This is a genomic window from Thiohalocapsa marina (assembly GCF_008632335.1).
GTDB classification, from domain to species: domain Bacteria; phylum Pseudomonadota; class Gammaproteobacteria; order Chromatiales; family Chromatiaceae; genus Thiohalocapsa; species Thiohalocapsa marina.
This window is the reverse complement of record NZ_VWXX01000003.1, coordinates 115,344-230,686: the sequence shown is the minus strand read 5'-3', so window position 1 is coordinate 230,686 and position 115,343 is coordinate 115,344. Positions and strand designations below refer to the sequence as shown.

86 protein-coding genes, 1 tRNA gene and 1 riboswitch (2 of these 88 cut by a window edge) are annotated in these 115,343 nt (G+C 66.8%); of the genes, 33 read left to right on the top strand and 54 right to left on the bottom strand.

The annotated features are described in order from the left end of the window. From F2Q65_RS03855 to F2Q65_RS03845, 3 genes are all read left to right on the top strand, one after another. Nucleotides 1–1,355, top strand: the 3' end of a protein-coding gene (locus F2Q65_RS03855; protein ID WP_170265502.1) for a mechanosensitive ion channel domain-containing protein. It extends 2,092 nt beyond the left edge of the window; 1,355 of the gene's 3,447 nt are visible here — the last part of the coding sequence; its start codon lies off the left edge, out of view; it ends in the stop codon at nucleotides 1,353–1,355. A gap of 64 nt (nucleotides 1,356–1,419) precedes the next feature. Then, complete coding sequence (gene ppx / locus F2Q65_RS03850; protein ID WP_150090593.1) at nucleotides 1,420–2,979, top strand: exopolyphosphatase; 1,560 nt, start codon at nucleotides 1,420–1,422, stop codon at nucleotides 2,977–2,979. Nucleotides 2,980–3,287: 308 nt separating this feature from the next. Then, nucleotides 3,288–3,701, top strand: coding sequence for an SCP2 sterol-binding domain-containing protein (locus F2Q65_RS03845; RefSeq protein ID WP_150090591.1), 414 nt, complete (start codon nucleotides 3,288–3,290; stop codon nucleotides 3,699–3,701). Between the two features lie 149 nt (nucleotides 3,702–3,850). On the opposite strand, the gene ihfB is transcribed toward F2Q65_RS03845, so the two are convergent. The 4 genes from ihfB to aroA all read right to left on the bottom strand — a co-directional run bounded on the left by ihfB (nucleotide 3,851) and on the right by aroA (nucleotide 8,310). Further along, nucleotides 3,851–4,165, bottom strand: a complete 315-nt coding sequence (gene ihfB, locus F2Q65_RS03840; RefSeq protein WP_150090589.1) for an integration host factor subunit beta — start codon at nucleotides 4,163–4,165, stop codon at nucleotides 3,851–3,853. A 62-nt stretch (nucleotides 4,166–4,227) separates the two neighbouring features. After that, nucleotides 4,228–5,910, bottom strand: coding sequence for a 30S ribosomal protein S1 (gene rpsA / locus F2Q65_RS03835; protein ID WP_150090587.1), 1,683 nt, complete (start codon nucleotides 5,908–5,910; stop codon nucleotides 4,228–4,230). A 232-nt stretch (nucleotides 5,911–6,142) separates the two neighbouring features. After that, on the bottom strand, nucleotides 6,143–6,907 hold the full coding sequence (gene cmk / locus F2Q65_RS03830; RefSeq protein WP_150090585.1) for a (d)CMP kinase: 765 nt from the start codon (nucleotides 6,905–6,907) through the stop codon (nucleotides 6,143–6,145). Further along, the gene (gene aroA, locus F2Q65_RS03825; RefSeq protein WP_281290984.1) at nucleotides 6,904–8,310 is read right to left on the bottom strand and encodes a 3-phosphoshikimate 1-carboxyvinyltransferase; all 1,407 of its coding nucleotides are present in this window, start codon (nucleotides 8,308–8,310) and stop codon (nucleotides 6,904–6,906) included. The genes cmk and aroA overlap by 4 nt, the downstream gene beginning before the upstream one ends. 186 nt (nucleotides 8,311–8,496) lie before the next feature. Between aroA and F2Q65_RS03820 the strand changes: the two genes are divergently transcribed. Next, nucleotides 8,497–9,927, top strand: a complete 1,431-nt coding sequence (locus F2Q65_RS03820) for a dihydrolipoyl dehydrogenase (protein WP_150090583.1) — start codon at nucleotides 8,497–8,499, stop codon at nucleotides 9,925–9,927. Nucleotides 9,928–10,008: 81 nt separating this feature from the next. Here F2Q65_RS03820 and ribD read toward each other — a convergent pair whose 3' ends face one another. The 4 genes from ribD to F2Q65_RS03800 form a co-directional block, all read right to left on the bottom strand. Continuing rightward, a complete protein-coding gene (gene ribD, locus F2Q65_RS03815; RefSeq protein WP_342782213.1) occupies nucleotides 10,009–11,142 on the bottom strand; it encodes a bifunctional diaminohydroxyphosphoribosylaminopyrimidine deaminase/5-amino-6-(5-phosphoribosylamino)uracil reductase RibD in 1,134 nt (377 codons plus the stop codon). Continuing rightward, nucleotides 11,139–11,651 (bottom strand): transcriptional regulator NrdR, encoded by a 513-nt coding sequence (gene nrdR, locus F2Q65_RS03810; RefSeq protein WP_150090581.1) that lies wholly within the window; start codon nucleotides 11,649–11,651, stop codon nucleotides 11,139–11,141. Before nrdR ends, ribD begins: the two co-directional genes overlap by 4 nt. A gap of 45 nt (nucleotides 11,652–11,696) precedes the next feature. Beyond that, the gene (glyA, locus tag F2Q65_RS03805) at nucleotides 11,697–12,962 is read right to left on the bottom strand and encodes a serine hydroxymethyltransferase (RefSeq protein WP_150090579.1); all 1,266 of its coding nucleotides are present in this window, start codon (nucleotides 12,960–12,962) and stop codon (nucleotides 11,697–11,699) included. 270 nt (nucleotides 12,963–13,232) lie between these two features. Continuing rightward, a tRNA-Ser gene (locus tag F2Q65_RS03800) sits at nucleotides 13,233–13,322 on the bottom strand. Nucleotides 13,323–13,626: 304 nt separating this feature from the next. Here F2Q65_RS03800 and F2Q65_RS03795 point away from each other — a divergent pair. Together F2Q65_RS03795 and F2Q65_RS03790 are read left to right on the top strand one after the other, a co-directional pair. Further along, entirely contained in the window at nucleotides 13,627–14,292 is a 666-nt protein-coding gene (locus F2Q65_RS03795; protein WP_150090577.1) for a Bax inhibitor-1/YccA family protein, read from the top strand. Between the two features lie 229 nt (nucleotides 14,293–14,521). Next, nucleotides 14,522–14,707, top strand: a complete 186-nt coding sequence (locus F2Q65_RS03790) for a hypothetical protein (RefSeq protein ID WP_150090575.1) — start codon at nucleotides 14,522–14,524, stop codon at nucleotides 14,705–14,707. A 23-nt stretch (nucleotides 14,708–14,730) separates the two neighbouring features. Here F2Q65_RS03790 and F2Q65_RS03785 read toward each other — a convergent pair whose 3' ends face one another. Both F2Q65_RS03785 and F2Q65_RS03780 read right to left on the bottom strand, forming a co-directional pair. Further along, a complete protein-coding gene (locus F2Q65_RS03785; RefSeq protein WP_150090573.1) occupies nucleotides 14,731–15,714 on the bottom strand; it encodes a general secretion pathway protein GspB in 984 nt (327 codons plus the stop codon). Nucleotides 15,715–15,829: 115 nt separating this feature from the next. Beyond that, nucleotides 15,830–17,962 carry an AAA family ATPase gene (locus tag F2Q65_RS03780; protein WP_150090571.1) on the bottom strand — a complete coding sequence of 711 codons (2,133 nt, stop codon included), beginning with the start codon at nucleotides 17,960–17,962 and terminating at the stop codon, nucleotides 15,830–15,832. Between the two features lie 230 nt (nucleotides 17,963–18,192). On the opposite strand from F2Q65_RS03780, the gene mgtE reads away from it, so the two are divergent. Then, complete coding sequence (gene mgtE, locus F2Q65_RS03775; protein ID WP_150090568.1) at nucleotides 18,193–19,608, top strand: magnesium transporter; 1,416 nt, start codon at nucleotides 18,193–18,195, stop codon at nucleotides 19,606–19,608. Here mgtE and F2Q65_RS03770 read toward each other — a convergent pair. The 15 genes from F2Q65_RS03770 to leuC all read right to left on the bottom strand — a co-directional run bounded on the left by F2Q65_RS03770 (nucleotide 19,605) and on the right by leuC (nucleotide 36,880). After that, nucleotides 19,605–20,795, bottom strand: coding sequence for an O-succinylhomoserine sulfhydrylase (locus F2Q65_RS03770; protein WP_150090566.1), 1,191 nt, complete (start codon nucleotides 20,793–20,795; stop codon nucleotides 19,605–19,607). The genes mgtE and F2Q65_RS03770 overlap by 4 nt on opposite strands. A 28-nt stretch (nucleotides 20,796–20,823) precedes the next feature. Then, nucleotides 20,824–22,338 (bottom strand): amidophosphoribosyltransferase, encoded by a 1,515-nt coding sequence (purF, locus tag F2Q65_RS03765; RefSeq protein WP_150090564.1) that lies wholly within the window; start codon nucleotides 22,336–22,338, stop codon nucleotides 20,824–20,826. Nucleotides 22,339–22,404: 66 nt separating this feature from the next. Further along, nucleotides 22,405–22,896, bottom strand: a complete 492-nt coding sequence (locus tag F2Q65_RS03760; protein ID WP_150090562.1) for a CvpA family protein — start codon at nucleotides 22,894–22,896, stop codon at nucleotides 22,405–22,407. 74 nt (nucleotides 22,897–22,970) lie between these two features. Beyond that, complete coding sequence (locus F2Q65_RS03755; protein ID WP_150090559.1) at nucleotides 22,971–23,666, bottom strand: SPOR domain-containing protein; 696 nt, start codon at nucleotides 23,664–23,666, stop codon at nucleotides 22,971–22,973. 56 nt (nucleotides 23,667–23,722) lie between these two features. Further along, entirely contained in the window at nucleotides 23,723–25,012 is a 1,290-nt protein-coding gene (gene folC / locus F2Q65_RS03750) for a bifunctional tetrahydrofolate synthase/dihydrofolate synthase (protein ID WP_150090557.1), read from the bottom strand. A 78-nt stretch (nucleotides 25,013–25,090) separates the two neighbouring features. Next, complete coding sequence (gene accD / locus F2Q65_RS03745) at nucleotides 25,091–25,951, bottom strand: acetyl-CoA carboxylase, carboxyltransferase subunit beta (protein WP_150090555.1); 861 nt, start codon at nucleotides 25,949–25,951, stop codon at nucleotides 25,091–25,093. 43 nt (nucleotides 25,952–25,994) lie between these two features. Next, the gene (trpA, locus tag F2Q65_RS03740; RefSeq protein WP_150090553.1) at nucleotides 25,995–26,810 is read right to left on the bottom strand and encodes a tryptophan synthase subunit alpha; all 816 of its coding nucleotides are present in this window, start codon (nucleotides 26,808–26,810) and stop codon (nucleotides 25,995–25,997) included. After that, nucleotides 26,807–28,057 carry a tryptophan synthase subunit beta gene (trpB, locus tag F2Q65_RS03735; protein WP_150090551.1) on the bottom strand — a complete coding sequence of 417 codons (1,251 nt, stop codon included), beginning with the start codon at nucleotides 28,055–28,057 and terminating at the stop codon, nucleotides 26,807–26,809. The genes trpA and trpB overlap by 4 nt, the downstream gene beginning before the upstream one ends. Further along, nucleotides 28,029–28,673: a phosphoribosylanthranilate isomerase gene (locus F2Q65_RS03730; RefSeq protein WP_150090549.1), complete on the bottom strand. Its 645-nt coding sequence runs from the start codon at nucleotides 28,671–28,673 to the stop codon at nucleotides 28,029–28,031. The genes trpB and F2Q65_RS03730 overlap by 29 nt, the downstream gene beginning before the upstream one ends. Before the next feature lie 30 nt (nucleotides 28,674–28,703). Then, entirely contained in the window at nucleotides 28,704–29,522 is an 819-nt protein-coding gene (gene truA, locus F2Q65_RS03725; RefSeq protein WP_246155950.1) for a tRNA pseudouridine(38-40) synthase TruA, read from the bottom strand. Further along, nucleotides 29,519–32,524, bottom strand: coding sequence for a FimV/HubP family polar landmark protein (locus F2Q65_RS03720; RefSeq protein WP_150090547.1), 3,006 nt, complete (start codon nucleotides 32,522–32,524; stop codon nucleotides 29,519–29,521). Before F2Q65_RS03720 ends, truA begins: the two co-directional genes overlap by 4 nt. Before the next feature lie 2 nt (nucleotides 32,525–32,526). Then, a complete protein-coding gene (gene asd / locus F2Q65_RS03715) occupies nucleotides 32,527–33,663 on the bottom strand; it encodes an aspartate-semialdehyde dehydrogenase (RefSeq protein WP_150090545.1) in 1,137 nt (378 codons plus the stop codon). Nucleotides 33,664–33,689: 26 nt separating this feature from the next. Then, nucleotides 33,690–34,775: a 3-isopropylmalate dehydrogenase gene (leuB, locus tag F2Q65_RS03710; protein ID WP_150090543.1), complete on the bottom strand. Its 1,086-nt coding sequence runs from the start codon at nucleotides 34,773–34,775 to the stop codon at nucleotides 33,690–33,692. Nucleotides 34,776–34,821: 46 nt separating this feature from the next. Then, nucleotides 34,822–35,472, bottom strand: coding sequence for a 3-isopropylmalate dehydratase small subunit (gene leuD, locus F2Q65_RS03705; protein WP_150090541.1), 651 nt, complete (start codon nucleotides 35,470–35,472; stop codon nucleotides 34,822–34,824). 1 nt (nucleotide 35,473) lies between these two features. Next, nucleotides 35,474–36,880 (bottom strand): 3-isopropylmalate dehydratase large subunit, encoded by a 1,407-nt coding sequence (leuC, locus tag F2Q65_RS03700; RefSeq protein WP_150090539.1) that lies wholly within the window; start codon nucleotides 36,878–36,880, stop codon nucleotides 35,474–35,476. Nucleotides 36,881–37,251: 371 nt separating this feature from the next. On the opposite strand from leuC, the gene F2Q65_RS03695 reads away from it, so the two are divergent. The 8 genes from F2Q65_RS03695 to F2Q65_RS03655 all read left to right on the top strand — a co-directional run bounded on the left by F2Q65_RS03695 (nucleotide 37,252) and on the right by F2Q65_RS03655 (nucleotide 49,849). Beyond that, entirely contained in the window at nucleotides 37,252–40,125 is a 2,874-nt protein-coding gene (locus tag F2Q65_RS03695) for an SNF2-related protein (RefSeq protein ID WP_150090537.1), read from the top strand. A gap of 139 nt (nucleotides 40,126–40,264) precedes the next feature. Then, nucleotides 40,265–40,522 (top strand): type II toxin-antitoxin system prevent-host-death family antitoxin, encoded by a 258-nt coding sequence (locus F2Q65_RS03690; protein WP_150090534.1) that lies wholly within the window; start codon nucleotides 40,265–40,267, stop codon nucleotides 40,520–40,522. After that, entirely contained in the window at nucleotides 40,512–40,799 is a 288-nt protein-coding gene (locus tag F2Q65_RS03685; protein ID WP_150090532.1) for a type II toxin-antitoxin system RelE/ParE family toxin, read from the top strand. Before F2Q65_RS03690 ends, F2Q65_RS03685 begins: the two co-directional genes overlap by 11 nt. 12 nt (nucleotides 40,800–40,811) lie before the next feature. Further along, the gene (locus tag F2Q65_RS03680; RefSeq protein ID WP_150090530.1) at nucleotides 40,812–41,384 is read left to right on the top strand and encodes an ATPase; all 573 of its coding nucleotides are present in this window, start codon (nucleotides 40,812–40,814) and stop codon (nucleotides 41,382–41,384) included. Nucleotides 41,385–41,614: 230 nt separating this feature from the next. Then, nucleotides 41,615–44,818 (top strand): site-specific DNA-methyltransferase, encoded by a 3,204-nt coding sequence (locus F2Q65_RS03670; RefSeq protein ID WP_150090526.1) that lies wholly within the window; start codon nucleotides 41,615–41,617, stop codon nucleotides 44,816–44,818. 1 nt (nucleotide 44,819) lies between these two features. Then, on the top strand, nucleotides 44,820–45,917 hold the full coding sequence (locus tag F2Q65_RS03665) for an AAA family ATPase (RefSeq protein ID WP_150090524.1): 1,098 nt from the start codon (nucleotides 44,820–44,822) through the stop codon (nucleotides 45,915–45,917). Further along, complete coding sequence (locus tag F2Q65_RS03660) at nucleotides 45,910–46,602, top strand: DUF4276 family protein (protein WP_150090522.1); 693 nt, start codon at nucleotides 45,910–45,912, stop codon at nucleotides 46,600–46,602. Before F2Q65_RS03665 ends, F2Q65_RS03660 begins: the two co-directional genes overlap by 8 nt. Continuing rightward, nucleotides 46,589–49,849: a DEAD/DEAH box helicase gene (locus F2Q65_RS03655; protein WP_150090520.1), complete on the top strand. Its 3,261-nt coding sequence runs from the start codon at nucleotides 46,589–46,591 to the stop codon at nucleotides 49,847–49,849. Before F2Q65_RS03660 ends, F2Q65_RS03655 begins: the two co-directional genes overlap by 14 nt. Before the next feature lie 13 nt (nucleotides 49,850–49,862). On the opposite strand, the gene F2Q65_RS03650 is transcribed toward F2Q65_RS03655, so the two are convergent. From F2Q65_RS03650 to F2Q65_RS03605, 10 genes are all read right to left on the bottom strand, one after another. Continuing rightward, nucleotides 49,863–50,156, bottom strand: coding sequence for a phosphatidylserine decarboxylase (locus F2Q65_RS03650; RefSeq protein WP_246155949.1), 294 nt, complete (start codon nucleotides 50,154–50,156; stop codon nucleotides 49,863–49,865). Between the two features lie 99 nt (nucleotides 50,157–50,255). Next, nucleotides 50,256–50,897 carry a 7-carboxy-7-deazaguanine synthase gene (gene queE / locus F2Q65_RS03645; protein WP_150090516.1) on the bottom strand — a complete coding sequence of 214 codons (642 nt, stop codon included), beginning with the start codon at nucleotides 50,895–50,897 and terminating at the stop codon, nucleotides 50,256–50,258. A 192-nt stretch (nucleotides 50,898–51,089) separates the two neighbouring features. After that, nucleotides 51,090–52,190, bottom strand: coding sequence for a 6-carboxytetrahydropterin synthase (locus F2Q65_RS03640; RefSeq protein ID WP_150090514.1), 1,101 nt, complete (start codon nucleotides 52,188–52,190; stop codon nucleotides 51,090–51,092). 58 nt (nucleotides 52,191–52,248) lie between these two features. Then, nucleotides 52,249–52,800, bottom strand: coding sequence for a ribosome biogenesis factor YjgA (yjgA, locus tag F2Q65_RS03635; RefSeq protein ID WP_150090512.1), 552 nt, complete (start codon nucleotides 52,798–52,800; stop codon nucleotides 52,249–52,251). Continuing rightward, the gene (locus F2Q65_RS03630) at nucleotides 52,797–53,504 is read right to left on the bottom strand and encodes a PqiC family protein (protein WP_150090510.1); all 708 of its coding nucleotides are present in this window, start codon (nucleotides 53,502–53,504) and stop codon (nucleotides 52,797–52,799) included. Before F2Q65_RS03630 ends, yjgA begins: the two co-directional genes overlap by 4 nt. A gap of 8 nt (nucleotides 53,505–53,512) precedes the next feature. After that, complete coding sequence (locus F2Q65_RS03625; protein ID WP_150090508.1) at nucleotides 53,513–55,207, bottom strand: PqiB family protein; 1,695 nt, start codon at nucleotides 55,205–55,207, stop codon at nucleotides 53,513–53,515. Continuing rightward, nucleotides 55,170–56,525 (bottom strand): paraquat-inducible protein A, encoded by a 1,356-nt coding sequence (locus F2Q65_RS03620; protein ID WP_150090506.1) that lies wholly within the window; start codon nucleotides 56,523–56,525, stop codon nucleotides 55,170–55,172. Before F2Q65_RS03620 ends, F2Q65_RS03625 begins: the two co-directional genes overlap by 38 nt. Before the next feature lie 209 nt (nucleotides 56,526–56,734). Beyond that, nucleotides 56,735–57,751 (bottom strand): ketol-acid reductoisomerase, encoded by a 1,017-nt coding sequence (ilvC, locus tag F2Q65_RS03615; protein WP_211353943.1) that lies wholly within the window; start codon nucleotides 57,749–57,751, stop codon nucleotides 56,735–56,737. A gap of 58 nt (nucleotides 57,752–57,809) precedes the next feature. Then, nucleotides 57,810–58,301, bottom strand: coding sequence for an acetolactate synthase small subunit (gene ilvN, locus F2Q65_RS03610; protein ID WP_150090502.1), 492 nt, complete (start codon nucleotides 58,299–58,301; stop codon nucleotides 57,810–57,812). Between the two features lie 104 nt (nucleotides 58,302–58,405). Then, nucleotides 58,406–60,136 carry an acetolactate synthase 3 large subunit gene (locus F2Q65_RS03605; RefSeq protein WP_150090500.1) on the bottom strand — a complete coding sequence of 577 codons (1,731 nt, stop codon included), beginning with the start codon at nucleotides 60,134–60,136 and terminating at the stop codon, nucleotides 58,406–58,408. Nucleotides 60,137–60,398: 262 nt separating this feature from the next. On the opposite strand from F2Q65_RS03605, the gene F2Q65_RS03600 reads away from it, so the two are divergent. Next, on the top strand, nucleotides 60,399–60,743 hold the full coding sequence (locus tag F2Q65_RS03600; RefSeq protein ID WP_150090498.1) for a phenylpyruvate tautomerase MIF-related protein: 345 nt from the start codon (nucleotides 60,399–60,401) through the stop codon (nucleotides 60,741–60,743). 18 nt (nucleotides 60,744–60,761) lie between these two features. Beyond that, nucleotides 60,762–62,423: an MFS transporter gene (locus F2Q65_RS03595; protein ID WP_246155948.1), complete on the top strand. Its 1,662-nt coding sequence runs from the start codon at nucleotides 60,762–60,764 to the stop codon at nucleotides 62,421–62,423. A gap of 19 nt (nucleotides 62,424–62,442) precedes the next feature. Here the strand turns inward: F2Q65_RS03595 and F2Q65_RS19390 are convergent, their stop codons facing one another. Continuing rightward, complete coding sequence (locus F2Q65_RS19390; RefSeq protein ID WP_170265499.1) at nucleotides 62,443–62,913, bottom strand: aminoacyl-tRNA deacylase; 471 nt, start codon at nucleotides 62,911–62,913, stop codon at nucleotides 62,443–62,445. Between the two features lie 247 nt (nucleotides 62,914–63,160). On the opposite strand from F2Q65_RS19390, the gene F2Q65_RS03585 reads away from it, so the two are divergent. After that, entirely contained in the window at nucleotides 63,161–65,572 is a 2,412-nt protein-coding gene (locus tag F2Q65_RS03585) for a hypothetical protein (RefSeq protein WP_211353939.1), read from the top strand. 41 nt (nucleotides 65,573–65,613) lie between these two features. Here the strand turns inward: F2Q65_RS03585 and F2Q65_RS03580 are convergent, their stop codons facing one another. The 4 genes from F2Q65_RS03580 to F2Q65_RS03565 all read right to left on the bottom strand — a co-directional run bounded on the left by F2Q65_RS03580 (nucleotide 65,614) and on the right by F2Q65_RS03565 (nucleotide 71,252). Further along, nucleotides 65,614–65,967, bottom strand: a complete 354-nt coding sequence (locus tag F2Q65_RS03580; protein ID WP_150090493.1) for a hypothetical protein — start codon at nucleotides 65,965–65,967, stop codon at nucleotides 65,614–65,616. Between the two features lie 340 nt (nucleotides 65,968–66,307). Then, a complete protein-coding gene (locus F2Q65_RS03575; RefSeq protein WP_150090491.1) occupies nucleotides 66,308–67,801 on the bottom strand; it encodes a SpoVR family protein in 1,494 nt (497 codons plus the stop codon). 226 nt (nucleotides 67,802–68,027) lie between these two features. Next, nucleotides 68,028–69,302: a YeaH/YhbH family protein gene (locus F2Q65_RS03570; protein WP_150090489.1), complete on the bottom strand. Its 1,275-nt coding sequence runs from the start codon at nucleotides 69,300–69,302 to the stop codon at nucleotides 68,028–68,030. Between the two features lie 27 nt (nucleotides 69,303–69,329). Next, nucleotides 69,330–71,252 carry a PrkA family serine protein kinase gene (locus F2Q65_RS03565; RefSeq protein ID WP_150090487.1) on the bottom strand — a complete coding sequence of 641 codons (1,923 nt, stop codon included), beginning with the start codon at nucleotides 71,250–71,252 and terminating at the stop codon, nucleotides 69,330–69,332. 361 nt (nucleotides 71,253–71,613) lie between these two features. Between F2Q65_RS03565 and moaE the strand changes: the two genes are divergently transcribed. After that, nucleotides 71,614–72,096: a molybdopterin synthase catalytic subunit MoaE gene (gene moaE, locus F2Q65_RS03560; RefSeq protein ID WP_150090485.1), complete on the top strand. Its 483-nt coding sequence runs from the start codon at nucleotides 71,614–71,616 to the stop codon at nucleotides 72,094–72,096. Here the strand turns inward: moaE and birA are convergent. Together birA and F2Q65_RS03550 are read right to left on the bottom strand one after the other, a co-directional pair. Beyond that, nucleotides 72,082–73,068 carry a bifunctional biotin--[acetyl-CoA-carboxylase] ligase/biotin operon repressor BirA gene (gene birA, locus F2Q65_RS03555; RefSeq protein WP_150090483.1) on the bottom strand — a complete coding sequence of 329 codons (987 nt, stop codon included), beginning with the start codon at nucleotides 73,066–73,068 and terminating at the stop codon, nucleotides 72,082–72,084. The two genes, moaE and birA, sit on opposite strands and share 15 nt — an antisense overlap. A gap of 54 nt (nucleotides 73,069–73,122) precedes the next feature. Beyond that, nucleotides 73,123–75,039 carry a M61 family metallopeptidase gene (locus F2Q65_RS03550; protein WP_150090481.1) on the bottom strand — a complete coding sequence of 639 codons (1,917 nt, stop codon included), beginning with the start codon at nucleotides 75,037–75,039 and terminating at the stop codon, nucleotides 73,123–73,125. A gap of 104 nt (nucleotides 75,040–75,143) precedes the next feature. Between F2Q65_RS03550 and F2Q65_RS03545 the strand changes: the two genes are divergently transcribed. Then, nucleotides 75,144–75,977 carry a SanA/YdcF family protein gene (locus F2Q65_RS03545; RefSeq protein WP_150090479.1) on the top strand — a complete coding sequence of 278 codons (834 nt, stop codon included), beginning with the start codon at nucleotides 75,144–75,146 and terminating at the stop codon, nucleotides 75,975–75,977. Nucleotides 75,978–76,040: 63 nt separating this feature from the next. Here F2Q65_RS03545 and F2Q65_RS03540 read toward each other — a convergent pair whose 3' ends face one another. Then, nucleotides 76,041–78,692 carry a winged helix-turn-helix domain-containing protein gene (locus F2Q65_RS03540; protein WP_150090478.1) on the bottom strand — a complete coding sequence of 884 codons (2,652 nt, stop codon included), beginning with the start codon at nucleotides 78,690–78,692 and terminating at the stop codon, nucleotides 76,041–76,043. Between the two features lie 181 nt (nucleotides 78,693–78,873). Here F2Q65_RS03540 and F2Q65_RS03535 point away from each other — a divergent pair, with 181 nt between their 5' ends. Beyond that, complete coding sequence (locus tag F2Q65_RS03535) at nucleotides 78,874–81,246, top strand: glycosyl hydrolase family 18 protein (RefSeq protein WP_150090476.1); 2,373 nt, start codon at nucleotides 78,874–78,876, stop codon at nucleotides 81,244–81,246. 4 nt (nucleotides 81,247–81,250) lie between these two features. Here the strand turns inward: F2Q65_RS03535 and trhP are convergent, their stop codons facing one another. Together trhP and F2Q65_RS03525 are read right to left on the bottom strand one after the other, a co-directional pair. Continuing rightward, complete coding sequence (gene trhP, locus F2Q65_RS03530) at nucleotides 81,251–82,594, bottom strand: prephenate-dependent tRNA uridine(34) hydroxylase TrhP (protein WP_150090474.1); 1,344 nt, start codon at nucleotides 82,592–82,594, stop codon at nucleotides 81,251–81,253. Between the two features lie 34 nt (nucleotides 82,595–82,628). Then, on the bottom strand, nucleotides 82,629–83,816 hold the full coding sequence (locus F2Q65_RS03525) for a ChaN family lipoprotein (protein ID WP_246155947.1): 1,188 nt from the start codon (nucleotides 83,814–83,816) through the stop codon (nucleotides 82,629–82,631). Between the two features lie 298 nt (nucleotides 83,817–84,114). On the opposite strand from F2Q65_RS03525, the gene F2Q65_RS03520 reads away from it, so the two are divergent. Continuing rightward, nucleotides 84,115–86,310, top strand: a complete 2,196-nt coding sequence (locus tag F2Q65_RS03520) for a M1 family metallopeptidase (protein WP_150090472.1) — start codon at nucleotides 84,115–84,117, stop codon at nucleotides 86,308–86,310. Between the two features lie 29 nt (nucleotides 86,311–86,339). Here F2Q65_RS03520 and F2Q65_RS03515 read toward each other — a convergent pair whose 3' ends face one another. The 4 genes from F2Q65_RS03515 to F2Q65_RS03500 form a co-directional block, all read right to left on the bottom strand. Continuing rightward, nucleotides 86,340–86,978: a response regulator gene (locus F2Q65_RS03515; RefSeq protein WP_150090470.1), complete on the bottom strand. Its 639-nt coding sequence runs from the start codon at nucleotides 86,976–86,978 to the stop codon at nucleotides 86,340–86,342. A 116-nt stretch (nucleotides 86,979–87,094) separates the two neighbouring features. Further along, the gene (locus tag F2Q65_RS03510; RefSeq protein WP_150090467.1) at nucleotides 87,095–88,417 is read right to left on the bottom strand and encodes a ribonuclease H-like domain-containing protein; all 1,323 of its coding nucleotides are present in this window, start codon (nucleotides 88,415–88,417) and stop codon (nucleotides 87,095–87,097) included. Between the two features lie 2 nt (nucleotides 88,418–88,419). Then, nucleotides 88,420–90,981, bottom strand: coding sequence for a DEAD/DEAH box helicase (locus F2Q65_RS03505; protein ID WP_150090465.1), 2,562 nt, complete (start codon nucleotides 90,979–90,981; stop codon nucleotides 88,420–88,422). A gap of 86 nt (nucleotides 90,982–91,067) precedes the next feature. Then, nucleotides 91,068–93,746 carry a bifunctional acetate--CoA ligase family protein/GNAT family N-acetyltransferase gene (locus tag F2Q65_RS03500; RefSeq protein ID WP_150090463.1) on the bottom strand — a complete coding sequence of 893 codons (2,679 nt, stop codon included), beginning with the start codon at nucleotides 93,744–93,746 and terminating at the stop codon, nucleotides 91,068–91,070. Nucleotides 93,747–93,852: 106 nt separating this feature from the next. Between F2Q65_RS03500 and F2Q65_RS03495 the strand changes: the two genes are divergently transcribed. From F2Q65_RS03495 to F2Q65_RS03485, 3 genes are all read left to right on the top strand, one after another. Continuing rightward, nucleotides 93,853–94,785, top strand: coding sequence for a histone deacetylase family protein (locus tag F2Q65_RS03495; RefSeq protein WP_150090462.1), 933 nt, complete (start codon nucleotides 93,853–93,855; stop codon nucleotides 94,783–94,785). A 148-nt stretch (nucleotides 94,786–94,933) separates the two neighbouring features. Beyond that, entirely contained in the window at nucleotides 94,934–95,713 is a 780-nt protein-coding gene (locus F2Q65_RS03490) for a dienelactone hydrolase family protein (protein ID WP_150090460.1), read from the top strand. A gap of 36 nt (nucleotides 95,714–95,749) precedes the next feature. Next, nucleotides 95,750–97,213, top strand: coding sequence for a cryptochrome/photolyase family protein (locus F2Q65_RS03485; RefSeq protein ID WP_150090458.1), 1,464 nt, complete (start codon nucleotides 95,750–95,752; stop codon nucleotides 97,211–97,213). Between the two features lie 277 nt (nucleotides 97,214–97,490). On the opposite strand, the gene F2Q65_RS03480 is transcribed toward F2Q65_RS03485, so the two are convergent. Beyond that, nucleotides 97,491–99,674, bottom strand: coding sequence for a malate synthase G (locus tag F2Q65_RS03480; RefSeq protein WP_150090456.1), 2,184 nt, complete (start codon nucleotides 99,672–99,674; stop codon nucleotides 97,491–97,493). 361 nt (nucleotides 99,675–100,035) lie between these two features. Here F2Q65_RS03480 and F2Q65_RS03475 point away from each other — a divergent pair, with 361 nt between their 5' ends. From F2Q65_RS03475 to F2Q65_RS03460, 4 genes are all read left to right on the top strand, one after another. After that, complete coding sequence (locus tag F2Q65_RS03475) at nucleotides 100,036–100,467, top strand: CBS domain-containing protein (RefSeq protein WP_150090454.1); 432 nt, start codon at nucleotides 100,036–100,038, stop codon at nucleotides 100,465–100,467. 31 nt (nucleotides 100,468–100,498) lie between these two features. After that, nucleotides 100,499–100,593: riboswitch (TPP riboswitch) on the top strand. A gap of 138 nt (nucleotides 100,594–100,731) precedes the next feature. Beyond that, the gene (gene thiC, locus F2Q65_RS03470; RefSeq protein ID WP_150090452.1) at nucleotides 100,732–102,624 is read left to right on the top strand and encodes a phosphomethylpyrimidine synthase ThiC; all 1,893 of its coding nucleotides are present in this window, start codon (nucleotides 100,732–100,734) and stop codon (nucleotides 102,622–102,624) included. A 52-nt stretch (nucleotides 102,625–102,676) separates the two neighbouring features. Then, nucleotides 102,677–103,048 carry an Mth938-like domain-containing protein gene (locus F2Q65_RS03465; RefSeq protein WP_150090450.1) on the top strand — a complete coding sequence of 124 codons (372 nt, stop codon included), beginning with the start codon at nucleotides 102,677–102,679 and terminating at the stop codon, nucleotides 103,046–103,048. A gap of 34 nt (nucleotides 103,049–103,082) precedes the next feature. Further along, complete coding sequence (locus F2Q65_RS03460; RefSeq protein ID WP_150090448.1) at nucleotides 103,083–103,766, top strand: hypothetical protein; 684 nt, start codon at nucleotides 103,083–103,085, stop codon at nucleotides 103,764–103,766. A gap of 46 nt (nucleotides 103,767–103,812) precedes the next feature. Here F2Q65_RS03460 and F2Q65_RS03455 read toward each other — a convergent pair whose 3' ends face one another. Next, entirely contained in the window at nucleotides 103,813–105,648 is a 1,836-nt protein-coding gene (locus F2Q65_RS03455) for an RNB domain-containing ribonuclease (protein ID WP_246155946.1), read from the bottom strand. A gap of 164 nt (nucleotides 105,649–105,812) precedes the next feature. Here F2Q65_RS03455 and ygfZ point away from each other — a divergent pair, with 164 nt between their 5' ends. Next, the gene (ygfZ, locus tag F2Q65_RS03450; protein ID WP_150090445.1) at nucleotides 105,813–106,856 is read left to right on the top strand and encodes a CAF17-like 4Fe-4S cluster assembly/insertion protein YgfZ; all 1,044 of its coding nucleotides are present in this window, start codon (nucleotides 105,813–105,815) and stop codon (nucleotides 106,854–106,856) included. Here the strand turns inward: ygfZ and F2Q65_RS03445 are convergent. Both F2Q65_RS03445 and F2Q65_RS03440 read right to left on the bottom strand, forming a co-directional pair. Further along, nucleotides 106,835–111,199, bottom strand: coding sequence for a response regulator (locus F2Q65_RS03445; RefSeq protein WP_150090443.1), 4,365 nt, complete (start codon nucleotides 111,197–111,199; stop codon nucleotides 106,835–106,837). The two genes, ygfZ and F2Q65_RS03445, sit on opposite strands and share 22 nt — an antisense overlap. Beyond that, on the bottom strand, nucleotides 111,196–112,197 hold the full coding sequence (locus F2Q65_RS03440) for an ABC transporter substrate-binding protein (protein ID WP_150090441.1): 1,002 nt from the start codon (nucleotides 112,195–112,197) through the stop codon (nucleotides 111,196–111,198). The genes F2Q65_RS03445 and F2Q65_RS03440 overlap by 4 nt, the downstream gene beginning before the upstream one ends. A gap of 249 nt (nucleotides 112,198–112,446) precedes the next feature. Here F2Q65_RS03440 and murI point away from each other — a divergent pair, with 249 nt between their 5' ends. From murI to F2Q65_RS03425, 3 genes are all read left to right on the top strand, one after another. Then, nucleotides 112,447–113,343 carry a glutamate racemase gene (gene murI, locus F2Q65_RS03435; RefSeq protein WP_150090439.1) on the top strand — a complete coding sequence of 299 codons (897 nt, stop codon included), beginning with the start codon at nucleotides 112,447–112,449 and terminating at the stop codon, nucleotides 113,341–113,343. Further along, complete coding sequence (locus F2Q65_RS03430) at nucleotides 113,334–114,422, top strand: thioredoxin family protein (protein ID WP_150090437.1); 1,089 nt, start codon at nucleotides 113,334–113,336, stop codon at nucleotides 114,420–114,422. The genes murI and F2Q65_RS03430 overlap by 10 nt, the downstream gene beginning before the upstream one ends. Before the next feature lie 110 nt (nucleotides 114,423–114,532). Further along, nucleotides 114,533–115,138, top strand: a complete 606-nt coding sequence (locus F2Q65_RS03425; protein WP_150090435.1) for a Uma2 family endonuclease — start codon at nucleotides 114,533–114,535, stop codon at nucleotides 115,136–115,138. Between the two features lie 173 nt (nucleotides 115,139–115,311). On the opposite strand, the gene lysS is transcribed toward F2Q65_RS03425, so the two are convergent. Next, nucleotides 115,312–115,343: the 3' end of a lysine--tRNA ligase gene (gene lysS / locus F2Q65_RS03420; RefSeq protein ID WP_150090433.1), read on the bottom strand. 1,528 nt of this gene lie beyond the right edge of the window; 32 of the gene's 1,560 nt are visible here — the last part of the coding sequence; its start codon lies off the right edge, out of view; the stop codon is at nucleotides 115,312–115,314.

The following is a 115,343-nucleotide window of genomic DNA, read 5'->3' as shown; positions in this document are numbered from 1 at the left end:
CCGTGCTCGAGGCAGGCCCCAACGGCTGGCTCAACCGCCTGCGCCTGCTGTGGTACCCGCTGATGGTCGGCGTGCCCGCCGCGCTGAGCATCATGGCCCTGAGCGGCTACCTGTACACCTCGGGCACCCTGCTGGCGTTGTTCATCGGCGAGCTGTGGCTGGTGCTGGCGCTCATCGTGCTGCACCAGCTCATCGCCCGCTGGCTCATCGTCACCCGCCGCAGCCTGGCGCTGAAGGCGGCCCTGGAGCGCCGCGCCGCCCGCGAGGCAGAGCGTGAGGCGGCGGCGGACAAGCCGGCGGAAACCGCCCTCAGCGCCGAGGAAGAGGCGGTCGACCTGGCCACCCTCGATGCGCAGACGCGCAAGCTGTTGAACACGGTCATCGGTCTCGCGGCGGCGCTGGGCCTGTTTCTGATCTGGTCTGACGTGCTGCCCGCGTTGAGCCTGCTGGAGCGCGTCACCCTGTGGAGCTACAGCACCCGTGTCGACGGGGTGGAGCGCACGGTACCGGTGACCCTGGCCAGCATCGGCCTGGTGCTGGTGATCCTGCTGGTGGCCACCGTGGCTGCCCGCAACCTGCCCGCGCTGCTGGAGATCCTGCTGCTGAAGAACACCGCCGTCAGCGCCGGCAGCCGGTACGCCGCCACCACGCTGACCGGCTACGGCATCACTGCCATCGGCGCGCTGTTGGTGTTCAGCACCCTGGGCCTGTCCTGGGGGCAGGTGCAATGGCTGGTGGCGGCACTGGGCGTCGGCATCGGCTTCGGCCTGCAGGAGATCGTCGCCAACTTCATCAGCGGGCTGATCATCCTGTTCGAACGTCCGGTTCGAGTGGGCGACATCGTCACCATCGGCGACACCTCTGGCGTGGTGACCAAGATCGAGATCCGTGCCACCACCATCCGTAACTGGGACAAGCAGGAACTGCTGGTGCCGAACAAGGAGTTCATCACCGGCCGACTGCTCAACTGGACCCTCACCGACCAGACCAACCGGGTCACCATCACCGTCGGCGTCGAATACGGCAGCGACGTCGCCGCAGCGCTCGGGCTGCTGGCCGAGGCGGCCAGGGAGAACGCCCGCGTCATGACCGACCCCGCCCCCATGGTCACCATGGAAGGCTTCGGCGATAACGCGCTCACCCTGGTGCTGCGCTGCTACCTGGAGAACTTGGACTACCGCCTGACGGTGACCTCGGAGCTGCACCAGGCCATCGACAGCAAGTTCCGCGCCGCCGGCATCGGCATCGCCTATCCCCAGCGCGACATCCATTTGCGCTCGGCAGAACCGCTCGAGGTCCGTTTCAGCCGGGCGCCGGTCTCGGCGCGCAGCACCGCGGAACAGCCCCGCGCCTGAGTGCTGGCGACCCGAGGCCCTTTCCCGGATAATGCCCCCGGTTTTCGCATCGCCCGAGGTCGCCATGGCTGCCCAAGTTGGGGGGGGCTCCGCAACAGCCCCCAATTCCATTGCAGATGTTGGCGCCGGCACGGACACCAACGCCGACAGCCTCGCGGCGGTGGATCTCGGGTCGAACTCGTTTCACCTTCTGGTGGCCCGACTGGACGGCGGCACCCTGCAGGTGATCGACCGCTACAAGGAGATGGTCCGCCTCGGCGAGGGCCTGACCAGCGACAAGCACCTGCGCGAGGACGTTGCCGAGCGAGCCCTGGCTTGCCTGGAGCGCATGGCCCAGCGTCTGCGCGGCATGGACCCGGGCAATGTACGGGCCGTTGGCACCAACACCCTGCGTCAACTGCGGCCCGACACCGGTTTCCTGGAACGGGCGGAACAGGCCCTGGGCCACCCTATCGAGGTCATCGCCGGCCGCGAGGAGGCCCGCCTGATCTATCTTGGTGTGGCGCACGGCCTGGCCATCGGCGACGAAAAGCGGCTCGTGGTCGACATCGGCGGCGGCAGCACCGAGGTCATCGTCGGCCAGGGTTTCGCGCCAACCCTACGCGAGAGCCTGCACATGGGCTGCGTCAGCATGTCCCAGCGGTTCTTCAGCAGCGACCGGATCACCGCCAAGGCCATGGACAAGGCGGAGCTCTATGGCGCGCTGGAGATCCGCCCGGTACGCGAGCTGTTTCGCCAGTCCGGCTGGCAAGTGGCCACCGGGGCCTCCGGTACCATCAAGGCCATTGCCGCCGTGGTGCAGGCCCAGGGCTGGAGCGACGACGGCATCACCGCCGAATCCCTGCAGCGACTGCGCGAGGCCCTGGTGGCATTCGGCAAGGCCTCCGCGATCCAGCTCAAAGGGCTGAGCGAGCAGCGCCGCCCGGTGTTCGCCGGCGGCGTTGCAGTGCTCCGCGCCCTGTTCCAGACCCTCGCCATCGAGCGCATGCGGGTGTCCGATCAGGCGATCCGCGAAGGTCTGATCTACGAGACCGTCGGCCGCATCCACCACGAGGATGTGCGCCCACGCACGGTCGCGACCCTGTGCCGGCGTTTCGATGTGGATGTGGCGCATGCCGCCCGCGTGCGCGAGACGGCCCTGACGCTGCGCTCGCAGCTCGGTCCGGACTGGGGCCTGACAGACCCCGAGGCCGTGGATATGCTCGGCTGGGCCGCCGATCTGCACGAGATCGGGCTTGCGGTGTCGCACAGCCAGTACCAGAGACACGGCGCCTACCTGCTGCGCAACGCGGACCTGCCGGGATTCACGCGCCCTGAGCAGGATGTGCTCGCGGCGCTGGTGCAAGGGCATCGGCGCAAGTTTCCGGAGGACGCCTTCCTGGCGCTACCAGGCAGCGAGCGCGATACAACGCGCCGCCTCGCCGTGCTGCTGCGCCTGGCCGTGCTGATGCATCGCGGCCGTTCATCCGGCCTGAAGCCGCAGCCGAGCCTGTCGGCCCAGGGCAACGATCTGCGGCTGCGCTTCCCGACGCACTGGCTCGACACCCACCCGCTGACCCGCCTGGAACTGGACGAGGAGGCCCGCTGGCTGGCAGCAGCGGGCATCGGCCTGGATTTCGCCTAGAGAGAAGCTGATTTATTCAGCATTTCCCGTGCGGGGCAGGAGGCCCCGCCATTTTTAGCGGCGCAAGCCGCTGAAAATGAAGCGATTCGGAAACCGCGTTTTCGAATCGCGTGCTGATTTTTTGGCCAGGAGGCCAATAAATCAGCGTCTCCTTAAGGCCACACGACGCCATCGATCCACGGCACCGCTGGAGAGTTCTGCGTTAGCGCAGTTCCTGCTAGAATCAGCTGGATTTCGATGACACGATGCGCGCCGCCGGACTCCGGTCGCGCCGCCTGGGCTTCAACAAAGATGGAGGATACCGAGCGATGGCCAACCTGTTTTCCGCCGACTGGATGAACCAGCTCAAGGACGCCTGGAACAACGACCCCGAGGTCAGCGGCAAGCTGGCCGAGATCAACTTCAATTCCATCATCAGCTGCGGCTTCAAGAACGAGGACGACCCCCGCGGCGTCTTCGTGGTGGAGAACGGCATCTGCACCCGCGCCGGCGACTGGGCCGGGGAACAGCCCGACTGGGACATGCGTGCCGACATGAAGGACTGGCTGAAGTGGGTGGAGAAGGGTATCGGCATGATGGGCATGGGCACCGCCTACGCCACCGGCAAGCTCAAATTCAAGACCGGTGATTACGGCGCCATGATCAAGGATCCGCGGATGGCGGGTCCCTTCGTCAAGAGCTTCAACCTGATGAAGCAGATCGGCGCGGACGAACTGGCCTGATGCAAGGCTGAGGGTAGCGCGAAAAAAAAGCCCGCCAATGGCGGGCTTTTTCATGCGCATCCAGTCAGGATACACATCTATCGTTGCTTAAACAGGACACCGGTTTTTGCGGGCTGTAACCGCAAAACGATGGTCTTTGACTCTCAACGTCAGGCGGCCTCAGCCCGCTCCAGCGACGCAAGGTAGGCAGCGTTGACGCGGTCCCTGAGTTCCTTGCCGGGTTTGAAGTGCGGCACATGCTTGCCGTCCAGCGAAACGGCTTCGCCCGTCTTGGGATTGCGCCCCACCCGGGCCGGGCGGTAATGCAGGGAAAAACTGCCAAAGCCGCGGACCTCGATCCGCTCACCCTCGGCCAGCGCATCGCTCATCCGTTCCAGGATCAGCCGAACAGCGAGCTCGACGTCCTTGTCCGCCAGATGCGTCTGCTGTTCCGTCAGCGCTTCGATGAGCTCGGATTTCATCATGACCTTTAGCCTGCCTGCGATACCACTGGGCCTGGGTAATGGCCGGAGCCGAACGCCCCGACTCAATCTTCCCGCGCGGCCTCTTCCATCTGCTGCTTGAGGAGGTCGCCCAGCGTTGCGGTGCCGGCCTGGGCCTCGCGGGCATAGCCCTTGATGGCCGCCTGCTCGTCCGCCATGTCCTTGGCCTTGATGGACAGGGAGATGGTGCGGTTCTTGCGGTCGACGCCGATGAACTTGGCCTCGATCTGCTCGCCGGCGTTCAGCACCGAACGGGCATCCTCCACCCGGTCGCGGGAGATCTCGGAGGCGCGCAGATAGCCCTCGACACCCTCGCCCAGCTCGATGGTCGCGCCCTTGGCGTCCACCTCGATGATGGTGCCGACGACGATGCTGCCCTTCTCGTTCAGCGCGACGAAGCTGGAGAACGGATCCTTGTCCAGTTGCTTGATGCCCAGCGAGATGCGCTCGCGCTCCGGATCCACCGACAGCACAACGGTCTCGACCTCGTCGCCCTTCTTGAACTGGCGCAGGGCGTCCTCGCCGGACTCGTCCCAGGAGATGTCGGACAGGTGCACCAGGCCGTCGATGCCGCCGTCCAGGCCGATGAAGATGCCGAAGTCGGTGATCGACTTGATCTGGCCGGAGACGTGGTCGCCCTTCTTGTAGGTGGCGGAGAACTCGTCCCACGGATTGCTCTGGCACTGCTTGATGCCCAGGGAGATACGACGACGCTCCTCGTCGATGTCGAGCACCATGACCTCGACCTCATCGCCCAGCGCAACCACCTTGCTCGGATGGATGTTCTTGTTGGTCCAGTCCATCTCGGAGACGTGCACCAGACCCTCGACACCCTCTTCGATCTCGACGAAGCAGCCGTAGTCAGCGATGTTGGTGACCTTGCCGAAGACGCGGGTGCTCTCGGGATAGCGACGGGAGATGTTGACCCAGGGATCCTCGCCCATCTGCTTCAGGCCCAGAGACACGCGCTGGCGCTCGCGGTCGAACTTGAGCACCTTGACCATGACTTCCTGGCCGATCTCGACCACCTCGGACGGGTGCTTGACGCGACGCCAGGCCATGTCGGTGATGTGCAGCAGGCCGTCGATGCCGCCCAGATCCAGGAAGGCGCCGTAGTCGGTCAGGTTCTTGACCACGCCCTTGAGCTCCAGACCCTCTTCCAGCTTCTCCAGCAGGGCCTCGCGCTCGGCGCTGTACTCTTCCTCGACTACCGCACGCCGTGAGACGACGACGTTGTTGCGGCGACGGTCCAGCTTGATGACCTTGAACTCCAGCTCCTTGCCTTCCAGGTACGCGGTGTCGCGCACCGGACGCACGTCCACCAGGGAGCCGGGCAGGAAGGCGCGCACGCTGCCGAGCTCGACCGTGAAGCCGCCCTTGACCTTGCCGTTGATCATGCCCTTGACGGTCTCGCCGTCGTCGAAGGCCTTCTCCAGTGAATCCCAGGCCGCGAAGCGCTTTGCCTTTTCGCGCGACAGGCGGGTGGTGCCGAAACCGTCTTCCACCGCGTCGAGGGCGACCTCGATGTCGTCGCCGACGTTGACCTCGAGCTGGCCATCGGGCGTCAGGAACTGGTTGCGGGGGATGATGCCCTCGGTCTTGAGGCCGGCATTGACGATGACGGCGTCAGGCGTGATGTCGACCACCTGGCCCATCACGATGGTGCCCGGCTGGAGTTGGGTGGTGTTGAGGCTCTCTTCGAAGAGCTCGGCAAAGCTTTCGGTCATGGGATTGGAATTTCCTGGCTCGCGGCCTGGTCCTTGGTCCGAACGTCGCCTCCGGTCGAGGCCACTTCATTCGCAGCAAGGGGTTGAGTCAAACAAAAAGGCCGACGCCTCATGCCGCCGACCGGTTCAAGTAGGTCTGCCCGACGTGGCGGGGTCGACCCGTGCAATGCAGGACTGGAGAGCGGGAGCCGGCTGGTCACCGGCCGGGCACTGCCTGAGCATCGGTTCGGCTTTAGTGCAGCGCCGCAACAAGGCCCGTCTTAGGCGGGACGGCTGCCGCCAGGGCAGGCACTGATCGCGCCTCGGCCAGCACGGCAGCGACCACGTCGTCGATGGAAAGCGCCGTCGTGTCGATGACGACGGCGCCGTCGGCGATGGTGAGCGGACTCTGCTCCCGATTGCGGTCGAGGGCGTCGCGCTCGCGGAGCTCTCTGGTCAAGGCCGGCAGGTTAGCATCCATGCCTTTTTCCTTCAACTGTTTATATCGACGCCGCGCGCGCTCCTCCGGGCTGGCATCGAGATAGATCTTCAGTGTCGCATCCGGAAACACCGTCGAGCCCATGTCGCGCCCATCAGCAATCAGGCCCGGCCGGCGAGCCGCCGCCCGCTGCCAGGACAGTAGCGCGCCACGCACTGGCGCATGCACGGCCACGCGGGAGGCCCGCGGACCGGCCTCGGCGGTGCGGATCGCGTCTGAGACATCCTCGTCGTTCAGCAGCACACGGTCGCCGTCGAAACGGATGGCCAGTTCGGCTGCCAGCCGCCCCATGGCCGCGCCGTCATCCAGGTCCAGGGCGCGCCGGTGTGCCGCGAGCCCCAGACAACGATACAGCGCGCCACTGTCCAGCACGTGCCAGCCGAGGCGGCGGGCCAGGCATTCGGCGATGGTGCCCTTGCCGCTGCCGGATGGGCCGTCGATGGCGATGACCGGCGCACCAAGCGTCTGTCCGGCACCCTGCTTCCCGCGCTGATCTCCGCTCTGGCCAGGCACGCTCATGCCGCCTCCTCGACGATGCCGAGCCCGGCGCCAGCGGCCAGCGCAGCGAAACCGGGAAACGAGGTATCGACGTTGGCACAGTCTTCGATCTCCACCGGGCCCGACGCACGCAATGCCGCCATGGCGAAGGACATGGCGATGCGGTGATCGTCATGGCTGTGGACGCGGCCGCCGGTGAACACGTCCGGCCGCTGGCCCCGGCCGACGATGCGGATGCCGTCCGGCAGGACCTCGGCGCGGATTCCCAGCGCCGTCAGCCCCTCTGCCATCACCGCGATACGGTCGCTCTCCTTCACCCGCAGCTCCTCGGCGCCAGTCAGCAGGGTCTCGCCCTCGGCGCAAGCCGCGGCGATGAACAGGGCAGGAAACTCGTCGATGGCCAGCGGCACCTGATCGGCGGGGATCTCGATGCCCCTGAGCGGCGCCGGACGCACGCGCAGGTCGGCCACAGGTTCTGCACCCTCCTCGCGCAGCCCCTCCACACCGATGTCCGCGCCCATGGCGCGCAGGATATTGATGACGCCGATGCGCGTCGGGTTCAGGCCCACGCCCTGCAGCAGCAGTTCCGAGCCGGGGGCGATGCTCGCACCCACCAGAAAGAAGGCCGCGGATGAGATGTCCGCCGGCACGGCAATGGGGATCGCACGCAGGCGGCCGCCGCCGTGCAGGCAGACACGGCCGGGGGTGCGCTCCAGCGGGTAGCCGAAGGCGGTCAGCATGCGCTCGGTGTGGTCCCGTGTCGGCGCCGGCTCGGTGACACAGGTCTCTCCGGTGGCATACAGACCCGCCAGCAGCAGGCTGGACTTGACCTGGGCACTGGCCACCGGCATGCGGTAATGGATGCCGTGCAGGTTCGCCACCGGACGCACCACCAGCGGGGCCGTTCCGGCGGAGGTGGTCTCGATCTCCGCCCCCATGGCGCGCAGCGGCTCGGTGACGCGCCGCATGGGCCGGCGCGACAGCGAGGCGTCGCCGGTCAGCGTGGTGGCGAACCGCTGGCCGCTCAGCAGGCCGCTGAGCAACCGCATGGAGGTGCCTGAGTTGCCCATTGCCAGCGCCAGGCCCGGATCCCGCAGGCCCTCGAGCCCGGCGCCCATCACCCGCACCCGGCCACGGTCGGGGCCGTCGATGACGACCCCCATGGCGCGGAAGGCCGCCAGTGTGGCCAGGGCATCGGCCCCCTCGAGGAAGCCGCTGATCTCGGTGACACCGTCGGCAATGGCCCCCAGCATGATGGCGCGGTGGGAGATCGACTTGTCCCCCGGCACGCGCAGCTGCCCGCGCAGGGTACCGCCGGGGGCGACGACGAAGCGCGGCTGCCTGGAGGCTGGATTGGATGCCGGCGTCGAGACCGGCGCGGCGGGCTCGGTCGCCCGGGAAGAGGGGGTGATGGATGGGGACAAGCGGGCCTCGGATCAGGCAATGCCGGGTGCCGCCACGGGTTCGCGAATCGCGCGGTTGCGGGGCCAGACCGACGGTGGATGCGCCAGGGCGCGACAACAGTGCAAAATAGCCCAAGCACCCTGCCCTGTAAACCAAACAAGCGAGCCGCGGGCCGGCAGCGCGGCAACCGCGACCAGGAGTGACCCATGCAAGAGAGAACCGTCGACGTCGCCATCATCGGCTCCGGCTCCGCCGGACTGAACGCGCTGAGCCAGACCCGCAAGGCCGGCAAGTCGTTCGTGCTCATCAATGGCGGCGAGCCGGGCACCACTTGCGCCCGGGTCGGCTGCATGCCGTCCAAGGCCATGATCCAGATCGCGGAGGATTACCACCGCCGCACCCACCTGGGCAAATTCGGCGTCGACGGTCACCAGGCCATGACCCTGGACGTCGGCGAGGCCCTGGAGCATGTGCAGGACCTGCGCGACACCTTTGTGGACCGCGTGCTGAGCACCAGCACCGACGAGCTGCCCGAGGAGCAATTCATCCAGGACTTTGCGCGCCTTGTGGAGCCCACGCTGGTGGAGGCCGGCGGCCAGCGCATCCGTGCCGGGGCCGTGGTCATCGCCACCGGCTCCCGGCCCGTGGTGCCGAGCGCCTGGCGGCCGTTCGGCGAGCGCATCCTCACCACCGACGAGCTGTTCGAACTCGAGGACCTGCCGGCATCCATGGCAGTGATCGGCCTCGGTACCATCGGCCTGGAACTCGGCCAGAGCCTGTGCCGCCTGGGCGTGGACGTGACCGGCTTCGACCAGCAACGGCAGATCGCCGGTATCAGCGATCCGGAGGTCAATCAGGCGGCGATCGAACTCATCGGCAAGGAGATGCCGCTGCACCTGGGCGCCGCCGCGGAGATCCACGAGGACGGCGATCGGCTGCGGGTCAGCGCCGGGGGGCACAGCGTGCTGGTGGATCGGGTGCTCTGCAGCATCGGCCGCACGCCGAATATCGACGGACTGGGGCTCGAGGTGCTGAGCGACGCGCTGGGGGTGCCCCTGGACGCGCGCGGCCTGCCGCCGTTCGACCGCCACAGCATGCAGGTGGGGGATCTGCCGGTGTTCATCGCCGGGGACGTCAACGGCGAGCGCCAGATCCTGCACGAGGCCGGCGACGAGGGCAAGATCGCCGGCTGGAACGCCGCCCGCGGCGAACGGCGCCGGTTCCGGCGCAAGACGCCGCTGTTCATCAACTTCTGCGACCCGAACATCTGTGCCGTGGGTCAGCGCTTCGATGAGATCGACCCGCAGACTGCCGCGGTGGGACAGATCCGCTTCGCACCGGTGGGCCGGGCGCTGATCATGGGCAAGAACAGGGGGGTGTTGCGCGTCTACGCCGACAGGGCCAGCGGCCGGCTGCTGGGCGCGGAGATGATCGGCCCGAAGGGCGAGAACCTGGCGCACCTGCTGTGCTGGTGCATCGAACAGGGGCTGAGCGTCGGCGAACTACTGCGAATGCCGTTCTACCACCCGGTCATCGAAGAGGCCCTGCAGGCCGCGCTGTACGACCTCTACGGCAAGCTGGAGGCGAAAAACGCGGGCCTGACGGAGCTCTGGCCACTACAGGACACCGACGACTGACCCGCCCCAATTTTCTGGCAGGGTCTTCTGCCGGGGTCCTCTGCAAGCAGGGCGCCTTGCGGCGCCCGGGCTTGCCCGACATCAGTCGGGGTTGCGAGACGGGCGGGCGGTCACCCGCAGGTCGCATCCGACCCGACGGACATCGGTGATGTCCAGCGGCAGCCGCTGGGCCATGCCATCGACCCCCGGCAGATGGAACAGGCCGCGGGCATTGGCCCCCATCAGGTGCGGTGCCAGGTACAGCACAAGCTCGTCGACAATGCCCGCCTGCATTGCCGCGCCGGCCAGGGTCGGCCCGGACTCGATCAGCGCCTCGTTGATCTCGCGCTCGGCCAGGTAGCGCAGCAGCGACGGCAGGTCAACGCGCCCGGCGGCATCAGCGGGAAACACCTGCACCTCGGCGCCGGCGGCGTTGGCACGGGCGATGGCCGCGGGATCGTCGTTGCAGGTGGCCACCAGGGTCGCCCCCGGCAGGCGCAGCAGGCGCGCATCCGTCGGCAGCCGCAGCCCGCTGTCCACCACCACCCGCAACGGCTGGCGCGCGGGCTCGTCGGGCCCCAGGGCGGGGATCTGCGCCGCGCCCAGGCGCACGTTCAGGTGCGGGTCGTCCGCCAGCACGGTGCCGATGCCGGTGATGACCGCCGACGAGCGCGCCCGCAGACGCTGCACGTCGCGGCGGGCGTCATCGCTGGTGATCCAGCGGCTCTCGCCATCGGCCATGGCCGTGCGCCCGTCCAGACTGGCGGCCAGCTTGCAACGCACCAGCGGCAGAGCGCCGCGCATGCGCCGCTCGAAACCGGGATTGAGCGCGCGCACGGCCGTCTCGAGCACGCCGCTGCGCACCTGTACACCCGCCGCACGCAGGCGACGCACACCCCGGCCCCGCACCAGCGGATTTGGGTCTTCCATGCCGATGACCACGCGGCTCACCTCGGCGCGCAGCAGGGCATCGGTGCAGGGCGGAGTGCGCCCGTGATGGCAGCAGGGCTCAAGCGTGATGTAGGCGGTGGCACCCCGGGCGCGCGCGCCGGCGGCCTGGATGGCGTGGATCTCGGCGTGGGGTTCGCCCGCGCGCCGGTGGAAGCCCTCGCCCACCACCGCGCCGTCGCGGACCAGCACGCACCCCACGCGCGGATTGGGGTCGGTGGTGTAGAGGCCGCGCCAGGCCAGGCGAACGGCGCGGGCCATGAAGCGCAGGTCGTCGTCCGTGCTCACGGCTTCTTGTCCAGGTCCGCCAGCAGGTCGAGCTGGGCGCGCTGCTCCTCCGGCGAAATCTGCTGCTCCAGCCGCTCGATTTCCTCGCGGAAGGCGGCCACATCCTCGAACTTCCGGTACACCGAGGCGAACCGTACATAGGCCACCTGGTCGAGCTTGCGCAGCTCGTCCATCACCAATTCGCCGATCCGCCCGGCCGTGACCTCGCCCTCGCCGGTGGCCAGGAGCGCCCGATTGATGCGCGACACCGCGGCGTCGATCTGGTCGGTGCTGATGGGCCGCTTCTCCGCCGCCCGCATGATGCCGGAGCGTAGCTTGCGGCCGTCGAACGGCACCCGGCTGCCATCGCGCTTGACCACCCGCGGCAAGTTCAGCTCCGCAGATTCATAAGTGGTGAAGCGCTCGCCGCAGACGACGCAACGCCGACGCCGGCGCACCTGGTCGCCATCGCCGGACAGGCGCGAGTCGACGACCTTGGTGTCCTGGGCCCCGCAGAATGGACAGCGCATGGCCCAGCCCTCGTTAGCGCGCCCGGCGTCCCATCAGGCGCCCCATCAGGCGCCCAGGTGTCCGTACACCGGAAAACGCGCGCACAGGGCCAGCACCTTGGCCTTGACCGCCTCGATGACGGCACTGTCGCCGCGGGCATCGATCACATCGCACATCCAGCCAGCCAGGTCGCGCACCTCGTCCAGGCCGAAGCCGCGGGTGGTGATGGCCGGGGTGCCGATGCGGATGCCGCTGGTGACGAACGGCGACTGCGGATCATTGGGCACCGCGTTCTTGTTCACGGTGACATTGGCCGCGCCGAGCCAGGCATCCACGTCCTTGCCCGTGAGTCCCTGGTCGATGAAGCTCACCAGAAACAGGTGATCGTCGGTGCCGCCGGAAACCACGTTGTAGCCGCGGGCCATGAACACCTCCGCCATGGTCTGGGCGTTCTGCACCACCGCGCGCTGGTAGTCCTTGAACGCCGGCTCCAGGGCCTCCTTGAAGGCCACCGCCTTGGCCGCGATGACATGCATCAGCGGACCGCCCTGGGTGCCCGGAAAGACCAGCGAGTTGAATTTCTTCTCCAGTTCCGGATTGGCCTTGGCCAGGATCAGCCCGCCACGGGGCCCGCGCAGAGTCTTGTGCGTGGTGGTGGTGGTCACATCGGCGATCTGCACCGGGCTGGGATAGACGCCGGCGGCCACCAGGCCGGCAATATGGGCCATGTCAACCAGCAGATAGGCGCCTACCGCGTCGGCGATGGTGCGGAACCGCTGCCAGTCCACCACCCGCGAGTAGGCGGAGAAGCCGGCGATGATCATGCGCGGCTTGTGCTCGTGCGCCAGCCGCTCGACCTCGGCGTAGTCGATCTCGCCGGTGGCCGGGTCCAGGCCGTACTGCACGGCGTTGTAGAGCTTGCCGGAGAAGTTCGGCTTGGCGCCATGGGTCAGATGGCCGCCGTGGGCCAGGCTCATGCCCAGCACCGTGTCGCCCGGCTGGCACAGGGCCATGAACACCGCGGCGTTGGCCTGGGAGCCCGAGTGGGGCTGGACATTGGCATAGTCCGCGCCGAACAGCTGCTTGGCACGCTCGATGGCAAGCTGCTCGGCGATGTCGACGTACTCGCAGCCGCCGTAGTAGCGCTTGGACGGATAGCCTTCGGCGTACTTGTTGGTCAGCACCGAGCCCTGGGCCTCCATCACCCGGGGGCTGGCGTAGTTCTCCGACGCGATCAGCTCGACGTGCTCTTCCTGGCGGCGCTCCTCGGCGTGGATGGCTTGGGCCAGTTCGTCGTCGTAGCCCGCAATCTGCATGTGCGTATCGAACATGAGGTATTCCCCTGGTTGAGTTGGGCTCGGCACAGGGCCCGGAGCGATCAGTTTTACCAAGCCGGCCATTGTATACCCAGCCGAGTCGACGGATCGACGCAGTCTGCAAGGGTCGCCAGCCAAGGTTGCGCATCGGCAGGCTTGTGTGTGGACCACAGGGCTCGAAGCAAGTCGAGCCCGTAGAGCCGAAGCGAAGTGGGGGCCGATTGGGGTCTTGCGGCCTGCCGGCAAGGAAATTACTTGATTTATCAGATGCTTGCTGCATCAAATTGGCGGAGGGACAGGGATTCGAACCCTGGAAGGGCGTTAACCCTTGCTGGTTTTCAAGACCAGTGCATTCAACCGCTCTGCCATCCCTCCGGGTGAGACATGACCGCCGTTGCGGCTTTTATGACCGGCAGCCCGGGCGGGCGCCGTGCCCGGCGCAAACTTTTCTTGCGCCGTGGGGTCACATCAGCGAGCGAACCGTGATGCGGCGGCATTGATTCGCCGTCGCGCCGATCGCATACAGGGATCATAACGCAACCTGGGCCCGTCGGGCGAGACCTTCGAAGCCAGGCATCGGACTTCACCCCTTGCACCGGCGGTTCGCTCGGGTATCCTTGACATCAGCCTTGTCAACTGAACCCTTCTCAACTGCAACAACCCGGAGAGATCGACGACCATGGCGAATCACTACTCGGTTGCCCAAAGCGCCCAGGGCGTTCTGGAAACCAACAAGGTCCTCAAGAACACCTACCTGCTGCTCGCGGCCACACTGGGCTTCAGCGCAGTCACGGCCATGCTGTCCATGGCCCTGGCGATGCCCTCGTGGGTCTACCTGGTGTCGGTCATCGGCGCCATGGTGCTCGGCATCTTCGTCCTTCCGCGCACGGCACAGTCGGCCGCTGGCGTCGGCATGATCTTCCTGATCACCGGCATGCTCGGTTTCGGCCTGGGGTCCATCCTGAGCATGTACCTGGCACTGCCCAACGGACCCGGCATCATCGCCACCGCGTTCGGCGGTACCGCAGTGATCTTCCTCGGCCTGTCCGGTTATGCGCTGATGTCGAAGACGGACTTCAGCTTCATGGGCGGCTTCCTGTTCGCCGGCATGATGGTGGTCTTCGTGGCCATGCTGGCAAACATCTTCTTCAGCATGCCGGCGCTGTCCCTGGCCATCTCCGGCGCCATCATCATGCTGATGAGCGGCTTCATCCTGTTCGATACCAGCCGTATCAAGAGCGGGGCGGAGACCAATTACATCATGGCCACCTACGGCATCTATCTGAGCATCTTCAACATCTTCATCAGCCTGTTGCAGATTCTCGGCATCATGAGCGACGACTGACACTGTGCGGGGCGCCCGGTTCTGCCCCGCACCGCCGAAAGGGCGGGGTGAGGCAGGCCGGGCCCAGTGGCATTCGGGGTGAGGCAGGTCGGGCCCAGCGGCATCGGTAGCGCCGTTCGCAGTCCTTTCCCCTGCCGCGCACGTCCGTTGCGAATCGCCTGAGAGTCGCCGCAAGCCCCACACATCACCGGCCGATCCAGGACCTCAACAAGCCTGTCAACACAGATCCATGGAACTGTTTCTCAAGATCGCCGCAGCCGCCGCCATCATCATGCTGCTGTTCTACATGTGGCCCGCCTTCAGGACCTGGCAGGAGAATGGCCCGAAGGCGGAGAAAGGTGACTGGCAGGCGGCCCTTCTGCCCCTCGCCGCGGTGGTCGGGTTCGTCGTGTTCCTGATCCTGATGGTGCGCTGACGACTCCCTGAGTCAGTCGCCCCTCAACGCGGCTGAAAGAACTGCTCTCCCTGCCAGCTCAGGATGGCGCCATCGGCGACCACCTGCTCCAGCTTCAACCCTTCTCTGCTCTGCTCCTGCTCCCGGAGCTTGCGGCCGTTGATGTAGACGAACCGCCGACCGGGTTCAGCATCATAGACGTGCACCGCCATGACGAACTCCGGCAACTGGCGACGCAGCGCCGTCGACGGCGGCGGCACCCTGGCCGTAGATGCCCTGGAAGCAGCCGCGGGCTGCGCCATCGTGGACGGCGCAGGGCCAGAATTCGCCGCGCGCGCGGGCTTTGGCGCCGACGCCTGTTCAGATGCCTGTTCCGAAGCCGGCGCCGCAGTCGGTGCCGCACCCTGCCCCGGTTCCGCTTCCGGCGCTCCGCGTACCTGGCGCTTGAACGCCTCGATGTCGGCCACGAGGTCATCCGGAACGGGCACCTTCTGTTCCACCACGGGCGCGACCGGCGGCGGTAGCGGCGCGGGGTCGCCAAGCACGGCCCGACGCAACTCCTCGGCCCCCCGGGGCAGGGGCTGGCCCGGCCTGGGGGGCGCCGGGACCACGAGCACCTGCGGCTCTTCATCGGTCTCCGGAGAGGCTGCCGCCTGGCCAGTCGCCGAACTGGCCACTGCAGCGGCATCCAGGGGTTGGTCTGCTGCCGCAGGCGTTGCGTCACCGACAGCGGTCCGGGCCACCGTTGCCGACTCCGGCGGTATCGCGCCCGTCCGGACCGCATTGCCCTGCGCAGCCTCAGGGGCCATGCCTGCTGTCGGCACGCCGGCCCGCGATGCGTCGCGCTGGAACAGGGCATAGGAGGCAATCAGCACGGCGGCCAGGGCCAGACCCAGGGCCGCGTACACCCAGACCGTAGGCAACCCGGGCTCCGGCGGCTCATCGAAGGTGACGCTTTGCAGACGGGGCACCTGTCCCAGTTCGCGTTCCTGCTGGGACTTTTTCAGCGCCTCAAGGATGTATGACATGGTCGCACTCGACTCTCAGACAGACGTTGCAGCTGTTCGGCCGATCCAGCACGGCCATTTCAGTTCTGCCAATGCAATTCAACCGATTCAACTCGGCCAACTCAACTCGACCGATTCAATCGAACTGGCTCAGGTGCGGCTCATCCGTCGAGGCCAGCACATTGCGCAACAGCATCAACGTCCTGGGACCGGCGATCCCGTCCACCACCAGCCCCTGGCGGGACTGGAATTGCCTAACGGCGGACTCCAGCGCCTGATCATACACCGGGGGTTCGACCGCGATCACCGCCCCGGGCAGCGCGGCCAGACGCTCCCGCAACCAGGCCAGGGCGACCGGGCCGGCACTCCGGCCGATCAGCTCCACCCCCGGGGGCGGCAGGCGCCACAGCAGCAGAAAGTCGCCAGACCAGCGCTCGTCGATGTCCGCAATGGGCAGCACCCGATCACCGCCGGCATGCTGCAGCACCACATGCTCGTCATCCAGACCGGCGACAATGACATGCCCCCGCTGGCCGTCGGCCAGGGTGAGGGCGAGCGCCGCCGGCCGGTCGAACTGCCGCAGATCGCTCCAACGGCCGTTGCCGCGCTCACAGCCCAGGCCGAAGGCCACCACGGTGGCGCAGTCCAGTCCCGGGCGCAGGTCCTCGAAGGAAATGCCCCAGCGCGCCAGCAGTGCATCCACTACGGCATCGTCGGGCAGCAGCAGGTCAGTCAATTCCGCCAGGGCAACCGGCTCGGCCGCCGGCGCCGAGGTTGTTGACGGAGCTGGCGCCGGTTCGGTGGAAGATGTCTGCCTGGTCGCCGCAGCTGCCATGTCCTGCGCGGGGGCAGGCCCGGTCTGTGGTTGGGGTGTCGGCTCCGGTTCCGAAGCCGGGTTCGATGCCGGGTCGGAAGCCAAGTCCGGCTCCCGCCCCGTGACCTGATCCGGCGTGGACGCACTCCCGTCGATCCCGGCCGCCTCCCCTGGTTGCACGGATGCCGGTTGCGCGGACAGGGGCACCTGCGACACTGCTGCCACGACAGCATCCGGATTGTCGTCGGCTTGGGAGCCAGTATCGGAGCCAGTATCGGAGCCAAAATCGGGGCCGGTATCGGAACCGGAACCGGAACCGACATCAGGGCCGCTCACCGGACCGGCCACCGAATCGGGCGCTTCGTCCGTCGGCACTTCGGCCAGCGCGACGGCTCCGTCCTGCAACACCGATTTAGGGGGAGATTCCCTGTCCGCAACAGGGACCGTCGTCCCTGCCTTCGCGGGGTCCGATGCAGCCAGGCCGGAATCCGGACCGGCATCCGCACCGGATCCCAGCCAGGCCGTCAGCGCCGGCGGCCCCTGCACCAGCCAGCCCGAGGCCCCGAGCCAGATGCCGGCGCCGAGCGCCAGCAGCACCAGCGCAGCCAGGGCCAGCCGTTGTCCGTGCCGCCGCCGCGCCGGCGAATCCGGTCCGAGCACCTCACGTGCGGCACGCGTCACGATGGCCGGCGTCACCTGCATCCGTCGCGACACGGCGGCGCCCAGCAGGGCACGGTCACACAACAGGTTGATCAGGCGCGGCACACCACAGGAGTACCGATGCACGCGACGCAGCGCGGCCCGGCTGAACAGCGGCCGCTCGACCCCGGCAATGGTGATGCGGTGATCCACATAGGCGGCGGTCTCTCGCCCGGTCAACGGTTTCAGATGAAACCGCGCGGTGATACGCTGATTGAGCTGACGCAGGTCCGGCGAATGCAGCATGTCGCGCAGTTCCGGTTGACCGATGAGAAAGATCTGCAGCAGCTTGTGTTTGGTCGTCTCCAGGTTGGTCAGCAGCCGGACCTGTTCCAGGACCTTCGGACGCAGATTCTGGGCCTCGTCGATGATGAGTACCGGCCGGCGCCCCTCGGCATGGGCCTGCAACAGGAACCGATTCAGGTGATCGACCAGCACCTTGGCAGATCGCTCGGACGGCGGGACCTGGACACCGAACTCGTCGCACACCGCCCGCAACAGTTCCAGGGCGGTCAGCGCCGGATTCAGCACCAGCGCGACATCGACATCGTCCGGCAGTTGTTCGAGAAAGGCGCGACAGACAGTGGTCTTGCCGGTACCGACCTCGCCGGTAAGCAGCACGAAGCCACCGCTTTCTCCGGCACCGTAGAGCAGATGCGCCAGGGCCTCGCGATGCTGCTCACTGAGAAAGAGATAGCGCGGATCCGGGGTTATGGAAAAGCTGGCCTCTTTCAGACCAAAATATCTGGGATACACGACTCAATCACCAACCTGGACCGGGCTCCCGCGCCCGGAACCTGTAACCGAAACACTGGCAAGGAAAACGCTGATCGACCAGCGATTTCAAATTTGCCGCTTTGCCGCAGCTCGATTAGCGGAGCAGGAGGCCCCGCCATTTTTAGCGGCGCACGCCGCAGCAACCGCGGCCAGCGGTGCACAAGCGCCACCGTCGGGCCACATCACATGATCGCACGGGAACGCAGGCCATGAACGAACAAAACGTCATCCCGGACGAATTGCGCTGGGTCCGCGGTCGACCCGGCGATCGTCTGGACGAAAACCGACCGACGGTCAAGGCCATCGGGCGCCTGCTCAAGCACGGCGAGACCGACACCGTGCGCAAGCTGCTGCGCCGCTGGCATCCCCGCGACATCGTCGAGCTGTTGGTGCAGTTACCGTTGAAGCGGGCGCGCAAGCTGTTTCTGAGCCTGCCGCCGGGACCGGCAGCCAAGGTCATCGCCGGCCTCAATGACGACTTTCGTGCCGCGCTGCTGGAAGACGCCACCATCGACCGGCTGATCAAACTGTTCGACTCGCTGGACCCCGAGGACGCGGTGGATGCCATCGACGAGTTGCCCGAGGAGGTGCAGGCCCGGCTGCTGCCGCACCTGCGGGACTTCGGCACCATCAGCGAACTGATGACCTACAAGGAGGACTCCGCCGGCGGCATCATGACGCGTAAGTTCGTCGTCGTGCCGCCGGACTGGACCGTGGATCAGGTCATCAACGAGGTACGCCGCCACGCCAACCGCATCAAGAAGCTGTCTGCGGTCTATGTGGTTGATGCCGACAGGCGACTGACAGGCTATCTCAAGCTGCGCGACCTGCTGCTGCATCCCAGCGAGCGGCAGGTTGCCGACATCATGCGCACCGACTATGTCGCCGTGCGCTCCGACATGGACCAGGAAGAGGTCGTGCGCATCACCGAGCGTAACGACCTGGCCTCGGTGCCGGTGGTGGACGCCGACGGCCGTCTGCTCGGACGCATCACCTCCGACGAACTGCAGCGGGTGGTCCGCGACGAGGCGGAGGAGGACCTGCACCTGCTCAGCGGCATCTCGCCGGACACACGCCCCGATGAGCCGGTGCTGGGCATCGTACGCAACCGCCTGCCCTGGCTGCTGGCCGGCCTGGTGGGGGCCACCGTGTCCGGCAGCATCGTCGGCTCCTTCCAGCAGGAGATCGCGGCCGCCGCCATCCTCGCGAGCTTCATCCCGATGGTGATGTCCATGGCGGGCAATGCCGGCATCCAGGCTGCCACGGTGGCGATCCAGGGCCTTGCCACCGGCACCATCTGGCTCGGCGACCTGCCCTGGCGTCTGGGCCGCGAGGTGCTGGGGGCACTGATCAACGGGCTGGCCGCCGGCATCATCCTGGCGGCGGTAGTGCTGATTGCCGGCCCCTACATCGGCATTCAGGAGCCGGCGCTGCTGGCCCTGACCGCCGGGCTTGCGCTGGCCGGCGTAACCCTGCTGGCCGCCGTGCTGGGGGCGACCATTCCGCTGCTGCTGAACCACTTCGGCATCGATCCGGCCATGGCCACGGGCATCTTCATCACCACCGGAAACGACATCCTCGCGGTGCTGATCTTCTTCGTGGCAGCCACCGCCATCTATCTCTAACCCAGACCTCGCGCCAGGTCGGCCTGGATGTCTTCCACCGCTTCCAGGCCGACGGCGACGCGAATCAGCCCCTCGCCGATGCCCGCCGCGTCCCGTGCCTCGGGGCTCAGACGCCCGTGGGTGGTGCTGGCGGGGTGCGTGATCGTGGTCTTGGTATCACCCAGGTTGGCGGTGATGGAACACAGCCGGCAGGCGTCGATCACCTGCCAGGCGGCGCGGCGTCCGCCAGTGACCTCGAACGCGACGATGCCGCCGCCGGTGCGCTGCTGTCGCCCCGGCCCCACCAGCGCGTGCTGGGGATGCGACCTGAGCCCCGGATAGTGCACCCGCGCAACTTGCGGCTGGCCCTCCAGCCAGCGCGCCAGCCGCAGGGCCGCGGCGGAATGGGCCAGCATGCGCAGTTCCAGGGTCTCCAGCCCCTTCAGGAACAGCCAGGCATTGAACGGGCTCATGGACGGCCCGGCGGTGCGGATGACACCAAAGATCTCCTCACCCACCAGCTTGGCGTCGCCGACCACGGCGCCCCCCACGCAGCGCCCCTGGCCGTCGAGATACTTGGTGGCTGAGTGGATCACCAGGTCCGCCCCATGGGCCAGCGGCTGCTGCAGCGCAGGGGTGCAGAAGCAGTTGTCCACCGCCAGCAGACAATCATGGGCGTGGGCCAGGTCCGCCAGCGGCTGGATGGCGGTCATCTCCGTCAGCGGGTTGGACGGTGTCTCCAGGAACAGCAACCGGGTGGCGGGCCTGATCGCGGACGCCCAGGCGGACGCATCGGTCAGGTCGACGTAGCTGGTCTCGACGCCAAAGCGGGCCATGTACTTGTCGAACAGCATGGTACTGCTGCCGAAGATGCTGCGCGACGAGACGATGTGATCGCCGCTCTTCAGCAGCCCCAGGCAGGTGGCCAGCAGCGCGGCCATGCCCGAGGCCGTGGCCACGCAGGCCGCACCGCCCTCCAGCGCCGCCAGGCGTTGCTCGAAGGCACGCACCGTGGGATTGGTGAAGCGGGAATAGATATTGCCCGGGAGCTCGCCGGCGAAGCGGGCGGCGGCCTCCGCGGCGCTGCTGAAGACGAAGCTCGATGTGGTGAAGATCGGCTCGCAATGCTCACCCTCGGCGGTGCGCGCATGGCCGACGCGGATGGCCCGGGTGGCGAGTTGCCAGTCGGGTTGCAGGGGGTCGGTCATGGGCGGATCCTTCCGGAGTCGGCGCACATCAGGCGTTGTTGTGCATTTCAAGCACGGTCTCGTTGTGCCGCGAGCGCTGCTGCTTGGCGCTGTCGTTGCGCGTCTGTTCCAGGCTGCTGAGGTAGTCCGGGGTCACGTCACCGGTGACGTAGACGGCGTCGAACACCGAGGTGTCGAACCGGTCCACCAGGCTCTTGCCCTTCTTCTGCACCGCGTTGATCAGGTCCTGCAGGTCCTGGAAGATCAGCTTGTCGGTGCCCAGCGCGCGCTCGATCTGGCGCTCGGTGCGGTTGTGCGCGATGAGCTCGCTCGCCGCCGGCATATCGATGCCGTAAACGTTCGGGTATCGCACCGGCGGCGCCGCCGAGGCGAAATACACTCGCCGGGCGCCGGCATCACGCGCCATCTGAATGATCTGCTGCGAGGTAGTGCCGCGGACGATGGAGTCGTCCACCAATAGCACGTTTTTCTTGCGGAACTCCAGATCGATGGCGTTCAGTTTCTGGCGCACGGACTTCTTGCGGATGGTCTGCCCCGGCATGATGAAGGTGCGCCCGATATAGCGGTTCTTGATGAATCCCTCGGCATAGGGAACGCCGAGCTGGTTGGCCAGTTGCAAGGCCGCTGTGCGGCTGGTGTCAGGCACCGGAATCACAACATCGATGTCGTGATCCGGCCAGACCCGCTTGATCTTGGCCGCCAGCTTCTTGCCCATGCGCGACCTGGCCTTGTGCACGGAGATGTTGTCGATGATCGAGTCCGGACGGGCAAAGTAGACGAACTCGAAGATACACGGCGACAGCACCGGCTGCGGCGCGCACTGGCGGGTGTGCAGCTCGCCGTTGGCATCCACCAGCACGCACTCCCCCGGGGCCACGTCGGCAATGAGCTTGAACCCCAGGGTATCCAGCGCAACGCTCTCGGAGGCGATCATGTACTCGGTGCCGGCGTCCGTCTCGCGCTTGCCGTAGACGATGGGCCGGATGCCGTGGGGATCGCGAAAGCCGAAGATGCCGAAGCCGGGGATCATGGCCACCGCCGCGTACCCCCCGCGGCAGCGCCGGTGAACGCCCTCCACGGCGCGGAAGATGTCCTGCTCGTCGATGCGCAGCTTGTTCTGTAACTGCAGTTCGTGGGCGAAGACGTTGAGCAGGATCTCGGAATCGGACTCGGTGTTGATGTGGCGCAGATCGTCGACGAAGACCTCGCGCTTGAGTTCGTCGGCGTTGGTCAGGTTGCCGTTGTGCGCCAGCACGATGCCGTAGGGCGAATTGACATAGAACGGCTGCGCCTCGGCGGAGCTGGACGCCCCGGCGGTGGGATAGCGCACATGGCCCACGCCCATGTGCCCCCGCAGCTGGATCATGTGCCGGGTGCGAAAGACATCGCGGGTCAGGCCATTGTCCTTGCGCATGTGCAGCTTCTCGCCATCGCTGGTGACAATCCCCGCGGCATCCTGGCCGCGATGCTGCAACACCAGCAGAGCGTCGTAAAGGAACTGGTTGACCGGGCGTTTACCGACGATCCCGACGATGCCGCACATGGGCTACCTCACTGCATTGACGACGGCCATCGGCCTGCGAAGCACGGGCCGGACGGCGAAACCGCATCAGAAAGACTTGATGCGCTCGGTGACCTCCGGCGGGATCAGGTCCAGCATGAGGTCGGCGAGCAATTGAAACTTCGGCAGCAGTTGCGACTGCGACCACCAGGGATCCTCGACGATGGGTGTCAGCGCGGCCAGGAACACCACCAGCGCGACCACCACCGCCCCGCGTCCGGCGCCGAATACCATCCCCAGCAGTCGGTCGGTGCCGGTCAGGCCGGTAGCGTCCACCAGCATCGACAGCAGCCAGCCCAGCAGCGCGCCGAGCAGCAGCACACCGAACACCAGGATGATGACGGCCGCCCCCAGGCGCACCGACGGCGTGGCGATCCAGGGCTCGAGTTGCGTCGCCACGGGCCCGTAGAAGAACCAGGCCGCCAGCAGGGCGCAGACCCACACGGCCAGGGCAAGCACCTCGCGGATCAGCCCGCGGGCGAGTCCGATGATGGCGGACAGCGCGATGACGCCGATGATGACGTAGTCAACCCAGATCATGTGGTGCGACTCCCGGAGAAACGATGCTGTACGTCATGTTGGACGTCCCGTGAAAATGCAGCTTCGGCCCTGTCTCACCGATACTGCTGGACCAACGGCTTGTTGCCGGTCTCCGCCTGAAGCTGACGCGCCGTACGCTCGGCCCGGGCGCGGTCGATATCCGGCCCGACGCGCACCCGATAGTACCGTTTGCCGCCGACCACGGCCTGCTCAACGAAGGCCGGGAAGCCCTTGTCACGCAGGCTGTCCTGCAGGCTCTTCGCCGCCTCGGCCGAGCCCAGGCTGGCCACCTGCACGATCCATGACTGCGTGCCCGCCGGCACCGACGGCTGTTTCACAGGCTCCGCGGGCTGCGGCCGTGGCGGGGGCGGCGGCTTGCGGACAGGTGTCGGCTCGGCGTCGGAGGGCCTGGGTCTGGCCACCGGCTCGCCGGACGGTTCCGGAACCGGTTCCGGAAAGGACTCGACAACGGGTTCGGGCGCGAACGGCGTCAGGTCTTCTGCGCCGGATGGGGGTTCGGGAACGGGCAGCGCGGGCGTCAGCTCCGGCTGGCGGCTGTCGGGGACGGTCACGTCGGCCGGGGGCGGCTGGAAGGACGCATCCTGGCCAGAGCCCTCGTAGGCCGCGTCGAAATCCGGTGCATCCGGGATGATGATCGGCTCGCCGAGATCGTCGGAGCCCTTGTCATCGACGAGCATCGGCACGAAGACCACGGCCAGGGCAACCAGCACCGTGGCCCCGACCAAGCGTCGTTTCGCACCTTCGTCCATCAGTCTCTCCGTACCAGCGGCGGCGGAAGTCGCGCCGAGTCTTCTGCGTGTCGGGATTATACAGGAGCGATCCAGGGGCTGCGCAGTGCCGCCTCGACCATGGTGAAGGAGCCGAACACCAGCACGCAGTCGCCGGGTTCCGCCGCGGCGGCCGCCGCCGCCAGCGCGCGCTCGACGTCCGCATGGCAGACCGAGCGGGCGCCGGGCGCCCGGGCGTCGGCGGCGCCCTGCAGTTGCTCAAGCGACATGGCGCGGATGTTGGGCGCCAGGGTCAGATGCCAGTGCGCGACCTGATCCGCCAGGGCCTGCACCACCGCGGCGGCGTCCTTGTCCGCCAGCAGTGAAAACACCGCCATCAGCTTGCCGCTGCGGGGATAGGCGGCCAGGTTGGCTGCCAGCGCCTGGGCCGCCTCGGCATTGTGCGCCACGTCCAGTATCCAGGTGACCGGCCCCGGCAGCACCGTGAACCGGCCGCGGAGCTGCACCCGCAACAACCCCTGGCGCACGGCCGCATTGGGCACCGGCCGCTGCGCCTGCAGGCAGTCGATGGCGCAGAGCGCGGCGGCGGCGTTGTCGTACTGGAACCGCCCGCGCAGGGCCGGCGCCGGCAGCGCCCCGCGCGCGGCCCCCGCCGGACCCTGCCAGTCCCAGTCGCCGACCGCCTGCCCGGCGCCGAGGCGGTAGTCGTACTCACGCCCGAGTTGTAGCGGCCGGGCGCCGATCTCCAGCGCCCGCGTGCGCAGCCGCGACGGCGCATCCCGCTGGCCGATGACGGCCGGTCGGCCATCGCGGAAGATGCCGGCCTTCTCGAACGCGATCTGCTCCGGGCGCGTGCCGAGCCATTCCAGATGATCGGAACCGATGCTGGTGACAACGGCGACGTCCGCATCGATGATGTTGACCGCATCCAGCCGCCCACCAAGACCGACCTCGAGCACCACCACGTCGAGCTCGGCACGGACGAACAGGTCCAGCGCCGCCAGGGTGCCGAACTCGAAGTAGGTCAGCAGGCTGTCACCGCGGGCGGCGTCGATGCGTGCGAAGGCCTCGCAGATCGCCTCATCGGAGACCTCGGCGCCGTCGATGCGGATGCGTTCGTTGTAGCGCAGCAGATGCGGCGAGGTGTAGCAGCCGCAACGGTAGCCGGCGGCGCGGTAGATGGCGTCCAGGTAGGCCACACAGGAGCCTTTGCCGTTGGTCCCGCCGACGGTGATGACCGGACAGGGAAACCGTGCCGGCCCGAGCCGCGACCACACCTGGCCGACCCGCTCCAGCCGCAGGTCGATGCGGTCCGGATGCAGGGTTTCCTGCCACGCCAACCAGTCCGGCAGGGTCTTATGCCGCATGGGCGCAGCCTGCAACGGCCCGGCGACATCCGCCACCGACCACCCGCGCGCAGACCGCCTCCGCTGGCCGCCGGCGGATCAAGGCCGCGGTCGCCCCGTCAGCATGGCCACCAGGTCGGCGATGCGCTCGCGCAGGTCGCGGCGGTCGCAGATCTGGTCCAGGGCACCGTGCTCCAGCAGGAACTCACTGCGCTGAAAGCCCTCCGGCAGCTTCTCGCGGACGGTCTGTTCGATGACCCGCGGACCGGCAAAGCCGATGAGCGCGTTCGGCTCGGCGATATTGATGTCGCCCAGCATGGCCAGGCTGGCGGAGACCCCGCCCATGGTGGGATCGGTCATCACCGAAATGAACGGCAGGCCCCGCTCGCGCAGACGCCCCAGGGCGGCGCTGGTCTTGGCCATCTGCAGCAGGGAGAACAGCGACTCCTGCATCCGCGCGCCACCACTGGCAGAAAAGCACACCATGGCCAGGTCGTCCTGCAACGCCGCATCGACGCCGCGCACGAACCGCTCGCCCACCACCGAGCCCATGGAACCGCCCATGAAGCTGAATTCGAACGCCGCCGCGACGCAGCCCACCTGCTGCACCTGGCCGCGCATCACCACCAGGGCCTCCTTCTCGCTGGTGAGCTTCTGCGCCTGGGACAGCCGGTCCTTGTACTTTTTCAGATCCTTGAAGCGCAGCGGATCGACGGATTCCAGGTCGCTGCCGATCTCCTCCCGGGGCTCGTCGTCCAGAAACAGATCCAGGCGTCGCCGGGCACCGATGCGGTTGTGATAGTTGCACTTCGGGCAGACCTCGAGATTGCGCTCGAGCTCCGCACGATACAGCACGGCACCACAGCCGGGGCACTTGTGCCACAGGCCCTCGGGCACCGCGCGCTTGCTGTTGGCCTCGGTACGGATGCGGCTTGGAATCAGCTTCTCGAACCAGCTCATATGCTCTCCTTCGGCCCCTGACCGGCTGAACAGGCGGCCGGGACTAGGCATGGGACGCCGTGTCGATGGCCTGGCGCAGCTCGGCAATGAACCCGGCCACCACCTCCGGTATCTGCTCCGGGGTGTCGGCCAACTGCTCGATGCGCCCGACGATGGCGCTGCCCACGATGACCGCGTCGGCCACGGCGGACACCCGTGCGGCGTCGTCGGCATCCTTGATGCCGAAGCCGACTCCCACCGGCAGGTCGATGCGCGCGCGGATCTCCGCCAGCTTGGCGGCGACGCCCTCCACGTCCAGGTTGCCGGCACCGGTCACGCCCTTGACGGACACATAGTAGACAAAGCCGGAGGCCACCGCCCCGATGCGTCGGATGCGCTCGCCGTCCGAGGTGGGCGCCAGCAGATAGACCAGGTCCAGATTCTCCGCCCGCAGGGCCTCCACCAGGTCGTGCCCCTCCTCCGGCGGCACGTCCACCACCAGCGCGCCGTCCACGCCGGCCTCGCGGGCGGCGGCGGCGAAGGCGCCATGGCCCATGATCTCGATGGGATTCAGATAACCCATCAGCACCACCGGGGTCTCGCTATCCTGCTCGCGAAAGCGCCGCACCATGTCCAGCACGTCGCGCAGGCGCACACCCCGGGCCAGCGCCCGCTCGGTGGCCCGCTGGATCACCGGACCGTCGGCGATGGGGTCGGAGAATGGCACACCGAGCTCGATCAGGTCGGCGCCGGCGGCCACCATCCGATGCATCAGCGGCACTGTGACTTCCGGCGACGGATCGCCAGCGGTGACGAACGGGATCAGCGCCGTGCGGTCCTCGGCACCCAGTCGCTGGAACATGCCTGCAATACGGCTCATAGCTTGATCCCGTCGAGTTGGGCCACGGTGTGCATGTCCTTGTCGCCGCGGCCGGAGAGACTGATGACGATGGTCTGGTCCTTGCGCATGGTGGGTGCCAGCTTGGTCGCATAGGCCAGCGCATGGCTGGTCTCCAGGGCCGGAATGATGCCCTCGGTGCGCGTCAGGGCATGGAACGCGGCCAGGGCCTCGCTGTCGGTCACGGCCACATAGTTGGCGCGGCCGGAGTCCTTGAGCCAGGCGTGCTCCGGACCGACACCCGGATAGTCCAGCCCGGCGGAGATGGAGTGGGTCTCGATGATCTGGCCGTCGACATCCTCCATCAGATAGGTGCGGTTGCCGTGCAGCACCCCCGGCGAGCCGGCGCACAGCGGCGCCGCATGGCGCCCGGTGGCCAGGCCGTCGCCGGCTGCCTCGACGCCGTGGATGGCCACCTCGGCATCGTCGATGAAGGGATAGAACAGGCCGATGGCATTGGAGCCGCCACCGACGCAGGCCACCAGCGCGTCCGGCAGGCGCCCGGTGCGCTCGAGCATCTGTGCCCGGGCCTCGCGGCCGATCACCGACTGGAAGTCGCGCACCATGGCCGGATAGGGGTGCGGCCCGGCGACGGTGCCGATGATGTAGAAGGTGTTGTCGATGTTGGTCACCCAGTCGCGCATGGCCTCGTTCAGCGCGTCCTTGAGTGTGCGCGAGCCGGACTTCACCGACACCACCTCGGCGCCCAGCAGGCGCATGCGGTAGACATTGGCCTCCTGCCGGGCCACGTCCACCTCGCCCATGTAGACGATGCACTCGAGCCCCATGCGAGCGGCCACGGTGGCGGAGGCCACGCCGTGCTGACCGGCGCCGGTCTCGGCGATGATGCGCGTCTTGCCCATGCGCCGCGCCAGCAGCGCCTGGCCGATGGTGTTGTTTATCTTGTGCGCGCCGGTGTGATTGAGGTCCTCGCGCTTGAGGAAGATCTGCGCCCCGCCCAATTCACGGCTCCAGCGCTCGGCATGATAGAGCGGCGACGGACGCCCCACGTAGTCGCGCAGGTCGCTCTCGAGCTCGCGCACGAAGTCCGCATCGCCGAGATAGCGCTCGTAGGCCTCGCGCAGTTCCATCAGCGGATGCATCAGGGTCTCCGGCACGAACATGCCGCCGTACGGGCCGAAGTGCCCGTTCGCATCCGGCCAGTGATAGCCGTCGGCGCCCACCGTCGGTGAGCGCGGGTCAGTCGTTTGATCGGGTCTGGTCGCCATTGCGTACCCCTTGCATGAATTCAGCGATCTTGAGGCGATCCTTGATGCCCCGGGCCGACTCGACGCCGCCGCTGACGTCCACCGCGTGCGGCTGCACGCGGGCGACGGCGGCGGCGACATTGCCGGCATCGAGGCCGCCGGCGAGGATGATCCGACCGGCCAGCGCCGCGGGAATCAGGTCCCAGTCGAAGCGCCGTCCGGTGCCGCCGGCCACACGCGGATCGAACGTATCCAGCAGCAGTGAGGCGGCGCCGCCGTAGCGCCGCGCCTCGGCCATGGCATCGATGCCGTCGCGCATGGCCAGGGCCTTGATCCAGGGATGCCCGAAGGCCGCGCAATAGGTCGGTTCTTCGCGGCCGTGGAACTGCAACGCCCCCAGGGGCACCCGCCGCAGCACCTCGCGTACCCGCTCCGCCTCGGCATCGACGAACAGCCCTACCACGGTGACGAAGGCCGGCACCGTCGCCGTCAGCGCCGCGGCCAGTTCCACCGACACCGCCCGCGGGCTTGGCGCGTGGAACACTAGACCGATGGCGTCGGCACCTAGGGCCACCGCGTCCGCCACATCCTGCTCGCGCGTCAGACCGCAAATCTTAACGCGGGTTCGTCGATTCATCAGCATACCATCCGCATTGCCTTCGGCAGATTAGAGCACAGACAGCGGATCCGCGTCGCCGGGCACCGGCAGGGCGAACCGCTGCGGGTAATCCACGCCTGCCAGATACAGTCCCTGGGGCGGCGCCGTGACCCCGCCACGGCGCCGGTCGCGCAGCGCCAGCAGCTCGCTGGTCCAGCTCACCGGGGCATCGCCACGCCCGATGGCCATCAGCACCCCGGCAAGGTTGCGCACCATGTGGTGCAGGAAGCCGTCGGCGCCGACACGCAGTTCGAAGAATGCACCGCGCTGCTCGATGTGCAGATAGCGAATGGTACGCACCGGACTCTTGGCCTGGCAGGCGAGCGCGCGAAAGCTGCTGAAATCGTGCCGCCCCACCAGGGCCGCAGCGGCCTGGCGCATGGGTGCCGCCTGCAGCGTTCGGTGGGTCCAGACCGCGCGGTCACGCCAGAGCGCGGAGCGGGTGGGCTGGCACAGGATCAGGTAACGATAGTGCCGGCCCGTTGCACTGAAGCGGGCGTGAAAATCCGGTGCGACGGGCGTGGCCCAGCGCACTGCCACATCGTCCGGCAGGTTGGCATTGGTGCCCAGGACCCAGGCGCGCTCGCTACGGGACGCCGCGGAATCGAAATGCACCACCTGGCCAAGCCCGTGCACCCCGCTGTCGGTGCGGCCGGCGCAATGCACGCGCAGCGCATGATCGGCCACCGATGCGATGGCCTGTTCCAGGGTCTGCTGTACCGAACGGGCATGATGCTGCGTCTGCCAGCCGCTGTAGCGCGAGCCATCATACTCGATGCCCATGGCGATGCGTTGCAATGCCGGGGCCCTGGGGGTTGAGTCGATCATCCCAGCTGCTCCAGCAGCGCCTGGGCCTGGGCCTGCTGTTCGGCATTGCCGTCCGCGCGGACCTCCGCCAGCAAGGTACGCGCCGCGTCGGCGTCGTCCATCTCGAGATAGGCCCGGGCCAGATCCAGCTTCATGGCCGGCGCGTCCAGGGCATCGCCGTCGGTGGCGAATGGCGACGCCGGCTCCGGGCGGGCCGGCTGCGAGGTCGACGGCGCCGAATCATCGCTAAGGCCGGGCTCGACATCGAGACGCAGATTCAGCTCCAGGTCGAGCGCTTCGGGCGGCGAATCCGCTTCGGACGCGGGCTCCACGGCCGGTGCCTGGAGCCCCGTCGGCGGCTGCGTCCCCGGGTCGCCAGGGGTCGGCAACACCGGTTCCGGAAGGCTCAGGTCCGGGGCGTTCAAGGCTGGCTCATCCAGCGTCAACTCGTTCAGCGCCGTCTCCTTCGATTCCGGCGGATTCGATTCCGGCGGATTCGAGTCCGGCAGATTCAGGTCCGGCAGCGACAGTTCGGGCAAGGACAGATCGTCCGGGCCCAGGTCCGCTTCGCCGACCTGGACCGGCGGCGGGGACGCGGGCTGGAGCCGCGGCTTGCCGCCCGACTCGGCCTGCTGGGTCAAGCGGTCCAGGGCCTCCAGATCGAGGTCCAGATCTTCCTCTTCCGTCGCGAAGGCCGGCGCCTCCGGGCCAGACGGGCCCATGTCGTCGCGTGCGCGTCCGAGCCGCGCCCAGGCCGCGGGATCGGCGGCATCGTCGCCGTCCGCCTGCATCCGTTGCATCAGGTCGGCCAGCGCCACGTCGTCGCCGTCGGCTCGCAAGGCCTCGGCCAGCTTGTACTTCAGTTCGACCCGCGCCGGTGTCAGCTGCAGCGCCTGTTCTAGCACCTCCACGGCGTCGCGATACCGCCCGTACAGGATGTAGATGTCCGCCTCGGCGAGTACGTCGGTCTCCTCGGTCTCCACCTGTCCCGACAGCACCGCGAAGGTCTCCTCCGGCGGCGCCTCCGGCGGAAGGCCCGCCTCCAGCACCTCGTCGGACTCGGCCGGGCCGCTGATCGGGGCGCCGATCGCGGCAGTCGCTGCGGACGCCGCACCGCCGACTACTGCATCGGCGGCCCCCAACTCCGGCTCCAAACTCGAGACCGTGCCTGCTGCCTCGCCGACGGGGGCGAGGCTGGGCTCCCTGTCACGGTCTTGCGCAGCACGACGGGACGAACCGGGCAGGCGCTGCCTCAGCGCGGCCACGAATGCCTGCAGGCGCCCGCGCATGCGCTGGAGCAGCCGTTCAAAGGCGGCCCCCGCCGGCGCTTTCGCGCCGGGTTCCGGCGCCTGTTGGCGACCGGCCTTTGGTGCCTTTTTGTCACCCCCCCCTTTCGCTGCCTTCTCCGTCGCCTGCGCCTCGGCCTGCTGCCGACGCCGCTGGTTGAACAGCAGCCCCCCGGCCAACGCAGCCACGGCCGCCAGCTTCGCCCAGAGCGGCAACCGGGCCAGGAAGTCAAGCACCGCGTCGAGCAGCCCGCCCTGCGCTGCAGGCGGGGCCGGCGGAGCCGCTGGCGGAGGCGTGAGTGCCGGCTCCGCAACCGGCTCCGACGCCGGCTCCGACGCCGGCTCTGATGTCGCCGCCAGCGTCGACCCTGGTTGCGAAGCTGCGTCCGAGGCCGGCCTGGAATCCGGCTCCGTGATTGCCTGAGAGGGCGTTGCCACATCCCCCGCCACCAGGGCCTCCAGGCGGGCGAGCTGATCATTGCGCAATTCGACCAGTTGGCGGATGTCCTGGAGCTGCGACTCCAGGTCGCGCACGCGGACGCGCAACTCGGCCGCTTCCTGGCGGTTGGCCTCGCTGACCTCGCGCAGCAGCAGCAGATCCTCCAGCAGCCCCTGATCAGAATCCGCCATCGGTTCGCCCACAGCGGTGTCAGCGCCCGGGGCGTCATCCCCTGCAGGCCTGCGGGGCGGCAGCTCGAGCGCGGCTTCAGGCGTGGACTCCGGAGCGGCCGTCGTCTGGGCTTCCGGCGCGGCTTCCGGCATTGCCTCCGGAGCCACCTCCGGCGGCGGGGCCGCAGCGATGCGAAGCTCCGCGGCCGGCGAATCCGGGGCGACCGCTGGGACAGGGGGCGTGACAGGTGGCAGGACGGCGCCCGGGATCGGAACCGGCGGCAACGGCCGACCGGCAAACACGTCCTGCAGCTGGCGTTCCGCCGTCGTGGCGTCCACCGCGAACAGGGCCTCCGCCGAAGGGATCCGCAATCGCGCCCCGGACTTGAGCCGATCGATGTCGCCGTTGGCGAAGGCATGGGGATTGTTGCGGTACAGCGCCAGCGTGGTCTGCTCGACGGTGGCGCCGTCCGGCACCAGCCGTTGTGCCAGACGCAGCAGTCCGACACCCCGCGGCACCGGGCCGTATTCCAGCGGAAACGGGATGGTCGCAGCCTGCGGGGGCAGCACCGGCCGCTTGCGCACCAGGGCGGTCGCGGTCCGGTCGGAGGATGACTGATCGGACGCTGGTTGGGCCGAGAGTGGCTGAGCGTTCGGCACCGCCAGCGGCGGCTGTTGTCGCGGCGCCGTTCCCAATCTGGGCTGAGATATCTGGGGGACGGCCGGCCGGCTCGCATCCGGCGGGTCCAGCAGCACGGTGTATTGCCGCACCAGACGGCCGTCCGGCCAGATCACCTCCAGCAGAAAGTCCAGGAAGGGCTCGCGGATGGGCTCGCGGCTGCTGACCTGGATGATGGGCTGCCCGGCGGCTGACGTGGTGGCGGTGAATGCGAGCCGCGTCAGGAAGTAGGGCCGGTCGATGCCGGCCTTGTCGAACGCCTCGGCGCTGGCCAGCCGCACCTTGACCGCATCCAGTTCCTCACTGGAGATGTCGCGCAGGTCGATCTCGGCCTGGAACGGCTGATTCAGCGCCGACCGGGTGCGCAGCGCGCTGACACCGAGGGCATGGGCCCCGCCCCACTGCAGCAGAAGGATGCCGAGAAGGGCGCCGGTCAGCGTGCCGCGCATGCTCAGCGCACGTCGATGGACCGGCGCGTCCCGAGCAACAGCCGGAGCATGCGCCGCAGCGGCTCCGCGGCGCCCCACAGGAGCTGGTCGCCGACGGTGAACGCCGACAGATAGGTTGGGCCCATGTTCATCTTGCGCAGACGCCCCACCGGAACGCTCAGGGTCCCGGTCACCGCTGCCGGCGACAGCTCGGCAACGGTGCGTTCGCGCTGGTTCGGGACCACGCGCACCCAGTCGTTGCTGGCGGCGATCATGGCCTCGATCTCGTCCAGCGGCACATCCTGACGCAGCTTGATGGTGAGCCCCTGGCTGTGGCAGCGCATGGCGCCGATGCGCACGCAGGTGCCGTCGATGGGCACCGGCACGTCGAGCCGGCCGAGGATCTTGTTGGTCTCCGACTGGCCCTTCCATTCCTCGCGCGACTGGCCGTTGTCCAGCTGCTTGTCGATCCAGGGAATGAGGCTGCCGGCCAGCGGCGCGGTGAACAGCTGATCCGGGAAGTCGTCGCCGCGCATGGTCGCGGTGACCTGGCGATCGATGTCCAGGATCGAGCTGCGCTCGTCCGCGAGCAGCCCGGCGACGCCGTCGCGCAGCGCCCCCATCTGCAGCAGCAGTTCGCGCATGTTGCGTGCGCCGGCGCCGGAGGCGGCCTGATAGGTCATGGCGCTGATCCACTCCACCAGATCCCGGCGCAGCAGTTCGCCCACGGCCATCAGCATCAGGCTGACGGTGCAGTTGCCGCCGATGAAGTCGCGCTTGCCGTCCGCCAGGGCCTGCTCGATGACGTCAAGATTCACCGGGTCGAGCACGATGGTGCTGTCCGAATGCATGCGCAGCGTGGATGCCGCATCGATCCAGTAGCCCCGCCAGCCCCGCGCGCGCAGCGGCTCGAACACCGCCGAGGTGTAGTCGCCGCCCTGGCAGGTGACGATGGCATCCATCGCCGCCAGGGCGTCGAGGTCGCGCGCATCGCGCAGCGGCTGCGCCCCCCGGCCGACATCGGGTCCGGGTTCGCCCTGCTGCGAGGTGGTGAAGAACACCGGCTCGGCGATCAGATCGAAGTCGCCCTCCGCGCGCATGCGATCCATCAGCACCGAGCCGACCATCCCGCGCCAGCCGACAAAACCCACCCGATTCATGCTGTCATCCTCAGTCAAGCATCCGCTCACAAACCGGCGCGCAGGGCCGCGACCACGGCGTCGCCCATCTCGGCCGTGCCGACCCGCCTGTCGCCGTCGGCGGCGATGTCCGCCGTGCGCAGCCCCTGCTCCAGCACGGTCGACACCGCCGCGTCCACCCGCTCCGCCTGCTCGGCAGCGTTCAGGGAGTAGCGCAGCATCATCGACGTGGACAGGATGGTGGCCAGCGGGTTGGCGACACCCTTGCCGGCGATGTCCGGGGCCGAGCCGTGGATCGGCTCGTACATGCCCTGCCCGCTGGCGTTCAGCGACGCCGACGGCAGCATGCCGATGGAGCCGGTGAGCATGGCGGCGCAGTCCGACAGGATGTCGCCGAACATGTTGGTGGTGACCATGACGTCGAACTGCTTGGGCGCCCGCACCAGCTGCATGGCGGCATTGTCCACGTACATGTGGCTCAGCTCCACCTCCGGGTAGTCCTGGCCGACGCGCATGGCCACCTCGCGCCACAGCTCGGTGCACTCAAGCACATTGGCCTTGTCCACGGAGCAGACGCGCTTGTCACGACGCATGGCGCTGTCGAAGGCGACGCGCAGAATGCGCTCGATCTCCGACTCGGTGTAGACCAGCGTGTTGAAGCCCCGGCGCTCGCCCGAGTCGAGGGTCTCGACGCCGCGCGGCTGACCGAAGTAGATGCCGCCGGTGAGTTCACGCACGATCAGGATGTCCAGCCCGGACACCACCTCTGGCCGCAGCGTGGAGGCGCTGGCCAGTTGCGGGTAGAGGATCGCCGGGCGCAGGTTGGCGAACAGCCCCAGTTCCGCGCGCAGGCCGAGCAGGCCCTTTTCCGGCCGCACGGCGATGGGCAGCGGTTCCCACTTGGCGCCACCGACGGCACCCAGCAGCACCGCATCCGAGGCGCGGGCCAGTGCGACGGTCTGTTCCGGCAGCGGGTGTCCGTGGGCGTCATAGGCGGCGCCGCCCACCAGCCCGTCGGTCAGCTCGACCTCGAGCCCGAAGTCGTCGCGCAGGCAGTGCAGCACCTTGACCGCCTCGTTCACGATCTCCGGGCCGATGCCATCGCCAGGGAGAATCAGGATCTTTTTGCTCAACGGAAATTCCTCAATCGATGAAGACGCGGATGCGATCCGGCGCCAGTCAGGAGAACAGCCAGGGCGCCTCGGCGCGTCGCCGCTGCTCGTAGGCGGCGATGGCATCCTCGTGCTGCAGGGTCAGCCCGATGTCATCCAGCCCGTGGATCAGGCAGTGGCGGTGGAACGGATCGATGTCGATGTCGATGGGTCCAAGGGGCTCGTGCCCATGGCCCGGGTGCAGCTTGAGCCCGTGCAGGTCCACCTCGAGCTCCAGCGGCTGGTCGCCGCCGGCCAGCTCGAACAGACGATCGATCAGTGCCTTGTCCAGCACCACCGGCAGCAGGCCGTTCTTGATCGCATTCTGATGGAAGATGTCGGCAAAGCTCGGCGCGATCAGCACGCGGAAGCCGTAGTCGGCCAGGGCCCAGGGGGCATGCTCGCGCGAGGAGCCGCAGCCGAAGTTGTCGCGCGCCAGCAGGATGGTGGCGCCCTTGTATCTGGGATCGTTCAGGACGAAGTCCGGATTCAGCGGCCGGCCGGCGCAGTCCTGGCCCGGCTCGCCGTGGTCCAGGTAGCGCCACTCGTCGAACAGGTTTGGCCCGAAGCCGGTGCGCTTGATGGACTTGAGGAACTGCTTCGGAATGATGGCGTCGGTATCGACATTGGCGCGGTCCAGCGGCAGGACGATGCCCCGGAAGTTCTCGAACGGCTGCATGTCAGACCTCCCGAACGTCGACGAAATGGCCGTGGATGGCCGCCGCCGCGGCCATGGCGGGACTCACCAGATGGGTTCGGCCGCCCTGCCCCTGGCGCCCCTCGAAATTGCGGTTGCTGGTGGAGGCGCAGCGCTCCCCCGGCGCCAGCCGATCGGCGTTCATGGCCAGACACATGGAGCAGCCCGGCTCGCGCCATTCGAAGCCGGCCTCGGTGAAGATGCGGTCCAGCCCTTCGGCCTCGGCCTGTTCCTTGACCAGCCCGGACCCGGGCACCACCAGCGCCAGCGCAACCGAATCGGCCTTGCGCCGTCCCCTGGCCACCTCGGCGGCGGCACGCAGGTCCTCGATGCGGCCGTTGGTGCAGGAGCCGATGAAGACCTTGTCCACGGCGATGTCGGTCAGCGGCGTACCCGGCGTCAGCCCCATGTAGGCCAGCGCCTGGCGGATGCCGCCGGCCTTGACCGGATCGGTCGCGTCGTTCGGGTCAGGCACCACGCCGTCCACCGGCAGCACCATCTCCGGCGAGGTGCCCCAGGTGACCTGCGGCCGGATGCTGGCGGCGTCGATGCGCACCACGCGGTCGTACTGGGCGCCGGGGTCGGAGTTGAGGCCGCGCCAGTAGGCCGCCGCCTGCTCGAACAGCTCGCCCTTGGGCGCGAAGGGCCGCCCGCGCACGTACTCGATGGTGGTGTCGTCGATGCCGATCAGCCCCGCGCGGGCGCCGGCCTCGATGGTCATGTTGCAGACGGTCATGCGCCCTTCCATGCTCAGTGCCCGGATGGCCTCGCCGGCGAACTCGATGACGTGCCCGGTGCCGCCGGCGGTACCGATCTCGCCGATCACCGCCAGCACGATATCCTTGGCGGTGACGCCGCGGCCCAGCTCGCCGTCAATGCTGACCAGCATGGACTTCGCCTTCTTCTGCAGCAGGCACTGCGTGGCCAGCACGTGCTCCACCTCGGAGGTGCCGATGCCGAAGGCGAGCGCACCGAAGGCGCCATGGGTGGAGGTGTGGCTGTCGCCGCAGACGATGGTCATGCCCGGCTGGGTGAAGCCCTCTTCCGGGCCGACCACGTGCACGATGCCCTGGCGCCGGTCGTCCATGTCGAACAGGGTGATGCCGAATTCTCGGCAGTTGTCCTGCAGTGTTTCCACCTGCAGCCGGGAGACCGGGTCGGCAATGCCCAGGTGCCGGTCGGCGGTGGGGACATTGTGATCCGGCACCGCCAGATTGGCCTCGACCCGGCGCGGCTTGCGGCCCGCCAGCCGCAGTCCTTCGAAGGCCTGCGGCGAGGTGACCTCGTGCACCAGTTGCCGGTCGATGTAGAGCAGCGTCGTGCCGTGCTCGTCGGTGCGCACCGCGTGCGCATCCCAGATCTTGTCGTAGATGGTCTTGGGCGTGGTCATCTCGCGTGCCGCCTCGTCTGCCGATCGCCACCTGACGGGGCGAATCCAAACTCGCCAGCATAGCGGCGTGGCGCCAAGAACTCAATCAGCCGCGCGATGTGCCGGTGCTTTCAACTTCCAACCGCAGAGGCGCGGAGGACGCAAAGCATTTTCAGAGCAGGTGTCAGAGCAAGGCAATGACCGCAGGCGCAGTCCAGCTCGACTGCGTGGATGCCGCGATCGATCTCGACCTGATCTTCGAAGGCGTCTTCTAGCCACCGAGCCGGTTGACAGCCGAAAATCGACAACTAACATACACACCAATAAACGGGCGATGGAGCGGCGCCAGGCCAGGCTTGATTCCACCTTGGCCGCAAATAACAATCCATGAAATGACCACCGCCTATCACGCCAAATATTTTGCCTGGGAGCTGACGCGCCGCAGGCGTGGCGACGATGTCGATCGCATCTCGCAGTCGCTGTTTGATGCCAGCGTTGACCTGAACCCCCACCAGATCGACGCCGCGCTGTTCGCCCTTCGCAACCCCTTGACCAAAGGCGTCGTCCTCGCCGACGAAGTCGGCCTGGGCAAGACCATCGAGGCCGCGCTGGTCCTGTGTCAGTACTGGGCCGAGCGCAGACGGCGACTGCTGGTCATCTGCCCTGCCGCGTTGCGCAAGCAGTGGTCCACCGAACTGGCGGAGAAGTTCCACCTGCCGACCCAGATCCTCGACGCCAGAACCTGGAAGAACCTGCAACAGGGCGGCGTGTACAACCCGCTGGACCAGTCCCAGATCAGCATCCTGTCGCTGAACTTCGCCGCGCGAATCGCTGACAAGTTGCGCACCATTCCATGGGACCTGGCAGTTATTGACGAGGCGCACAAGCTGCGCAACGCCCACCGCGAGAGCCACCAGACCGGGCAGGCGATCAAGAAAGGGCTGGCTGGCTGCCGCAAGCTGCTGTTGACGGCGACGCCGTTGCAAAACTCTTTGCTGGAGTTGTACGGCCTGTCCACCGTCATCGACGAGCACCTGTTCGGCGATGCCGTCAGCTTTCGCGCCCAGTACATGCGTGGCGAAGGCGATAGTTCCGCGCTGCGACGCAGGCTCAATGAGTTCGTCACCCGCACCCTGCGCCGCCAGGTGCTGGAATACGTCCGCTACACCGAACGCAAGCCGATCACGATCCCCTTTACCCCCGGCGCCGACGAACAGCGGCTCTACGATCTGGTGTCGGCCTACCTGCAACGCGAGGAAACCTATGGCTTCCCGGTGCAACAGCGCCATCTCATCGCGCTGGTGCTACGCAAGCTGCTGGCCTCGTCCACCCAGGCCGTCATCAACACCCTCGAAACCATCCACGGCCGACTGGTCACGTTGCTCGCAGGCAAGACCCTCGAAGACGACTGGCTGGAACAATTCATCGCCAGTGAAGACATCGACGACGAACGCGCGGACCAACCCATCGACCAGGCAGCGGAAGCCCCCGCTGACTACCCGGATCAAAAGAAGCCGGATCCTGAGATCGATCCGGTCATCCTGCGCGGCGAGATTGCCGAACTGGAGCATTACATCACCCTCGCCCGCAGCATCAAGGAAGACGAAAAGTCACACGCCTTGCTGAAGGCCCTGCAGACCGGGTTTGCACACATGATGGAGATGAACGCGCCGCGCAAGGCGGTCATCTTCACCGAATCCCGCCGCACGCAGGACTACCTCGCGCGCTTCTTAGAAGCCCACGGCTATGCGGGCAAGGTGGTCACCTTCTCCGGCACCAACAACTCGCCGACCATCACCGGCATCTATCAGCGTTGGCTGAAAGAGCACGCAGGCAGCGACCGGATCACAGGTAGTCCGGCCGTGGACAAGCGCACGGCGATCATCGATCACTTCCGTGACAAAGGCGAAATTCTGGTCGCGACCGAGGCCGCCGCCGAAGGTGTGAACCTGCAGTTCTGCGCCCTGGTGGTCAACTACGACCTGCCCTGGAACCCGCAGCGCGTGGAGCAACGCATCGGCCGTTGCCACCGCTACGGCCAGGCTTTCGATGTGGTCGTCATCAACTTTCTCAACCAGCGCAACGCGGCCGACCGCCGCGTCCTCGAACTGCTCTCGGAAAAGTTTCACCTGTTCGATGGCGTCTTCGGCGCATCCGACGAGATACTGGGCCGCATCGAATCCGGTGTCGATTTCGAGAAACGCATCGCCGCCATCTACGACACCTGCCGCACTCCGGAAGCGATCGAAACCGCGTTCGCCGCACTGCAAAGCGAGCTCGAAGCCTCGATCGAATCGCGCATGCGCGAGACCGAGCAGAAGCTGCTGGAGCATTTCGATGCGGATATCCACGAACTGCTGAAGATCAAGCGCAAGCGCGCTGAAGAAAGCCTCGACCGCATCGCCCGGCTGTTCTGGCTGCTGACCAGGTACATCCTGGCCGGAAAGGCCACTTTCGATCACGAGACCCTGAGCTTCCGGCTGGCCTCATCGCCCTGTCACGGCGCGCCCACCGGCGAGTACCAACTGATCCGCAAGGGCGATGGCACCTCGGACACGGCCCGCCTCTACCGTCTCAGCCACCCCCTGGGCGAGTACGTGCTCGACCACGGCCGCCGCCTGGATACACCCCAGGCCAGGCTCCGCTTCGACCTGAGTGGCCACCCCTACAAGGTGTCGGTCCTTGAGGGCCTTGAGGCGAAGGCCGGTTGGCTGGAGCTGAACCTGCTCGAACTGCACAGCTTCGAGAAAGAAGAGCACCTGGTATTCACCGCGCTCACCGACAACGGCGAACTGCTCGACCAGGACGCCTGCGCCCGCCTGTTCGGGCTCGACGCCACAACGGCAACAGAAAACCCGGCCACGGCTCCCGATAACCTCGCCGAGACCGCGCAACGCCAGATCGAGGCCACGCTGGCCCGCGCCCTGGACGAAAACGACCAATACTTTCAGCGCGAGCGCGAAAAGCTGGAGCATTGGGCCGACGACCAGATCCTCGCTGCCGAACAGGCCCTGCAGGACACCAAATCCCGGCTGAAGGACACCAAGCGCCGCGCCCGCCTCGCCGAGCAGGTCGAAGAGCAGAAGGCCCTTCAGGAAGAGATCAGGACCCTGGAACGGCGCCAGCGCCGCCAGCGCCAGGCGATCTTCGACGTCGAAGACGAGATCGAGTCGAAGCGCGACCAGCTCATCGATGCCCTGGAGCGGCGGCTGAAACAGAAGACCCTGGTCCATTTCCTGTTCCGGATACGCTGGGAACTGGTGTGATCAGCCAATAATCGCCGATACCTCGCCAGATTTCGCCAAACTGTCGCGTGCAAGGGTCGCCCGAAACGACTACAATCGCACCGCTAATCGTACGATTCGCCGCACGCTAACGGGTACTGTTTCAAGACGGAGGCAACCCATGAGCACCCTGACCGCCAACGACCTGAAGACCAAGGGCGTCTCCGCCGTCGAGGCGCGCCTGAAGGAAGACGACGAAGTGATCATCTCTGTTCGAGGCAAGGAGCGTTACGTCATCGTGGACATCGAAAAGTATGCCCAGATGCGCGAATACGAACTCGCCGCCGCGCTGCAGGAAGCCAGGGCCGACGTGGACGCGGGCCGCTACACCACCGAAAGCGTGGCCGAACACATGCGCCGGGTGAGCGATGAGCTATAGGCTGATCTACCCGGACAGCTACCTGAAACGCGCCAAAAAGTTTCTGAAGAAACATCCGGAGATCAGAGGCCAGTACCAGAAGACCCTGGAGCTGCTGGAACTGAATCCGCACCACCCATCGTTGCGGCTACAGGGTTTGCAAGGACGACTGGGGGTACAGTCCTCGGCCTCGATCAACCTGAGCTACCACATCACCCTGACAACCGAGATACAAGACAGCAACGTCATTCTGATCGATGTCGGTCACTACAACCATGTATCACGGTACCGAGGTTAAGGATATTCGATCATGCCGGTTTGCTGGATAATCGCGGGGCCGAATGGTGCGGGAAAGACCACATTCGCAAAGAACTACCTGCCGGAAGTGGCCAATTGCCGCAATTTCGTCAATGCCGATGCTATCGCGGCCGGCTTGTCTCCTTTGGACCCGGGCCGGAAACAAATGGCCGCAAGCCGAATATTCCTCAATGAAATCAATGAGAACATAACCGGATATCGTGACTTTGCCTGCGAGACCACGCTATCGGGGCGCATGTACATGAGTCTGATTCAGAGTCTTATGCAATCCGGCTGGACCATTGAACTGGTCTACTTGGCCCTGCCGGATTGGCGGATGTCGCAACAACGGGTCGCGGAACGGGTGGCCCACGGCGGACACGATATTCCGCTCACTGACATCCAGCGTCGGTTTCCTCGAAGTCTGTCGGGCTTGTTTCAGGGCTATGCCGGCTTGGTATCGAGAACCCGCTGTTTCATGAACCACGAAGAAAAGCCCGTACTGGTGTTTGAACAACGCGGCGATCAGCGCGACATCTACCATGACGGGCATTTTCGACACCTTCTCAGGGAGGCAGGACTATGAGCCGAATAGAGCCAACCGAACCCCGGGAACCATCTCCGGACACACAAAGAATGTTGGACAGCCTGACCAAGGCAGTCCATGACGCCTTGGAGCAAAAACGCAGGCTGGGGCAATACGCCGTGATCTGGCGAGACGGCAGACCCGTTGCCATAGGTGGTGACGCCCCCAACGAACAAAGCCCGGAAACGAATCAATAAACCCGGCGAAGCAGATTTGACACGGGACACCCCATGGCCACCAAAGACGAAAAAAGACAAAAATTCATCGCCCTGCTGCATACCCTGTTCCAGCTCGACCAGCCCGACCTGGATTTCGGCTTCTACCGCATCATGCACGCCAAGGCTGGCCAGGTGACCCGGTTTCTCGAAGAGGAACTGCTCGACATCATCCGGAAAGCATTCGGCGAGGCCGATGAGGCGCGCATCGCCGAGGCTAGGGAAAGCTACGAAGCCGCCCGCAAACAGGCCGAAGACTTCGGCGCCCCCGATCCGGATGCCGCACCCAAGGTAAGGGAAGCCAAGGAAGTCTATGACGCGGTCAAGGACAGCGGCAGCAACGAGGGCGACGTCTACGACCATCTCTACCGCTTCTTCGAGCGCTACTACGACAACGGCGACTTCATGAGCCGCCGCTACTTCGCCCGCGAGACCGACGGCAAGGCCGCGCCCTATGCCGTGCCCTATGACGGCCGCGAGGTCTACCTGCACTGGGCCAACCGCGACCAGTACTACATCAAGACCTCGGAGTACCTGAGTAACTTCACCTTCGACCCGACCCAGGCGAAAGAATACCTGGCACATCACGGCGGGCTGCTGGAGCACAAGCCACTCAAGGTCCACTGCCGCATCGTCGCGGCCACCGAGGGCGAGCACAACAACGTCAAGGCATCCGAGCAGACCGAACGCTACTTCATCATCCACGAACCCGAGCCCGTCAGAATCGAAACCGGCGACAGCGGCGCGCCGGAACTGGTCATCCAGTTCCAGTACCGCGCCGACCCCGAGAAGACCGGACAGGAAGGCACCTGGCGCAAGAAACGGCTGGCCGAGGCGGCCGAAGTCATCAAAACCCGACTACCCGAATTGGCAGGCGCCGACGACTATGTCGCTGCCCTCACCACACCCGCGCCAACCGAGGCCGAAAAGGGCCGTACCCTGCTGGAGAAGTACCTGGCCCAGTACACCGCCCGCAACACCATGGACTACTTCATCCACAAGGACCTGGGCGGATTCCTGCGCCGAGAACTGGACTTCTACATCAAGAACGAGGTCATGCGGCTCGACGACATCGAATCCGCCGAGGCACCGCGGGTGGAAACCTACCTGGCCAAGGTCAAGGTGCTGCGACGGATCGGGCGGCACTTGATCGACTTTCTCGCCCAGCTTGAGGACTTCCAGAAGAAGCTGTGGCTGAAGAAAAAATTCGTGGTGGATACGCAGTATTGCATCACGCTGGATCGGATTCCCGAGGCGTTCTATCCGGAGATTGCGGCGAATGAGGCGCAGCGGGAGGAGTGGGTTCGGCTTTTTGCCATTGACGAACTGAATGGGTATTCAGAACCGCTTACTCTGGATTTTGTCGCAGCCAACAAAGGGCTCGTTCTGGATACATGGCTCTTCGATGCAGACTTCAGGCTCCGGTTAATAGCGTCAATCGAGCAATTGGATGAACAGTGCGATGGTCTTCTGATCCATTCAGATAACTTCCAAGCACTAAAGATGCTGGAACTCCAATACGAGCAATCCATTCGATGTATCTATATAGACCCACCCTACAACACCGGGAATGATGGATTCATATATAAAGATGGATACAGCAACTCAACGTGGATGAGTATGTTTTATGACCGAGTCACAGCCAGCTATTCATGCCTAAGCACAAACGGGGCAATTAGCTATTCCCTCGACGACAAACACACCCCTTCATCCATACTATCCATCCAGTCAAATGGCGTTGTTTGTCATACGGGATCGTTTGTTTGGAAAACAAGAAACACCGACAACCGTGTTCTATCGAAGTTATCCACGGATCACGAGTACGTACACGTTTTCCAGAAACCTGGCAGTAGCATTACGGGCCGTAAAATTGACCGCTCATCGTATAAGAATCCAGATAATGATGAGCGAGGACCGTATACGACAGATCCACTAACCGGCAAGGCCAATGCATCAGACCGCCCTAACTTGCATTACGAGATCGTCAATCCCGATACAGGCGATGTTTATCCACCCGATCCCGATTTCGGGTGGATAACTGATAAGTCTGGGTTTGAAGCATTATTGGCGGACAATAGGGTTTATTGGCCAGAGAATCCCAATACTGGAAAGCCGAGAAAGAAACGCTTTGCATCCCAAGCCTCTGAGCGCGCGCCCGTGTCAACAATGGAAATAAAAATTAAGCAAGGAGAAGGAAATATTGACCTTTCTTCTATAATGGGATCAAAGGTCATAAATTTCCCCAAACCAGTTTCAGTTGTCAAAACGATTATAGACGTAACCTCCGAAAGGGACTCAATAATATTAGATTATTTTGCGGGATCAGGAACAACGGCGCATGCTGTTATGAATCTTAACCGAGAAGACACTGGAAGCCGAAAATATATCGTTGTCGAGATGGGAAGCTATTTTGACAGCATCCTCAAGCCTCGTGCTGCCAAAGTGGTCTATTCCGACAACTGGAAAGACGGCAAACCCACTGCCCGCGACACCGGCATCTCCCACTGCTTCAAATACCTCCGCCTGGAATCCTACGAAGACACGCTCGCCAACTTGCGTCTCGACCAGAACATGCAACGCGCGACGGCAGTGGCCGCCAATCCGGCGTTCAAGCAGGACTACATGCTGCACTACTGGCTCGACTTCGAAACCAAAGGCAGTCCCTCCCTCCTCAACATCCAATGGTTTACCGATCCCACCGCCTACAAGCTGAAGGTCAAGAAGCCCGGCACCGACGAATACGTCGAGAAGGCCGTCGATCTGGTCGAGACTTTCAACTGGCTGATCGGCCTGCATGTGGAGCACCTGGACCGCTGGCGCGGCTATACCGCCACCTTCAAGCGCGAAGTCGATGCCGATCTGCCGGGGGACACCAATACCCGGCTGATGCTCGACGGCACGTCGAAGGAAACCGACGACGGCCAATGGCATTTCCGCAAGGTCGAGGGCTACACCCTGCGTTCCCCCGGCGACCAGAACGACCGGGAAAAAGTGCTGGTGGTCTGGCGCAAGCTGACCGGCGACCTGGAGCAGGACAATCTGATGCTCGACGAGTGGTTCCGCAAGTACCGGCTGAACTCCCAGGACAGCGAGTTCGACGTCATTTTTGTGAACGGCTCCAATAACCTGCCGAATATCCGCCGGGCCGAAGAGACCTGGAAGGTGCGCCTGATCGAGGAAGCTTTCCACCAGGCCATGTGGGACGTGGAGGACGCATGACATGGGCGTGTCGCTCGATAAATTGACCGTCAGAGGCTTCAAGTCCATCCGCGAGCTGGACGATTTCGAGTTGAAAAGCCTGAACATCCTGATTGGCGGGAACGGCGCGGGAAAGAGTAATTTGGTGGAATTCTTTCGGATGGTTTCCGCCATGATGAAACCGGACGGCCTCAAGGAATATGTGGCCGGCAATGCCGACGCATTTCTCTTCGGCGGCCCGAAACAGACGGCGGCCATCAGCGTGAAGATGGCCTTCGGGCAGAATGGCTACGATTTTGAGCTTGCGCCGACCCAGGACGGTTTTTTTCTGATCAACAACGAACGGCGCCACTATTTTCCGGCCCATTCAACGCGAAATCTCGGCAGCGGCAATTTCAATCCAGAGATCTTGTCCGATAAAGACAATCCCGGACTGCAAAGCAAACATGGAGCATCCTGGTACACCTACAACGCGATCTGCTCCTGGAAGATCTATCACTTCCACGACACCAGTGTCGCATCCGGCATGCGCCGGTATCACGACCGGGGCCACGCGGAGACCTTGTTCCTGGATGCCGCCAACATTGCGCCCTACCTCTACGCCCTGAAGACAGACCATCCCGGCGTCTATAACGAGATTGTCAGCGCGGTTCGTCTGGTCATTCCCTTCTTTGATGATTTCATTCTTGAGCCGAACAGCCATGACAACCTGCGGCTCGACTGGCGGCAAAAGGGACTCAAGGATTACCCGATGCGGCCCTCGCAGTTGTCCGATGGCTCCATCCGCTTCATTTGCCTGGCCACGGCGCTGCTACAACCCGATCCACCGTCAACCATCATTATCGACGAACCGGAACTGGGGCTGCATCCGGAGGCCATTGCCATTCTGGCGGAACTGATCGAATCGGCGGCCAAACAGACCCAGTTGATCGTCTCCACCCAATCCCCCGCGCTGATCGATTATTTCGGCGTGGAAGATATCGTGGTCGTCAACCGGAAGGACGGCGCATCCACTTTTGAACGGCTGCAAGAGAAGGACTTTGATGTCTGGCTTGAAAGCTATTCCCTCGGTGAACTCTGGAGCAAAAATGTGATTTCCGGAGGGCCGGTACATGAATGACTACGCCGAAGTGGTGGTACTGGTGGAGGGGCGAACGGAAAAGATATTTGCTGAGAAAATTCTCGCTCCCTACCTGGCGAGCCAGAGGGTGTATCTGACACCAGTCATCTTGTCGAAACAGGGTCAGAAAGGGGGAGACGTGCGGTTTTCCCGCGCGAAAAACGACATTGGAGAACATCTCAAACAACGTTCGGATACCTGGGTTTCTACCCTGGTCGATTACTACGGCATCAAACCCGATTGGCCGGGTTTTGCGGCCTCCAAAGCCTTGACTGACCACGCGCAAAAGGCCGCGACCATGAACCAAGCCACCATGGCGGAAATCGCCCGCCTGTTCCCGGACTGCCAACCCAAGACTCGCTTTATCCCCTATGTCTCGATGCACGAGACCGAAGCACTGTACTTCAGTGACCCCGCTTGCCTGGCATCGAACCTGGGCGTGCGTCAGCAACGCATCGACGCCATATTGAATGAGTGCGGCGAGCCGGAAAGGATCAACGACAGGCCGGAGACGGCACCGAGCAAGCGCCTGGGGCAACTCGCCAACCGCTTCAAGAAGACGACCACCGGGATCGCCATCGCCGAGCAGATCGGAATATCAAGAATGCGCGCCGCTTGCCCGATATTCGATGGCTGGATAGCACAGATTTCGGCCTTGGCAGGAGGCGCTCATGGCCAAGCGTAAACCCGCCACCAAGACCAAGCCGCTGCCCTTCGGCCACAAGCTGGTACTCAACCAGTGGATCGTGAGCCTGTTCGGCTTCGATCCGTTGCAGGACCACAAGGACGGCAAGCGCACCCTGCGCCCGGTGCTACCGCTGGCCAAGACCGTCAAGGACGCCCAGGAGGGCATGACGGCCGAGAACCTGCACCACTTCTACAAGGCACTCGACGTTCACCTGCAGGCGAACGCCCAGATCACCCCGACCGACCTGCTGCGCTACGAGCACAACATCGTCAGCCACACCCTGGCGATCAACGAGAAACGCGACCGACCCATCGTCTGGAAGTACTACCAGTGGCTGTCACTGCTGTTCGCCGAGATCTATCTCGACCGTTTCTTCGCTGACCGCGACGCGCTGCGGGAGGCCCTCAACGGCTATGTCACGGCCTTCAACACCTACTGGACCGGTGCAGGCATTGCAACCGGCATCACGCCCTACAGCCTCGACGATCTGAACAAGCTCTGTCTGCAGAACGCCACCGGCTCGGGCAAGACGCTGCTGATGCACGTCAACTTCCTGCAGTTCCGCCACTATGCCGAAAAGTCGCCGTTCAAGCACGACCTGACCCGCACCGTGTTGATCACGCCCAACGAGGGGCTTTCCCTGCAACACGCACGCGAGATGAAGGGCAGCAACATCACCGCCGAGCGTCTGCTCACTGACAGCGGCGACCTGCTGTCCTCGGGCAAGAACGGTCTGCGGCAGGTGGACTACACCGAGGTCACCAAGCTCGGCGACACAGACGGGCCGAATGTGATCGCAACCCGCAACCTGGGCGACCAGAACCTGTTGCTCGTCGATGAGGCCCATCGGGGCATGGGCAGCCAGGAAGAACGCGGCTGGTTCGGCAGCCGGGCGCGCCTTTCGGAAAAAGGTTTTGTGTTCGAGTACTCGGCGACCCTGAAAGAAGCCGTGACCGCAGCCAAGCGACCGGAGATCGAGGCGTCCTATGCCAAGGCGATCCTGTTCGATTACTCCTACCGCTATTTCTACGAGGACGGTTACGGCAAGGATTATCGCATCTTCAACCTACCGCGGACCTTCGCCGAGCTGGAGTTTTCCTACCTGACGGCCTGTCTGCTGAGCTTTTACCAGCAGCTCAAGCTGTATGCGGATAAACACGCACTGTACGCGCCGTACAATATCGAGAAGCCGCTGTGGGTGTTCGTCGGTTCCAGCGTGACCAAGGCGACCGGCAGCAAGGCGGAAAAGGCAACGGTATCGGATGTCGGCAAGATCCTCGCTTTCATCGCCCGTTTCCTCAAAAGCGAAGCCGACTCGGCCGCGGAGGTCGAGCGAATTCTGACGGGTAATGCTCAGGAGACGGGCCTGCTCGATGAGAACGGCAGCGATATCTTCGCCGGTGGCTTCCTCTATTTGCGGGAACTCATGCAGCGCGAAGGCTGGAAGCCGGGCGACCTGTTCCGCGACATCCTCGGCAAGCTGTTCCAGAACAAAGCCGGTGGCGAGCTGTCGATCGCGCGCATCAAGGGCGACGAGAACGAGATCATGCTGCGCGTCGGCCACGCCGACGAACCCTTTGGCCTGATCAACGTCGGCGACGCATCCGGGCTGGCTGCTCATATCGCGGAACAGAACTTCGACAATATTGAAGTGCTGGACTCCGAATTCAGCGAGACGATGTTTGGGCAGATCAACCAGTCCAGCTCGCCGCTAAACCTGCTGATCGGTTCCAAACGCTTCGTTGAGGGTTGGGATTGCTGGCGCGTCAGCACCCTCGGCCTTATGCATGTCGGCAAGAGCGAAGGCGCACAGATCATCCAGCTTTTCGGTCGTGGCGTGCGTCTCAAAGGCTATGACTGGTCACTGCAGCGCAGCGGCTTCGCTACCCCAACCCACCAGCCAGAGCTGATCCAGTACGTCGAGACCCTGAACGTGTTCGGCATCGAGGCCGACTTCATGGAGCGCTTCCGCAAGTTCCTCGAAGAGGAAGAGCTGCCGCGCAACGACCAGAAGACGATCATCACGGTGCCACTCACCGTAACCTACGATTTCGGGCAGCGCCTGAAGGTGCTGCGCCCGCGCAAGAAGCGCGGCGACGGCCGCGAATACGACTTCAAGCGTGACGGTGCGGTGCCGTCGTTGGGCTTGGTGCCAGAGAAAATTCAGCAGAAAGGCATTGAGATCGATTGGTACCCCCGCATCCAGTCTCTTGTGGTTGGCCAGCAGGTTTCAAAACCAGGTGACAAGGAAGAAACCGTTTTCAGCGACGACCATCTGGCCTTTCTGGACTACGACGACCTGTTTTTCCGGCTGGAGAAGTTCAAGCGCGAGCGCACCTGGTACAACCTGAACATCACCAAGCCTAAGCTCAAGGAATTGCTGGCCGATCGCACCTGGTACACAGTGGTGGTGCCCTCCGGCAAGATGGCGTTCACCGACTTTGCCAACGTCGCACTCTGGCAGGAAATGGCCGCCGAGCTGCTACAGAAGTTTGCGGAGGCGTATTACAACGACTGCAAGGCCGCGTTCATCGAACCGCGTCTGGAACTCCGCGAGATCACATCCGGCGACGGCAGCCTGCCAGACGCTGACGAATACCAGCTTATCGTGGACGCCAGCGAGGCCGCGCTGATCAACGATATTAAAACGCTGACGGGCGAGATCACCGCGCGAAATGGCGGCATTCTCCGTGCTGGGGATTTGCAGGCTTGCCTGTTCGGCACCCATCTCTACGAGCCGGTGCTGCATGTCGCCAAGGGCAGCAAGATCCAGATTGCCCCCGTCTCCCTGAACGAAAGCGAATTCCAGTTTCTCGATGATCTGCGCATCTACATCGAGCGTGAGCAGGCGCGGCTGAAGTCTGAGGGGGTTGAACTCTTCCTGCTACGCAACGAAAGCCGCGGCCGTGGCGTGGGATTCTTCGAGGCCGGGAACTTCTACCCCGACTTCCTCTTGTGGCTGGTGAAGGACGGCAAGCAACACCTGGCCTTCGTTGAACCTCACGGGCTGCAGCACGAAGGCCCCGGCCACAAGAAGATCGAATTCCATCGCGTCATCAAGGACATCCAGGCACGGCTCGCCAGCGAAAACGTCGTCCTGAACAGCTTCATCGTCACGCCGACCCGTTTCGGCAAGCTGAACTGGGGCAAGACGATCCAGGAGCTTGAGGAACTGCATGTGCTGTTCATGGAGGATCAACGCAGCACCTATGTTGCCTCAATCATTCAACGCATGGCCGCGTGAGGCGGCCTGGCCTTCATGGCCGGGGCTTCACCGTCGCCAGCTTGGCGCGAACCGGAATGTTCCGCGAATCCAGCCCCGGTATCTGGCCACGCAGATCGAATTCGAGTTCCACGCCCGGGCGGAAGATCAGCAGATGGGTCGAACCGCCGAAATGGAACGTCCCCAGCTGGTCACCCTTGTCCACATGCTGACCTTCGTAGACGGTGATCTCATTGGAGGAGACCTCCGCCATGCCGGCAAAAACCACCGCCATCAGTCCGATGGCCGGATTGTCGGCCTGGATGTAGACGATGCCACGCGCCGCCACCTTTGGCCGGTCGGCTCGACAAAGACGGCGCGATGCAAACAGCGCCCGGAGGCCGAAGTTTGAAGTTCAAAGCCTGGCCGCTGGCGGCTGGCGGCTCCTTTACGGTATCCCGATCAACTTGTGCGTCTGCAGGCTCAGGCGCCAGCGCGGATGCGCCTTGCAGTAGGCCACCGCGGCGGCGGTATGTGCGGCGCGTTGTGTATCGTCCCTGGGCTGCAGGAAGAAATGGCGGAATGCCAGGCCGGCAAAGCGCTCCGGCGGCGCCAGGGGTTGCGGGTAGACCAGTTTCAGTTCGTCACCGCGGGTCTGGACCAGCCCGGCGTCGGCCTTGGGACTGACGCAGATCCAGTCGACGCCGTCCGGCACCGGCAGGGTACCGTTGGTCTCCACGGCGATTTCGACATCATGGTCGTGCAGCACGGCGAGCAATGCCGCGTCCAGTTGTAGCAAGGGTTCGCCGCCGGTGAAGATCACGTAGGGACTTGCGCGCTCGTCCGGCTGCCCGCGCCACAGGTGCAGCAGATGCGCGGCCAGCCCCTGTGCCGTGTCGAACCGACCGCCGCCGTCGCCGTCGGTGCCCCGAAAATCCGTATCGCAGAAATCACACACCGCCGTGCCGCGGTCCTGCTCGCGTCCGGACCACAGGTTGCATCCGGCAAAGCGGCAGAAGACCGCGGCCCGACCGGTGCGTGCGCCCTCGCCCTGCAGGCTGTAGAAGGCCTCCTTGACGCTGTAGGACATGCTGGATCACCAACCTTTGGTTCAGGAAATGTGGGTGGAAACGCTGCGCTTGTTCCACCCTACCGGGTGTAGAAATGCAGAATACAGGTGGAAACGCTGCGCTTGTTCCACCCTACCGGGTGTAGAAATGCAGAATGCAGGTGGAAACGCTGCGCTTGTTCCACCCGGCTATAGGACATGCTGATGGCGGATTCAGGTCGGCAGGGCCGGGCCCAGGTCACCCCAGCAGAGCATGGCGCCGCAGCCCGGTGTCTGCTGCAGGTCGATGCGGGCCAGTTGCGGCAACGGCTCCACCGCCTGGGAGCGGATCCAGCGTGCCAGCCGCCCCGGATCCGCCTGCTCCAGCCCCGGCAGTTCGTCCAGACGGTGATGGTCAAGCCTGGCATAGACAGGCTTGAACAGCGCCTTGACGTCACCGTAATCGACAGTCCACCCCAGCACCTCGTCCAGCGGTGCCACCAGATGCAGCCGCAGCAGATAGCTGTGCCCGTGCAGACGCCGGCGGCCATCGCCTTCCGGGGCCTGGATCAGGCGCAGGGCACTCTCGAAGCGCAGATCCTTCCAGATGCGGTAATGCTTGCCGTCGTAGTGGCAGCCGGCGGTGGCGGTCTCGTAGACAGAGACCCAGCTCAGCGCCGGCAGCTCGCGCCTGAGCCGCTGCCAGATCCACTGGCTCAGCAGCTCGCTGGTCGGGTTCTCCAGGCCGGGCAGGTCATTCAGGCAGGCGTGGTGGAGTACGTCCGCCAGCGGAGCCCAGGCGGCGGCGATGACGTCGAAGTCGATACCCATGTCTGCGCCGGCAAGATCCTGATCTGCATGGAGGATGACCTCGAAGCCGTGACCGTGCATGCGCCCGCAGGGGTGTCCCGCAGGCACCCTGGGCAGGCGATGGGCCGCCTCGAAACGGAATCGGTGCCACAGATGGGCATGGTCCGCGGCATCCAGATCCACGCCGGTATCGGCGGTGCTGCGAACACCGACGGCGCGCACACCGGGCACCCGCCCGGCCAGACGCCGACGGATCCAGCGCGCCAGGTTCTCGTCCGTCGGCACCGGCACCTCGGCATTCAGCTCGGCATAGTCCAGCGGTGCCACGGCCTCCGCAAGCGCCTGCTGCAAGGCATCGGTCTCGGCGCCGGCAAAGGGCGCCCAGCCATCGGATAGCTCGGCCTGTACTCGCACGCGGTAGCTGTGTCCGTGCAGCCGCCGCGAGCGGTGCTCAGGCGGCAGGATGGGCACACGAAGCGCCGCCTCGAAGGTTGCCGAGGCGCTGTGATAGAGATGTTCTGTCATAGGGTCGTTCCCCGGTCACGGGGCCGCGTTGGGAGATGGGCAGGGCCGGCAACGGCGCTCAGACCTGCCCCTGCAGCTCGCGCAGGAAGCGGAACAGCTTGCGCGGGGCGTCCGGGCGGCCCCGCGCCTGATCGCGCTGCGCGGCACGTATCAGCTGACGCAACTGCTGGCGATCCGCCGACGGAAACTCCGCCAGCAGATCGGTCAGCGCCGCGTCGCCCTCTTCGATCAGCCGCAGGCGCCAGCGCTCCAGCGCATGGTGACGCGCGGCGGCGTCGCGGGCGTGCTGTTCCCGCGCCGCCAGCAGGTCCTGCAGCGGCTCGGTGTTCTCGCGCGCCAGACAGTTGGCGATGCGCTTGTAGTGCCGGCGCAAGGCACGCTGGTCCTTGATGCGCGAAGTCTCGTCGATGGCCCGCCAGGTGGCCTCGCCCAGGCCGAGACCTTCGAGGTCCGCTCGCGGCAGGCGGGTGAGCTCCTCCGCCAAGGTCTGCAATGCGTGCAGATCGCGCTTGACCTGACTCTTGCTGGGGCCCTCGCTGAGGCCTTGGTCGAACGTATCCGGCGGTTCAGCCGATGCGGCGTCTGCCGTGTCTTGTGCGCCGCGGTTCATGCCTTGCCCTCCGTCTGTCGCACCGGGCGGGGCAGCGCGCGCACCGCCGCGGCGACGTCGCGGCTGAACGCCTCGAGACAACGGCTCATGGCCGCCACCCGGGCCCCTGTTGCTGAGCCGGTATCAGCGCCGGCATCGGAGCCGTTACCGGCTGCAAGCGCCGGCAGATCGCCCGCCGACGCCGCCCGCACCGGACAACGGTAGACGTCCTCCCGCGACATAAGCGCGCGCTGCAGGTCACCGTCGAACACCGCCCAGCGCACCTTCAACAGCACCGCGGCATCCGGCACGCCCTCGAAACCGAGCACCTCGGCAAGGACACGGAAATCGGTCTCCAAGCGGGTCTGCGACGGGAACACCACGACGCGGCTGGTCCCCAGCAGATGGGCCAGATTTTCGCTCCAGACGCGCAGGAAATCGTCCTGCAGCGTCCCGCCCCAGCGCTCGAACTCATCAAGCTGAAGTCGGTTGCCGCCCCGGCTGACGATCTGCGGGCGATCAAGGAACTGGGGAAATTCCACTGGCCCGACACCCAGCGACAGCGGGCCGCCGACGATATCGGCCGCCGGGGCGGTGGCTGTGGTCATGGGCGTCAGCACATAGAACCGTGATGGCGGCGAGCTGGCGCAGCCGCCCAGCAGCCACACCATCGACAGCGAGATCAGCAGCAGGGCTGTCAGCCGGCCGTACGGCAGTCGTGTCATCAGATTCGTCAACGCATGTCTCCCTTGCCCTGGATCAGGGCCTCCGGATGTCGTTCCAGGTAATCGGCCATGACGCGGACAGAGCGCGCCGCGGCGCTCAGTTCCCGCATGGTGTGCAGCACCTCGGCGCTGAGCGCGGCCTCCGGCGAGATCAGGGCCGTGGCGTGTTGCAGCACCTGCTGCAGCGCCTGCAGGGTACGACCCAGTTCGGGGGCGAGCTGGTTGTCGAGCTGCTCGCTGACCCCACGGATCTCGGCCAGCGCCGCCTCCAGATCCGCCAATGCATTGCGCAAGGCATCGGACTCCACCACCTCGCGCACCCCGGCCATGGTCGCGCTCAGGTCGTCGCCGATCTGCTCCAGCGGGAAGGCGTCGACCCGGGTCAGTATCCGGTTGAGCTTGGTGGCGGCGGCCTCCAGCGGTGTCGGCAGCGTCGGCAGCTCGCGGAAACCGTCCCGCTCCTGCAACCGGGCCGGCGGCGCATCCTGGTGAAAGTCCAGTTCCACGTACAGCTGCCCGGTCAACAGATTGCCGGTCTTGAGCTGCGCCCGCAAGCCGCTTTGCACCAGCCGCTCCAGCGCGGCCGGGGCCTTGCCCAGCGGGCGCTCGGTGCCGTCCGGCAGGCCGATCCGCTCCGGCTCCACCTCGATCAGCACCGGAATGACGAAATCGAGCCGCTCCTGCTCGAAGGTGAGCCGGATGTCCAGCACCTGGCCGATGCGGATGCCGCGCAACAGCACCGGCGCGCCGATACTGAGCCCCCGCACCGAGCCACCGAACACCAGCAGATAGTGCTCCTTGTCCAGATAGACCCGCTCATGGGCCGCATCGCGGTTGGCATAGAGCGGAAAGAACTGGTCGGGTCCAGCCGCTGTGCCCTTGTGCTCCAGCGTCTCCGGGGTGTCGAAGGCGACCCCGCCGATCAGCACCGAGATCAGCGACTGGGTATCGATGCTGACCCCGTCGGCGCTCAGTTTCAGGTCAACGCCGCTGGCATTCCAGAAGCGCGTGTTAGCGTAGATCAGCCGGTCGTACGGACTGGCAACGAAGATGTCGATGGTCACGGCAGAGCCGTCGTCGTCCAGCGCGTACTCCACCACCTGGCCCACCTGGATCTGCCGGTGGTAGACCGGCGACCCCAGATTCAGCGATCCCAGGCTGTTGGAACGCAGGCTGAAATGGGTTCCGGGCTCGTCGGTGGTGATCACCGGCGGATCCGTGAGACCGATGAAATGCCGCCGCCCGCGGTCACCGGGCACCGGGTCCAGGGCGACATAGGCACCGGAGAGCAGCGTTTCGAGCCCGGACACACGGCTGGCCGTGACGCGCGGACGGGCCACCCAGAACCGGGTCTGGTCGGTCAGGAACTTCTCGGCGCCATGGACAAGCTCCGCGGTGACGATGACCTTGCTCAGATCCCCGCTGACCTCGATCGCCGTCACCGTGCCGATGTCCACGTCCTTGTAGCGCACCTTGGTCTTGCCTGCCTGCAACCCGGCGGCGGCGGCGAACTCGATGGTCACCCTGGGCCCGCGCTCGGCCAACGTCTGATAGACCAGCCAGGCGCCCACCAGCACGGCCAGTATGGGCAACAGCCAGACCAGCGAGAGGCGGTCGCGGCGGACCACCTGGGCCTCCGGCAGGTCCGCGGCGCCGCGCTCCGGATCAGGCGCTGGCGCCAGTGGGTTCGATTCGTCCGGCATCGGCAACTACTCCTGGGCGCACGCCCGTGTCTCGCGCTGTTTCCCGCCCCCTGTCCCGCCCCCTGTCCCGCTCCCTGTCCCGCTCAAGGGCGTCCCAGATCAGCCTGGGATCGAATGTCATCGCCGCGAGCATGGTCAGAATGACCACCGCGCAGAAGAACACGGCTCCGGCCTCGGCCTGGATGCTGGCCAGGTTGCCGAGCCGAACCAGGGCGACCAGGATGGTCACCACATAGATGTCCACCATGGACCAGCGGCCGATGGCCTCGGTGATGCGGTACAGGCGAGTGCGATCGCGGGGGCGCCAGCGGGACCCCGTCTGCACCGACACCAGCAGAAACATCAGGATCAGCAGCTTCAGCAGCGGCACGAAGATGCTGGCGACGAAGACGATCGCCGCCAGCGGCCACATGTCATGGTTCAGCAGGAACACCACGCCGCTGAAGATGGTGTCGGACTGCGTCCTGCCCAGGGACGTGACCGACATCACCGGGTAGAGATTCGCCGGGATGTACAGCACCAGGGCCGCGATGACCAGGGCCCAGGTGCGCTGCAGACTGCGCGGCTTGCGCCGATGCAGCCGGTCGTTGCAGCGCGGGCAGCGCACATGGCCGCGGCGATCCCGGGACGCCTGCTGTACCGGCACCACGAGTTCGCACACATCGCAGCCGAGCACCGGTTGCGACGGGTCGGGCCGGCGACGCAACGCCGGCGGCAGCGGCACCCGCGCCCAGACGATGTCCGGATCCAGCGCCGCCTGGGCCGCGGCCAGCACGAAGATCAGCACGACGAACGAGAACAGCGCGGGCCCGGGCACGATGGTGGCCATGTCGGTGAGTTTCACCACCGACACCAGGATGCCGATCATGAAGACATCCATCATGCCCCAGGGCACCAGGGTCTTGAACCAGCGGAACAGCGTCGGGTATCCCGGCGGCAGCCGCCCGCCCAGCCGCAACGGCAACAGCACCGCCAGCAGCAGCGCCAGTTGCAGACCCGGCGCCAGGATGCTGGTGAAGAACACAACCGCCGCCACCTCGCCCTTGCCCTGCTCGGTCAGATCCTGCACACCCGTGAACAGGGTGGTCTGGGTCGTCTGACCCTGCATCTGAAACGACAGGAAGGGGAAGCTGTTGGCGATGGCGAAGAGCACGATGCCCGCCAGCGCCAGTGCCAGGGTGCGGTTCAGGCTGTCCGGCCGATGCTTGTGCAGCCGACACCCGCAGCGCACGCACTGCGCAGAGCCACCCGGCGGCAGCGGCGGGTTACGCTGCAGCAGATCGCATTCGTGACAGAGGGTCAGGGCATCAGAGGGCAAGGGGAATGACGCCTACAGCCGCCGGCCGTCAAACCGATTAACCGCGAAGACGCAGAGAACGCAGAGACGAGACAAAGAAGATTCTTCTTGCGATCCTCTTCGCATTATCTGCGTGCTCTGCGCCTCTGCGGTTTGATTGCGCAGTCACCGAGCCTCCTGCTGGAAGCTGGTGGCTGGAGCCTGGCAGCTGCTGGCAGCTGGCGACAGCCTCAGTTCTTGTCCTTGTCCACCAGCTGCTTCTCGCGGATCCAGGGCATCATCTCGCGCAGGCGGGCACCCACCTGCTCGATCTGGTGCTCCTGACCGAGACGGCGCATGGCCTTCATGGATGCGGCACCGGCCTGGTTCTCGAGCATGAACTCCTTGGCGAACTGACCGGTCTGGATCTCGCGCAGGATCTTGCGCATCTCCTCGCGGGTGTCCTCATTGATGATGCGCGGACCGCGCGTCAGGTCACCGTACTCGGCGGTGTTGGAAATGGAGTAACGCATGTTGGCGATGCCGCCCTCGTAGATCAGGTCCACGATCAGCTTCACCTCATGCAGGCACTCAAAGTAGGCCATCTCGGGCTCGTAGCCGGCCTCGACCAGGGTCTCGAAGCCCATCTGGATCAGCGAGGTCAGGCCACCGCAGAGCACCACCTGCTCACCGAACAGGTCGGTCTCGCATTCCTGGCGGAAGGTCGTCTCGATGATGCCGGCACGGCCGCCGCCGTTGGCCGAGGCATAGGCCATGGCGATGTCGCGGGCGCTGCCGCTGGCGTCCTGGTAGACGGCGATCAGGCTGGGCACGCCGCCACCCTGGGTGTAGGTGGAGCGCACCAGGTGCCCAGGGCCCTTGGGCGCCACCATGATCACGTCCAGGTCCTCGCGCGGCTCGATCTGGCCGAAGTGCACGTTGAAGCCGTGGGCAAAGGCCAGCGCGGCGCCCTGCTTGATGTTGGGCGCCACCTGATCGCGGTAGAGCGCGGCCTGGTGCTCGTCCGGGGCCAGGATCATGACCACGTCGGCGCCGCTGACCGCGGCCGGGATGTCCTGCACCTCGAGCCCGGCGTTGGTGGCCTTGGCCGCCGATGCGGAACCGGGCCGCAGACCGACCACCACGGACACGCCGGACTCCTTCAGGTTGTTGGCATGGGCATGGCCCTGGGAGCCGTAGCCGATGATGGCGACCTTCTTGCCCTGGATCAGGGAGAGGTCGGCGTCTTTGTCATAGTACACGTTGATGGCCATGTCAGATCCTGCTGCTTGCTGTCTTGTTAGAAATTTCAGTGGTGTGCGGGCGTCAGAGCGTCAATCCCTTGTCGCCGCGCGAGATGCCGATCGCTCCGGAGCGGACCACCTCGGTGATCAACCCTTCGGGCACGGCCTGGATAAAGGCGTCGAGCTTGCGGGAGGCACCGGTCAGCTCGACGACGTAGCTGATCTCGGTGACATCGATGATCTTGGCGCGGAAGATCTCCGTCAGGCGCTTGAGCTCCTCGCGGTCCTGGCGGCCGGCCTTCAGCTTGATCAGCATCATCTCGCGCTCGGTGTGCTCGCTGTCGGCCAGATCCTGCAGTTTGACCACGTCGATGAGCTTGTTCAGCTGCTTCTTGATCTGCTCGACGATGTCGTCATTACCGCAGGTGACCAGGGTCATGCGCGACAGCGACGGGTCGTCGGTGGGCGCGACGGTGAGGGACTCAATATTGTAGCCTCGGGCCGAAAAGAGCCCGGCGATGCGCGACAGGGCGCCGGACTCGTTCTCCACCAGCATGGATAGGATGTGTCGCATGTTTCTGTTTCCTGGAACTCGGACGGACCGGGCGGGACCGACGGACCGCAGGACACGCCGACGGCGTCAGCGCGCCCCGGGTAGGCCAGCGCAGGTCGCGTGGCCTAGGCCAGCTCCCGATCCGACATGGTCGGGGGCAATTGCATCTCGTGGTGACCCTTGCCGGCGGCAACCATCGGATAGACGTTCTCGGTGGGGTCGACGATGACATCGAGAAAGACGAAGCGGTCCTTCAGGGCAAAGGCCTCCTGCATCGCCCCCTCCAATTCGTCCGGCTTCTCCACCCGCATGCCGACATGCCCGAAACTGTTGCTCAGGGCAACGAAGTCCGGCAGGGCATCGACATAGGAGTGGGCATAGCGGCTGTCATAGAAGAATTCCTGCCACTGCCGCACCATGCCCATGTAGCCGTTGTTCAGCAGGATCACCTTGATGGGCAGGTCATACTGCTTGCAGGTGGCCATTTCCTGGATGCACATCAGGATGCTGGCCTCGCCGGAGATGCAGGCCACCTGGGCATCCGGAAACGCCAGTTGCACGCCCATGGCCGCCGGCAGGCCGAAGCCCATGGTGCCGAGCCCGCCGGAGTTGATCCAGCGCCGGGGCTTGTCGAAGGGATAGAACTGCGCGGCGAACATCTGATGCTGCCCCACGTCGGAGGTCAGGTAGAGCTCGCCGTTGGTGACCTTGTGCAGGGTCTCCACCGCGAACTGCGGCTTGATCAGCCCGCTGCCGCGGTCGTAGCGCAGGCAATCCATGCCGCGCCATTCATCGATCTGCCGCCACCAGGCATCCAGCGCGGTCTGGTCCGGCTTGCCGCCCAACTCTTTCAGGATGGACAACATGTCCTGCAGCACGCTCTGCACCGGACCGACGATGGGCACGTCCACCCGCACCGTCTTGGAGATGGAGGCCGGATCAACATCCACATGGATGATCTCGGCATGCGGACAGAAATGCTCGATCTTGCCGGTGACCCGGTCGTCGAAACGGGCGCCGATGGCGACCAGGCAGTCCGTCTCATGCATGGCCATATTGGCCTCATAGGTGCCGTGCATGCCGAGCATGCCGAGGAATTGCCGATCGGACATGGGATAGGCGCCCAGGCCCATCAGCGTGCTGGTGATGGGAAATCCCAGTGAACGCACCAGGTCCACCAGCGATGCGGACGCCTCTCCCAGCACCACGCCGCCGCCGGTGTAGATCACCGGGCGCCGGGCGGCGAGCATCTTCTCCACCGCCTTGCGAATCTGCCCCTGGTGACCGCGCTGCGCCGGGCTGTACGAGCGCATGCTGACCTCGCGGGGATAGGCGTAGGGGATGCGGATGTTTGGATCCGTCACGTCCTTGGGGATATCCACCACCACCGGGCCCGGTCGGCCCGAGCTGGCGATATGAAAGGCCTTGCGAATGGTGACCGCCAGGTCCTTCACGTCCTTGACCAGGAAGTTGTGCTTCACGCAGGGGCGCGTGATGCCGACGGTGTCCACCTCCTGGAAGGCGTCGCTGCCGATCACCGGCGTGGGCACCTGGCCGGTGAGCACCACCATGGGGATGGAGTCCATGTAGGCCGTGGCAATACCGGTCACGGCATTGGTCGCACCGGGGCCGGAGGTGACCAGGCAGACGCCGACCCGGCCCGTAGCGCGGGCGTAGCCGTCGGCGGCATGGGTCGCGGCCTGTTCGTGACGCACGAGGATGTGCTTGATCTGATCCTCGCGCTTGGACAAGGCATCATAGATGTGCAGTACCGCGCCGCCTGGATAGCCGAACACGTACTCCACACCCTCGTCGATCAACGCCTGTATCGTGATTTCGGCACCGCTGAGCTCCAAGGTCGGAATCCTCCGTCGGGACGCGCACGAGGCGCTGGTTTGAATCGGAAAACGCTCGAACATACCTGAACTGACATGATCCGGTCAAGATGGCGCACTGCCCCCGCCGGCAAGTGCCTCTCTCGATCAGGCGCCGCCGGCCTGGCGGGTATACTGCGCGGAGCGATAAGGAGATATCTATTTGTTAGCCTCCTGGCCAAAAATCAGCATTTCTCCAAACTAGGCAACCCGTTCCCCACTCAACCTGCGGAGGCCGCGCCCCATGCCCACGCTGATCATCAAGACCAACGCCGATCTCACCGCCGTGAACCGCCCGGAGCTGCTGCGCAGCGCCTCGGGCCTGGTGGCGGAGATGCTCGGCAAACCGGAGCGTTACGTCATGGTCATGGTCGAGGCCGTGGCGGACATGTGCATGGCCGGCGACACGGCGCCGCTGGCCTACCTGGAACTCAAGAGCCTGGGCCTGCCCGAGGCGCAGACGGCGGCCTTCTCCGCGCGGCTGTGCGACTTCATCGAGCAGTATCTGGGGATTCCGGCGCAGCGGATCTACATCGAGTTCGCATCGCCGCCGCGCCACCTGTTCGGTCATAATCGCGCAACCTTCTGAACCGCAGGATTCAGACCCTTGGCCCCTACCCGATCATCACCGACCCGCAATCTGGCCGGCAACCGCCTGGGACGCTGGCTCGACCGCAACATCCTCGAGCTCGGGCGCGAGATGCGGCTGTCATATCTGCCGCCGCTGATGGTCTACATCGCCTACGGCATCCAGGGCCTGACGGCCATTGTCGGCACCTTCTTCGTCAAGGACTATCTCGGGTTGTCCGCGGCCTTTCTCGCCTCGCTGGGCTTCTGGGCCGGCATCCCCTGGGCGCTGAAGATGCCTCTGGGACATCTGGTGGACCTGATCTGGCGCCACAAGGCGGGGCTGGTCTATCTGGGCGCGGGCATGCTGTCGGCCAGCATGCTGATCATGCTCGGACTGCTGGCGGAACGCGCTGCCATGGACGCGGTGATGCCGGTGGCGGCCTGGTACGTGCTGGCCGCACTGCTGGCGCCGGTGGGCTATGTCTTGCAGGACGTGGTGGCGGACGCCATGACCGTGGAGGCAGTGCCACGAGTGGATGCCGACGGCCGGCCACTGGACCCGGTGCAGCGCCGGCTGATGCATACCACCATGCAGACCCTGGGCCGCGTCGCCATCATCGGCGGCGGCGTGCTGGTGGCACTGGCCAACGTCTTTCTGTTCGCCGGGGTGGAGACCATGTCCGAGCAGGACAAGATCGACACCTATATCCTGATCTACCAGCTCGCGCTGGTCATCCCGCTCATCTCCATCCTCGGCGTCGCCCTCGCCGGCCATGTCCGCCGCCGTGATCTGCGCCGGCTGGTAGCCGGCGGCCTGCCCGCAGACGAGGCCCGGCGACGGCTCACGCCGCCCACCGAGCGCACCACACCCAACTGGTGGATCCTCGGCGGCAGCCTGGTGTTCGTGGTCTTCACCCTGACGCTGGGCCTGACGGACGTACCCTACAACCAGGAGATCATCTTCGCCGGCTCCATGGCCATCGTGCTGTTCCTGATGTCGCGCCTGCTGCGGGTGCTTGAGTCCCAGGCCCGCCTGCTGCTGCTGGGCACAGCACTGATCATCTTCGTCTTTCGCGCCATGCCCGGGCCGGGGCCCGGCCAGACCTGGTGGATGATCGACGAGCTGGCGTTCGACCAGCAGTTCCTGTCGGTGCTGGCGCTCATCGGCAGCAGCCTGACCCTGCTGGGCCTGTTCCTGTTCCGCCGCTTCATGGCCGAGCGCTCCATCGCCTACGTGGTGGTGTTCCTGACCCTGATCAGCAGCCTGCTGTACCTGCCCATCATCGGCATGTACTTCGGTCTGCACCAGTGGACCGCCAATGTCACCGGCGGCATCGTCGACGCCCGCTTCATCGCCCTGGTGGATACCGCGCTGGAGTCACCGCTGGGCCAGATCGCCATGGTGCCGATGCTGGCCTGGATCGCGAACTCTGCCCCGGATAACCTGAAGGCGACCTTTTTTGCCGTCATGGCCTCCTTCACCAACCTGGCCCTGTCTGCGGGGCAGCTTGGCACCAAGTACCTGAATCAGCTGTTTCTGGTCACCCGCGAGGTACGCGATCCGGTCACGGGTGCGGTCAGCGTCGCCGCCGATTACAGCGAACTCGGCATGCTGATGCTGACCGCCCTGCTGATCGGACTGATCCTGCCGCTGGCCGCCGTTGGCCTGATCAAGCTCACCCGGCTGCGCAGCGCCTGACGCCGATCGGCGCCGGCGCTTAGCCCGGACGTCCGAAATGCCCCAGACGCACCCCGTGCAGCAGGCGCACGAAGTCCGGGCCGTTGATGTGCACCAGGTTGCGGTGATCACCCGACTCGAAGTAGACATCGGCCAACGTGGTCAGGGCCTCGTCGAGGTAGGTCTCGACCCCGTAGGCCTTGCCCACCGGCGGCACGGCGCCCGGATCGCAATCCGGGAACAGCCTTGACAGCTCGGACTCTTCGTCCAGCCGGAAGGTGCGGCCGCTGGCCTTGTTCAGCCGATCCAGCATCAGCCAGGAGTCGCCCGGGATCACCACCATCGCCTCGCCCTGCTCGTCGCCGACCATGACCGCCTTGGCGATATGATCGTCGCTGACATGGGCCGCCTCGGCGGTCTCGTGTGTCGAGCCGGTCGTCTTGTGCGGCAGCAGCTCGAACGGGACCGAATGCTGTTTCAGATAGTCTTCAACACGTGCTGCAATTGTCATCGTCGTACTCCTCTCATTTCCCGAACCCTCTCTATAATTGTAGAACCTTGCGGCGAAAACGCAGGGCAATCCAACCAGTGACCGCAGCTGCCGCCATGCACTCACCGACCCCCGGCTCGACCGCACACCGCCCAGCCATTTCCCGGACACCGCTGTCCGTGTGCCCTGCTTTCGGCCACGGTTTGCGCGGCCAGGGTCTGAGCGGCCTGGATGGCGGCGGCCGGCAGCTTGGCTAGCAGCGCGGCTGGTGCTCATGACACCCTCGCTGCTTGCCTCCATCGACCCGTTTCGGCGCACACGCCGCCGCCGGCCCGCGACCGGTGCTGAAGACGCCACCCCCCATGCCCGGCTGCGCCTGCGGGACTACTTCTCGCTGCGGCCCTACGGGCGCAATCTGATCACGCCGGCGGTCTCCGCCTGGCTGGGTTCGGCCTGGGTGGTGATCCTGCTCATGGCCAGCATCGAAGGCTTCGTCTGGGGCGCCGTGGGCGGCTCCCTGGTACCGTCGGCCAGCCCCTGGCTGCGGCCCCCGGTGATGGCCTTCATGTTCGCGCTGATGTTCGCCGTGGTCTGGATCGTTGACGCGTCGCTGATCATGTCAGAGCGCCCCGGCCTGCGAGCGCGCCCGCTCGGCAGCGAGACATCCCGCGGCATCGGCGCCAGTCTGCGCTGGTTCGGCGGCCTGCTGGCGCGGCTGGGGATCGTCGCCATCTCGCTCTATGTCACGGCCCCCTTCATCGAGAAACTGATCCGCGCTGACGACATCGAGCGCTACCACCAGGCCCAAGTGGAGCTCTACTTCCAGCAGCGCGATGCCGCCCTGCAGGCCCGCATCGAGGCCCGCGCCGAGCAGATCGACGCCGGTCTGCAGGCGCGCGGCGACGCCCTGCGGCAGGAACTTGCCCAACTGTCGGAGTCCCTTGCCACCGAGCAGGAACGGCGCACGCGGATCGAGGCCGAATACGCCCCGGAGATCAAGGTGCTGAGCCGCGATCTAGCAGAGGTGCGGGCGCGCGTCGGCGACGAGGTGCTGGGCCGCGACGGGCGCCCGGAGGGCTATGGTCCGGAGGCGCGCAAATGGGATGCCCGGGCCAGCCTGCTGGAGCAGGAACTGGCGGAGGTACAGGCGGAACGCGACGCCCGGCTTGCGGACATCCAGGTTGTCATCAGCCTGCAGCAGCAACGCATCGCCGAGCGGTCCGATGCGCTGCAGGCGCTGCAACGGGAACAACAGCAACTGTACGAGCGCATCCGCGCCGAGGTCAGCGCCGGTCAGCCGCCGGCATCACCGCCGCGGCTGACCTTCGCCGCCCGCTCCCAGGCGCTGGACGCCCTGCGCAACAGCCCGGAAGAGACCGGCGTGCCGCACTTCGAGACCGTCGAGGGCTTCGCCCAGGCCGCCCTGGGCATCCTGTTCTTCGCGCTGATCGCGCTCAAGCTGTTCGAGCCGGCCGCAGTGCACGCCTACTTCAGCGAACAGATCCAGTTCAAGTATCGCAAGTACCTGGCCGGCGGACTGGCCGATGTGCCCGGCTTCGCGCATCATGACGACCCCCGGCGACGGCTGTCGCCGGCGGAGTTCCATCGGCTCTGGGAGCGCTACGAGCGCGATCCGGACGCCTATTTCGAACAGATCCGGGCGGTGGTCGACGCCGAGGCGCGGGTGCGTCGCCTGCTGGCGGACCAGGCCTACGAGCAGGAGTTGCTGGATCGCCGGCGCGAGGACATCGACGCACGCCTCGACCAGGAGCGCCGCCGCCGCGACCTGGAGCTGAAGGCGCGCGAGCGCGAGCTGGACCTGGAACTGGAAGAGACCCGCAAGCGCCTGGCCGGGGAGACCGCCGCGGAGCTCGAACGGTTGGCGCAGCAGCGCGCCGAGGCACGGCAGACCCACGAACTGGCGCTGGAAGAACTTCAGCAGCAGCACGCCGCCGAGCGCGAACGCCTGGAGCAGGAACTGGTCCGCGCGCGGCAACAATGGCGCCAGGAGCAGGCCGTGGCCGAGGACGCACTGGACCGGCAGCGGCGAGCATTCGAGGCCCAACTGGAAAACGAACGCGAGCAGTTGCGCCTGCGCCGCAAGGCGCTCGACGAGCGCTGCCGACAACAGGACCTGAAACAACAGCGTCTGAGCCGGGACGAGGCCCAGGCACAACAACGCGATGAGCGGCAGTGGCGCATCGACCAGATCCGGGATCTGATCGCCGAGCAGCGGCAGACACGTGAGCGCCAGCACACCGCGCTGTCGGAGCAGCGTCTGCGTCTTGCTCGCTGCGAGGCCGCACTGGCCGATGCCGAAACCGAGCGCGAGCGCATCAGCCAGCGACTGGCGCAGCAGCAGGAGCCGATACAGACGCTGCAGCAACGCATCCAGGAGGCCGAGGCCCAGACCCCCGCGGGTCACTCCTGGCTGGCGGGCAGCGATCCGGCACGACGCACCCGGCGCAACGCGGCGCGTCGCCTGGCTCAGCTGGAGCGGGAACGCGACCAGCTGAGGCAACGTCATGCCGAGTTACGCGATGCGGTGGCCAGATACAAGGCGGAGCGTCGCGCCCTGGAGCAGGACGTCGAACAGGCGCGCCAGGAGGATGCCGCCGGCGAGCACCAGCTGGCCCATTACCAGCAGCAGCTCGACGCGCTCCTGCTGGCCACATACTGACGTCGGGCCCGATTCTCAGGCGCCGGCTGGCGGCTGGCGGCTCACATCAGGCGGATGGTCTGCTCGTTCTTCATTCCAAGCACCTGCCGCGCCAGGTCCACGGCCATCTCCGCGAAGGTGTCGAGATCGCCCCAGTGGTCGGCACTGTCCACCACCTCTGACATGGAATCGTTGACTACACGCACCGCATAGCGGCCATCGACGCCGCCGGACGGATTCGGCTCGCAGCAGACGTACAGGCTGGGCTGTGCATCCCCCAGGGCCACCATGGCCAGGATGAAGCGGTACGCGCGACCGCCGCCGGAATCGATGTCGCCCAGCACCGTGGCGCTGAAGTCGCCGATCTGGTAACGACGCCTGGGGATAGCGGTCTTGATATCCGGTCGGTTCCGCATTGTACTGGCCTCTGGATGCATGGAGTCATGGAGCGGCGCTTGCAGACTGCAGCGACTTGCACCGGAGCATGGCGGCAAACCGCCGAATCCCAAGGATGCCGGGGCCGCTCGGCCCGCCGAGACTGCTCCATGAACCACGGCGAGCGTTCCAGGACCAGGGCCAGCATGCCCAGCAGCAGATACAGCACGGACAGGAAGAGTACAAGGACCAACAGATCAACAACGGGTTGCATCGCGACCTCCGGACTGGATGACAGACGCCTCCAGCATGCACCAGGCAGTGGCTCAAAAGCTGAGCCCGGTCCGTCCTTGCCGCACCGGAAACGCGGATCCCGCGTCCTCAGGCCTCGCCCAGCAGATGCACCCGCCCAAGTTCGTCAACCGCTTCCAGCCGCACGTCGAAGCCCCACAGGCGCCGGATGTGCCGCAGCATGTCGTCCACCGTCTCGCCGAGGGGGCGGCGATTGTGTCGGAAATGGCGCAGGGTCAGGGAGCGGTCGCCGCGCACATCCACGTCGTAGACCTGCAGATTGGGCTCCCGTGTGCCCAGGTTGTACTGTTCCGCCAGGTTCTGGCGCAGCCGGCGATAGCCGTCCTCGTCGTGGATGGCGGTGATCTCCAGCGTCTCTTCAAGATCGTCGTCGCGCACCGCGAACAGGTGGAAGTCTCGCATCAGTTTCGGTGACAGGTACTGGGCGATAAAGCTCTCGTCCTTGAAGTTACGCATGGCAAAATCCAGCACCGCCTGCCAGTCCTGACCGACGATGTCCGGGAACCAGTGGCGGTCCTCGTCGGTGGGCTGCTCGCAGATGCGGCGGATGTCGGTCATCATGGCAAAGCCCAGGGCGTACGGATTGATGCCGCTGTAGTGCGGTGAGTCGAACGCCGGCTGGTACACGACATTGGTGTGCGACTGCAGCATCTCGATCATGAAGCCGTCGCCTACCAGGCCCTTGTCGTACAGCCGGTTGAGCAGGGTGTAATGCCAGAAGGTGGCCCAGCCCTCGTTCATCACCTGGGTCTGGCGCTGGGGATAGAAGTACTGGCCGATCTTGCGCACGATGCGCACGATCTCGCGCTGCCAGGGCTCCAGCAGCGGCGCGTTCTTCTCGATGAAGTACAGCAGGTTTTCCTGCGGCTCGGCCGGAAAGCGGTGCTCGGCGACGCCCCCGTCCGCCGGGTCGCGACCGACCGGCAGGGTGCGCCACAGGTCGTTGACCTGCGACTGCAGATAGGCCTCGCGCTCGCGCTGGCGCTTCTGCTCCTCGGCCATGGACAAGGGCGACGGGCGCTTGTAGCGATCCACGCCGTAGTTCATCAGCGCATGGCAGGAGTCCAGCAGCAGCTCGACCTCTTCGTCGCCGTATCGCTCCTCGCACTCGGCGATGTAATGCCGGGCAAAGACCAGGTAGTCGATGATGGCGTCGGCGCTGGTCCAGGTGCGGAACAGGTAGTTGCCCTTGAAGAAGCTGTTGTGACCATAGCAGGCATGGGCGATGACCAGCGCCTGCATGGGCAGGCTGTTCTCCTCCATCAGGTAGGCGATGCAGGGATCGGAGTTGATCACGATCTCGTAAGCCAGCCCCATGTGGCCGCGGCGGTAGGTCTGCTCGGTGGCCACGAACTGCTTGCCGAAGGACCAGTGGTGGTAGTTGATCGGCAGACCGACGGAGGAGTAGGCGTCGATCATCTGCTCGGAGGAGATGACCTCGATCTGGTTGGCATAGGTGTCGAGACCGTACTCGTCATGCGCCAGCCGCGCGATCTCGCGGTCGAAACGCTCGAGCAGCGGAAAACTCCACTCGGAGGACTCGGATATGATCTTGTCTGCCATGGTCAGTCGCGCCCCGCCGCATTCAAGTTTCAAACTTCAAGCTAGATGAAGCCTCCAGCCGCCAGCCGCCAGCGTGCAGGGTGGACAAGGGAATAGCTGTCTACCCTAACGGCCGGCGCGATGATCAAGGCCTACCAACCGCCGCCTTCAAACTTCAAACTTCAAACTTCAAACTTCAAACTTCAAACTTCAAACTTCAAACTTCAAACTTCAAACTTCAAACTTTTCAGGCATCCTGCCGCCTGAACAGCTCGCGGAACACCGGGTAGATGTCCTCGGCACCGTCGATCGCCTCCATGGCGAAGTGTGGATGCGCGGCCTTCACGTCCTGGTAGGCGTACCACAGGCTCTGGTGCTGCCGCGGCGTGATCTCGACATAGGCGTAGTAGCGCATCAGGGGCATCAGCCGGTTGATCAGCAGCTCGCGGCAGATGGAGGAATCCGAGTCCCAGTTGTCGCCGTCGGAGGCCTGGGCGGCGTAGATGTTCCAGCTGCCCGAGGCATAGCGTTCGGAGATCACCTCGTAGGCCAGGTTCAGGGCACTGGAGACGACGGTACCGCCGGTCTCGCGGGAGTAGAAGAACTCCTGTTCGTCCACCTCCTGCGCGATGGTGTGGTGGCGAATGAAGACGACATCGATCCGGTCGTAATTCCGCTGCAGGAACAGGTACAGCAGGATGAAGAACCGCTTGGCCAGGTTCTTGCGCAGCTGGTCCATGGAGCCCGACACGTCCATGATGCACAGCATCACGGCCTTGCTGGTAGGCTCGGGCTGGCGGGTAAAGGACTGATAGCGCAGGTCGAAGGTATCGATGAACGGCAGCGCGGCGATGCGTGACTTCAGGCGATCGATCTCCTCGCGCAGCGCCACGACCCGGGCGTCGGTCTCCGCCACCCCGTCGGCCAGCAGTTGCTCCAGCGCCGCCTCCAGCTCGCGCACACGCCTGCGGTGGGGTGCACCCAGCGCCGTGCGACGGCCGATGGCCCCCTTCAGCGAGCGCACCACATCGATGTTGCTGGGCGAGCCGTCGGTGGTGTAGCCGGCGCGCACGGTCTTGAACTCCGTGGCGCCCAGCAGCTGATTGCGTACCAGGTTGGGCAGTTCCAGGTCGTCGAACAGCAGGTCCAGGAACTCCTCCCGCGACAGCTGGAAGACGAAGTCGTCCTCGCCCCGGCCGTCCTTGCTGGCCCGCCCTTGGCCGGAGCCGGAGCCGCTGCCGCCGCCCTCCGGCCGCTGCACCCGGTCGCCCGCTTCGAACTCCCTGTTGCCCGGATGCACCATGTCCCGCCGTCCGCCCTGACCGTGCTGGAAGGTGGGCTCGGAGATGTCCCTGGACGGGATGCCGACCTGCTCGCCGCCCTCCATGTCGGTGATGCTGCGGCGATTGACGGCGTCCGACACGGCGCGCTTGAGTTGCGACTTGTAACGCTTGAGAAAGCGCTGTCGGTTGACCGTGCTCTTGTTCTTCGAGCCCAGTCGTCGGTCGATGAAGTGAGACATAGGCGCGTGCGGGCTCCAGGCTGCAGGTTACTGCGACTTGCGCACCCGCAGGTACCACTCCGACAGGAGCCGCACCTGCTTTGGCGTATAGCCTTTCTCGACCATGCGGTCGACGAACTGCTCGTGCTTCTTCTTCTCGTCCGCCGAGGCCTTGGCATTGAAGGAGATCACGGGCAAGAGCTCCTCGGTGTTGGAGAACATCTTCTTCTCGATCACCACCCGCAGCTTCTCGTAGCTGGTCCAGCGCGGGTTGGCGCCGTTGTTGTTGGCCCGCGCCCGCAGCACGAAGTTGACGATCTCGTTGCGGAAGTCCTTGGGGTTGGAGATGCCGGCGGGCTTCTCGATCTTTTCCAGTTCCTCGTTCAGGGTGCCGCGGTTCATCATCTCGCCGGTGTCCGGATCGCGGTATTCCTGATCCTGGATCCAGTAATCGGCAAAGGTCACATAGCGGTCGAAGATGTTCTGCCCGTACTCGGCGTAGGACTCCAGGTAGGCGGTCTGTAGCTCCTTGCCGATGAACTCGGCATAGCGCGGGGCGAGATACTGCTTCAGGAAGGCCAGGTAGCGGTCCTGCACCTCCTGGGGCAGGTGCTCGCGCAGGATCTGCTTCTCCAGCACATAGAGCAGGTGCACCGGATTGGCGGCCACCTCGGAATGATCGAAATTGAACACCTGCGACAGGATCTTGAACGCGAAGCGCGTGGAGATGCCGGACATGCCCTCATCGATGCCGGCGTAGTCGCGGTACTCCTGCACCGATTTGGCCTTGGGGTCGGTGTCCTTGAGGTTCTCGCCGTCGTAGACGCGCATCTTGGAGAAGATGCTGGAGTTCTCCGGCTCCTTCAGCCGCGTGAGCACCGAGAATTGGGCCATCATCTCCAGCGTGCCCGGGGCGCAGGGGGCCTGGTTCAGCGAGCTGTTTTGCAACAGCTTGTCGTAGATCTGCTTCTCTTCGGTCACCCGCAGGCAGTAGGGCACCTTGACGATGAAGACACGGTCGAGGAAGGCCTCGTTGTTCTTGTTGTTGCGGAACGTCTGCCATTCCGATTCATTGCTGTGGGCAAGGATGATGCCCTGGAACGGGATGGCCGAGAGCCCCTCGGTGGCGTTGTAGTTGCCCTCCTGGGTGGCGGTGAGCAGCGGATGCAACACCTTGATGGGCGCCTTGAACATCTCGACGAATTCCATCAGGCCCTGGTTGGCCCGGCACAGGGCGCCCGAGTAGCTGTAGGCGTCGGCGTCGTTCTGCGCATAGTGCTCCAGCTGGCGGATATCCACCTTGCCCACCAGCGCCGAGATGTCCTGGTTGTTCTCGTCGCCGGGCTCGGTCTTGGCCACGGCCACCTGTTCCAGGATGCTGGGGTAGAGCTTGACCACGCGGAACCGGGTGATGTCGCCGTTGTACTCCTGCAGCCGCTTCACCGCCCAGGGCGACATGATGGTGCGCAGGCAACGAGTCGGGATGCCGTAGTCTTCCTGCAGGATCGGGCCGTCCTCTTCCGGCGAGAACAGGCTCAGCGGCGATTCGAACACCGGCGAGCCCTTGATGGCGTAAAACGGTATCCGCTGCATCAACTCCTTGAGCTTCTCGGCCAGCGAGGACTTGCCGCCACCCACTGGGCCGAGCAGGTAGAGGATCTGTTTCTTCTCCTCCAGCCCCTGGGCGGCATGCTTGAGATAGGACACCAGCTGCTCGATGGCCTCTTCCATGCCGTAGAATTCGGAGAAGGCCGGGTAACGCTTGATGACCTTGTTCTGGAAGATCCGGCTCAGGCGCGGGTCGTTGTGGGTATCCACAAGCTCCGGCTCGCCGATGGCAGCGAGCAGACGCTCCGAGGCACCGGCGTAGGCCATCGGATCGGCCTTGCACAGATCCAGGTACTCCTGCAGGCTCATGTCCTCTTCACGCGAGGACTCGTAGCGGGCCTGATAGCGCTCGAAGATCGACATTCGGCATACCTCTCTCGGTGTTCGCTCTCGCGGACTGCGGTGGCTGTTCCGCTCTACGTTATTCTCGCAGGCAATCTGCGCGCCACTTTCCAGCGACTGGCCCGGATAGGACCCCGGTTGCCCGGTTTTTAGACATTGGGGTCCGGCAAGGTTCAAAACCAGACCCGCCTCCTGATCCGCCATCTGATCCGGACCTGCACCATCACGGACGCGATGCCCGGCGCCAGTGGCGGCCCGAACCGACCTGTGTGTCAGAGACTGGTGCGCCGCACCCGTGGTGCGCACCAGAATCGACCATTGCGGGATGATCCACCCGGATCGGGTACCATGAGCGGCACATGGCAACAAGGGTCCCATTCCGATGCCCACCGACATCCACATTCGCGTCGAACAGCAAGGCTTCGATCCCGAGGCGGAGCAGCGCGCGCTGCGTCGGGGTCGGCCACAGGTGGGGGCCCTGGTGGCCTTCGTCGGGCTGATGCGCGACATCAATCAGGGACAGGGCGTCACCGCCATGACCCTGGAGCACTATCCCGGCATGACCGAACGCGCGCTGGAGCGCATGGCCGCCGAGGCCGCCGGGCGCTGGACGCTGGATGCAGTCAGCATCATCCATCGCGTGGGCCGGATGCTGCCGGAGGAGCCCATCGTGCTGGTGGCCGTCACCAGCAGACATCGCGGCGACGCCTTTCGCGCCTGCGAGTTCCTGATCGACTATCTGAAGACCCGCGCGCCCTTCTGGAAGCAGGAAGAGACGGCCCAGGGCACGCGCTGGGTGGAGGCACGCGCCAGCGACGACCAGGCCGCCGCGCGCTGGGATGACCCGGCCTCAGCCGGTGCGTGAACGCAGGCTGACCTCGCCGGCCTGGAAGCGGCGGATCTCCCCGCCCAGGTCCAGCCGCAGCGCGCCGTCCGGATCGATGCCGGCGTGTCGGCCCTGGAGCTGCCGTTCGCCCATGACCAGCAGCACCGGTTCGCCCTGATAGGCGTCGCGCGCGCGCCAGTCCTCGACGAACGGCGCAAGCCCCTGCGCCGCGTACATGGCCAGCATCTCCAGCAGCGCGTCGATCAGGGTCGCGACGACCCGGTTGCGGCCCACCGCCTGCCCATCCAGCACCGTCGCCAGATCCACCCAGGGCTGGTCGATGGCCTGCGCCTGGGCGGGCGCCAGCTGCAGGTTGACACCGACGCCGATCACCGCCCAGCTCGGCCCCTGGGCCTCGCCGGCCACCTCCAGCAGCAGACCGGCCAGCTTGCGCCGGCGCCAGTGCAGGTCGTTCGGCCACTTCAGGCCCACCTCTGTCGCGCCCACCTGCTCCAGGGCCTTTGCCACCGCGACCCCGGCCGCCAGGCTCAGACCACCGAGTTCCGCCGGCGCCTGGGCGAAGCGCCACAACAGCGACAGCGCGATGTTGCCGCCAAAGGGCGACACCCAGCAGCGGCCGCGCCGACCACGGCCGGCGTGCTGGCGTTCCGCCAGGCAGATGCTGCCACCGGGATCCCCCGCCCGCGCCCGCCCGGCCAGCCAGGTGTTGGTGGAGTCGATGTCCTGGAACACCGTGACTGCCGCAACCCGCAACCGCCCGGCCGGGGTCAGCGCCGCGCGGATGGCCTCCGCATCCAGCAGCTCCAGCGGGGTGGCCAGCCGATAGCCGTGACCGCGCACCGACTCGATCTCCAGTTCCAGGGTCTCGGCGGCCTTGCGTACCGCCTTCCACACCGCGGCCCGGCTGATACCAAGCTGCCCGGCGATCGCCTCGCCGGACCAGCGTTCGCCGTCCGCCAGCAGGCGGACCACTTGCAGATGTCGCTCCATGACCGGGCTCCCGGATTGGGCTCCAACTAGAGTCAGGTGAGGCTCAGGCTGGGCTCAGGCCGCGCCCAGCCAGGCGGCCCGGCGACTTCGATGCGCCTCGGGAGCATCGGCCAGCAGGCGCAGTTCGCAGGTGTCCGCCGGCGCCTGCTCCGGCAGCACGCGGACATGCATCAGCTCGTCGCGGCGGAAGGCATGGATCTCCAGCGGCTCGCCGATGCGGGCGCGGCGCAGCAGGTCGTCGGCGCCGGCGGCGGTGGCGCGCAGGCCGTCGATGGCCACCAGCACATCGCCGGCGGACAGGCCCGCCCGCTGTCCAGGTCGATCATCCAGCACCACCGCGATGCGGGCCTCGGCACCGTCGGCCTGCAGCCGGATGCCGATGTCGGCGTCGGCGGGCACCGGCCCGAAGGCACCGTCGCAGACGCTGCCCATGTCCTTCGGCCCCTTCGACGGACGCAGACGCATGTCCACGCCCACCTCCGCCAGCAGGGCCGCCAGATCCAGATCCGCTGTGCTGTCCAGCGCCTGGGCGAAGAAGGCGTCCAGATCCAGCCCGGTGACCTCAGCCGCCAGGGCCTCGATACCGCGCTCGGCAACGCCGATGCCGGTGCGGCCATGGCGCCGCCACAATGCCCGCATGACATCGTCCAGGGATCGCGTGTCGCCGCTGCGGGTGCGGATGGTCAGATCCAGCGCCAACGCCACCAGCGCGCCCTTGGCGTAGTAGCTGACGATGGCATTGGGGGCGTTTTCGTCCTGCTTGTAGAAGCGCGTCCAGGCGTCGAAGCTGGACTCTGCCAGGGTCTGGCGCAGCCGTCCCGGCGTGCGCATCACCCGCGTGATGGTCTCCGCGAGCTGCTCCAGATAGCCGCTGGCATCGATGCGTCCGCTGCGCACCAGCATCAGGTCGTCGTAGTAGGAAGTGATGCCCTCGAAGGCCCACAGCAGGCGGGTATGCACCTCCTGTTGCAGCCCGTTCTCCGCCAGCACCGCCGGGCGGATGCGCTTGACGTTCCACAGGTGGAAGTACTCGTGACTGCACAGGCCGAGAAAACGCCGATACTCCTTTGCTGGCGCCGTTGGCGACGCCCCTGATCCGGCCAGCGGGCCGGATTCGGCCGACTGGTCGGATGCCGACGACGACTGGGCCGGCAGCCGGGGCAGATCGTTGCGGCTGCACAGCAAGCTGCAGGAGAAGCGATGCTCCAGACCGCCGTAGCCCTCCCCCACAGCCATGGTCAGGAAAAGGTAGCGGTCCACCGGCAGTTCGCCGAACAACGCCGCCTGCTGCTCGCAGATCGGCGCCAGGTCCGCTGCCAGCCGGTCCAGGTCCGCGTGCTGACGCCCGCTGATGGCCATCCAATGCGGTACACCACGCACCGCGAAGGGCACCAGCGCGAAGCGACCCATCTCCACCGGGTGGTCGATCAGGTCGTCATAGTCGTCCGCCCGATAGCCGCCGAAGCCCCAGGGCTCGGCGCCAGCCCGGGACAGGCTGGTGGCCACGCGCCAGTCGGCATAGGCCTCCCCCGGCGGCGGCGCCAGCTCCACGCGGCAGGGTTGGTGGTCCAGACCGCCCACCCGCAGGAACAGGCTCGGGCCGTTGAAATAGGCATGGGTGGCATCCAGGTGCGCCGAGCGCACGCTGAGATCCCAGGCATAGACCTCGTAGCGCACGCAGACCGGGCCTGCGACCCCCTGCACCTGCCAGGTCTGCTTGTCCAGCTTGCTGACCGGAAGCGCTGTGGGCTCATCCGGCATGCCGCCGCCAGCACCGGCGGCCGGCCAGGCACGCAGGCCGAGCACGTTGCGCGCGAAGTCGCGGATCATGTAGCTGCCCGGGATCCAAGCCGGCATGGACAGGATCAGCAGCGAATCCGGCGGCGCCGGGATCTCCAGCTCGACGGCGAAGACATGCGCCTCGGGGCGCGCAGGGGTGACGCGGTAGATTAACGGGCTCGGCTCGGACATACTGCGGTTCGGGTTGACTCGACGTAGCGCCACGTTACCAAAACCGGACCTGCCCACCAAACACCGTCAGACGGCGGTTTTGGTCGTCGTGCCCATGCCAAGCGATGCCTGCTGATCCGCCCAACACCAGCCCGCAAGGAATTCCGCATCCTGCCGTCGGCGCCGACGATGGCCCGGTCAGGTCAACTCCGCACCACCCCGGAAATCCGCCGCCTCCGCGCCGTCGTTGGGCATCGGGGCTGCGGCTGAGTGCGGTCGCCGGCCTTGTCATCGTCGCGGCCATCGTCATCGGATCGGACCGGCTGGTGTCGCTGAGCGCCGGCGATGCAGTTGCGGATGCCATCGATCAGGTGCAACCCGCCCCGGTGGCGCTGCTGCTGGGCACGGCGCGCGGGCATCAGGGCGGTCAGAACCGTTTCTACCACGCCCGCATCGAGGCCGCCGCGCGGTTGTTCCACAGCGGCAAGGTGCGCGGCATCCTGGTGAGCGGCGACAACTCCAGCCCCTACTACAACGAGCCGATCACCATGCAGCGCGATCTAGTCGCGCTGAATGTACCCAGGGAATTCATCACCCTGGACTATGCCGGGTTCCGGACACTCGATTCCGTGATCCGGGCCAGGCGGGTCTTCGGCGTCGATCGGGTCATCATCGTCAGCCAGCGCTTCCACGCGGAGCGGGCCATCTTTCTTGCGCGTCGGTTTGGCCTGGACGCCACCGGTTTCGCTGCCGCCGACCCCGAGACCGCCGGCCCGAACAAGGTGCGCGCCCGGGAGATGCTGGCCCGGGTCATGGCCGTCCTGGATCTCGCCATCGGCCGCGAGCCCCGATTCCTTGGCGCCCCGGAGACCGTGCGGCTGCGGGATGCGCCCCGTCCAGGCGGCGCCAGCCGAGACTCAGTAGCAGCAGGCCCTGCAGCATCGTGGCCCACTCACTGAGCGTTGGGATCTGCTCGGGCGGATTGAACACGATGGGCGTCGCTTCGTCGTCCGCAACGCCAGTCACCGGTCCTTCTCCACCCTCGCCATCCGCACCCCATGTTGCCGTAGCCTGGTTCTCGAAGGTCTGGCTGACAGTCGGGTTATCGACCGCCATGTCGAAGCTGATGACCCGTTCATTGTTGGCCACCTCTTCAGTCGTCGCCCTCCTGTCTGGACCAGGGTTGGCCTCGGTGAATATGTTGCACCCTGTGGGCATGGCCATGGCCTGACTGCATTGCCGGCAGACCGCTGGCCTTTGATCTGATTCCAGGCGGCCTGTTCCTCGGCGCGCAAGGCCTCATGCAGCGCCGGAAAACGCGGATCTTTGCGCAACGGCTCGAGCACGGGGTCGTTAGCGAGCAGGCCGGCGGCGACAGCCCATCCGGAAGTCCACTGTTCCAATTCGACCAGCGCTGCATCCACACCCTCCTGCAGTAGCGTAAGACGCACCGCCGCATAGTGCAGCCATTGGCTGTCCCAGCCCTGGGCGCGCAGCTCGTCCAGCCGCTGGCGGGCACGATCCAGCCATTGGGCGGCTCGGCGGGGATCGCCGGATTGCCGATACGCATGGGCCAGCGACCCCAGATAGACCAGGTCGTAGTCAGAGGCGACAACCGCATCCGTCCGCCCGCCCAGGGCCTTCTCCAGCGCCCGCGCCGCTTCGCCGGGGCGGCCATCCAGCAGGGCCGACAGCCCTGACAACGCCTCCACGCGACGCCATTCCAGATCCGGCGACTGGTCAACGGACAGGGCCGCACGCTCGATCTCCACCAGCCCCTTGAGCCCTGCCACATCACCCAGGACCTGATACAGGATCTCCAGCCGGTCGCGCGCGCTCTGACTCGGAAACTCCTTGGCCAGTGTCCGCTCCGCCCAGCGCAGGGCGCGATCCGCTTCTCCTACGCAGGCCAGGGTCAACGCCATCATGGCCATGGAGGCCGACTCGCGCTCGCCCTGGCCCAGGGCCGAGTCCGCCCATCGGTACGCACCGGCAAGATCTCCGCTTTCCAGCGCCAGGTCGGCCAGGTTTCGCTCCAGCTGCGGCGTGGCGCGGCTTCCGCCGACAAGCGCCTGGAGCTCCGACAGGGCCCGGGCGCGCTCGCCGGACCGCCCCAGTGCGCGCGCATGATCCACAGCCACCAACACCGACAGCGGCTCCAGCCGACGCGCCTGCTCGAGGCTTGCCAGGGCGTCGCGCAGACGGCCCTGACGCTGCATCGCCAGCCCCAGCCAGACCCAGGCCTCGGCATCGTCCGGCCGCTGCGCCAGCGCCTGCTCCAGCTGATGCTCCGCAAGACCGTATTCGCCTCGCAGGTAGCGCCACAGGCCGAGCACCGCCACTGTCTCGGCGTCATCGGGGGCCAGTTCCAGCGCCTTGTCCAGCGCGGGTCTCGCCAGCTGCTGGGACTGCGCCAGCGGCAGGTTGCCGTAGTAGGACAGGAGCAGGTAAGACAGCCCCAGGCCCCGGTAGGCAGGGGCATAGTTCGGATCGGTTCCGGCGGCCTGCTGATACAGCTCTAGCGCCCGGCGCAGCCCCTCCTCGGTGCGCGTACTGCGGTAGTGCTGGCCCAGCAGATAGTAGTCATAGGCGGCGAGGATGTCTGGCGCCGGCGGCGTCAGGCGCGCCATCTCGGCGTCGCTGACCCCACCCCGCAGCGATTCGACGACGCTGCGGGCGATATCCCGCTGCACCTCGTAGACGTCGCTCAGGGGGCGGTCATAGCTGCGGCTCCAGAGCTGGCGTCCGTCCCGGGTGTCCAGAATCCGGATGAACACCCTGAGGTGGTCGTCGGCGCGCAGCACCTGCCCCGACACCAGCGCATCGGCGCCCAGCAGCCGCCCCGCCTCCGCCGGCGTCGTCCCCTCGGCGGGCAGGCCGAAGGACGAGACCGGCCCAACCACCCGCGGATTGCTCAGCTGGCCCAGCGCATTGATCAGCTCGGTGCCGAGGCCCTCGGCAAAATAGAGGTACGCCTGATCGTCACCCAGGGTCTCGAAGGGCAGGACCGCCACCGTCCTGATCGCCTCGGGGGCGGCGCCCTGCCGCACGGCCAACCAGAGCAGCGCCACGCAGACCAGCGTCACCGACAGTGCCAGCGGCACGATCCAGCGCCGATGCGCCCGGACCCGCGCGCGCCATGCCCTTGCCCCTCCAGACAAGGGCCCGGACCAGGACCCGAGCCGCGCTCCGGAGCGTCGCTCCTCCGGCGGCCGGTCCCCGGGGTTCAGCTCGCGGCTCGGCGGCGGCAGGTCCGCGCCCTCTCCCGGAGCGGGCGTCGCGGCCGATTCGCGCCCGGCGTTCTGGCTGGCACTCTGGCTGGCACTCTGGCGAGCGATCAGGCGATAGCCGCGCTTGGGAACAGTCTCGATATAGCGTGGCTGACTGGAGTCGTCGCCCAGCGCCTTGCGCAACCGGGCGATCGCCTGGTAGACCGAGTGCTCCCCGACCACCTGGCCCGCCCACACCCGTTCCAGAATCTCCTCGGCACTGACTACCCGGCCCGACGCCTGGGCGAGATAGACCAGCAGGTCCATGTAGCGCGGTTCGATACGAATCTCGGGACGGACCTCGGAACCCGTCTCCGGACGCGTCCGGGGCTCGCCCCGCACAATCCGGCTCAGGCTTGGCTGAACCGTCCATTCACCGAGTTGAAACGCGTCCGGATCCGACATGCGAGGCCTCTCACGGAAAAAATCCTTTTAAAAACAGAAGGCTAGGCTTGTGTCAGAAAATGATCAGAAAAGCCTTAGCCAAGCATCAGGCGCCCGCGCCGCCGCCTTGTTATAACGGCAGCCGGGGTAGAGGCCAGCCGGCGCTCTACGAAGGAAGCAGCCAAATCACGGAGCAACACCCATGCGCAACAGGCGTTTCACCCGCACTCCCATCGCCGCCGCCCTGGCACTGGCCTGCGCCGAGCCGGTGCTGGCCGCCGTCCCCGGCGTCGCGCAGATCGACTGGATGGAAACCAACCATGCCCTGGTGGAGGTTGATCCAGCCGCCACCGCCTACGCGGACCTGGTGACCGTCCGGGGCGCCGTGGAGATTCCCGTGCGCTGGAGCAAGTGGAGCGGCGAACCGGCCACCCGGGCCGAATACCGGCTCGACGGACAGGTCATTGTGACCCAAGCGCTCAGCGGCGGCCAAGTGCAATCCGGCTCCGCTCAGCTGCGGATCGACCGGGGCGGTATCTACGACCTGACCGTTGCGCTGTGCAACGCGGACGGCTGCGCCGAGTCCAGTGCGGTAGAACTCGTCGTCGCCGACACCGACGGCAGTCACCTCGACCCCATCCGGCTCAATGTGGGCGAGCACCACCAGCCCTATGTCAACACCAGCGACCATGTGGTGGCCGCCTATTTCGTCGAATGGGGCGTCTACGACCGGCAATTCCCGGTAGACCGGATCCCGGCCTACAATCTCACCCACCTGCTCTATGGCTTCATCCCCATCTGTGGGGGTGACGGCATCAACGACGCCCTCAAGCAATCCAGCCCGGGCAGCTTCAGCGCCCTGCAACGCGCCTGCGCGGGGACCGACGACTTCGAGGTCGCCATCCATGACCCCTGGGCCGCGCTGCAAAAGCCCCAGGACGGCCACGACTGGGGCACCGCGTACAAGGGCAATTTCGGCCAGCTGATGGCGCTCAAGCGCGCCTACCCGGCGCTCAGGATTCTGCCGTCGTTTGGCGGCTGGACCCTGTCCGACCCGTTCTATTTCATGGCTGATCCGGCGATCCGCGCGCGCTTCGTCGACTCCGTGGAGACCTTCGTCCGCACCTGGAAATTCCTCGACGGCGTGGACATCGACTGGGAGTACCCCGGCGGCCGCGGGGCCAATCCTGCGCTCGGCAATCCGGCAACCGACGGCGAGACCTATGTCGCGCTCATGCGTGAACTGCGCACCATGCTCGACCGCGTGGAGGCCGACACGGGCCGCGAACTGCTGCTGACCTCCGCCGTCAGCGCCGATCCGGCCAAGATCGCGCTGGTCGACTATGCAGCGGCGCAGCCCTGGCTCGATCTGATCTTTGCCATGAGCTACGACTTCTATGGCGCCTGGAGCCTGACCGAGCTGGGTCACCACGCCGGCCTGTACGCACCGCGCTTCGACCCGGACGACGACTTCAACGCCAGCTCGGGCATCAACGCGCTGATCGACCAGGGCGCGGACCCGGCGCGGATCGCGCTCGCCGTCGCCATGTACGGTCGCGGCTGGAGCGGGGTCTCGGGCGGCCAGGGCAGCCCCTTCACCGGCACCGCGAGCGGGCCGATCGCCGGGACCTGGGAGGCCGGCGTGCTGGATTATCGCGACGTCGCCGAGCGACTGCTCGAGCCTGGCTGGCAGTACGGCTATGACAGCTGGGCCGAGGCCGCCTACGCCTTCAACCCGGAGACCGGCGACCTGGTCAGCTTCGATGATGCCACCTCGGTGCAGGCCAAGGGCGCCTTCGTCGATGCGTACGGACTCGCCGGCCTCTACGCCTGGGAGATCGACGCCGACAACGGCGACATCCTCAACGCCATGCACGCGGGCCTGGGGCATGCCCCGGCCGCGCCCGGGGAAAACGCCCCGCCAGAGGACGACGCCCCCCCGGAGGAGCATGAGCCGCCAGCGCAAAACCAGGCACCCGAGGTGGATCTGGCGGATGGCCTCAGGGTCGTGGCTGGCAACACCCTGACGCTGGAGGCCAGGGCGCGAGACCCCGACGGTGATACGCTGCGCTATGCCTGGACGATTCCGGACGCGCTCTCGCCGTCCCGTCTCGACGGCCCCTCGGTCGAGCTGACCGCGCCCATGGTCCAGTCCACCACGGACTATGCCGTGCAGGTGACCGTCAGCGACGGCGCGCTGAGCGCAACGGCGACCACGACCGTCACCGTCGAGCCGGAGACGACCGGCGGCGCCTGCTCGCGCACCGACCCCGACGCCGGCAACCATCCGGCCTGGGACGCGGATACCGTCTACGTCGGCGGCGACACGGTCAGCCACGGTGGCCTGGTCTGGACCGCGAAATACTGGACCCGGGGCAACGCGCCCGCCATCGGTGCCGATGCCTGGCGCCTGATCAGCGAGGTCAACCTCGGCTGGCAAGCCGCGGCCGTCTATCTTGGCGGTGATCGCGTCGACTACCAGGGGCGTCGCTGGGAAGCGAAGTGGTGGACGCGCGGGGACGTACCGGGCTCGGCCATGGTCTGGGTCGACGTCGGGCCGGCGCTGTGTAACTGAGGGATCAGAGCATCCGCGACAGCAGGCCCAGGGTGGCATCCGCCCTGGGCAGTTCCACCCGCACCCGCCAGCCGGAACCGGGGGCGACGTCGATGCAATTGCCGGCCATGTCCAGCATCCGCCGCAGCCGGAAGCGCGTCGCGCCGGACGGCGTCAGCAGTTCCAGCTCGTCGCCGACGGCGAAGCGGTTCCTGACCTCGATCTCCGCCAGACCGGCATCGCCGCCGCTCACCTCGCCGACGAAGATGCTGCGCTGGTCGCGCGAGGCACCGTCGTCGTAGTTCTGCAATTCCGACGGGGCGTGGCGCCGGTAGAAGCCCTCGGTGTAACCGCGGTTGGCCAGCCCCTCCAGCGCCGCCAGCAGCTCCGGCCGAAACGGACGGCCGGCGGCGGCATCGTCGATGGCCTGGCGGTACACCCAGGTGCTGCGGGCAGCGTAATAGTGGGACTTGGTGCGGCCCTCGATCTTCAGGCAGTCGATGCCCATGGCCGTCAGGCGCTCGACGTGCTCCACCGCCCGCAGATCCTTGGCGTTCATGATGTAGGTGCCGTGCTCGTCCTCGAACACCGGCAGATACTCGCCCGGACGCTGTGCCTCCTCCAGCAGCCAGACCTCGTCTGCGGCCGGATGCCGGGTATCGGCCGGCAGCTGGTCTGGCGGCTGATCCGGTGGCTGATCCGGCGACTGATCCGGCGACTGGGCCTGACCCACCCGGTACTCCCAGCGACAGGCGTTGGTGCAGGTGCCCTGGTTGGCATCGCGTCGGTTGAAATAGCCGGACAGCAGGCAGCGGCCGGAGTAGGCGATGCAAAGCGCACCGTGGACGAAGACCTCGAGCTCCATGTCGGGGCAGGCCTGCCGGATCTCGGCGATCTCCGCCAGCGAGAGCTCCCGCGACAGGATCACCCGCCGGACGCCCTGCTGCTGCCAGAAGCGCACCGCCGCGGCATTGGTGGTATTGGCCTGCACCGACAGGTGCACGTCCAGCTCCGGCCAGCGCTCGCGCACCAGCAGGATCAGACCCGGATCGGCCATGATCAGCGCATCCGGCCCCAGCGCCACCACCGGCGCCATGTCGTCCATGAAGGTCTTCAGCTTGGCGCCGTGCGGCATGACGTTGGCGGCCAGGTAGAAACGCCGCCCCTGCGCGTGGGTGGCGGCGATGCCCGTGGCCAGGGTGGCCAAGTCGAAGTCGTTGTTGCGTACCCGCAGGCTGTAGCGTGGAACCCCGGCATAGACCGCATCGGCGCCGTAGGCCAGCGCATAGCGCAGGTTCTTCAGGGTGCCGGCGGGGGCCAGCAGCTCGGGGCGCGGCTGGTCGCCTGAAGAAGCCGACAGCGCGCTCATGCCGCCCCCCGGCAGGGCCTGGCCGCATCGGCGATCAATGCAGTTCCACCTCAAAGCGCAGCAACTCGGTGCCGCCGAGCAACGACTGGCGCCGGATCTCCACCGGCAGCCGCTGCCCGGGCCGGCTGTCCATCAGTGCGATGCGGATGTCGGCATAGCTCGCGATGGGGCTGTCACCCACGCGCACGATGCGGTCACCCTGCTTGACCCCGGCGTCCTTGGCGCCGCTGGTCTCGGCAAAGGCCTGCACGCCCAGGCCCTCGCCGTCGGGCTCGGTCTCCAGCATCACGCCCAGCAGGCCAGTGCGGGGCAGATCGACCTGGCTGGGATACAGCACGAAGTCGGCCATGGCCGGGTCGAAGGGTCGCCCAGCGCCGCTGACCACGGTGACCGCCGGCACGTCGACGCGGCGCGTCACCCGCGACGGGATGCCGTGGCCGTACTCCACATGCCCCACCCCGGCCAGCACCACCAGGGTCTTGTCCGGATTGCCCTGGAGCCAGTCAGCGGCACGCTCGGCCATGCCCTCGTCCCACAGCAGCTGCACGTCCAGGAACCGCTCGAACGCGGCATCGTCGTCCTTCGGATGCATGTCGAATACCGCCTTGATGCGGCCACGGTAGTGCACGTCGTCGCGATCGATCTCCGCGGGGATGCGCGCCCGCTCGGCCTCGGTCAGCGCGTCAATGCCGCCGTCGCCCACCTTTTCGGTGATCTCGCGCTCGATGTTCAGCGCCACCAGGGGCAGCCCATGTTCGCGCGCGTAGCGCAGGATCGGTCGGTACAGCCGGTAGTCGAAGCGCCAGCGCTCGAAATACTCCGTCTGCCGCAGCAGCTCTGCCTCATCCAGCTCTCCAGCGACATAGGCGTCCAGATAGGGCTGGAATGGCTGCTGGAAGAACTCCATGCCGATGCCCACGGCCTTGCCGCGCTGGTGCAGGCCCTGGATGATCGCCAGCTGATTCAGGTGATCCTCGTAGGCGTCGTGACTCTCGCCCACGAAGACCACGCGCCGATCGGCGATGCGCTCCAGCAAGGCATCCAGCCCGGTGATGGTGGCGGAATCGATCACCGCCGTCTGCGGGCTCGGCAGCGCGTCGGCCTGGTCCGCCTGGTCTGCTGGAGCCGCTGCGGCCGGCGGCGTCGACTCCGCCGGTGCCGTGGCCGGTTCTGCGTCGTCCGCCAGCGCCGGCATGCCCCACAGGCATAGCAGCAACGGCAAGAGCGCCCGGCCGGCGACGGGAGAAAACCTGCTTGTGTTGTCTGAAATCAATGGAGGCCCCGCTGAGATTGTTGAACCCTGATCCAGTGAGACGCTGATTTATTGGCCTCCTGGCCAAAAATCAGCACGCGATTCGAAAATGCGATTTCCGAATCGCTTCAATTTCAGCGGCTTCCGCCGCTAAAATTGGCGGGGCCTCCTGCCCCGCATGGGAAATGCTGAATTGATCAGCATTTACCTAGATGATGGGGTCATCCAAGACCAATTCCCCACCCGCCCCATGATCCGTCCAAAAGTGATGTCCCGACACGGTCTGAAGCCCCTCCTCCGCCCTTGGCTGCTGGTCTGCCTGGTGCTGCCAGCCGTACTGATGGCCGCGCTGCCCGCCATTTCCCTGGCGGCCCCGACGGCCCGGGCCGACGACGACGCCATCGTCACCCATCGACTCCAGGCGCGCCTCGTGCCGGAGACCGGCCACATCAGCGTCACCGACATCCTGACCCTGCCGGCCGATGTCGGACAGGTGGTGTTCTGGCTGCACGAGGGCCTGCGCCCCGAGGTGATCTCCGGCAACGCCGTGCTGGAGCGCATCGGTCACACTGGCCACCTGGAGCGCTTTCGCCTCAGCCGCAAGGGCTCCGACCCCGTCAGCCTGCGCTATGCCGGCAGCATCCGGCATCCCATGCAGACGGTGCGCGAGGGCATGGGCCGCAGCCGCATGCAGTCCATCGGCACCATCGAGCCGGACGGCGTCTATCTCAACGGCTACAGCGGCTGGTATCCGCGCATCGACGACACCCTGCTGCGCTTCACGCTGGACCTGTGCCTGCCGCCGGGCTGGCTCGCCGTGTCACAGGGCGCCGGACCCGTGCTGAACGGCAACGCCGGCGAGGCCTGCATGCAATGGCAAGAGGCGCTGCCCCAGGACCAGATCCACCTCAGCGCCGGCCGCTTCAAGCTCTACCGCCGGCCCACCGCCCATGGCGAGGCGCAGGTCTACCTGCGGCTGCCGGACGACGCCCTGGCGGCACGCTACCTGGACGCCACCGCCACCTATCTGGACCGCTACAGCGGGCTCATCGGCCCCTACCCCTACGCCAAGTTCGCGCTGGTGGAAAACTTCTGGGAGACCGGCTACGGCATGCCGTCCTTCACCCTGCTGGGCTCGCGCGTGCTGCGGCTGCCATTCATCCTGCACACCTCCTACCCCCACGAGATCCTGCACAACTGGTGGGGCAACAGCGTCTACATCGACTACGCATCCGGCAACTGGAGCGAGGGCCTCACCGCCTACCTGGCGGACCACCTGAACCAGGAGCTCGACGGGCGCGGTGCGGACTACCGGCGCGACCAGCTCAAGGCCTACGCCGACTATGTGGACGGCGACGCCGACTTTCCGCTGACCGCCTTCCGCGGCCGTCATGGCACCGCCTCACAGGCGGTGGGCTATGGCAAGATGCTGATGACCACCCACATGTTGCGCACCTTGCTGGGCGATGAGACCTTTCGCGCCGGCCTGCAGCGGTTCTATGCCGACAACCGGTTCCGCGTTGCCTCGCTCGACGACCTGCAGCAGGCGTTCGAGTCCGTCAGCAATCGCGATCTGCAACCGTTCTTCGATGCCTGGACCCGACGCACCGGCGCGGCGGAGCTCAGCCTGGTCGAGGTGCAGTCCAGGCCCAGGCCCGACGGCTCCCACCAGGTCAGCGGGCGCATCGAGCAGACCCAGCCGGGCCCTGCCCTGCCCATGGCCGTGCCCGTTGTCGCCCATGCCGACGGCGGCCAGGTCGAGGTCAGCACGGTGGAGCTCGACGACGGCCAGGGGACCTTCACGCTGGATCTGCCGTCGGCGCCCGTGCGCGTGGCCGTCGACCCCCGCTTCGAGACCTTTCGGCGGCTTTCTGCGGCAGAATCGCCGGTGGCCCTGAGCAACCTGTTTGGCGCCGACGGCGGCCTGATCCTGCTGCCGGCGGCGGCCCCGGCCGCCCTGCGCGACGGCTACCTGGCGCTGGCGCGGGCCTGGCTGCAGGGCCGGACGGGCTGGACCACGGCGCTGGACACCGAGCTGCAGGCCTTGCCCACTGACCGGCCGGTCTGGCTGCTCGGCTGGGAGAACCGCTTCCTGCCCGAACTGGCCGCCGCCAACCCAGCCATCGCGCTGAACCCGCCACAACGGCAGGTGGTGCTGGCAGGCGAAACCCTCGGCACCAGCGCTCAGCAGGACGCCAACGGCGCAGCCAGCCTGGTGCTGACCGCCTGGCGCGACCGGCAGGCGCTGGGCTGGGTAGCCACATCAACGCCCGAGGCCCTGCCCGGGCTGGCGCGCAAGCTGCCTCACTACGGCAAATACGGCTATCTGGCCTTCCGGGGCAAGGCGCCGGACATCCAGCGCAAGGGCCAGTGGCCAACCAACGACTCGCCGCTGATGCACTGGTTCACCAACGCGCGCCCCGCGCTGCCGCTCCCCCCGCGCGAACCCGTCTGGCAGCCCTGATCTGGACCCGCCACACGCCTCCGCCCTGCCTACTCCTGAGTCGCCGGGAGATCCCCGGCGCCATGCAGCGTGACGGCGTACTTCATCAGTTCCGTCTGGCACTGCAGGCCGAGCTTGATCATCATGCGCCTGCGGTAGGTGTCCACGGTCTTGGTGCTGATCCCCATGGCCTGGGCCACCTCGCGCGCCGGCTTGCCCGCGCCCAGTTCCTTCAGCACCAGCCGCTCGCGCCGCGACAGGCTGCGCTTCTCCGTACCGTTAGCGAGCCGGGTCGGCGGCGGCAACTCCGGCAGGCGCATCTCACCGGCCATCGCCGCGCGGATGGTCGCCGCCAGTTCGGTGACAGACTGCTCCTTCTGCACATAACCGCATACCCCGGCCGCCATCATCTGCGACACGAACGGCCATTCGCCCTGGGCGGACAAGGCGATGACCCGGGTCTTCGGCAGTGACTTGACGATCTGCGCAGCGGCATCGATACCGCTGAGTCGCGGCATGCAGATGTCCATCAGCACCACATCCGGCTTCCATGCATGGGCCAGGGTCACCGCCTCCTCGCCATCGCTGGCGAAGGCGACCACCTCGATATCCGCCTCCTGCGCCAACAGCGCACCCAGTCCATCGCGCACCATGCGATGATCATCCACCAGCAAGACCTTGATCTTCATCGTCCCCCCCGTTGATAGTACACGCGCCTGCACCGCGCGGAGCGGCACCGTGCGTGGATGTGGCGATTATATACCCGCCTTGTGGGGATGTCGGGATTTCACGGCTGGATAGAGGACTACAACAGCGGCAACGAGACCTGATGGCGCACTTTCTTGCCCAGCCTGTCGCAGCGGCGCGTCCGCTCCGGTCCGGCCGGCAAGCGCCGGGCGAACACCATCGCCTGCCGAGGATCGTGCTGGCGATGCTCGTAGTACTTGGCCAAGGCCTCCAGCGCCGCAGGTTCATCCGCCGCCGCCAGTCGGTTCCACAGCGACAACGCCTGCGGCCACAACCCACTGCGCCGATACAGCGTCGCCAACAGCAGCAGATCCGCCGAGGGCAGGGTCGGCGCGGCAGACTGCAGCAAGATGCGGGCGCCCACGGCGTCGCCGCGCTGTAGCCGCCCCCGGGCAATGGCGCCAACATCCGCGCCGTGCGCCGCCGGCTCCTGTTCCACCCGGACCAGGGCCGGCACCAGCGCCGCCAGCGAGATCAGGTCGAGCCGATTATGGCGCAACACCGCACCAAGCCGGCCGCCGTCGCCCCGGCGCAGCCAGTCCAGCCAGGCCGCCGGGGCCTCGGCGCCGGGCATGTCATCAATACGTGTAAAACCCAGCAGGCGCTGCTCGACGCTGGACAGCCGACAATCCGGCCAGCAACGGGCGAAGGACCGACGCACCGGATACAGCAGATCGAGGTGGGCGATGGCATCCAGCGCCGGCACGGGCGTGTCGGGCCCGGCGGCGAGGCGAAAGCGGGTGGTCAGCAGCGGCAGGTCGAAGCCCTTGCCGTTGTAACTGATCAGCAGGCTGGTCTGGACGAGTTCCTCCGCCAGCAACCGTAGCATCGACGCCTCTGCGTCCAGCCGCGTCAGCAGCCATTGCCGCAGCAACAGAGCATCACCGCACAGGCGGGCGATGCCACAGACGAACACCCAGGTGCCGGTGCCGCCGGCCAGCCCGCTGGTCTCGGTGTCGATGAAGGCCCAGGTCGCCGGGCTTGTCGTTGCCAGACTTGCTGCCGTGGTTGCTGCCGGAGCCGTTGAGGAACCCTGCGCCGAATCCGCTGCCGGGGCCAGCAGATAGGGCATCGCCGCCGCGCAGTCTTTCAGCCCGCAGCGGCCATGGCGACGCACCAGGGGCCAGCGGCGCTGAAGCCGCAGCACGCCGGGCGCGACGATCTCGGCGCCCAGGGCGTCCGCCAGGGCCGATTCGTCCGGCGCTTGCCGCGAGGGCGTACGGCGGCGAACGGGGTCCAGACAGCGCAGCCGCTCGGCCAGGGACGGACGCGCACCAGCGTCGGACCCTTCGCTTTCCGCTCCGCCGGGAGGCCCCTCGGGCGCCGGCGGCTCCGGGCTGGCGGAGCGCAACCGCCGTAATCGATCAGACAGGCTCGCCATGGCTAATGCGTCGTCGAGTCCCCATTCTGCCCGCCGGCCGCCGGCATCGGGCGAGCCTCATCCGCCGGCCCGTTGTCGCGGTCAGCAGCGGGGGCGCGCAACAACCCCAACACCGTCAGCGCCATGGCCTTCGGGCCCTGGTTCGGGCCCCGGTTCCGATCGTGGGCGGGCTGCTCGTCGCCGGACAGCACCGGACCGACGCAGGCCGGACAACCGGCGGTGCAGGCGCAGGCCGAGACCAGACCGATGGCATCCTGCACCAGCTCGGGTGCCGCATCGAACAAGGGCCCGGACAGGCCGACGCCGCCCGGGTAGTTGTCGTACAGGAACAGCGTCGGCTGGAATCGATCAGCCGCCGGGGCGCCCATGTCCAGGGGCTCGTTGTCGGGTCCACGCAACTGGCCGCGACCATCGTTGCCAACCACGGCGAACCAGCTGCCCTGCCCGTCGCCGACGGCACGGCCCAGGTCCGGGATCTCGGCCATGACGCGCAGCGCAGCCACATGGTGCAGCGCATAGGCGGCGCCAAGGAAGCCTTCGATGGCCCGCTCCCGGTTCGGCAGCGCCTGCTCCAGCGCCTGCGGATGCACCTGCCACCAGACCGCCGTGGTGTGCATCTCCTGATCCGGCAGGTCGATGTTGCCATAGCCGATGTTGTCGTGGCTGTAGTAGCGGATCTTCTTGTAGCCCGGATAACGGCGCACCAGGTGCACCTCGCCCTGGGCCACCGCGGCGCGGGCCCTGGCCGGGGCCTCGGCACCCGGTTCGGCACCCAGCGGGCGGCGCTCGAAGCGCTCGAGGATCTTGAGCCTGGTGTAGTCGATGGCGTCGGTGTAGTAGTCGGCGCGGGTCTTGCGCACGAAGGCCTTGCGCCCGACCCAGTCCAGCCGCTCCACCTGGTAGGGCTGTGACTGGACCATGTAGATGGCGCCCTCATACAGGGTGCCGGGGGCGCTCGAGTAGTCCACCTCGGCAATGATGGTCTGCCTGCCCTCGCCGATGTCGATGACGACGAAGTTGCCCTCCGCCACCGAGCGCAGCGACACGGCATTGGCCGGATAGCTGTCCGCCACCCAGAACCAGCGCCCGCCCTGGCGCTGCAGCACGCCCTCGTCGCGCAGATAGGCCAGCATCTCGGCGATGTCCTCTCGGCAATCGGCGCCAAAGCCCTCGCCGTCCTGGAACGGCAGCTCGAAGGCGGCGCAGCGCACATGGTCCATCAGGATCAGCAGCTGATCGGGATGGATGCGCGCATGCTCCGGCGAGGCGCCGAGAAAGAACTCCGGATGCCGCACCATGTACTGGTCCAGCGGATCGCTGGTGGCCACCAGCACGCCCAGGCTGGGCCGGTTACGCCGCCCGGCGCGACCGAGCCGCTGCCAGGTGGCAGCGATGGTGCCCGGGTAGCCGTTCAGCACCGCGACGTCCAGGGCGCCGATGTCCACGCCGAGCTCCAGCGCCGAGGTGCTCACCACGCAGTCCACGCGCCCGGCCCGCAGGGCGCGCTCGGTGGCACGGCGCTCGCTGGGCAGGTAGCCGCCGCGGTAGGCCAGCACCCGCGGCGGCCGGCGCGGATCGCGGTCGAAGACGTCTTTGAGGTACTTGGTGATCACCTCCACCATGAGCCGCGAGCGCGCGAAGACGATGTTCTTGAGCCCGGCCTTGGTGGCGGCGCGGGCGATGCGCGTGGTCTGGGAGCGGGCCGAGGCACGGATGCCGAGATCGGGGTCGATGACCGGCGGATTCCAGAGCAGCAGATGCCTCGCCCCGCGCGGTGCCCCGCTGTCGGTCACCGCGGCGACGGGCTCGCCCACCAGCCGGGAGGCCAGCTCCGCCGGATTGGCGATGGTGGCCGAGGCGAAGATGAAGCGCGGCGCGGCGCCATAGAAGCGGCAGATGCGCTGCAGGCGCCGGAAGACATTGGCCACATGCGAGCCGAAGACGCCGCGGTAGCTGTGCAGCTCGTCGACAACGATGAAGGCCAGCGACTCGAAGAACTGCGCCCACTTGGTGTGGTGCGGCAGGATGGCCTGGTGCAGCATGTCCGGGTTGGACAGCACGATGTCGCCGCGGGTGCGCACCGCCTTGCGCGCGTCGCCGGGCGTGTCGCCGTCGAAGGTGAAGGCCTTGATGCCGAGACCGCCGTCCCCGGCCCCCGGCCAGTGATTCAGCTCTGTGAGCTCGGCCACCTGGTCCTGGGCCAGGGCCTTGGTGGGGAACAGATAGAGCGCCTTGGCGCCGCGGCTCAGCACCGCGTCGATCACGGGCAGGTTGTAGCAGAGCGTCTTGCCGGATGCCGTCGGCGTGGCCGCCACCAGATGGCGGCCCTCCCGCGCCAGGTCCCAGGCGGCGCGCTGATGGCTGTAGAGCCGGTTCAGCCCGCGCGCCATCAAGGCCTCACGCAGCCGCGGATGCAGGTCGTCCGGCAGCGGCGCAAACCGCGCCGGCAGGGCCGGCATCGCCAGTTCACCGGTGATGCGCCCGCTGTACCGGCGCCGGAATCCCGACAGCAACCGCTCCACACCCGCGCCCTCGCGCCCGCTTTGCGCCGTCTCCCCCGTCATCCTGCACCCCCGGTTTTCAACTGCATCGCAGTCTAGCACCGGGGTGGCTCATTTCCTGAGCCCGCCGCAGCCGGATCGGCGAACAGCTACAGCACCGCGGACACCAGCTTGATGCTTGGATCGTGCCGGTCGGTCTCGATGCGGAAGCCCAGTGACTTCATCAGCGCCAGCATGCGGTGATTGGCGGTCAGCACCTCCCCTTCCATGATGCGCAGGCCCTTGTTGCGCGCGTTCTGCATCAGCGAGCGCATCAGGCGGGCGCCAATGCCGCGGCCGCTGCTGGCGTCGGAGACGACGATGGCGAACTCGCAGGTGTCGCCGCCGGGACGCGACATATAGCGGGCGACCCCCACCTCGGTCTCCTGGCCGCCGTCCTCGATGACCCCGACCAGCGCCATCTCGCGGTCGTAGTCGATCTGGGTGAAGCGCACCAGCATCTCCGGCGTCAATTCCTTGATCGCCTGCATGAAGCGGAAATACTTGGTCTGCTCCGACAGCCCGCGCACGAAGCTCTGCTCCAGTTCAGCGTCCTCCGGCCGAATCGGGCGAATGATCAGATCGGTGCCGTCGGGCAGCGGCACCCGCTCGATCAGGTGCTGCGGGTAGGGGTGAATGGCCATGTGACCGTACAGCGACTGCTGTGGCGGCCGATAGGCCACGCGGATGCGGGCATCCACGGCAATGACCTCCAGGTCGTTGCCGATCAGCGGGTTGATCTCCATCTCCAGGATCTCCGGCAGCTCGCACACCATCTCCGAGACCCGCTGCAGGATGCGCGACAGGGCCTGGCGGTTCATCGGCGGCATGTGGCTGAAGGCCCCCATCAGGCGCGCCACCCGGGTGTGCTCGATCATGGTCTGGATGATGAAGGCGTTCAGCGGCGGCAGCCCCAGCGCCCGGTCGCCGAGCACCTCCATGTCGGTGCCGCCGGCGCCAAAGCTGATCACCGGGCCGAAGATGGGATCGCGCGCCACGCCCACCATCAGCTCGCGCGCCGCCCGCGTCGGCACCATGTGCTCCACTGTCACGCCGTCGATGCGCGCCTCCGGACGCAACCGCCCGGCGCGCTCCACCAGCTCGGTGTAGGCGCGACGGATGGTCTGGGCATCATTCAGCCCCAGCCGCACGCCATCCACGTCGGACTTGTGCAGGATGTCCGGCGAGCTGATCTTCATCACCACCGGAAAGCCCAGCGCCTGGGCCGCCATCAGGGCCTCGTTGGGGCTGCGCGACAGCACCGCCTGGGTGGTGGGGATGCGGAAGGCCGACAGGATGGCCTTGGCCTCGATGGTGCCGAGGATCTTGCGCCCCTCCGCCATGACGCCCTCGATGATCAGCCGCGCCCCTTCGACGTCCGGCGTGAGCTGCTGGGACAAGGGCCCCGGCGATTGCACCAGCAGGCCCTGATTGCGGCGGTGCTGCGCCAGGTAGGAGATGGCGTCGATGACCAGATCCGGCGAATCCAGGTGCGGGATGCCGTGCTGGGAAAACAGCGCATGGGCCTCGGCGACGCGGTCCTCGCCCATCCAGCAGGTGAGCACCGGCTTGCGCGATTTCTTTGCCGCCTCGATCACCTGCTCGGCCACCGCCGTCGGTTGCCAGGTGGCCATGGGCGACAGCAGCACCAGCAGGCAGTCCACGTTCTCGTCCGCGAGGCAGGCGTCGACGGCGGCGCGGTAACGCTCCGCCGAGGCATCGCCGATCACGTCCACCGGATTGCCATGGGACCAGTGCGCCGGCAACGCCTTGCTCAGCACCTCGCGGGTCTGGTCGGTGAACTGCGCCAGCGCCAGGCCCTGTTCGACGGCACGGTCCGCCGCCAACACCCCCGGCCCGCCGCCGTTGGTGACGATGGCCAGCCGGTTGCCGGCAAAGGGCCGGCCGGCGCCGAACACCTGGGCCGCCGCGAACAACTGCCACAGGCGCTCGACGATGACGCCGCCGCTGCGTTCCATGGCCGCGCTGAACACCTCCATCTCGCCGACGAAGGCGCCGGTGTGGGACATGGCCGCCCGCGACCCCGCCGGATGCCGGCCGCCCTTGACCACGATCACCGGCTTCAGCCGCGCCGCCGCCCGCAGTCCGCTCATGAAGCGGCGTGCGTCGCGGATGCCCTCCACGTACAGCAGGATGCTCTGGGTCTGGGAGTCCAGCGCCAGATAATCCAGCACGTCGCCGAAGTCCACGTCCGCCGCCGCGCCCATGGACACCACCGTCGAGAACCCCACATTGCGCGGCGCTGCCCAGTCCAGCATGGCGGCACAGATGGCGCCGGATTGCGACACCAGCGCGACATTGCCGCGCTTCGGCATGGCGTTGTGGAAGCTGGCATTGAGGCCATGGGACGGGCGCATCACCCCCAGGCAGTTCGGTCCGAGCACGCGGATGCGATTGCGCCGGGCTGCCTCCACCAGCCGCTCCTGCAGCACGGAGCCGCGCTCGCCGTGCTCGGCAAAGCCCGCCGAGTGGATCACTGCGGCGCGCACGCCATAGTCGCCGCACTGGTCCAGGATGCCCGCGACATGCTGCGCCGGGGTGGCGATCAGCGCCAGGTCGATGTGCTTGTCCAGCGCCGCCAGATCCTTGTAGCAGGGGCGGCCGGCCACCTCGTCGTACTTCGGATTGATGGCGTAGCATTGTCCCTTGAAGTCCGCCGCCAGCAAGTTGCGGTAGACCATGCCGGCCACCGACCCCTCGCCGTCGCTGGCGCCGAACACGGCGACATTATCCGGCACGAACAATTGATCGACATCGGTGAGACGCATCGCAATGAAACCTCGACAGACTTGACGGTTGGGCGGCCCCGGCTCGCCGGGGCATTTGACAGCAATGGCTGAAGCTTGGATATTGGCGAAAAACAGGGGGACCGCGATGAACCTAGCCTACATCTCACACCAGGCCTGCCACGAACACAAGATGGGCGCGCACCATGTGGAGGTGCCCGAGCGGCTGCACGCCATCAGTGATCGCATGATTGCCTCCGGCATCGAGATGCTGGTGACCCATTATGACGCACCCAAGGCCACCCGCGAGCAGCTACTGCGCGCCCACGACGCAGATTACGTGGACATGATCTTCGCCAGCGCCCCGAGCGCCGCGGACACCCTGTCCTGGGTCGATGGCGACACCGCCATGTGCATCGGTACCCTCGACGCGGCCCTGCATGCCGCCGGTGCCGCCACGCTGGCGGTGGATCTGGTGATGGGCGACAAGCATCACGCCGCCTTCTGCGCCGTGCGCCCGCCGGGCCACCACGCCGAACGCCATGCGGCCATGGGCTTCTGCTTCTTCAACAACGTGGCCATTGGCGCCTTCCACGCCATGGACCGGTACGGCATCGAGCGCATCGCCATCATCGACTTCGACGTGCATCACGGCAATGGCACCGAAGATATCTTCGCCGGCAACGAGCATGTCCTGTTCTGCTCCAGCTTCCAGTATCCGTTCTATCCCGGCGGCAGCGCCGAACCCAAGGGCCCCAACATCATCAATACGCCGTTGCCATCGCGCACCGACGGGACCGCCTTCCGCGCCGCCATCGAGCGGGACTGGCTGCCGCGACTGGAGGCCTTCGCGCCGCAACTGGTGATGGTCTCCGCCGGCTTCGACGGCCACGCCGAGGACGACATGGCCCACTTCAATCTGCGCGAGGCGGATTACGCCTGGATCACCAAGCAGTTGCACGATCTGGCCGAGCGTCACGCCGGCGGACGCATCGTCTCCTGTCTGGAAGGCGGCTACAACCTCTCGGCCTTGGGACGCTGCGTCAGCACCCATATTGACGAGTTGATCGGCCATGCCTGATTGGCGGCCTGCTGCCGGGCTGGCTCTGAGACTGGCTCAGTGACAGTCAGGCAACCGGCCTTCAGACCGCATTGCTGCGCTGCAGCATAGAAGGTCCCGAATCAAATCACAAGGCGCGCTCAAGCCCCCAATGCCCGAGGAGACCCGCATGCAGATCCTTGCACCCGCTGCCCTGTTCGCCGCACTGTTGATTCCGGCCGCCGCCGGCGCCGCAATCCAGACCGAGACCGTTGAATACAGCCACGGCGACAGCACGCTGAAGGGCCACCTGGTCTATGACGACAGCATCGAGGGCAAGCGCCCCGGCGTCATCGTCGCCCACGAGTGGTGGGGGCTGAACGACTACGCCAGGCAGCGCGCCCGCATGCTGGCGGAACTGGGCTACGTTGCCTTCGCCATCGACATGTACGGCGACCAGCGGGTGACCCGCCACGCCCCGGACGCCAAGGGCTGGATGCAGCAGATCACCGCCAACGTCGAGGACTGGCGGGCGCGGGCCCTGGCCGGACTGGAGGCTCTGAAGGCCGACCCGCGCGTGGACACCGACAAACTCGCCGCCGTCGGCTACTGCTTCGGCGGTGCCACGGTGCTGCAGATGGCCTATGCCGGCGCCAACCTCGACGGCGTGGTCAGCCTGCACGGCTCACTGCCGCCGGCGCCGGAAGACAGCGACATCAAGGCCAGCATCCTGGCCGCCCACGGCTTCGAGGACCCCTTCGTGCCGGCGGAGCGAGTCGCCGCCTTCCAGCAATCCCTGCAGACAGCGGGCGCCGACTGGCAACTGGTGGTCTATAGTGATGCCCGCCATGCCTTCACCAACCCTGCCGCCGGCGATTACGGCATCGATGCCCTGCGCTACGACGCCGAGGCGGACAGCCGCTCCTGGGCCCAGATGCAGGGCTTCTTCGATCAGATCTTCAGCGACTGATCGCCGCCGGCACCGGCCTGCTGCCCGCCCAGCCCCATGCCCGACACCGCCATCCTCTGGCTGCGCCGCGACCTGCGCCTGACCGACAACCCGGCCCTGTCCGAGGCCCTGGCGCGGTGCGAGCGCGTCGTCCCGGTCTACATCCATGCGCCGCATGAAGAGGCACCCTGGGAGCCCGGGGCGGCATCGTGCTGGTGGCTGCACCACAGCCTGTCGGCCCTGGCCAAGGACCTGGCGGGGCTCGGCTCCCGACTGATCATTGCCCGCGGCGACAGCCTTGCTACCCTGCGCGGCCTGATCGGGCAGACTGGCGCGACGCACTGCCTGTGGAACCGCCTCTACGACCCGGCCACCATCCGCCGCGACACCGCCGTCAAACAGGCCCTGCGGGCGGACGGCATCGCCTGCGACAGCTTCAACGCGGCCATGCTGCTGGAGCCCTGGCAGGTGCAGACCGGCGCCGGCGCGCCCTACCGGGTGTTCACGCCCTACTGGCGCCGCTGCGTCGGCCAGCTCGACCAGGTCGGTCGGCCGCTGCCGAGACCGGACGCCCTGCCGCCGGTGGCGGCAGACATCCCATCCCTGGGCGTGGATGCCCTGGGGCTGCTGCCCAGGATCCGGTGGGACGCAGGGCTTGACGCCACCTGGCAACCCGGCGAGGCCGGCGCCGCGGCGCGGCTGCGGGCCTTTCTGGCCGGCCCCGTGCACGGGTACCGCGAGGGCCGAGACCTGCCCGCGGAACACGGCACCTCGATGCTGTCGCCCCATCTGCATTGGGGCGAGATCGGACCGCGGCAGCTGCTGGCGACAATCGGCGGGGCACAGGACGGCGGCGCGAACGACCGGCGCGACAGCGAGGACGACCGCGCGCATTACCTGCGCGAACTGGGCTGGCGCGACTTCAGCCTGCAACTGCTGTATCACTTTCCGCAGACCACCGACGCGCCGCTGGACCCCAAGTTCAGCTCCTTCCCGTGGCGCGACGATCCGCAAGACGCGCTGCTGCGGGCCTGGCAGCAGGGCCGCACCGGCATCCCCATCGTCGATGCCGGCATGCGCGAGCTCTGGCACACCGGCTGGATGCACAACCGCGTGCGCATGATCGTGGCGTCGCTGCTGACCAAGAACCTGCGGCTGTCGTGGCAACAGGGCGCGCGCTGGTTCTGGGACACCCTGGTGGACGCCGATCTGGCCAGCAACACCCAGGGCTGGCAATGGAGCGCCGGCAGCGGCGCCGATGCGGCGCCCTACTTTCGCATCTTCAATCCCGTGCGCCAGGGCGAGCGCTTCGACCCGAAGGGCCGCTACGTGCGTCGCTGGTGCCCGGAGCTGAACCGGCTGCCGGACAAGTTCATCCATCAGCCGTGGGAGGCGCCGACCGCCCTGCTGCAGCCCTGCGGCGTCCGCCTCGGCACGGACTACCCGCTGCCGGTGGTCGACCTCAAGGGCTCCCGTGCAGAGGCCCTCGCCGCCTACGATCAGATCAAGCAAGGAACCTAAGCCGACCCGGCTTGAGTGGGTTGGGTGTCGGCGCTCTGGGGTCTCGATCGCAGGGATGCGATCGTGAAGCCTACATGGATGTATTCACGGCGCCCCCAGACCGCCTACACCCAACCCACGAAAACCGAAAGCTCATTCGCAACAGCTATAGCGAGGCGCGCCGATGCGGCCATGTCCGCCGGCCAGAGCCGGAAACACGGGGGCCGGAAACGCGGGGGCCGGCAAGTCAGCGGTGAACGGCGTGCCCGGGCAGCCGGGCACGCCGTCACCGCAACACTCAGCCCTGCGCCTTGCGCTCGCGGCGGCGGCGGTGCAGGGCCGGCTCGGTGTAGCCGTTGGGCTCATCGCGGCCGTTGAAGATCAGGTCGCACGCGGCCTGGAAGGCGACGCCGTCGAACCCGGGGGCCATCGGCCGGTAGAGAGGGTCCGCGGCATTCTGGCGATCAACCACCTCGGCCATGCGCCTGAGGCTGGCCATGACCTGGTCCCGCTGGACAACGCCGTGGTGCAGCCAGTTGGCGATGTGCTGGCTGGAGATGCGCAGGGTGGCGCGGTCTTCCATCAGGCCAACGTCGGTGATGTCCGGCACCTTGGAGCAGCCGATGCCCTGGTCGATCCAGCGCACCACGTAGCCGAGAATGCCCTGGCAGTTGTTGTCCAGTTCCTGCTGGATGTCCTGCGCCGACCAGCCCGCCACGGCCTCCGGCGCCGCCACCGGGATGGTCAGAATGGCCTCCAGGGTGGCGCGACGGCCGCCCGCCAGCAGTTCCGCCTGACGCGCGGCCACATCCACCTGGTGGTAGTGCATGGCGTGCAGGGTCGCGCCGGTGGGCGACGGCACCCAGGCGCAGCTGGCACCGGCCTGGGGATGGGCGGCCTTGGCCTCGATCATGGCGCGCATCTCGTCCGGCGCCGTCCACATGCCCTTGCCAATCTGGGCATGCCCGCGCAGCCCGCAGGTCAGACCGACATCGACGTTCCAGTCCTCGTAGGCCAGCAGCCAGGGAGCGGTCTTCATGGCGCCCTTGCGCAGCATCGGGCCGGCCTCCATGCTCGTGTGCATCTCGTCGCCGGTCCGATCAAGAAAGCCGGTATTGATGAAGATCACCCGCTCACTGGCGCGGCGGATGCACTCCTTCAGGTTCACCGTGGTGCGCCGTTCCTCGTCCATGATACCGATCTTGAGGGTATTGCGCGGCAGACCCAGGGCGTCCTCGATGCGGGCGAACAGATCCACCGCCAGCTGCACCTCGTCCGGGCCGTGCATCTTGGGCTTGACGATGTAGACGCTGCCGGTGCGGCTGTTGCGCAAAGCGCCCAGACCGTTCAGGTCGTGCATGGCCGCCAGCACGGTCACCATGCCGTCGAGGATGCCCTCCGGGATCTCGGCACCGTCGGCAGTCAGCACCGCGTCGGTGGTCATCAGGTGGCCGACGTTGCGCACCAGCATCAGGCTGCGACCGGGCAGGTTCAGTGTGCCGCCGTCGGCGGCCGTGTAGACGCGGTCGGCGTTCAGCCGGCGCTCGCGGGTCGCGCCGTCCTTGCTGAAGCTGGCGGTCAGGTCGCCGCGCATCAGCCCGAGCCAGTTGCGGTAGACCACCACCTTGTCTTCGGCGTCGACGGCGGCCACCGAGTCCTCACAATCCTGGATCGCCGTCACCGCTGCCTCCAGCACCAGGTCCCTGACCCCGGACGGACTGGTGCTGCCGATGGGATGGTCACGATCCACCAGCAGTTCCACGTGCAGGCCGTGGTGCCGCAGCAGGATCGCCGTCGGCGCGTCGGCTGCCCCCTGATAACCGACGAACTGGGCCGGATCCGCCAGCCCGAGCGCGGTGCCGTCCATCGCCTCGGCCACCAAGGCGCCGCCCGCCACACGATAGGCGCTGACCCGGGCATGAGATCCCCCGTCGGTCAGCGGCAGATGCAGGTCCAGGAACTCGTTTGCATAGGCCACCACCCGTGCGCCCCGCACCGGGTTGAAACCCGCCGTCCGCTCGGCACCATCGTCCTCGGCAATGGCGTCGCAGCCGTAGAGGGCGTCATACAGGCTGCCCCAGCGGGCATTGGCCGCGTTGAGGGCGTAGCGGGCGTTGTTCACCGGTACCACCAATTGCGGGCCGGCCACGCTGGCGATCTCCGGATCCACATCGGCCGTGGTCACGGTGAAGTCCGGACCCTCGGGCTCGAGATAGCCGATCCCGGTCAGAAAATCGCGGTAGGCCGGCAAGTCGAACGGCTGGCCGCGATGGCCCCGGTGCCATTGGTCGATCTGCGCCTGCAGCGCGTCGCGCCGCTCAAGCAGCGCACGGGTGCGCGGCCCGAGTTCGGCAACGATATCCGCCAGCGCGGCCCAGAAGGCCTCCGCGGTCACGCCGGTGCCCGGCGCGATCTCATCCGCCACCAGATCATACAGGGGTCTGGCGACCTGCAGACCGCCCACTTCCACGTATCGAGACATGATTCAGTTACTCCATCCACGCTTGTCATGATATGCGGCCGATCACCGGCCTGATCGCCACTCTAGAGGGACGCTGATTTATTGGCCTCCTGGCTATAAATGGCGAGGCATCCTGCCCCGCAGGGAAAATGCTGAAAGGACCAACTTTCTCATATGCGGACCGGCATGTATTATCATTATAAATTATATAAAGATTTTAAATTGCCAAAATCAATCAATCCCCGCGGCCACCACGAGGCCGTTGCCGCGGAACCCGCACCACAACAGCCGATGCATGGGAAAAGTTGTCTATCTTTGTAGGATAAATCGCTGGAAATAGCGCAGGAAGTCGCGTGAGAAACAGCCACGACGGAGAACGCCCATGATCACCGTACAACAGATCCTTGAGCACAAGGGCCACCAAGTCTGGACCATCGACGCGGATGCCAGCGTTCTGGACGCCATCGGCGAAATGGCGACCCATGACATCGGCGCACTGGTGGTCATGGAGGGCGCCGACGTGGTGGGCCTGATCTCGGAGCGGCAATATGCCCGAGGTGTCGCGCTGCTGGGCCGCTCGTCCAGAGATACGCGGGTGCGCGACATCATGCGCACCGACATCCCCCGGGTAGCCCTCGGTACCGACAGCGATGCCTGCATAGCCCTGATCACCGAGTATCGCACCCGACATCTGCCGGTCATGACGGACCGCGAGCTGGTGGGGCTGATCTCCATCGGCGACCTGGTGGCCGCCATCATTCGCGAGCAGCAGATCACCATCGACGACCTGACACGCTACATCGCCACGGGTTGAAATCCGCCGGCGCTTTCTATAGCTTGATCGGCTACCGTGCTGGGGGTGCCCGCGTGGGCGGGCTGAGACAGTCCCCTTGAACCTGATCCGGACCATACCGGCGGAGGGAAGCGCGCGATCGCCGACGGCTCAGCCGCCGGCACCTGGCATCCAGGCCACGCGTACCTCCCCGGTGTCTCGGACTGTAAACAGACCACGCCCAGACTGCGCGCCGATCCGGCATCGGTCGCGCGCAGTCGGAACGCCCCTTTCCGAGGTACCGACATGAGCGCCATCCCTGCAGAGTTTCTCCAGACCACGGCACGTCTGTCCGACGAGGTCACCAAGCCCTTTCCCGCCTCCCGAAAGCACTATGTGACCGGCTCGCGGCCGGACATCCGCGTGCCCATGCGCGAGATCGCCCAGACGCCGACCCTCACCAGCGCCGACCGGGAAGAGAATCCGCCGGTGTTCGTCTACGACACCTCCGGCCCCTACTCGGACCCCGAGGCGCAGATCGACCTGCTGGCCGGCCTGCCGGACGTGCGCGGCGCCTGGATCGAGGAACGCGGCGACACCGAGCTGCTCGACGGCCCCAGCTCCGAGTTCGGCCGCCGCCGACAAAGCGACCCGCGGCTGGCGCACCTGCGCTTCGAGCACATCCGCACGCCGCGTCGGGCCAGGCCCGGCGCCAACGTCACCCAGATGCACTATGCGCGCCGGGGCCTGATCACGCCTGAGATGGAGTACGTCGCCATCCGCGAGAACATGCGTCTCGATGCGCTGCGCGCCGACCCCCGCTACGCGAAGCTGCTGCGCCAGCACCGTGGCGAGTCCTTCGGCGCCGGCCTGCCCGAGACCATCACGCCGGAGTTCGTCCGCGACGAGGTCGCCCGCGGCCGCGCCATCATCCCGGCCAACATCAATCACCCGGAGCTGGAGCCGATGATCATCGGCCGCAACTTCCGCGTGAAGATCAACACCAACATCGGCAACTCGGCGGTCACCTCCAGCATCGAGGAGGAGGTGGAGAAGATGGTCTGGTCCGCGCGCTGGGGCGGTGACACCCTGATGGACCTGTCCACCGGCAAGAACATCCACGAGACCCGCGAGTGGATCCTGCGCAACGCGCCCATGCCCATCGGCACCGTGCCCATCTACCAGGCCCTGGAGAAGGTGGACGGCAAGGCCGAGGAGCTGACCTGGGAGATGTTCCGCGACACCCTCATCGAGCAGGCCGAGCAGGGCGTCGACTACTTCACCATCCATGCCGGCGTGCTGCTGCGCTACATCCCGCTCACGGCCGATCGCGTCACCGGCATCGTCTCCCGCGGCGGCTCCATCCTGGCCAAGTGGTGCCTGGCGCATCACCAGGAGAACTTCCTCTACACCCACTTCGGCGAGATCTGCGAGATCATGCAGGCCTATGACGTGGCCTTCAGCCTTGGTGACGGCCTGCGCCCCGGCAGCCTGGCCGATGCCAACGACCGCGCCCAGTTCGCCGAGCTCGAAACCCTGGGCGAGCTGACGAAATTCGCCTGGGAGCAGGACGTGCAGGTGATGATCGAGGGCCCCGGCCACGTGCCGCTGCAGATGGTGCAGGAGAACGTCACCAAGGAGCTCAAGGACTGCTACGAGGCGCCCTTCTACACCCTCGGACCGCTGATCACCGACATCGCCCCGGCCTACGACCACATCACCTCGGGCATCGGCGCGGCCAATATCGGCTGGTATGGCACCGCCATGCTCTGCTATGTCACGCCCAAGGAGCACCTTGGGCTGCCGAACAAGCAGGACGTGCGCGACGGCATCATCACCTACAAGATCGCCGCCCACGGCGCCGACCTGGCCAAGGGCCTGCCCGGGGCGCAGGTCCGCGACAACGCCATGTCCAAGGCCCGCTTCGAGTTCCGCTGGGAGGACCAGTTCAACCTGGCCCTGGACCCGGAGCGCGCGCGCGAGTTCCACGACCAGACCATGCCCCACGACTCGCACAAGGTGGCGCACTTCTGCTCCATGTGCGGCCCGCATTTCTGCTCCATGAAGATCACCCAGGACGTGCGCGACTATGCCCGCGCGCACCAGCTCGACAACCTGGAAGACGCCATCGAGACCGGCATGCAGGAGAAGGCCGAGGAGTTCCGCAAGGACGGCGCCAGGATCTATCAGGAAGTGTAGGGTCAGGGAATCCGAAGGCAGCAGGCACGACGTTCCAGGCCCCGATCACACCATGAAATTCTCCGAGATCGCAGACAGCGGCACCAACCTGATCGAGGCCTACGATGCCGGCCGCGTCCGCATCAACGGCCAGGATTACAGCGGCGCCCTGATGGTCACTGCACAATCGGTCAGCACCGACTGGGGACCGGCCGCCGCCGGAGACCTGACGGCGGGTCACCTCGAGGCCCTGCTCGCCGCCGAGCCGCAGGTGGTGATCATCGGCACCGGGCAGGTGCAGCGCTTTCCAGACCCGACCCTGTACGCTGGGCTGCTGGCGCGCGGCATCGGCGTCGAGATCATGGACACCGGCGCCGCCTGCCGCACCTACAACATCCTGGTCAGTGAGGGCCGGCGCGTGGTCGCCGGCCTGCTGCCGGACTGAAGCCCAGCGTCCTCCGCCCCCACCCGGAACATCCATGGACCGCAAGATCATCCTGTCCGTCCTCGCCGCCGCGCTCATGGGCTTCATCGGCATCTGGCTGCTGCTGTCGATCATCCCGGACGAGCGCGCCGGCCTGCGCCTCTACCCCTGGGACGTGACCCGCGACCCCGTCGGTCAGCCCCGGGTGTTCGACCTGACCATCGGTGTTAGCTCGCTGAGTGACGTCCGCGCCCTGCTCGGCGAGGAGGGCAAGGTCAACCTGTTCCAGAATCCCGACGGCAGCCATGCCGTGGAGGTCTACTTCGACGACATCCTGCTCAGCAACCTGCGCGCCGACTGGATCGTCACGCTGGCGCTGAGCGAGGAGCGCCTGGCGGGCATGTTCGACCGCGGCCTGCGCGTGAGCAAGACCGGCAGCGGCAGCCGCAAGGTGAAGATGGATCCGACGGACGTCGAGGCCCTGGCCGGCGAGCCCATCCGCAGCCTGACCTACCTGCCCTGGAAGAGCCTTGAGCCCCGCGACATCGAGGGCAACTTCGGCGCCCCTGCCGAACGGCGCACCGAAGAGAACGGCGTCGAACACTGGCTCTATCCGGACCGCGGCATGGACATCGCCCGCGACCGCGACGGCGGCGTCGTCATCCAGTACCTGACCCCGGCGGATTTCGATCGGGCGCGGGCGCTGCTGCCGGCGACATCTGACCAGGCCCCGCAATAGGGCCTGCGGAATCAGGCCACGGCCTGAGCCGGCCAGGTATCGGCGGTCAGGCGTCCTCAACCCGTAGCCGGCAATCCAGGTCCGGCAGGTCCACCTCCGCCACCGACAACGCGATGCGCTGATCCAGCGCCAGCTCCGGCCGGGCCCGGACCCGCGCCTCCAGCGCCAGTTCCGGCACGATCACGGTGGCCTTGCGCTCGCCGAGTTCCACCACCACCGCCTCGCCGCGCCAGCCCTTTTGCCGACGCAGATAGAGCAGCTTCCAGTGCTGGTTGGACTGCCGCTCGGCCCGGCGCACGGCGATGCCACCTTGCTCCGCCTCGCCGGCACGGGCGCTGATCTGCTCCGCGCTCAGCGGCGGGTCTCCGCGCAGCAGCGCGCGAAGCTGCTGGTGTACCAGCAGGTCGGCGTAGCGCCGCAGCGGGCTCGTGGCCCGCGTGTAGCGATCGAGCCCCAGCCCGAAGTGCGCCGCGGGCTCCACCACCAGGCGGCTGGGCTTGAACTGGCGCCGGTAGGCATACATCGCCGCCATGCCCTGCGGCTGCTGGATCGACTCCGGCGCCGGCTGCGTGGCATACGGAATGGCCAGCGCCCGCTCGGTGCAGAAACGGGCGGCCGCCTCACCGGCCATCAGCATCAGATCCGTGATCATGGCCCGGGAGCCGTGCCGGTCGATGGGCCGGATCAGGATCTCCGCATCGCGCACGCGCACGCTGACCTCGGGCAGGTCGATGCTGGCGGAGCCGTTGGCGGCGCGTCGGGCACGGTAGCGCGCCGCGGCCGCCGCCAGCCGCGCCAGCGGGCCCTCTTGCAGCCGCGTCTCGGCCTCGGCATAGCTCAGGCGCTCGGCGCGGATCAGGGTCGGGCGGATATCGATGTCGGCCAGTTCTCCGTCCTCGCCACAGCGAAAGCCGAACGACAGTGCCGGCGACACCGGCTGCAGCCCCAGCCCGAGCTGCTCGGTGACGACGGCAGGCAGCATGTTGACGATGCCCTCGGGCAGGTACAGGTTCGCGCCACGGGCGCGCGCCTCGAGGTCCGCCTCGCTGTCCGGGGGCACCAGGGCGGCAACATCCGCCACATGCACCCAGATACGCTCGCCGTCGATGCTCACTGCATCGTCCGGGTCCTGATTGCCTTCGTCGTCGATGGCGAAGGCTGGCAGATGGGTCAGGTCCAGACGCGCCTCGTCCGGCAGCGCCGGCACCGGCAGTTCGGGGTCGGTCAGCGCCAGACCGGAGCGGGCGGGATAGGGGTTGTGGTCCGCTGACCAGTAGCCCACCCGCACCAGAAAGCGATGTGCACTCTGCGGCGTCTCCGTCAGGTCCAGTGCCTTCAGGATCCGGCTGCGCTCGGACTGCTGCAGCGCCAGACGCTCCACCTCTAGCAGCCGGTCGCGATCGCCGGCATCGATGCGGCCCTGTTGCAGCCGCTGCATGAAGGCCTGCTGCTCCTGCTCGGCCCGCGCCTTGGCCTCGCGCTCGGCGTGGTCACGCTCGATCGCGTCCCGCGGGCGCGGGCGGATGGCCTCCGGCGTGCCGTCGAAATAGAGTCCGTCCGCCAGCAGTTCCCAGGCTGCCCAGGCCGTGGCCGGGGTGAACTCGCCATAAAGCAGTTCCGCCAGTTCCTTGAGGTCGGTCTCGGTGCCGTCGAGCAGTTCCCAGGCCTCGTCGATCTGACCCTCGCACGGCGTCAGATCCGTCAGACGGGTCAATGGCCCGGGATGCAGCAGACGGATGTCCTTGGGCCGGACGCGCTTGTTCTGGCCGCCATCGACCTGGATCTCGATCTTCTCCCCGACCGAGACCACCCGCGCCGGACGGACCTTGTAGAGCACCAGACTGTCTGCGACGACGCGGCCGCCTGCTTGATGAATGGTCAACGAATCACCTTGAGTGGAACAACGTCCGGGCATGCTACCAGCATCTGCCGCAGGTCGTCCCGGCCGCAACGGCTTGAGGAATGCCGCCGGCGCTGCCATGTCGGATTTCGGCGGCGGGGCCGGTTCCTCCCGCCGGCATCCCGCAAGCTACCGAGAGCACCCAAATGAATGAAGACTGGCGAGCATTCCTGCATACCCGCTCCGCGACCCTGCGCGACACCGGGGCGCTGGCCGGCAGCGCCTGTTTCCCAGGCGGCACGCAGCCGGACGCCCCCTGCGCGCTCACGGACCTGTCCCATCTGGGACTGATCGCCGTCGCCGGCCCCGACGCCGAGGACTTTCTGCAGGCACAGGTGAGCAATGATCTGCGCGAACTGTCCCCGCAGCACACCCAGCTCAGCAGCCATTGCAGCGCGAAGGGCCGGATGCTGGCCAATTTCCGCGTGCTACGCATGGAGCAGAGCCTATTCCTGGTGCTGCCGCGCAGCCAGATCGCGCCCCTGATGAAGCGCCTGCGCCTGTTCGTGCTGCGGGCCCAGGTCAGCATCGAGGATGCCAGCGATGCGCTGGTCTGCCTGGGCATCATCGGCAGCTGCGCCGATGCCGCCCTGAGCCACTGCTTCGGCAGCCTGCCGGAGCACGACAACGGCCTGGTCCAGGCCGGCGCCGCGAGCCTGGTGCGCGTGCCGGGGGACAGCCCGCGCCACCTGTTCATCGGACCCGCCGAGCAGGCCCGCACCCTGTGGAGCGGGGCTGCCGACACCGCCGTCGAGGCCGACGCGGACCTCTGGGCGCTGCACGACATCCGCGCCGGGCTGCCGACGGTGTTGCCGGAAACCAGCGACACCTTCGTGCCGCAGATGACCAACATGCAGCTGATCGACGGCATCAGCTTCACCAAGGGCTGCTATACCGGGCAGGAGGTGGTCGCGCGGATGCAGTACCTGGGCAAGCTGAAACGGCGCATGTACGTTGCAGAAGTCGAGACCGACCAGCCGCCACGCCCCGGCGATGTGCTCAGCGTGCCGAACAGCAGATCCGGGCAGGCCCCGGGCTGGGTGGTGAACGCCAGCCCCCAGTCACCCGGACGCTACGCGCTGCTGGTGGTGGTGGAGATCAGCGCCGCCGAGGGCGGCGAGGTGCGTCTGAGCGACGACGGCCCGCGGCTGCGCCTGTCGCCACCGCCCTACGGTCTGGGCGAGTCCTGAGCCGGGTCGCCGCAGAGCCCGGCTGAGCGCAGGGTTGCCAGCGCCGCGCCGAAGTCGAACGCGGAGACCGCCTCGGCCAGCGTGACATAGTGCGCCCCCAGGGCGACACGCAGCAGGCCCTCGTGCTCCGCGAGCACCTGGGCGCTGCCAAAGTCGTCGGCGGCAAGCCGCTCGGCGAGTTGCCCGCAGACGCGCCGCACGGTGGCGGGATCGGCAGCGACCGGGGCTGATGCCACCGGCGCTGTGGCCGGCAGCCGCTCCGACAACACCTCGATGAGCGCACTCAGACACTGCGCTGTCTGCGTACGCACCGGCTCCAGCGCCGCCGGGTCCGGCTGCTGGTCCGTTGGCTGGCTCGTTTGCCGGCCCATGAGCGCATCCAGTCGCTGCTCCAGCTGCCGGGCCAGTGCGCTCAATGGCGCGGCGCCGATCTGCGCGGCAACGCCCTTCAGGGTGTGCGCCTCGCGTCGGGCCGTCGCCAGGTCCCCAGCCGCCAGGGCCGCTGCCAGACGCTCGGCAAAGCCGCGCTGACTGCTAACGAACCGCTGCAGCAACGACAGGTAGAGCCGCTCCCGACGCTGCACCCGCCGCAGCGCCCCCTCCGGCTCCAGCCCCGGCACCTCGGAGAGGGCCTGTAAGGCCACCGGCAGCGACCCGGCCACCGCCCCCGGTGCGGCTGGGCCGGAATCGGCGGCCACGTCAGCGTCTCCGCCGAGCCCGGCGCGCGGCCTGATCCAGCGCCGCACCATGGCCCACAGGGCATCCGGGTCGATGGGCTTGGCCAGGTGGTCGTTCATGCCCGCCGCCAGGCACCGCTCGCGATCCCCTGCCATGGCATTGGCAGTCATGGCAACGATGGGCAGATCGGCCAATCCAGGCAGGGCACGAATGGCGCGGGTCGCGGCAAGGCCGTCCATGACCGGCATCTGCATGTCCATGAACACCAGATCGTGGTCTGCCGCCTGCACCCGGGCGACCGCCTGCTCACCGTCCTCCGCCAGATCCACGGCAAAGCCGGCACTGGTGAGCAGTTCCACGGCCACCTCCTGGTTCAGCGCGTTGTCTTCCACCACCAGGATGCGTGCGCCGCGCAGGTCGTCCAGCGCCACCTCCGCCGGCGTCCGGGATTCCGCAGCGGGGGCAAGGGATGCGGCGACCCCGTCCGTGTCCTCGGTCCCGACCCCCACCCCGACCAGGACCCGCAGGGTGCTGTCGAGCAGCATCGACGGGCTGACGGGCTTGAGCAGCACCTCGGCAATGTCGACGGCCTCGGCCTCGCCGAACAGCTCCTCGCGGCCATAGGCGGTGACCAGGATCAACTGCGGCTGCGCGCCCAGCGACAAGGCACGGATCGCACGGGCAGTCTGCAGGCCATCCATCTCCGGCATGCGCCAGTCCAGGTACACCACCCGGAAGGGTCTGCCGGCACTGTCGGCCTGCTGCAGCGCCCTGATCGCCGCTGCCCCAGATGCCGCCTCGCTGGCATCGAAGGCCATGCCGGCGAGCATCTCACGCAGCACCGCACGGGCGTAGGCATGATCATCGACCACCAGCACCGGACAATGCCTGAGGTCCGCCGGCGGCAGGCGCCGACGCGGGGCCGCGCGGTTCACCCCGAGGGGCAGCGTGAACCAGAAACGGCTGCCCTGCCCCGGCGTGCTGTCCACCCCGATGTCGCCGCCCATCAGCTCCGTGAGCCGCCTGGAGATCGCCAGCCCCAGGCCGGTGCCACCGTACTTGCGCGTGGTTGAAGTGTCGGCCTGCTGGAAACTCTGGAACAACCGCTCCTGCTGCTCCGGGCTCAGGCCGATGCCGGTGTCGCGCACCTCGAAGCGCAGCAGCACCTGGTCGGCACGGCGCTCGGCATTGGACCCAACACGGCCCTTGGCACTGGGCTCGGCACCGGGCTCAACGCCGGGCTCGACCAGGCGCACGATGATGTCGATCTCGCCCTGCTCGGTGAACTTGACTGCATTGCCGCCCAGGTTGAGCAGGATCTGACCAAGCCGCAGCTCATCGCCCAGCAGCCGTCGGGGCACGTCGGCGGCAATGTCGATGACCAGTTCCAGGCCCTTGTCCGTGGCACGCTGGATCAGCTGATTGGCAACGGTGTCGAAGAGTTCGTCGAGGTTGAACGCGCGCCGCTCGATGGCGAGCTTGCCGGCCTCGATCTTGGAGAAGTCGAGGATGTCGTTGAGGATGCCGAGCAGGTGCTGGCCGGAGCCCAGGATCTTGCCCAGATAGCCGCGCTGCGCCGGCGTGAGCTCGGTCTTCAGTGCCAGATGCGCCATGCCGATGACGGCATTCATCGGCGTGCGGATCTCGTGGCTCATGTTGGCCAGGAATTCGCTCTTGGCCTGGCTCGCCGCCTCGGCCTGCTCCTTGGCCCGCTGCAGCGCGGTGTTGGAGGCATCCAGCGCCGCGGTGCGCTCGGCAACCAGGCCCTCCAGATGCTGGCGGTAGTCTTCCAGCTCACGCTCGGTGCGGCGCTTTTCAGTGATGTCGCGCCAGGCCACGTGCAGCAGTGTCTTCTCCGGATCCTGGATGTGGGTCAGCAGCACCTCCAACAGGATGAGCACGCCATCGGCGCGGATGTGCTGCCACTCGAACAGGAGGCCGCCCTGCGCCACGGCGGCGCGGATCAGCCGCTCGGCCTTGACGCTGGACAGCTCGCCGTCCGGCTGGCGCTCCGGGGAGATGTCCACCGGGCTGATACCCTCCAGCTGGTCGGCCCGGTCCATGTGCATCATGGCCAGGGAGGCTTGGTTGGGGTGCCTGAACCGCCCGTCCTCGATCAGCACCACCGCCTCCTTGGTGTCCTCGAACAGGCGACGGAAGCGCTCCTCGCTCGCCCGCAACCGCACCATGGCACGGCGGCGCTCGACGACGCTGGCGAGCCGCGCGGCGACGGCATCGATCAACACCCGCTCCTCGTGCATGAAGGGCCCCTCGTCGTGCGGCGGCCTCGGCTGCAGATACACCAGGCTGACCCGGCCGAGGTCGGTCTGGTCGAGCCGGATCGGGGCGACTTGTCGCGCCGCGGCCGTGTCACTGAAGCCTGCGGTGAAGACGCGCTCGCCGTCCAGCTCGATGGCCGCGGCCGCAACCTCCGCATGCTGCCAGGCCGGCGGCAGCAGCTCGACCACTGTCCGCAACATCTGCCGGAGGGGTGTGTCGAGGGGCTCGGTGGCGCGCAACACCTGCTGCAGACACGCCTGCTCCTTCAGCCGCTCGCGCAGCAGCGCGCGCTCATGCTCCAGCTCCCGCTGGTGCCGGGTGCTGTCACGGCGCGCCGCACGCAGCCGGACCACATGGAGCGCCAGCAACAACAGCAGCCCCAGGATGACGATGGCGCCAACGGCCAGGGCCATGATCTGCCCGCGGTGCAACCGCCAGAGCGCCGACCAGTTGATCACCGGCTCGCTCTCGAACGGCGGCAACCGCAAGGCACGGGCCAGGGTACGCACCGGCTCGTAATCATGCGGCAGCGCAAAGCCCTGGACGCCGACCACCCCGACGCTGTCCGGCATCAGCAGCAGCGCGGCGACCACACGCTTGGCCAGATCGGCATCGAGCTGGGGCATGGCGACCAGCGGGCGACCGGGGTAGAGCGCCGTCGACAGCGCGTAGGGGTAGCCGGGCAGGTCGCTGCGCCCGAGCAGGCGCAGGTCGCCGGGCGCGATCAGTCCCTGTCGCTGCCACTGCTCCAGCAGGCCACCGCGCACGAAGAGCGCATCGACGCGCCCGTCGAGCAGCGCCGCAAGACCCGCCTCCGGCGCCGGATCCGTGAGGATGTCTGCCGCCTCGGGCAGCGGCACGCCCGCCTTGTACAGCGCGTAGGCCTGGGCCTGGAAACCACTCAGCAGCCGCGTATCGACGGCGGCGATGCGCCGCCCGGCAAGATCGGCCGGCTGTTGCAGATCGGCACGTCCGGCCAGCACCAGGATGGCGCCACCATAGCCGAGCAGTGGTTGGCCATCGGCCTGCTCGACCAGACTCGCCAGCGGCGCCGAGAGCCCGATGCGGTGGCTGAGCGCGAGGTAGTCGGTGGCGTTGGTGAGCAGCAGATCCACTCGCCTGCCCTCGACGGCCCGGATCAGATCCCCATGGCTCAGCACCTGCAGCCGGACCTGCACATCGCCAAGGGCGTCGGCAAGATGCTCCGCCAGCGGCTGCCAGCGCGCCTGTTCCGCGGCCAACGGACCCGCGGCCAGGACGCCGATGGTCACCGTTGTCAGCGGCCGGGGCTGCGGCTGGGACTGCGCCTGGGACTGAGCTGGCGCCACTACCGGACACAGCAGCAGCCACAGCAACAGCCACAGCAGAACGGGGCGCCGGATCATGCGGCGGGGGGCGGCAGAAAGTCGGGCAGCAGCAGCTCGTTCAGCGGCGGGCGTTGCTGCAGCAGGCCGGCCTGGACCATGATATCGGCGACCTCGCGGGCGGTCCGGGTCAGCCCCTTTGCCGGCGGTGTCAGGTACTGGCGGTTGTAGACGGCATCCGGCAGGTCGAGCCCGCTGAACACCCGCTTGACCTCCACCGCCGGCACACCCAGCAGCGCGCCCAGCCGGTATCCGGTATCAATGGGATTTCGGTGCCAACGCTCAAGGGCCCGGAAGTGCGCCGCGATCAGGGTGCGCAAGGCAGTGCCCTGTTCGTGCAACGCCTCCTCGCGCACCGCCAGCAGATCGAGGATGCGTCGCGGCATCTGTCGACTGTCGAACAGGCGCTCCAGCCCGCGCCCCTGCAACAGCGTCAGTGATGGCTCGTAGGTGATGATGGCGTCGGGCGCGAGCTGCTCCCAGGCGGCAACGTGGTCGAACTGCATCGGCTCCACGGTCACCGCGTCTGCATCCAGGCCCGCAGCCTGCAGCACATGGTGCAGCATCACCGCGCCGAGGCTCGAATCCTCCACCGCGATGCGCTTGCCCGCCAGGGCCGAAAGGCTGTCGATTCCCGGTCGTGCCAGCAATGCATCGCCGCCGGCGGAGACGTTGAAGATCAGCACGCCATGCAGGCGCAGGCCCGTCGAGCGCAACACCAGCACCTCTTCAAGGGTCAGGGCCGCGGCATCGACACGCCCTTGCGCCAGCGCCTCGGCCGAGGCGTCGAGGGTCTGCGTTCGCAGCAGACGGATCTGCTCGGGGGGCAGCCAGCCCTCCTGCTCCGCCAGTATCAGGAACTGGTAACCGGCCCAGGGCGAGACGGCCACCCGCAGCGGCGCGGTGGAACAGCCCCCAAGCCCGCCCACGGCTGTGACGACGAGACCGCCGAGGGCGAGTCCCAGGAAACCACGGCGGTCCGTGGACCCAAGGACCATGACGACATCGCGCTTGGACATCGGATACTCCTGTCGTGTTGAGTTGATTCTACACCCCACGACAACACCGCGACGGATGTAATGGTCGACCCCGGCGGGAGCGGGTTGGGCTATGATCCCGAGGCCGCAAGCACGCCAGAGCCCCCAGATGTGCCCCCAGATGTACCCCCAGCCGCACCCGCACCGAGACCCATTCCCGCCCTGCGCCCCGGGGCAGCCGTTGGTGCTGACGGATTCGGGCGCTCGGATGTTGCAGGCCGGGCATCGGCCATGACGGCTCGCCTGGGTCCCATCGGCGTGTTCGATTCCGGCGTCGGCGGCCTGACGGTACTGCGCGAGATCCGCCGCGAACTGCCCGCCGAGGACCTGCTCTACATCGCCGACTCAGGCCACGCGCCCTATGGTGACAAGCCCGCGCACCAGGTGGAGGCGCGGGCCATCGCCATCGGCGAACGCCTGCGGAACGAGGGCGCCAAGGCCGTGGTGGTGGCCTGCAACACCGCCACCGCGATTGCCGCGCAGTCGCTGCGCGCGCGCCTGGACATCCCCGTCATCGCCATGGAGCCGGCCATCAAGCCCGCCGCTGAACAGACCCGCTCGGGGGTGGTGGGCGTGCTGGCCACCAGCGGCACCCTGGTCAGCGATCGGTTTCTGCAACTGGTCGGCCGCTTCCGCGAGCGGGTCGAGGTACTGGTGCGACCCTGCCCCGGCCTGGTGGAACAGGTAGAGGCAGGGCAGCTCGACAGCGACGCGACGCGCGCCCTGCTCGCCGACTACGTGCTGCCCCTGCTGGCGCGCGGCGCCGACACGCTGGTGCTGGGCTGCACCCACTATCCGCACCTGGCGCCCCTGATCCGCGAACTGGCCGGGCCCGACGTGATCATCACCGATTCCGGCGCTGCCGTGGCGCGCCAGGTGCGTCGCCGCCTGACCGAGACGGGCCTGCTCAACCCGCGACAGGACCCGGGCGCCGAACGCATCTGGACCAGCGCCGCCCCGGCGGCGCAGACAGTGCAGCTGATCCGCCAACTGTGGCATGCATCGGTGCGCGTGGATTGTTTCCCGCACAACAGCCCCGCAGATGCTGGGGTAACGCCCGGCACCCCGCCCGAGCGCGCCAACGACACCCCGAATCACCGCACTGAGGATCAACCGCCATGGCCGTGAATCACCTGCCAGCGCAGCGCCTGCTGCTGCCGGGCCTGCTGCTTGCGAGCGCCTGCCTGTTCAACACCGCCGGCGCGCAAGACGCCGCTAACGCCACCGCGCCGGGGGCCGTCACCGGCGGCAAGCAGACCGCGCATCCCGCCTGGTTCAAGGAGAGCTTTCTCGACATCGCGGAAGACGTGAGCGAGGCCGCCGACGACGACAAGCATGTGATCCTGTTCTTGGAGATGAACGGCTGCCCGTACTGTTACAAGATGATCGAGGAGAACTTCAAGAGCGGTCCGGACAGCGACTTCATCCAGTCGCGTTTCGATGTCATCGCGCTGAATGTCCGCGGCGATCGCGAAGTGGCCCTCGACGCCGACACGGCGCTGACGGAAAAGGCCCTTGCGGACCAGCTCGACGTCCGCTTCACGCCCACGCTGGTGTTCCTGGATCAGCACAACACACCCGTGGCGCGGATCAGCGGGTATCGCAAGGTCGCGGAGATGAAGCAGGTGCTGGACTATGTGGACAGCAAGGCCTACCAGCAGCAGTCCCTGGGCGACTACCTGCAGGAACAGAGGCGGGAGCACAGGCGCCAGCTAGGCTACGCATTCCGCGAGCACCCACAGGTCAGCTCAGCGGCTGACGTCAATGACCTGAGCCGCATCGACGGACCGCTCGCCCTGCTGTTCGAGGACAACGCCTGCAGCGCCTGCGATGACCTGCATGCCGGCCATCTGGCGCGCGCGGATGTGCAACAGGCCCTGGCGCCGTTCACGACGGTGCGGATCGACACCCTGTCCGACGCGGCACTGATCGGCCCCGACGGTGGCGAGACAACGCAACGGCAGCTCGCCGCGGACCTGGGCGTGGACTACCGCCCGACACTGGTGCTGATGGACGGCCCCGCCGGCGACAAGCAGGAAATCGCCCGCATCGAGAGCATGCTCTACCGCTACCACTTCATCGGCCTGCTGGAATACGTCGGAGGAGGCCACTACCGGGACTATCCGGACAGCCCGTTCGACTATATCGATGCCAAGACCGCCGCGCTGATCTCCGCCGGCAAGGACGTGGCCATCGCCGACGAGTGAGAGGGCTTGCGAAGCCGCTGCAGGACCGGTCCAGCATCGGCGCCGCAGCAACGGGCAGACACCCGGGCCTCGCGCTACGATCAGGGGTAAAGCCCCAGGAGAAACCGCCCATGTCCGCCCAGCCCAAGCCCTTCTACCGCATCGAGGACTGGCTCGCCGACGAGCGCGCGGCGCTGGAGACCCGCAGCGAATACATCGATGGCGAGGTCTTTGCCATGCCCGGCGCGAGCGAGGCCCGCAACCTCATCGTGACCAATATCAGTGGCGAGTTGCGAAGTGCCTTCGAGAGCCGCCCCTGCCGCGTCTACGCAAACGACATGAAGGTGCATATCCGCGCCGCCAACGAGGGACGCTACCCGGACCTGGCGGCTCTCTGCGGCGAGCGGGAGTTCTTCGACGGGCGCACCGACCTGCTGCTGAACCCGTCGCTGATCGTCGAGGTGCTGTCCGACTCCACCGAGGGCTACGACCGCGGCGCCAAGTTCGCCTCCTACCGCCTGATCCCGAGCCTGCGCGACTACCTGCTGATTTCACAGCATCGGATGCAGGCGGAACTCTACACCCGCCAGAGCGATGGTCGCTGGCTGCTGTCGGATTTCAGCGCGCCCACCGACCGGATCCCGCTGGAGTCGGTGGACTGCCTGCTCGAACTCGCGGAGGTGTACGACAAGGTGGAGCTGCCAGCTTGCAGCCGCCAGCCACCAGCTGCGGGGTAGGCGCAGCAGGGCGCCGTTCGACCTGGCTTGGCGCACCCGACCGGCAAAGCCCCCGGGCGCCTTGGACTCGCCAGTCACTGGGTACTGTCACCGGCGGCTTATGGCCGTCGGCTGCTGACTGGCGTCTGGTTGCTGTCGGCTGTCGGCTGATGGCTGGCAGCTGAACCCCTTGCTCAGTCTCCCGGGCGCATGTGCGGGAACAGCA

Bases quoted from the DNA above. Each gene is read 5' to 3' on its own strand.
- cmk (WP_150090585.1), bottom strand. From the start codon at position 6,907: ATGAGCGTGCCTGGCCAGAGCGGAGATCAGCGCGGGAAGCAGGGTGCC.
- mgtE (WP_150090568.1), top strand. From the start codon at position 18,193: ATGAACGAACAAAACGTCATCCCGGACGAATTGCGCTGGGTCCGCGGT.
- F2Q65_RS03600 (WP_150090498.1), top strand. From the start codon at position 60,399: ATGCCCACGCTGATCATCAAGACCAACGCCGATCTCACCGCCGTGAAC.
- F2Q65_RS03640 (WP_150090514.1), bottom strand. From the start codon at position 52,190: ATGACAGAACATCTCTATCACAGCGCCTCGGCAACCTTCGAGGCGGCG.
- accD (WP_150090555.1), bottom strand. From the start codon at position 25,951: ATGAGCTGGTTCGAGAAGCTGATTCCAAGCCGCATCCGTACCGAGGCC.
- F2Q65_RS03490 (WP_150090460.1), top strand. From the start codon at position 94,934: ATGCAGATCCTTGCACCCGCTGCCCTGTTCGCCGCACTGTTGATTCCG.
- F2Q65_RS03540 (WP_150090478.1), bottom strand. From the start codon at position 78,692: ATGTCGGATCCGGACGCGTTTCAACTCGGTGAATGGACGGTTCAGCCA.
- queE (WP_150090516.1), bottom strand. From the start codon at position 50,897: ATGTCCTACAGCGTCAAGGAGGCCTTCTACAGCCTGCAGGGCGAGGGC.
- murI (WP_150090439.1), top strand. From the start codon at position 112,447: ATGACGGCTCGCCTGGGTCCCATCGGCGTGTTCGATTCCGGCGTCGGC.
- leuC (WP_150090539.1), bottom strand. From the start codon at position 36,880: ATGACCACGCCCAAGACCATCTACGACAAGATCTGGGATGCGCACGCG.
- F2Q65_RS03720 (WP_150090547.1), bottom strand. From the start codon at position 32,524: ATGCGCGGCACGCTGACCGGCGCCCTTCTCGGCATCCTTCTGCTGCAG.
- F2Q65_RS03760 (WP_150090562.1), bottom strand. From the start codon at position 22,896: ATGATCTGGGTTGACTACGTCATCATCGGCGTCATCGCGCTGTCCGCC.
- F2Q65_RS03845 (WP_150090591.1), top strand. From the start codon at position 3,288: ATGGCCAACCTGTTTTCCGCCGACTGGATGAACCAGCTCAAGGACGCC.
- F2Q65_RS03480 (WP_150090456.1), bottom strand. From the start codon at position 99,674: ATGTCTCGATACGTGGAAGTGGGCGGTCTGCAGGTCGCCAGACCCCTG.
- trhP (WP_150090474.1), bottom strand. From the start codon at position 82,594: ATGAGCGCGCTGTCGGCTTCTTCAGGCGACCAGCCGCGCCCCGAGCTG.
- F2Q65_RS03630 (WP_150090510.1), bottom strand. From the start codon at position 53,504: ATGACACGACTGCCGTACGGCCGGCTGACAGCCCTGCTGCTGATCTCG.
- F2Q65_RS03545 (WP_150090479.1), top strand. From the start codon at position 75,144: ATGCCTGCTGATCCGCCCAACACCAGCCCGCAAGGAATTCCGCATCCT.
- ilvN (WP_150090502.1), bottom strand. From the start codon at position 58,301: ATGCGACACATCCTATCCATGCTGGTGGAGAACGAGTCCGGCGCCCTG.
- rpsA (WP_150090587.1), bottom strand. From the start codon at position 5,910: ATGACCGAAAGCTTTGCCGAGCTCTTCGAAGAGAGCCTCAACACCACC.
- moaE (WP_150090485.1), top strand. From the start codon at position 71,614: ATGCCCACCGACATCCACATTCGCGTCGAACAGCAAGGCTTCGATCCC.
- F2Q65_RS03570 (WP_150090489.1), bottom strand. From the start codon at position 69,302: ATGTCTCACTTCATCGACCGACGACTGGGCTCGAAGAACAAGAGCACG.
- F2Q65_RS03670 (WP_150090526.1), top strand. From the start codon at position 41,615: ATGGCCACCAAAGACGAAAAAAGACAAAAATTCATCGCCCTGCTGCAT.
- birA (WP_150090483.1), bottom strand. From the start codon at position 73,068: ATGGAGCGACATCTGCAAGTGGTCCGCCTGCTGGCGGACGGCGAACGC.
- F2Q65_RS03465 (WP_150090450.1), top strand. From the start codon at position 102,677: ATGAAATTCTCCGAGATCGCAGACAGCGGCACCAACCTGATCGAGGCC.
- F2Q65_RS03485 (WP_150090458.1), top strand. From the start codon at position 95,750: ATGCCCGACACCGCCATCCTCTGGCTGCGCCGCGACCTGCGCCTGACC.
- F2Q65_RS03685 (WP_150090532.1), top strand. From the start codon at position 40,512: ATGAGCTATAGGCTGATCTACCCGGACAGCTACCTGAAACGCGCCAAA.
- F2Q65_RS03460 (WP_150090448.1), top strand. From the start codon at position 103,083: ATGGACCGCAAGATCATCCTGTCCGTCCTCGCCGCCGCGCTCATGGGC.
- F2Q65_RS03655 (WP_150090520.1), top strand. From the start codon at position 46,589: ATGGCCAAGCGTAAACCCGCCACCAAGACCAAGCCGCTGCCCTTCGGC.
- purF (WP_150090564.1), bottom strand. From the start codon at position 22,338: ATGTGCGGCATCGTCGGGATCGTCGGTAAACGCCCGGTCAACCAGTTC.
- F2Q65_RS03690 (WP_150090534.1), top strand. From the start codon at position 40,265: ATGAGCACCCTGACCGCCAACGACCTGAAGACCAAGGGCGTCTCCGCC.
- trpB (WP_150090551.1), bottom strand. From the start codon at position 28,057: ATGGCGACCAGACCCGATCAAACGACTGACCCGCGCTCACCGACGGTG.
- F2Q65_RS03575 (WP_150090491.1), bottom strand. From the start codon at position 67,801: ATGGCAGACAAGATCATATCCGAGTCCTCCGAGTGGAGTTTTCCGCTG.
- F2Q65_RS03515 (WP_150090470.1), bottom strand. From the start codon at position 86,978: ATGAAGATCAAGGTCTTGCTGGTGGATGATCATCGCATGGTGCGCGAT.
- F2Q65_RS03510 (WP_150090467.1), bottom strand. From the start codon at position 88,417: ATGGCGAGCCTGTCTGATCGATTACGGCGGTTGCGCTCCGCCAGCCCG.
- F2Q65_RS03665 (WP_150090524.1), top strand. From the start codon at position 44,820: ATGGGCGTGTCGCTCGATAAATTGACCGTCAGAGGCTTCAAGTCCATC.
- glyA (WP_150090579.1), bottom strand. From the start codon at position 12,962: ATGTTCGATACGCACATGCAGATTGCGGGCTACGACGACGAACTGGCC.
- F2Q65_RS03795 (WP_150090577.1), top strand. From the start codon at position 13,627: ATGGCGAATCACTACTCGGTTGCCCAAAGCGCCCAGGGCGTTCTGGAA.
- F2Q65_RS03565 (WP_150090487.1), bottom strand. From the start codon at position 71,252: ATGTCGATCTTCGAGCGCTATCAGGCCCGCTACGAGTCCTCGCGTGAA.
- thiC (WP_150090452.1), top strand. From the start codon at position 100,732: ATGAGCGCCATCCCTGCAGAGTTTCTCCAGACCACGGCACGTCTGTCC.
- F2Q65_RS03730 (WP_150090549.1), bottom strand. From the start codon at position 28,673: ATGAATCGACGAACCCGCGTTAAGATTTGCGGTCTGACGCGCGAGCAG.
- leuD (WP_150090541.1), bottom strand. From the start codon at position 35,472: ATGCAGCCGTTCGAGAACTTCCGGGGCATCGTCCTGCCGCTGGACCGC.
- truA (WP_246155950.1), bottom strand. From the start codon at position 29,522: ATGATCGACTCAACCCCCAGGGCCCCGGCATTGCAACGCATCGCCATG.
- F2Q65_RS03495 (WP_150090462.1), top strand. From the start codon at position 93,853: ATGAACCTAGCCTACATCTCACACCAGGCCTGCCACGAACACAAGATG.
- trpA (WP_150090553.1), bottom strand. From the start codon at position 26,810: ATGAGCCGTATTGCAGGCATGTTCCAGCGACTGGGTGCCGAGGACCGC.
- F2Q65_RS03505 (WP_150090465.1), bottom strand. From the start codon at position 90,981: ATGACGGGGGAGACGGCGCAAAGCGGGCGCGAGGGCGCGGGTGTGGAG.
- ihfB (WP_150090589.1), bottom strand. From the start codon at position 4,165: ATGATGAAATCCGAGCTCATCGAAGCGCTGACGGAACAGCAGACGCAT.
- F2Q65_RS03440 (WP_150090441.1), bottom strand. From the start codon at position 112,197: ATGTCCAAGCGCGATGTCGTCATGGTCCTTGGGTCCACGGACCGCCGT.
- F2Q65_RS03755 (WP_150090559.1), bottom strand. From the start codon at position 23,666: ATGGACGAAGGTGCGAAACGACGCTTGGTCGGGGCCACGGTGCTGGTT.
- F2Q65_RS03790 (WP_150090575.1), top strand. From the start codon at position 14,522: ATGGAACTGTTTCTCAAGATCGCCGCAGCCGCCGCCATCATCATGCTG.
- F2Q65_RS03820 (WP_150090583.1), top strand. From the start codon at position 8,497: ATGCAAGAGAGAACCGTCGACGTCGCCATCATCGGCTCCGGCTCCGCC.
- F2Q65_RS03475 (WP_150090454.1), top strand. From the start codon at position 100,036: ATGATCACCGTACAACAGATCCTTGAGCACAAGGGCCACCAAGTCTGG.
- folC (WP_150090557.1), bottom strand. From the start codon at position 25,012: ATGCGGCATAAGACCCTGCCGGACTGGTTGGCGTGGCAGGAAACCCTG.
- F2Q65_RS03425 (WP_150090435.1), top strand. From the start codon at position 114,533: ATGTCCGCCCAGCCCAAGCCCTTCTACCGCATCGAGGACTGGCTCGCC.
- F2Q65_RS03785 (WP_150090573.1), bottom strand. From the start codon at position 15,714: ATGTCATACATCCTTGAGGCGCTGAAAAAGTCCCAGCAGGAACGCGAA.
- F2Q65_RS03500 (WP_150090463.1), bottom strand. From the start codon at position 93,746: ATGCGTCTCACCGATGTCGATCAATTGTTCGTGCCGGATAATGTCGCC.
- F2Q65_RS03535 (WP_150090476.1), top strand. From the start codon at position 78,874: ATGCGCAACAGGCGTTTCACCCGCACTCCCATCGCCGCCGCCCTGGCA.
- F2Q65_RS03445 (WP_150090443.1), bottom strand. From the start codon at position 111,199: ATGATCCGGCGCCCCGTTCTGCTGTGGCTGTTGCTGTGGCTGCTGCTG.
- F2Q65_RS03430 (WP_150090437.1), top strand. From the start codon at position 113,334: ATGGCCGTGAATCACCTGCCAGCGCAGCGCCTGCTGCTGCCGGGCCTG.
- yjgA (WP_150090512.1), bottom strand. From the start codon at position 52,800: ATGAACCGCGGCGCACAAGACACGGCAGACGCCGCATCGGCTGAACCG.
- F2Q65_RS03625 (WP_150090508.1), bottom strand. From the start codon at position 55,207: ATGCCGGACGAATCGAACCCACTGGCGCCAGCGCCTGATCCGGAGCGC.
- F2Q65_RS03770 (WP_150090566.1), bottom strand. From the start codon at position 20,795: ATGACCGACCCCCTGCAACCCGACTGGCAACTCGCCACCCGGGCCATC.
- F2Q65_RS03660 (WP_150090522.1), top strand. From the start codon at position 45,910: ATGAATGACTACGCCGAAGTGGTGGTACTGGTGGAGGGGCGAACGGAA.
- asd (WP_150090545.1), bottom strand. From the start codon at position 33,663: ATGAATCGGGTGGGTTTTGTCGGCTGGCGCGGGATGGTCGGCTCGGTG.
- F2Q65_RS03580 (WP_150090493.1), bottom strand. From the start codon at position 65,967: ATGCGGAACCGACCGGATATCAAGACCGCTATCCCCAGGCGTCGTTAC.
- F2Q65_RS03520 (WP_150090472.1), top strand. From the start codon at position 84,115: ATGTCCCGACACGGTCTGAAGCCCCTCCTCCGCCCTTGGCTGCTGGTC.
- F2Q65_RS03695 (WP_150090537.1), top strand. From the start codon at position 37,252: ATGACCACCGCCTATCACGCCAAATATTTTGCCTGGGAGCTGACGCGC.
- F2Q65_RS03550 (WP_150090481.1), bottom strand. From the start codon at position 75,039: ATGTCCGAGCCGAGCCCGTTAATCTACCGCGTCACCCCTGCGCGCCCC.
- ygfZ (WP_150090445.1), top strand. From the start codon at position 105,813: ATGAATGAAGACTGGCGAGCATTCCTGCATACCCGCTCCGCGACCCTG.
- F2Q65_RS19390 (WP_170265499.1), bottom strand. From the start codon at position 62,913: ATGACAATTGCAGCACGTGTTGAAGACTATCTGAAACAGCATTCGGTC.
- nrdR (WP_150090581.1), bottom strand. From the start codon at position 11,651: ATGCGCTGTCCATTCTGCGGGGCCCAGGACACCAAGGTCGTCGACTCG.
- F2Q65_RS03680 (WP_150090530.1), top strand. From the start codon at position 40,812: ATGCCGGTTTGCTGGATAATCGCGGGGCCGAATGGTGCGGGAAAGACC.
- ppx (WP_150090593.1), top strand. From the start codon at position 1,420: ATGGCTGCCCAAGTTGGGGGGGGCTCCGCAACAGCCCCCAATTCCATT.